Origin of the sequence: Rhodococcus sp. 21391 (assembly GCF_016772255.1) — a bacterium.
Classification (GTDB): Bacteria; Actinomycetota; Actinomycetes; order Mycobacteriales; family Mycobacteriaceae; genus Rhodococcus_F; species Rhodococcus_F opacus.
Map to the genome: position 1 here is coordinate 7,288,088 of NZ_CP063781.1, position 114,639 is coordinate 7,402,726.

General features: G+C 64.2%; 101 protein-coding genes and 7 pseudogenes (1 of these 108 running past the window's edge). 55 read left to right on the forward strand and 53 right to left on the reverse strand.

Annotation, left to right across the window (positions count from 1 at the left end):
* The 5 genes in view from GO592_RS33840 to GO592_RS33860 are tightly spaced (at most 45 nt apart) and all read right to left on the reverse strand, a layout consistent with a single transcriptional unit that may run on beyond the window.
* A protein-coding gene (locus tag GO592_RS33840) for a flavin-containing monooxygenase (protein ID WP_007295962.1) crosses the window boundary here: on the reverse strand, positions 1–1,384 show its 5' portion. It extends 248 nt beyond the left edge of the window; the window shows 1,384 of its 1,632 coding nt (coding positions 1–1,384); it begins with the start codon at positions 1,382–1,384; its stop codon lies beyond the left edge, outside the window.
* Between the two features lie 45 nt (positions 1,385–1,429).
* Positions 1,430–3,046, reverse strand: a complete 1,617-nt coding sequence (locus GO592_RS33845) for an AMP-binding protein (protein WP_007295961.1) — start codon at positions 3,044–3,046, stop codon at positions 1,430–1,432.
* Positions 3,043–4,116, reverse strand: coding sequence for an acyl-CoA dehydrogenase family protein (locus GO592_RS33850; protein ID WP_237720356.1), 1,074 nt, complete (start codon positions 4,114–4,116; stop codon positions 3,043–3,045). The genes GO592_RS33845 and GO592_RS33850 overlap by 4 nt, the downstream gene beginning before the upstream one ends.
* Positions 4,117–4,118: 2 nt before the next feature.
* Positions 4,119–5,285 carry an acyl-CoA dehydrogenase family protein gene (locus GO592_RS33855; protein ID WP_007295959.1) on the reverse strand — a complete coding sequence of 389 codons (1,167 nt, stop codon included), beginning with the start codon at positions 5,283–5,285 and terminating at the stop codon, positions 4,119–4,121.
* Between the two features lie 19 nt (positions 5,286–5,304).
* Entirely contained in the window at positions 5,305–6,078 is a 774-nt protein-coding gene (locus tag GO592_RS33860; RefSeq protein ID WP_007295958.1) for an enoyl-CoA hydratase-related protein, read from the reverse strand.
* Between the two features lie 667 nt (positions 6,079–6,745).
* Between GO592_RS33860 and GO592_RS33865 the strand changes: the two genes are divergently transcribed.
* The 4 genes and pseudogenes from GO592_RS33865 (at position 6,746) to GO592_RS33880 (ending at position 9,641) form a co-directional block, all read left to right on the forward strand.
* Positions 6,746–7,996, forward strand: a complete 1,251-nt coding sequence (locus GO592_RS33865) for a TetR/AcrR family transcriptional regulator (RefSeq protein WP_007295957.1) — start codon at positions 6,746–6,748, stop codon at positions 7,994–7,996.
* Positions 7,997–8,477: 481 nt separating this feature from the next.
* Positions 8,478–8,750: an MFS transporter gene (locus tag GO592_RS33870; RefSeq protein WP_007295956.1), complete on the forward strand. Its 273-nt coding sequence runs from the start codon at positions 8,478–8,480 to the stop codon at positions 8,748–8,750.
* Positions 8,751–9,140, forward strand: a pseudogene (locus tag GO592_RS33875) (peroxidase family protein); the annotation flags it as partial.
* Between the two features lie 195 nt (positions 9,141–9,335).
* A complete protein-coding gene (locus GO592_RS33880) occupies positions 9,336–9,641 on the forward strand; it encodes a hypothetical protein (protein WP_007295954.1) in 306 nt (101 codons plus the stop codon).
* Positions 9,642–9,929: 288 nt separating this feature from the next.
* Here GO592_RS33880 and GO592_RS33885 read toward each other — a convergent pair whose 3' ends face one another.
* Entirely contained in the window at positions 9,930–11,153 is a 1,224-nt protein-coding gene (locus tag GO592_RS33885; protein ID WP_007295953.1) for a L,D-transpeptidase, read from the reverse strand.
* Positions 11,154–11,547: 394 nt separating this feature from the next.
* Here GO592_RS33885 and GO592_RS33890 point away from each other — a divergent pair, with 394 nt between their 5' ends.
* The 4 genes from GO592_RS33890 (at position 11,548) to GO592_RS33905 (ending at position 14,187) form a co-directional block, all read left to right on the forward strand.
* The gene (locus tag GO592_RS33890; protein WP_007295952.1) at positions 11,548–11,964 is read left to right on the forward strand and encodes a pyridoxamine 5'-phosphate oxidase family protein; all 417 of its coding nucleotides are present in this window, start codon (positions 11,548–11,550) and stop codon (positions 11,962–11,964) included.
* A 251-nt stretch (positions 11,965–12,215) separates the two neighbouring features.
* Positions 12,216–12,998 carry a hypothetical protein gene (locus GO592_RS33895; protein ID WP_007295951.1) on the forward strand — a complete coding sequence of 261 codons (783 nt, stop codon included), beginning with the start codon at positions 12,216–12,218 and terminating at the stop codon, positions 12,996–12,998.
* Between the two features lie 179 nt (positions 12,999–13,177).
* A complete protein-coding gene (locus GO592_RS33900) occupies positions 13,178–13,627 on the forward strand; it encodes a hypothetical protein (RefSeq protein WP_007295950.1) in 450 nt (149 codons plus the stop codon).
* A 161-nt stretch (positions 13,628–13,788) separates the two neighbouring features.
* Complete coding sequence (locus GO592_RS33905; protein ID WP_007295949.1) at positions 13,789–14,187, forward strand: hypothetical protein; 399 nt, start codon at positions 13,789–13,791, stop codon at positions 14,185–14,187.
* A gap of 11 nt (positions 14,188–14,198) precedes the next feature.
* Here GO592_RS33905 and GO592_RS46335 read toward each other — a convergent pair.
* A pseudogene (locus GO592_RS46335) lies at positions 14,199–14,485 on the reverse strand (DUF4193 domain-containing protein).
* Between the two features lie 362 nt (positions 14,486–14,847).
* On the reverse strand, positions 14,848–15,150 hold the full coding sequence (locus GO592_RS33915) for a hypothetical protein (protein ID WP_193385471.1): 303 nt from the start codon (positions 15,148–15,150) through the stop codon (positions 14,848–14,850).
* Between the two features lie 466 nt (positions 15,151–15,616).
* Between GO592_RS33915 and GO592_RS46700 the strand changes: the two genes are divergently transcribed.
* Positions 15,617–17,458 (forward strand): Lsr2 family DNA-binding protein, encoded by a 1,842-nt coding sequence (locus tag GO592_RS46700; protein WP_202715068.1) that lies wholly within the window; start codon positions 15,617–15,619, stop codon positions 17,456–17,458.
* Positions 17,459–17,883: 425 nt separating this feature from the next.
* Here GO592_RS46700 and GO592_RS33925 read toward each other — a convergent pair whose 3' ends face one another.
* Together GO592_RS33925 and GO592_RS33930 are read right to left on the reverse strand one after the other, a co-directional pair.
* Entirely contained in the window at positions 17,884–19,335 is a 1,452-nt protein-coding gene (locus GO592_RS33925; RefSeq protein ID WP_237737149.1) for an NF041680 family putative transposase, read from the reverse strand.
* A 404-nt stretch (positions 19,336–19,739) separates the two neighbouring features.
* The gene (locus GO592_RS33930) at positions 19,740–20,348 is read right to left on the reverse strand and encodes an IS5 family transposase (RefSeq protein WP_237737175.1); all 609 of its coding nucleotides are present in this window, start codon (positions 20,346–20,348) and stop codon (positions 19,740–19,742) included.
* Between the two features lie 335 nt (positions 20,349–20,683).
* Between GO592_RS33930 and GO592_RS33935 the strand changes: the two genes are divergently transcribed.
* Positions 20,684–20,917, forward strand: a complete 234-nt coding sequence (locus tag GO592_RS33935) for a hypothetical protein (RefSeq protein WP_007299820.1) — start codon at positions 20,684–20,686, stop codon at positions 20,915–20,917.
* Positions 20,918–20,957: 40 nt separating this feature from the next.
* Here the strand turns inward: GO592_RS33935 and GO592_RS33940 are convergent, their stop codons facing one another.
* The 5 genes from GO592_RS33940 to GO592_RS46000 all read right to left on the reverse strand — a co-directional run bounded on the left by GO592_RS33940 (position 20,958) and on the right by GO592_RS46000 (position 25,350).
* Entirely contained in the window at positions 20,958–21,161 is a 204-nt protein-coding gene (locus tag GO592_RS33940) for a cold-shock protein (protein WP_007299821.1), read from the reverse strand.
* Positions 21,162–22,195: 1,034 nt separating this feature from the next.
* A complete protein-coding gene (locus tag GO592_RS33945) occupies positions 22,196–23,143 on the reverse strand; it encodes a carbohydrate kinase family protein (protein WP_007299822.1) in 948 nt (315 codons plus the stop codon).
* Positions 23,143–24,546, reverse strand: coding sequence for a sugar porter family MFS transporter (locus GO592_RS33950; RefSeq protein WP_007299823.1), 1,404 nt, complete (start codon positions 24,544–24,546; stop codon positions 23,143–23,145). Before GO592_RS33950 ends, GO592_RS33945 begins: the two co-directional genes overlap by 1 nt.
* Positions 24,547–24,553: 7 nt before the next feature.
* Complete coding sequence (locus GO592_RS45995; RefSeq protein WP_082325003.1) at positions 24,554–24,805, reverse strand: PTS fructose transporter subunit IIB; 252 nt, start codon at positions 24,803–24,805, stop codon at positions 24,554–24,556.
* Positions 24,806–25,221: 416 nt separating this feature from the next.
* A complete protein-coding gene (locus tag GO592_RS46000) occupies positions 25,222–25,350 on the reverse strand; it encodes a hypothetical protein (protein WP_272943289.1) in 129 nt (42 codons plus the stop codon).
* A gap of 112 nt (positions 25,351–25,462) precedes the next feature.
* On the opposite strand from GO592_RS46000, the gene GO592_RS33960 reads away from it, so the two are divergent.
* The gene (locus GO592_RS33960; protein WP_007299824.1) at positions 25,463–25,633 is read left to right on the forward strand and encodes a hypothetical protein; all 171 of its coding nucleotides are present in this window, start codon (positions 25,463–25,465) and stop codon (positions 25,631–25,633) included.
* 651 nt (positions 25,634–26,284) lie between these two features.
* Here the strand turns inward: GO592_RS33960 and GO592_RS33965 are convergent.
* Positions 26,285–27,085, reverse strand: a complete 801-nt coding sequence (locus GO592_RS33965) for a crotonase/enoyl-CoA hydratase family protein (protein ID WP_007299825.1) — start codon at positions 27,083–27,085, stop codon at positions 26,285–26,287.
* Between the two features lie 116 nt (positions 27,086–27,201).
* On the opposite strand from GO592_RS33965, the gene GO592_RS33970 reads away from it, so the two are divergent.
* Positions 27,202–27,363: a Dabb family protein gene (locus GO592_RS33970; protein ID WP_237720573.1), complete on the forward strand. Its 162-nt coding sequence runs from the start codon at positions 27,202–27,204 to the stop codon at positions 27,361–27,363.
* 182 nt (positions 27,364–27,545) lie between these two features.
* Here GO592_RS33970 and GO592_RS33975 read toward each other — a convergent pair whose 3' ends face one another.
* Together GO592_RS33975 and GO592_RS33980 are read right to left on the reverse strand one after the other, a co-directional pair.
* Positions 27,546–27,746, reverse strand: coding sequence for a tautomerase family protein (locus GO592_RS33975; protein WP_005264727.1), 201 nt, complete (start codon positions 27,744–27,746; stop codon positions 27,546–27,548).
* Positions 27,747–28,108: 362 nt separating this feature from the next.
* Entirely contained in the window at positions 28,109–28,315 is a 207-nt protein-coding gene (locus tag GO592_RS33980) for a hypothetical protein (protein WP_039952550.1), read from the reverse strand.
* Positions 28,316–28,509: 194 nt separating this feature from the next.
* On the opposite strand from GO592_RS33980, the gene GO592_RS46705 reads away from it, so the two are divergent.
* Positions 28,510–28,749 (forward strand): integrase core domain-containing protein, encoded by a 240-nt coding sequence (locus tag GO592_RS46705; RefSeq protein ID WP_082325006.1) that lies wholly within the window; start codon positions 28,510–28,512, stop codon positions 28,747–28,749.
* Between the two features lie 237 nt (positions 28,750–28,986).
* On the opposite strand, the gene GO592_RS33990 is transcribed toward GO592_RS46705, so the two are convergent.
* From GO592_RS33990 to GO592_RS34025, 7 genes and pseudogenes are all read right to left on the reverse strand, one after another.
* A complete protein-coding gene (locus GO592_RS33990) occupies positions 28,987–30,240 on the reverse strand; it encodes a CaiB/BaiF CoA transferase family protein (protein ID WP_007299828.1) in 1,254 nt (417 codons plus the stop codon).
* Positions 30,241–30,354: 114 nt separating this feature from the next.
* On the reverse strand, positions 30,355–31,803 hold the full coding sequence (locus tag GO592_RS33995) for an aldehyde dehydrogenase (RefSeq protein WP_039952554.1): 1,449 nt from the start codon (positions 31,801–31,803) through the stop codon (positions 30,355–30,357).
* 222 nt (positions 31,804–32,025) lie between these two features.
* The gene (locus GO592_RS34000) at positions 32,026–32,895 is read right to left on the reverse strand and encodes an SMP-30/gluconolactonase/LRE family protein (protein ID WP_039952557.1); all 870 of its coding nucleotides are present in this window, start codon (positions 32,893–32,895) and stop codon (positions 32,026–32,028) included.
* A 64-nt stretch (positions 32,896–32,959) separates the two neighbouring features.
* On the reverse strand, positions 32,960–33,256 hold the full coding sequence (locus GO592_RS34005) for a Dabb family protein (RefSeq protein ID WP_039952558.1): 297 nt from the start codon (positions 33,254–33,256) through the stop codon (positions 32,960–32,962).
* Positions 33,253–34,902, reverse strand: coding sequence for a flavin-containing monooxygenase (locus GO592_RS34010; protein WP_007299832.1), 1,650 nt, complete (start codon positions 34,900–34,902; stop codon positions 33,253–33,255). Before GO592_RS34010 ends, GO592_RS34005 begins: the two co-directional genes overlap by 4 nt.
* Before the next feature lie 257 nt (positions 34,903–35,159).
* Positions 35,160–36,066 (reverse strand): annotated as a pseudogene (locus GO592_RS46710) (IS1634 family transposase); the annotation flags it as partial.
* 266 nt (positions 36,067–36,332) lie between these two features.
* Entirely contained in the window at positions 36,333–37,100 is a 768-nt protein-coding gene (locus tag GO592_RS34025) for an IclR family transcriptional regulator (RefSeq protein ID WP_009475828.1), read from the reverse strand.
* A 238-nt stretch (positions 37,101–37,338) separates the two neighbouring features.
* Here GO592_RS34025 and GO592_RS34030 point away from each other — a divergent pair, with 238 nt between their 5' ends.
* Together GO592_RS34030 and GO592_RS34035 are read left to right on the forward strand one after the other, a co-directional pair.
* The gene (locus GO592_RS34030; RefSeq protein WP_007299837.1) at positions 37,339–38,517 is read left to right on the forward strand and encodes an acyl-CoA dehydrogenase family protein; all 1,179 of its coding nucleotides are present in this window, start codon (positions 37,339–37,341) and stop codon (positions 38,515–38,517) included.
* The gene (locus tag GO592_RS34035) at positions 38,517–39,605 is read left to right on the forward strand and encodes an acyl-CoA dehydrogenase family protein (RefSeq protein WP_007299838.1); all 1,089 of its coding nucleotides are present in this window, start codon (positions 38,517–38,519) and stop codon (positions 39,603–39,605) included. The genes GO592_RS34030 and GO592_RS34035 overlap by 1 nt, the downstream gene beginning before the upstream one ends.
* Positions 39,606–39,834: 229 nt before the next feature.
* On the opposite strand, the pseudogene GO592_RS34040 reads toward GO592_RS34035, so the two are convergent.
* Positions 39,835–39,987 (reverse strand): annotated as a pseudogene (locus GO592_RS34040) (transposase); the annotation flags it as partial.
* Between the two features lie 219 nt (positions 39,988–40,206).
* On the opposite strand from GO592_RS34040, the gene GO592_RS34045 reads away from it, so the two are divergent.
* A complete protein-coding gene (locus tag GO592_RS34045) occupies positions 40,207–40,713 on the forward strand; it encodes a mycothiol transferase (RefSeq protein ID WP_005564483.1) in 507 nt (168 codons plus the stop codon).
* Here the strand turns inward: GO592_RS34045 and GO592_RS34050 are convergent.
* Entirely contained in the window at positions 40,698–41,930 is a 1,233-nt protein-coding gene (locus tag GO592_RS34050; protein WP_007299839.1) for an oxygenase MpaB family protein, read from the reverse strand. The two genes, GO592_RS34045 and GO592_RS34050, sit on opposite strands and share 16 nt — an antisense overlap.
* A 141-nt stretch (positions 41,931–42,071) precedes the next feature.
* Here GO592_RS34050 and GO592_RS34055 point away from each other — a divergent pair, with 141 nt between their 5' ends.
* Entirely contained in the window at positions 42,072–42,698 is a 627-nt protein-coding gene (locus GO592_RS34055) for a TetR/AcrR family transcriptional regulator (RefSeq protein WP_007299840.1), read from the forward strand.
* Positions 42,699–42,724: 26 nt separating this feature from the next.
* Here the strand turns inward: GO592_RS34055 and GO592_RS34060 are convergent, their stop codons facing one another.
* The 7 genes from GO592_RS34060 to GO592_RS34095 form a co-directional block, all read right to left on the reverse strand.
* The gene (locus GO592_RS34060) at positions 42,725–45,097 is read right to left on the reverse strand and encodes a serine/threonine-protein kinase (protein ID WP_007299841.1); all 2,373 of its coding nucleotides are present in this window, start codon (positions 45,095–45,097) and stop codon (positions 42,725–42,727) included.
* 342 nt (positions 45,098–45,439) lie between these two features.
* On the reverse strand, positions 45,440–47,605 hold the full coding sequence (tkt, locus tag GO592_RS34065; protein ID WP_202715069.1) for a transketolase: 2,166 nt from the start codon (positions 47,603–47,605) through the stop codon (positions 45,440–45,442).
* Between the two features lie 633 nt (positions 47,606–48,238).
* Positions 48,239–49,252 (reverse strand): glucose-6-phosphate dehydrogenase (coenzyme-F420), encoded by a 1,014-nt coding sequence (fgd, locus tag GO592_RS34075; RefSeq protein WP_172651881.1) that lies wholly within the window; start codon positions 49,250–49,252, stop codon positions 48,239–48,241.
* Between the two features lie 40 nt (positions 49,253–49,292).
* Positions 49,293–50,294 carry a class II fructose-bisphosphatase gene (gene glpX, locus GO592_RS34080; protein ID WP_128642699.1) on the reverse strand — a complete coding sequence of 334 codons (1,002 nt, stop codon included), beginning with the start codon at positions 50,292–50,294 and terminating at the stop codon, positions 49,293–49,295.
* The gene (gnd, locus tag GO592_RS34085) at positions 50,291–51,241 is read right to left on the reverse strand and encodes a phosphogluconate dehydrogenase (NAD(+)-dependent, decarboxylating) (RefSeq protein ID WP_257226422.1); all 951 of its coding nucleotides are present in this window, start codon (positions 51,239–51,241) and stop codon (positions 50,291–50,293) included. Before gnd ends, glpX begins: the two co-directional genes overlap by 4 nt.
* 55 nt (positions 51,242–51,296) lie before the next feature.
* Positions 51,297–52,727, reverse strand: a complete 1,431-nt coding sequence (locus GO592_RS34090; protein ID WP_202715227.1) for an aldehyde dehydrogenase family protein — start codon at positions 52,725–52,727, stop codon at positions 51,297–51,299.
* An 82-nt stretch (positions 52,728–52,809) separates the two neighbouring features.
* Positions 52,810–54,276: an aldehyde dehydrogenase family protein gene (locus tag GO592_RS34095; protein ID WP_202715070.1), complete on the reverse strand. Its 1,467-nt coding sequence runs from the start codon at positions 54,274–54,276 to the stop codon at positions 52,810–52,812.
* Positions 54,277–54,559: 283 nt separating this feature from the next.
* On the opposite strand from GO592_RS34095, the gene tal reads away from it, so the two are divergent.
* The 15 genes and pseudogenes from tal to GO592_RS34170 all read left to right on the forward strand — a co-directional run bounded on the left by tal (position 54,560) and on the right by GO592_RS34170 (position 72,035).
* Positions 54,560–55,837 carry a transaldolase gene (tal, locus tag GO592_RS34100; RefSeq protein WP_172651878.1) on the forward strand — a complete coding sequence of 426 codons (1,278 nt, stop codon included), beginning with the start codon at positions 54,560–54,562 and terminating at the stop codon, positions 55,835–55,837.
* Positions 55,838–55,841: 4 nt separating this feature from the next.
* Positions 55,842–57,488 (forward strand): annotated as a pseudogene (pgi, locus tag GO592_RS34105) (glucose-6-phosphate isomerase).
* 360 nt (positions 57,489–57,848) lie between these two features.
* Positions 57,849–58,304, forward strand: a complete 456-nt coding sequence (locus GO592_RS34110) for a hypothetical protein (RefSeq protein ID WP_005561314.1) — start codon at positions 57,849–57,851, stop codon at positions 58,302–58,304.
* Positions 58,305–58,311: 7 nt separating this feature from the next.
* Positions 58,312–58,836 carry a pyridoxamine 5'-phosphate oxidase family protein gene (locus GO592_RS34115; RefSeq protein WP_172651876.1) on the forward strand — a complete coding sequence of 175 codons (525 nt, stop codon included), beginning with the start codon at positions 58,312–58,314 and terminating at the stop codon, positions 58,834–58,836.
* A gap of 145 nt (positions 58,837–58,981) precedes the next feature.
* On the forward strand, positions 58,982–59,794 hold the full coding sequence (locus GO592_RS34120; protein WP_172651875.1) for a glutamine amidotransferase: 813 nt from the start codon (positions 58,982–58,984) through the stop codon (positions 59,792–59,794).
* Positions 59,795–59,801: 7 nt separating this feature from the next.
* Positions 59,802–60,833 (forward strand): LacI family DNA-binding transcriptional regulator, encoded by a 1,032-nt coding sequence (locus GO592_RS34125; protein ID WP_231137733.1) that lies wholly within the window; start codon positions 59,802–59,804, stop codon positions 60,831–60,833.
* Positions 60,830–61,780, forward strand: a complete 951-nt coding sequence (locus GO592_RS34130) for a PfkB family carbohydrate kinase (protein ID WP_172651874.1) — start codon at positions 60,830–60,832, stop codon at positions 61,778–61,780. Before GO592_RS34125 ends, GO592_RS34130 begins: the two co-directional genes overlap by 4 nt.
* Positions 61,781–61,855: 75 nt before the next feature.
* Positions 61,856–62,245 carry a nuclear transport factor 2 family protein gene (locus GO592_RS34135; RefSeq protein WP_172651873.1) on the forward strand — a complete coding sequence of 130 codons (390 nt, stop codon included), beginning with the start codon at positions 61,856–61,858 and terminating at the stop codon, positions 62,243–62,245.
* Between the two features lie 827 nt (positions 62,246–63,072).
* Positions 63,073–64,530, forward strand: coding sequence for a nicotinate phosphoribosyltransferase (locus GO592_RS34140; protein ID WP_172651872.1), 1,458 nt, complete (start codon positions 63,073–63,075; stop codon positions 64,528–64,530).
* A gap of 97 nt (positions 64,531–64,627) precedes the next feature.
* A complete protein-coding gene (locus tag GO592_RS34145) occupies positions 64,628–65,248 on the forward strand; it encodes an HAD family hydrolase (protein WP_144288602.1) in 621 nt (206 codons plus the stop codon).
* A gap of 151 nt (positions 65,249–65,399) precedes the next feature.
* A complete protein-coding gene (locus GO592_RS34150) occupies positions 65,400–66,377 on the forward strand; it encodes a ribose-phosphate diphosphokinase (protein WP_005264261.1) in 978 nt (325 codons plus the stop codon).
* 76 nt (positions 66,378–66,453) lie between these two features.
* Positions 66,454–68,913, forward strand: coding sequence for a 5-amino-6-(D-ribitylamino)uracil--L-tyrosine 4-hydroxyphenyl transferase CofH (cofH, locus tag GO592_RS34155; protein WP_007297322.1), 2,460 nt, complete (start codon positions 66,454–66,456; stop codon positions 68,911–68,913).
* The gene (gene pgl, locus GO592_RS34160) at positions 68,910–69,716 is read left to right on the forward strand and encodes a 6-phosphogluconolactonase (RefSeq protein WP_202715071.1); all 807 of its coding nucleotides are present in this window, start codon (positions 68,910–68,912) and stop codon (positions 69,714–69,716) included. Before cofH ends, pgl begins: the two co-directional genes overlap by 4 nt.
* 42 nt (positions 69,717–69,758) lie before the next feature.
* Positions 69,759–70,532, forward strand: coding sequence for a 2-phospho-L-lactate guanylyltransferase (cofC, locus tag GO592_RS34165; RefSeq protein WP_202715072.1), 774 nt, complete (start codon positions 69,759–69,761; stop codon positions 70,530–70,532).
* A gap of 131 nt (positions 70,533–70,663) precedes the next feature.
* Positions 70,664–72,035: pseudogene (locus GO592_RS34170) on the forward strand (coenzyme F420-0:L-glutamate ligase).
* A gap of 67 nt (positions 72,036–72,102) precedes the next feature.
* Here the strand turns inward: GO592_RS34170 and GO592_RS34175 are convergent.
* On the reverse strand, positions 72,103–73,059 hold the full coding sequence (locus tag GO592_RS34175; RefSeq protein ID WP_237737176.1) for a nucleoside hydrolase: 957 nt from the start codon (positions 73,057–73,059) through the stop codon (positions 72,103–72,105).
* An 826-nt stretch (positions 73,060–73,885) separates the two neighbouring features.
* On the opposite strand from GO592_RS34175, the gene GO592_RS34180 reads away from it, so the two are divergent.
* Positions 73,886–74,170, forward strand: a complete 285-nt coding sequence (locus GO592_RS34180; RefSeq protein WP_005256185.1) for a YciI family protein — start codon at positions 73,886–73,888, stop codon at positions 74,168–74,170.
* A gap of 397 nt (positions 74,171–74,567) precedes the next feature.
* On the opposite strand, the gene GO592_RS34185 is transcribed toward GO592_RS34180, so the two are convergent.
* Positions 74,568–74,813, reverse strand: a complete 246-nt coding sequence (locus tag GO592_RS34185) for a hypothetical protein (RefSeq protein ID WP_007297071.1) — start codon at positions 74,811–74,813, stop codon at positions 74,568–74,570.
* A gap of 903 nt (positions 74,814–75,716) precedes the next feature.
* Between GO592_RS34185 and GO592_RS34190 the strand changes: the two genes are divergently transcribed.
* The 4 genes from GO592_RS34190 (at position 75,717) to GO592_RS34205 (ending at position 80,833) form a co-directional block, all read left to right on the forward strand.
* Positions 75,717–77,189 carry an aldehyde dehydrogenase family protein gene (locus tag GO592_RS34190; protein ID WP_039951096.1) on the forward strand — a complete coding sequence of 491 codons (1,473 nt, stop codon included), beginning with the start codon at positions 75,717–75,719 and terminating at the stop codon, positions 77,187–77,189.
* A 103-nt stretch (positions 77,190–77,292) separates the two neighbouring features.
* On the forward strand, positions 77,293–78,909 hold the full coding sequence (locus GO592_RS34195) for a flavin-containing monooxygenase (protein WP_007297069.1): 1,617 nt from the start codon (positions 77,293–77,295) through the stop codon (positions 78,907–78,909).
* A gap of 51 nt (positions 78,910–78,960) precedes the next feature.
* Positions 78,961–79,860, forward strand: a complete 900-nt coding sequence (locus GO592_RS34200; protein ID WP_237720394.1) for an alpha/beta hydrolase — start codon at positions 78,961–78,963, stop codon at positions 79,858–79,860.
* Positions 79,861–80,032: 172 nt separating this feature from the next.
* Positions 80,033–80,833: a crotonase/enoyl-CoA hydratase family protein gene (locus GO592_RS34205; RefSeq protein ID WP_011598505.1), complete on the forward strand. Its 801-nt coding sequence runs from the start codon at positions 80,033–80,035 to the stop codon at positions 80,831–80,833.
* Positions 80,834–80,944: 111 nt separating this feature from the next.
* Here GO592_RS34205 and GO592_RS34210 read toward each other — a convergent pair whose 3' ends face one another.
* Genes GO592_RS34210 through GO592_RS34220 form a run of 3 tightly spaced genes read right to left on the reverse strand, consistent with a single transcriptional unit; the run spans position 80,945 to position 83,525 of the window.
* Positions 80,945–81,973, reverse strand: a complete 1,029-nt coding sequence (locus GO592_RS34210; protein WP_007297066.1) for an acyl-CoA dehydrogenase family protein — start codon at positions 81,971–81,973, stop codon at positions 80,945–80,947.
* Complete coding sequence (locus tag GO592_RS34215) at positions 81,973–83,118, reverse strand: acyl-CoA dehydrogenase family protein (protein WP_007297065.1); 1,146 nt, start codon at positions 83,116–83,118, stop codon at positions 81,973–81,975. The genes GO592_RS34210 and GO592_RS34215 overlap by 1 nt, the downstream gene beginning before the upstream one ends.
* 14 nt (positions 83,119–83,132) lie before the next feature.
* Positions 83,133–83,525, reverse strand: coding sequence for a CoA transferase (locus tag GO592_RS34220; RefSeq protein WP_237720393.1), 393 nt, complete (start codon positions 83,523–83,525; stop codon positions 83,133–83,135).
* Positions 83,526–83,766: 241 nt separating this feature from the next.
* Between GO592_RS34220 and GO592_RS34225 the strand changes: the two genes are divergently transcribed.
* On the forward strand, positions 83,767–84,522 hold the full coding sequence (locus GO592_RS34225) for an IclR family transcriptional regulator (RefSeq protein WP_037203513.1): 756 nt from the start codon (positions 83,767–83,769) through the stop codon (positions 84,520–84,522).
* Positions 84,523–84,546: 24 nt separating this feature from the next.
* Here the strand turns inward: GO592_RS34225 and GO592_RS34230 are convergent, their stop codons facing one another.
* Positions 84,547–85,479: an alpha/beta hydrolase gene (locus tag GO592_RS34230; protein ID WP_007297063.1), complete on the reverse strand. Its 933-nt coding sequence runs from the start codon at positions 85,477–85,479 to the stop codon at positions 84,547–84,549.
* A 226-nt stretch (positions 85,480–85,705) separates the two neighbouring features.
* Between GO592_RS34230 and GO592_RS34235 the strand changes: the two genes are divergently transcribed.
* The 3 genes from GO592_RS34235 (at position 85,706) to nudC (ending at position 87,823) form a co-directional block, all read left to right on the forward strand.
* The gene (locus tag GO592_RS34235; RefSeq protein ID WP_007297062.1) at positions 85,706–86,449 is read left to right on the forward strand and encodes an alpha/beta fold hydrolase; all 744 of its coding nucleotides are present in this window, start codon (positions 85,706–85,708) and stop codon (positions 86,447–86,449) included.
* A gap of 71 nt (positions 86,450–86,520) precedes the next feature.
* Positions 86,521–86,823, forward strand: coding sequence for a Dabb family protein (locus GO592_RS34240; protein WP_005568216.1), 303 nt, complete (start codon positions 86,521–86,523; stop codon positions 86,821–86,823).
* A 73-nt stretch (positions 86,824–86,896) separates the two neighbouring features.
* Positions 86,897–87,823 carry an NAD(+) diphosphatase gene (gene nudC, locus GO592_RS34245; protein WP_007297061.1) on the forward strand — a complete coding sequence of 309 codons (927 nt, stop codon included), beginning with the start codon at positions 86,897–86,899 and terminating at the stop codon, positions 87,821–87,823.
* A gap of 40 nt (positions 87,824–87,863) precedes the next feature.
* Here nudC and GO592_RS34250 read toward each other — a convergent pair whose 3' ends face one another.
* Together GO592_RS34250 and GO592_RS34255 are read right to left on the reverse strand one after the other, a co-directional pair.
* A complete protein-coding gene (locus GO592_RS34250; RefSeq protein WP_231137728.1) occupies positions 87,864–89,510 on the reverse strand; it encodes a sigma-54-dependent Fis family transcriptional regulator in 1,647 nt (548 codons plus the stop codon).
* Between the two features lie 270 nt (positions 89,511–89,780).
* The gene (locus GO592_RS34255) at positions 89,781–91,427 is read right to left on the reverse strand and encodes a long-chain fatty acid--CoA ligase (protein ID WP_039951091.1); all 1,647 of its coding nucleotides are present in this window, start codon (positions 91,425–91,427) and stop codon (positions 89,781–89,783) included.
* 260 nt (positions 91,428–91,687) lie between these two features.
* Between GO592_RS34255 and GO592_RS34260 the strand changes: the two genes are divergently transcribed.
* From GO592_RS34260 to GO592_RS34300, 9 genes and pseudogenes are all read left to right on the forward strand, one after another.
* Positions 91,688–92,587, forward strand: coding sequence for an SMP-30/gluconolactonase/LRE family protein (locus GO592_RS34260; RefSeq protein ID WP_007297060.1), 900 nt, complete (start codon positions 91,688–91,690; stop codon positions 92,585–92,587).
* Between the two features lie 82 nt (positions 92,588–92,669).
* Positions 92,670–93,656 carry an NAD(P)H-dependent flavin oxidoreductase gene (locus tag GO592_RS34265; protein WP_007297059.1) on the forward strand — a complete coding sequence of 329 codons (987 nt, stop codon included), beginning with the start codon at positions 92,670–92,672 and terminating at the stop codon, positions 93,654–93,656.
* The gene (locus GO592_RS34270; protein ID WP_005568205.1) at positions 93,653–94,552 is read left to right on the forward strand and encodes a crotonase/enoyl-CoA hydratase family protein; all 900 of its coding nucleotides are present in this window, start codon (positions 93,653–93,655) and stop codon (positions 94,550–94,552) included. Before GO592_RS34265 ends, GO592_RS34270 begins: the two co-directional genes overlap by 4 nt.
* A 193-nt stretch (positions 94,553–94,745) precedes the next feature.
* A complete protein-coding gene (locus tag GO592_RS34275; RefSeq protein ID WP_231137727.1) occupies positions 94,746–94,874 on the forward strand; it encodes an integrase in 129 nt (42 codons plus the stop codon).
* 288 nt (positions 94,875–95,162) lie between these two features.
* The gene (locus tag GO592_RS34280) at positions 95,163–95,627 is read left to right on the forward strand and encodes a hypothetical protein (RefSeq protein ID WP_157234213.1); all 465 of its coding nucleotides are present in this window, start codon (positions 95,163–95,165) and stop codon (positions 95,625–95,627) included.
* Positions 95,628–95,693: 66 nt separating this feature from the next.
* Positions 95,694–96,320 (forward strand): IS110 family transposase, encoded by a 627-nt coding sequence (locus GO592_RS34285; RefSeq protein ID WP_050998604.1) that lies wholly within the window; start codon positions 95,694–95,696, stop codon positions 96,318–96,320.
* Positions 96,321–96,836: 516 nt separating this feature from the next.
* Positions 96,837–98,474: a flavin-containing monooxygenase gene (locus tag GO592_RS34290; protein ID WP_007297057.1), complete on the forward strand. Its 1,638-nt coding sequence runs from the start codon at positions 96,837–96,839 to the stop codon at positions 98,472–98,474.
* Between the two features lie 158 nt (positions 98,475–98,632).
* A complete protein-coding gene (locus GO592_RS34295; protein WP_007297056.1) occupies positions 98,633–98,992 on the forward strand; it encodes a nicotinate phosphoribosyltransferase in 360 nt (119 codons plus the stop codon).
* A pseudogene (locus tag GO592_RS34300) lies at positions 98,976–99,234 on the forward strand (transposase); the annotation flags it as partial. The gene GO592_RS34295 and the pseudogene GO592_RS34300, both read left to right, overlap by 17 nt.
* Positions 99,235–99,340: 106 nt before the next feature.
* On the opposite strand, the gene GO592_RS34305 reads toward GO592_RS34300, so the two are convergent.
* The 10 genes from GO592_RS34305 to GO592_RS34350 are packed head-to-tail and all read right to left on the reverse strand — an operon-like array spanning position 99,341 to position 109,003.
* Positions 99,341–99,781 carry a DUF1931 family protein gene (locus GO592_RS34305; RefSeq protein ID WP_005259205.1) on the reverse strand — a complete coding sequence of 147 codons (441 nt, stop codon included), beginning with the start codon at positions 99,779–99,781 and terminating at the stop codon, positions 99,341–99,343.
* 13 nt (positions 99,782–99,794) lie between these two features.
* Positions 99,795–101,522: an FAD-dependent oxidoreductase gene (locus GO592_RS34310; RefSeq protein WP_007297054.1), complete on the reverse strand. Its 1,728-nt coding sequence runs from the start codon at positions 101,520–101,522 to the stop codon at positions 99,795–99,797.
* A complete protein-coding gene (locus tag GO592_RS34315) occupies positions 101,500–101,766 on the reverse strand; it encodes a ubiquitin carboxyl-terminal hydrolase 14 (RefSeq protein WP_007297053.1) in 267 nt (88 codons plus the stop codon). Before GO592_RS34315 ends, GO592_RS34310 begins: the two co-directional genes overlap by 23 nt.
* Positions 101,763–102,215, reverse strand: coding sequence for a thioredoxin (trxA, locus tag GO592_RS34320; protein ID WP_007297052.1), 453 nt, complete (start codon positions 102,213–102,215; stop codon positions 101,763–101,765). Before trxA ends, GO592_RS34315 begins: the two co-directional genes overlap by 4 nt.
* Before the next feature lie 14 nt (positions 102,216–102,229).
* Positions 102,230–104,863, reverse strand: coding sequence for an ATP-dependent chaperone ClpB (gene clpB, locus GO592_RS34325; RefSeq protein WP_172651852.1), 2,634 nt, complete (start codon positions 104,861–104,863; stop codon positions 102,230–102,232).
* A complete protein-coding gene (locus tag GO592_RS34330; protein ID WP_172651851.1) occupies positions 104,845–105,174 on the reverse strand; it encodes a chaperone modulator CbpM in 330 nt (109 codons plus the stop codon). Before GO592_RS34330 ends, clpB begins: the two co-directional genes overlap by 19 nt.
* Positions 105,171–106,091, reverse strand: a complete 921-nt coding sequence (locus GO592_RS34335) for a DnaJ C-terminal domain-containing protein (protein WP_172651850.1) — start codon at positions 106,089–106,091, stop codon at positions 105,171–105,173. The genes GO592_RS34330 and GO592_RS34335 overlap by 4 nt, the downstream gene beginning before the upstream one ends.
* 6 nt (positions 106,092–106,097) lie before the next feature.
* Positions 106,098–106,613, reverse strand: coding sequence for a nucleotide exchange factor GrpE (locus tag GO592_RS34340; RefSeq protein ID WP_172651849.1), 516 nt, complete (start codon positions 106,611–106,613; stop codon positions 106,098–106,100).
* An 8-nt stretch (positions 106,614–106,621) separates the two neighbouring features.
* Positions 106,622–108,502, reverse strand: coding sequence for a molecular chaperone DnaK (dnaK, locus tag GO592_RS34345; RefSeq protein WP_172651848.1), 1,881 nt, complete (start codon positions 108,500–108,502; stop codon positions 106,622–106,624).
* 3 nt (positions 108,503–108,505) lie between these two features.
* Positions 108,506–109,003, reverse strand: coding sequence for a general stress protein (locus tag GO592_RS34350; protein WP_007299855.1), 498 nt, complete (start codon positions 109,001–109,003; stop codon positions 108,506–108,508).
* 788 nt (positions 109,004–109,791) lie between these two features.
* On the opposite strand from GO592_RS34350, the gene GO592_RS34355 reads away from it, so the two are divergent.
* From GO592_RS34355 to GO592_RS34370, 4 genes are all read left to right on the forward strand, one after another.
* Entirely contained in the window at positions 109,792–110,808 is a 1,017-nt protein-coding gene (locus GO592_RS34355; RefSeq protein ID WP_172651847.1) for a S1C family serine protease, read from the forward strand.
* A gap of 218 nt (positions 110,809–111,026) precedes the next feature.
* On the forward strand, positions 111,027–112,124 hold the full coding sequence (locus GO592_RS34360; RefSeq protein WP_007299856.1) for a hypothetical protein: 1,098 nt from the start codon (positions 111,027–111,029) through the stop codon (positions 112,122–112,124).
* A gap of 209 nt (positions 112,125–112,333) precedes the next feature.
* Complete coding sequence (locus tag GO592_RS34365) at positions 112,334–112,891, forward strand: carboxymuconolactone decarboxylase family protein (protein WP_007299857.1); 558 nt, start codon at positions 112,334–112,336, stop codon at positions 112,889–112,891.
* Positions 112,888–113,076 carry a carboxymuconolactone decarboxylase family protein gene (locus GO592_RS34370; protein ID WP_007299858.1) on the forward strand — a complete coding sequence of 63 codons (189 nt, stop codon included), beginning with the start codon at positions 112,888–112,890 and terminating at the stop codon, positions 113,074–113,076. Before GO592_RS34365 ends, GO592_RS34370 begins: the two co-directional genes overlap by 4 nt.
* A gap of 240 nt (positions 113,077–113,316) precedes the next feature.
* On the opposite strand, the gene GO592_RS34375 is transcribed toward GO592_RS34370, so the two are convergent.
* Entirely contained in the window at positions 113,317–113,679 is a 363-nt protein-coding gene (locus GO592_RS34375; RefSeq protein ID WP_237720577.1) for an SDR family NAD(P)-dependent oxidoreductase, read from the reverse strand.
* On the opposite strand from GO592_RS34375, the gene GO592_RS45005 reads away from it, so the two are divergent.
* Positions 113,579–114,211 (forward strand): SDR family NAD(P)-dependent oxidoreductase, encoded by a 633-nt coding sequence (locus tag GO592_RS45005; protein ID WP_237720578.1) that lies wholly within the window; start codon positions 113,579–113,581, stop codon positions 114,209–114,211. The genes GO592_RS34375 and GO592_RS45005 overlap by 101 nt on opposite strands.
* Positions 114,212–114,639 lie beyond the last annotated feature (428 nt).

Consider the following 114,639-nt stretch of genomic DNA (forward strand, 5'->3'; position numbering starts at 1 on the left):
CGACGATCTGGATCAGATGTTCGCCTTCAAGTTCGGCGCATGTCGGACCATTGCAGAATGCGTTCGGGCTCTGGGGTCCGTAGACATACAGGAGATTCGGGAAGCCTACTGTCGCCTTGCCGAGTGCTGTCCGGCTGCCGCCGCGGAACACCTCCTCGAAGGTCTCATTTCTGGTGCCGCGAATATCGATGGCAGTCAAGCCTCCGGTGACCGAGTCGAAGCCGGTGGCCAGCACGATGACATCGACTTCGTGTCGGGTACCGTCCGCGGTGACGATGGCGTCACCGGCGACCTCCCGGATCGGATTGGCAGAGGTATCGACGAGCTCGACATTGTCACGGCACAGGCTCTCGAAGTAGTTCTGCTCCAAGGAGACACGCTTGACGCCCCACGGGTGGATCGGCTCGGTCGGTGCAAGCAGTTCCACCAGCTCCGGCCTGGTGATACGTTGACGTGTCTTGTCCCGCCAGAACGCGTACAGGATGTCGTTGTCGTCCTTGTCGAACAGGACGTTCAGGAAGCCACCCAGCCAGGGCTGCAGTCCACCGTTGGTCCAGAGTTCCTCGAGTATTTCGTTGCGACGTTCCTCGGTCAGATCCTGGATGTTCTCTTTGAGGAAGTCATAATCGAAACCGGCCCAGGTGTTCTTGCGATTGGCGAATCGCTCGGGGTAGGTCTTCTTCATCTCGGCATTGTCCGCCTCACCAAGCGCCCGCTGATTCATCGGAAGCGCGGTGTTGGGGGTGCGCTGGAACACCGTCAGATGATCTGCGACCTTCGAGGCCTCCTGGATTACCTGGATGCCGCTGGCTCCGGTGCCGATGACGGCGACCCGCTTGCCCGCAAGGTCGTAGCCCTCCTGTGGCCAGCGTGCTGTGTGGAAGCAGTCGCCCGCGAACTTTTCGAGGCCAGGGATGTTGGGGAAGAGGGGCTTGGAGCCGGCACCGAGACACATGATCACGAACCGCGCCTGGGTGGTGAATTCCTCACCGGTGCGCTCGTTGCGGGAAACCAATGTCCACGTATGGGCTTCTTCGTCGAATCGGCCTGCCAGGACACGGGTCTCGTGGCGGACGTCTTTGCTCAGGTCGAGCTTCTCGTCGACGTATTCGAAGTAGCGAACCAGCTCGTCACGACCGGGGTACATCTCGCTCCAGTTCCAGTCGCGCCAGAGCTCTTCACGTGAGAATTGGTAGACCGGCGCCCAGGTATCGACGCGTGCACCTGGATAGGAATTCCAATGCCAGACGCCGCCGAGTCCGGTGCCGGCCTCGTAGATCTTGACGTTGTAGCCGAGGGTGCGCAGCCGGTCGAGCTGGTAGACGCCGGAGAAGCCGCCGCCGATGACGAGGACGTCGAGCTCCTCGAGGAGTGTGGTGTTCACGGGATTTCCTTTCGGAAGGGGTACGAGGGAGATGGGGGAGTGCGATCAGACAGCGTTGTCGGAGGTCAGAGCGACTCGGATTCGGTCACGCAGGACGAACTTTTGGATCTTGCCTGTCGCCGTCCGCGGTAGTTGTTCGACGACTTCGAGCCGCTCGGGCAGCTTCTGGGTAGCCATCCGATGTTCGCGCAGGAACGACGTAAGCTCGTCCAGCGCAGGTGGATGCGCCTGGTCGCTCGGTACCACATAGGCGCAGATGCGTTCGACCATGATCGGGTCGGGCATGCCGACCACCGCGATGTCGGCAATACCGGGATATTCGAAGAGCAGGTCTTCGATCTCCTTGGCGGAAATGTTCTCCCCGCCCCGGACGATGATGTCCTTACGCCGACCGGTGATCTGGATGTACCCGTCCTCGTCGATCACCGCCAGATCACCGGTCCGAAACCAGCCATCCGAGGCGAAGGCATCCGCATTGAGTCTCGAATCGAGGTATCCGGTGAACAGGTCAGGGCCGCGAACCTGCAGGTCGCCGACCGCGCCCGGGGGGACCGGAGTGTCGTGCTCATCGACAGTCCTCGCTTCTGCGGACCCGATAGGACGCCCGTCTGTGGTGGCGCGCTTGTCCAGCGGATCGCTCGCGTTTCCGCCGGACAGAGTCGGGAATTCGGTCGATCCGTAGATGCGGGTCGCGGTGCAGCCCAGCTGCTCCTCGGCCTGCCGGATCAGTTCGGGGGGTACGTCGGCGCCACCGCAACCAAAAACCCGCAGGGCGATGTCGTACTCGGCGCGATCCGGGTGGTGTACCAGTCCGTGCAAGAAGGGTGTGGCACCGATGACGAACGTGCAGCGTCGGCGTTGCAGCAACTCCAGGCCGGCGCCGGGGTCCCAGATATCTTGGAACACGACATGGCTGCCGAGCATGAACGGCAACTGCAGTCCGTACAGAATGCCGGTGATGTGACCGACCGGTGAGGGCATGTACACGATGTCCTCGCCGGTCAGATCGAAGAGTTCGATGATGCTCCGGTTCTCGTAATCCAGGCTTTCGTGGGTGTGTAGAGCACCCTTCGGATCGGAGGTGGTTCCGGATGTGTACAGAAGCAATGCGACATCGGTGCTGGCGTGCTCGACGGGATCGTCGAGTGGAGTTGCGCCCGAGAGGACGTGGTCGAACTCGTTGTCGGAACCGCGAACGGTGATCACATGCTCGAGGTCGGGAAGCGTGGGCGCCAGCTCGTCGAACATCCCGCGGTGGTCGAAGGTGCGGAACATGCCGGGCACAAACGCGATACGCGCTCGCGATTGCTTCAGAATGAACTGCACTTCGCGATGTCGATAGATCGGGATGATCGGGGTGGAGACGGCGCCGATCCGCAGCGCACCGTGATGTACGACGATCGCTTCAAGCCAGTTCGGCAACTGCCAGACCACCGAGTCGCCCGGCCGGATCCCACGCTCGAGTAGCACGCCGGCCAACCGGCGGATCATGGCGTCGAGTTCGGCATAACTGACCTGACGATTGCCATCGACCACAGCCAGCCGATCGGGGTGATGGTGTGCATACTCGGCCAAAGCAGAATCGATCGTGCTGTGGCTCCACTCGCCGCTGGTGAGGTAGCGGTCGCGGCGCGCGGAATCGGTGTGAGTCGCGGTGATCATCGGTCGACTCCGTCGGTCAGGCGCCGCGAACCGATGAGTGCGTGGAGTTCGTGCTCGTCCCCATACCAGGTCCGCAGGGCGAGGACGCGGCGGTAGTACCAGTGTAGGTCGTATTCGGTGGTGAAGCCGATCCCGCCATGCAACTGCAAGGCGTCCTCGACCACCTGTCGTCCGGCGCCGGCGGCATAGGCCTTGGCCGTCCACGTTGCCATCTCGATGTCGAAATCAACCTCAGCAGAGGCAATATCGGAAACCGTTGCCTCGCAGAGCGCCTCCATCGAGATGGCCGCCTGTGCCATCGACGCCGCAATGTGTTTCACGGCTTGGAAGGATCCGACGGGCTTGCCGAATTGCTGGCGCTGCGCGACGTACTCGACAGTTTTCTCGAGCATACGGCGGGCGATACCACTGATTTCGCACGCGGTGAGAAGCCGGAACCATGCCCGGATCTGTCGTAGGAGTGTGGCCGCTTCGATTCCGGTGGCGAGGATCTCGGCGTCGGCGACAGTTCGCGATGCGATCTCCAGGCGCACGTAATGCGATGTGGGATCAGAACTGGTGATCGGCGTGAGCGCCAGCGCCGGGTCACTGCCCGGTAGGAGCAGCAGCGCCGGTCCGTCCGGGCCGTCGACTGCCAGTACCAGCGAGTCGGCCTCGGCGCCGAAGCGTACGAGTTCGATCGTTCCCTGGATCTGCCCCGATTCCATGTGCACGGAACCGATCGAGGATGCCCAGTCGAGGGTGACGGCAGGGTCGGCGAAGGCGACGAGCGAACCTTCGGGAATGTCGAGGTACGCCGGCAGGATCAGTTGCTCGACCAGGGGGCCGGGTACGAGCCGATCACCGACCAAGGCGATCAGACCGGCGACCGCGGTCAGGTCGATTCCTAGACCACCGCGGTTTTCGGGGCGGGTCAGCTCGAACCAGCCGAGGTCGTCGAGTTCGGCCATCAGATCCGGGTCCCAGCCGCCGCCGCTGAGCAGGGCATGGCGGTAGTCGGATGTGATACGGCGGTCAAAGAATTCGCGGATCGGGGTGACGAGGTCCACGTCAGGTGCGGTGAGACTCATCATCAGCTCCTGGGTAGGCCGAGCAGCCGCTCGGCAACGATGTTGCGTTGGATCTGTGATGTACCGCCGTAGATCGATGCGGCACGCGAGAAGTAGTGATCGTGAATCAACTGCGCGGTGTTCAGCCCGAGAGGTTGTGATTCGGTGTCGAGGCGGAACGGTCCGAGGAGATCGGCGAGGGCGCGACCGACCACCTGCTCTGCGTCGTTGAGGACGAGCTTGTCGATCGAGTCGAGCGGATGTGGTCCCTCTTCGTCGATCAGGCGTTGCACAGTTCGGCGGATCTGAGCATCCAACACCCGCAGCGCCACGTGTGACTCTCCGATGGCGGCGCTGATCCGACGATTGGTCGTCGATTCCGGGGAGGTGCCTCGTAGTCCGTCGATCGCCTTCTCGACACCCCAGCCGATCTCCACCTGTCGGCGCATTGCATAGTTGCCACGTTCCTGAGACAGGGTGTCGAGGGCAATTCGCCAGCCGTCGTTTTCCTTGCCGACCAGGTTGCCGACCGGGACTTCGACGTTGTCGAAGAAGACCTCACAGAATTCGGCATCGCCTGTCATCTGGACGAGTGGACGGACGGTGATTCCGGGGGAACTCATGTCGACGATGAGGTAGGAGATGCCGGCGTGCTTGGGTTCGGCGTCGGGGTCGGTGCGGCACAGCAATGCGCACCAACTGGCCTGATTGCCCCAACTGGTCCAGACCTTCTGTCCGTTGACGACGTACTTGTCCCCGCGGCGAAGAGCGCGGGTCCGCAGTGATGCGAGGTCGGAGCCGGCAGAGGGTTCGGAGAACCCCTGACACCAGATGTCTTCGCCGGCGAGCAGCGGTGGCAGAAAACGGGAGCGCTGCTCGGGCGAACCGTACCGGTGGATCGAGGGGCCGACCACATCGAGGCCGATCAATCCGATCGGGGCGGGTGCATGAGCGCGCGCCAGCTCCTCGGAGAAGACTTGCTGGTGCCGAGCGGTGAGGCCACGTCCGCCGGCTTCACGTGACCATCCCAGCCCCATCCATCCGGCATCGAATAGTGTGCGCTGCCATCGACGAAGGACGTTGAACCGTTCCTCCAGCTCCAACGGCACGGTGGGGATCTCTGTTTCGGCAAGCCACCTCCGAGCCTCGCGCCGCAGATCGGCGATCTCGGTGATCTGCTCGACCGGCACAGGTGAAACAGCATTCATCTCATGCTCCCGTGTAGGCCGGTGCGCGATGCTCGAAGAATGCTGCTACGGCCTCTTTGGCGTCTGAATAAGCGGACAACTCGCCGGAAAGACCCTGCTCGAACTCGTAGCCGCCCTTGAGGTCCTGGTATTCGATCGCATTGAGGCTGCGCTTGGCGAACCGCAACGTGACCGGCGAGTGCCGGACCATCTTGGCCGCCACGTCGTAGGCTACGTCGAGTAGCTGATCGGGATCGACCACTTTCAAGACGCCGCCCTGCCGCGCGAGTTCCTCGGCAGACAGCGGTTCACCGGTGAGGTGCAGATAGCGGACCAACTGTTGCGGTACCAGGCGTGAGGCATGTTTGGCGCCGCCCATCACACCGACGTTGACCTCGGGAAGCGTGAAGGTGGCGCCCTTGGCTGCCACGACCAGATCACACGACGCTGCCAGGGCCAATCCGGTGCCCACGGCCACTCCGTGGACAGCTGCGATCACCGGCAACGGGCAATCGTAGATCGACCAGAACGCTTCACGGACCGCAAGCATGCGCTCACCGGCGTTTTCCGGCGTCATCGTCTGGAATTCGGTGAGATCGTTGCCGCCGCAGAAGTGCTTGCCGGCGCCGGTCAAGACGATCGCCCGAGCCTCGGGGAGGTACTCCTCCGTGTGGGTGAAGAACCACTTGATCTCTGCGTACATCTCGCGGGTGACCGCGTTGACCGGCGGGCGGGTAAGCCAGACCGTGCCTACCTTCTGATCGGTCTTCCATTGCAGAAATTGCAGATCCTTCATCGAAGTTCCTTTGTTCGAACGGGCGTAAGCAGAAGCTGTGACCGGCCGGGTGCGGATGGTCGCCTCCGTGAGGCGGCATGTCGTTGATCCCTAGTGGTTTGCTTCACGATCCGGGTGTGCTTCTACTCACATTAGTAGGCCCCGCTCCCTAGATATGTCAATAGCTCGTATCTGAAATTGTGAAACTGCTCAGAGCCGGAGCGTTCAGAGGATACATGGTTGATTTTTCGTTCATACGGAAGCATATGACCTGTTGAGGCAGCAAATACCCAGCAAGAAGAGCTGCCGATCCGCGAGTGAACCGCGGCAGCGTGAGGGGCGCATCGCTGAGTGTTGAGCCGAAAATGTCAGGCAAACGTATCTTTCATCGAACCAAGTACGTAGCATCATGTAACGGAAGTTGTCCATGACTCTTATCGAAAATTGTGCATGCTGTTCGGACTGCGGCCGTAGTGGAGACTTCACCTACGCTCGGGCGCAGTGCGCCTGCGCCGCCCTGCGTGGGAGGAGGCATTGTGTCCGATCGGCCCTCGAACGGCGGCAGTGCGGGGTACTGCGGGGGACCGTCCGCCGCCGGTATATCGTCAGAAGGCTGTACTAACGGCTGCGCCGCCAGTCCGGACATCGTGTGCATCCCATATGGGCCTCGAGGAGGAAAAGGGGCGTCGTGACCGCATCGCAAACTGTGAAGGCGTCCACTGCCACGCGCCGGCGACCCCGTGACCGGCGTGCGCAGATACTCCACAACGCCAGTGAATTGTTCACGAAATACGGGTTTCACGCCGTGCGGATGGAAGACATCGCCGAGGCAACCGACGTCACCGCACGGGCGATCTACCGGCACTTCGCCAACAAGCAGGATCTACTGTCGCAGGTGGTCCTCGAAGACCAGGACCGACTGCTCATGGCAGCCCAATCCGCCGAGCGCTCCGAAACCGGCGTCTGCAGCTTAGAGGAGTTATTGACGCGAATGGTCGAGGCATCACTGGAGAGCCTTCGACTCGGCCCCCTATGGCAGCGAGAAGCACGGCACCTCACCGCCGATGACTTCGAGCGAGTGCGCGAGGGTACTCGTCGCATCGGAGGCGCGGTGCGAAGGGCCATTGAAAAAGCCGATCCCTCCAAGAGCAGATTCGGTGCCGACGTACGCGCGTGGATGGCGGTGAGCATCATCACCAGCCCAGGGCACTACGACCGGTCACTGTCGCAGCGTCGCCTGTCCCCACTACTGGTGTCTGCTGCGTTGGCAGCCATCAATACCCCCGAATTGGCGTCAGCGTCACCCGAGTCCCGCGATGCGCCAGCGGCGGAGGCTCCAGTCGCAAATGAACGACCAGGTACATCACGTCGCGAACAGATCATCGCAGCAGCGGCGCGCGCGTTCCGGGAGCGCGGTTTCGGTGGAGTCAGCCTCGACGAGTTCGGCATCGCAGGCCCTGCCGTCTACAGGTACTTCGACAGCAAGGCCGACATCCTTTCCGCCATGATCATCCGAGTACAGGAATGGATGGCCCTGGAGAGCTCCAGGGCCATGCATCACAGCGCCTCCGATGAACAGGTCATCGAAGGCCTCGTGAGAGGTTATGTTCGTATCGCAACCGAAGCAACGGATCTGTTCGCGGTTTCAGTTACCGAAGCCCTCAACCTCCCCGCTAGTGCTGCCGAGCGTGATCGGCGAATCCGCCAGGACGACCTCGCCGAATGGGTCAAATGGCTACGAACCTCGCGTTCAGAAGTCACCGAGGCAGACGCACTCGCGCTGGTGAATGCGGTTCGCACAGCACTCAATGATCTTGTCCGTATTCCGCACCTTTCACGACACGCCGAGTTCCCCGACGAGCTTGTTGCGTGCTCGATGAATGCTCTTCTAAATACCCCGATGCCATCGGCACGATCGGGTCGGCGGCGTGACGAATAACCATGGTTGGCTAAAGACCGTCATTCGCAGGAGTCGCAACCGTCGCGTGGAAGCGTGCTTCGCGAACTTGCCATCGAGTGCACCGGTGCCCGACAGCCCGCTCCACCAAAGCCCCGAAAACGACTCAGGCCGTTGGCGAGCTGCAGGCGCTCGAGGCGGCAGGCATGCGCAGTCGGATCACTTGTGTGGCGTGAGGCGTCAACGGCGTTCTCGCAGCGGTTCGGGCCGGGCTCGGCATCGCGGTGTTCGCGCGGTCACTGCTGTCCTCGGACATTGTGGAGTTGCCCGCGTCGACCGGGCTTCCGGCGCTGCCTGCTCTCGAACTGGTATTACTGCCCAATCCTCGTGCGCCGGAGCAGCCGGCGGCCACGCTGACCTCAGCGATCCTCTCGAGCGGCGTGCCCCTGAAGCCAGAACCCTCGAGCTGAAGGTATGGGCGTGCTGAGGGCGGTGAAAACTTGTCGCCGTACTCAGGAGCGTCGTGACCGCCGACAGCCGTCCCCGCCACCGCATCACATTCGTGGTCCTGTCCGTGTCAGTTCTTGCGTTCGTGCTCTTGCAACACTTCGTATTGCCCGTACTGCGCGAGATCAAATCAGAGCTACACACCGACCAGGCCACAGTGACGTGGGTTCTCACTGCATATTTGCTGTCCGCCTCGGTGTGCACACCAATCGTCGGCCGCATCGGCGACAAGGTCGGCAAGAAGCGGATGCTGGTCGTTGCTCTGCTAGCACTTTCGGGGGGATCGTAGGCGAACCTGCTGACCTTGACCGCTCCCGAGTTGACGGTCCTCGTCGGCGGCCTGCGGGTGCTGGGCGCGAACTACAACACCAGGTCGGAGGAGGGTGTCCTCACCTCGAAGCCGGGGACGCTGACCAACGACTTCTTCGCGAACCTGATCGACCTGGGAACGACATGGGCGCCGAGGTCCACGGACTCGCAGATCTACGAGAGCCGCGACTGCGTCACCGGTGAGGTGAAGTGGACCGGAACCCGCGTCGACCTCGTGTTCGGGTCGAACTCCGAACTGCGCGCTCTCGCAGAGGTGTACGCCTCCGACGACGCACAGCAGAAGTTCGTGCGAGACTTCGTCTCCGCCTGGGACAAGGTGATGAACCTCGACCGATTCGAAATCGCCTGACGCAGACCCAGCTGGGTGACCGGCAATCTGGATCGCCCCGTATCCCGCGAGGATCGGCTCGCGGGATGCCCGCTCTCCCGATCTCCCACAGACAACTTCGAGGTCACAAGATAGGCTGTGGGAGCAAAAGATCAGAGTTGTGACCGACTCCGCGGTAGCCATCGCCCGGGTCCGTCGAGCAGAAGGTGCGAAAGAATGGCCACGAACAAAGGCAACCGCCTGGTGATCGGCCCCACTCTGGCTATCGGCACTCGGGTGCTTGTCCGCAGAAACGCCGAGGCCGACGTTACCGGCGAGGTCGTCGAGGACTATGCGGCACTGACCGAGCCTGGGGGCCGCGGGCACGAATGGGCGCCGGCACACCGATGGGCAATCGCCCTCGACGATGGTCGACTAATCTTCGCCGACACCACGGACCTGACCATCGATCCCAGCACGGACCGCTCCGCTCCAAAGCCGGGGACAGCAGAAGAAAGGCCCGGCAGGCACAGGGGAGATTGATCGGGCGGAAATCGGTCGCCCACTCATGAATGCTGATCCGTCCACGACACGACCACGGTGCCGACTAGATCTCGGCACCGACGAAGGAGTCGGGTCCTGTCGGCATACGTGGGAGAAGATCCGTCGGCAACCATTGCTGCGGAGAGGCCTTCGTCTCGCAGCGTAAACCGCAAGTACCCACCACGTTGCCTTCGGCTACCGACCAGATCACTTACGGTCCCGGATGCCATCTCCCTGCCGGCGACGAGAGCCGCCGGACGGGCCGCCATAATGCCCACCGGTCGACGGTCAGCGCAGGGCGCTGCCGGCGAGCCATTGGTCCCACGGGACGGACCAGTCGCCGTTTTGCCACAGCTCGAGGGGTGCGCCGCCGGTTCCCCGGACCTCGACGATGTCGCCGGGCACGGAGAAGTTGTAGAACCAGCGAGCGTTGTCGGGGCTGAGGTTCAGGCAGCCGTGCGAGACATTGGTGTTGCCCTGCGCCCAGATGGTCTCGGCGAGTTCGTGGAGGTAGATGCCATCGTTGCTGATGCGGGTGGCGTAGTTGATCGATTCCTTGTATCCGAGGCGGGAGTTCACCGGCAGGCCGTAGGTGGAGGAGTCCATGATGACCGGGTTGGCCTTGTCGATGACTGTGTAGATGCCCGGTTGGGTCCAGAACGACAGGGTTTGACCGCCCACGGCTTCGGTGCCGCCTCGGCCCATCGACGTCGGCATCGTGCGGACCACCTGCCCGTTGTCGGTGACGGTGACCTGTTTGGTGGTGTCATCTGCGACGGAGATGTGGGCGTCGCCGATGGTGAACGAGGTCTGCGCATCTTCCTGGCCGAAGAGGTCTTCCCCGAGCGCGATGCCGTAGACGTCGGCGCGGACGGTGACCTGGGTGCCGGGTGTCCAGTAGTTCTCCGGTCGCCAGTGCACGTTCTGGTCGTCGGCCCAGTACCAGGAGCCGGTCACCGGGGGTGCGGTGTCTACGAGCAGGGCCTTCTCGGCGGCGGCGCGGTCGGTGATCGGTTCGTCGAAGTGGGTGACGATCACGGCGCCGACGCCGAAGGTGCCGCCGTCGGCGAGCAAGTTGCCGCCGGTGGTGACGAAGGACGGCATGGTCTGGTTTCCTGGGGTGACCGTGGTGAAGGTGCTGGTCTTCTCGCTTCGGGCGCCCTGGTCGCCGACGGCGGTGACCGCGAGGGTGTAGCTCTTGCCGTAGCCGAGGGGTATTCCCGGTTTCCAGGCCAGACGGTCGGGGGTGTAGATGCCCTCGACCAGCCGGCCCTCGTCGTTGGTCATGGTGACCGTCTCGAGGGTGCCACCGGTGGTGTTCACCGACACGGGGTCGAGCGGGTTGACCGCGGCGGTGCCGTCGGCTGGGGACACGGTGATCTCCGGTCCCGGCGGCGGCGCGACCGGTCCCGCGGGTTGGTCGGTGGACGGTGCGCAGGCACCGGCCATCAGGGCGGGCAGCAGGACTGCGAGGACAGCGTAGAAGCGACCGGGGCGGCGGCGGGCGTGCATGGCACTGATTCTCCCGTACGGGTCGGCCGGCGCGTGCGCAGGCGGACGTGGGCGTCGGAGGTTACCAGCCCGCGTCGCGGACGGCCTTCATCCTCGCGGGCTCGACCTATGACGTGGCGTGCTTAGGTCGACTTCGGCTGTCGCTGGCCGCGTTGTTGGGGCACTGCTGGGTCCGCACGTTCTTCTGTCAGCCTCGGAGGAGCTCACCCGGGTGTTTCGGGCGGGGTGCTTTGCGTATGTGTATTCCTCAACTGCCTCGTGCGTGGGTTCGCCGACGTTGCGGTGCGGGCACTGTGCGAGTTCGTCGAGCGTGACAGGTGACATAGTCCTCTGTCTTCAGAACGGTGGTGAAGCTGATGGTAGGGGTACAGCATCGTGCGCGGAGGAGACCATCATGACCATGACAGCCCAGGATCCCGCGTTCTCTCTGGCCGACTGCATCCGTTTGCTGCGTTCGGTGTCGGTCGGGCGGGTGGTCTTCACCGAGAACGCATTGCCGGCGCTACGGCCGGTGACATTCGCGGCTGTGGCGGGCGAAGTCGTCATCCCTGCCGACGGTGTGTGGTCGGAACGCTTCGACGGTGAGTTCCTCGCTTTCGAGGCTGACGGCATCGATCTGTCGGCTCGCAACGGGTGGAGCGTGGTCGTCATGGGCCGCGCTACGCATCTTTCCTTCTCGGACAGCGTGGCCCGATTTCACGATCGGACAACGGTGCCCTGGTCGATCCCGTCGGGCACCTGCCACCTCGTCATCGACATGGAGCAGGTGACGGGACGACGCGTGACGCTGATGGCCGTCGATGTCGAATGAAGGCTCCGCCGATCGTCACCCCAGGGCGCCTGTTCGTGCTGGACCGCGCCACTTCGCGTCGTTTCCGATGCGGGGCACCGGGTCTGGGGTTGATCGACCGGATAGCACCGCGGTGATATCGCAGGAGGATCGGCGAGAGTCGGGTCGGGCACCTTGCTCCTCGGGCGGGGATCCGATCAGTCCTTGTCTGTTACGTGGGTCGGCTACCGTGGGGGTTTGTGACAGCAGGTATTCCGAGGCCGTCGGACAAGATGACGCCGAGCCCCGAGGTGGCGCTCGACTTCGCACGGGAATGGGTGGAGTTCCTCGATCCCGATAACGCCGAGCACCTCATCGCCGCGGACATGACGTGGCTGCTCTCGCACTGGACCTGCGTGTTCGGCACCCCGGCCTGCCAGGGCATCATCGCGGGCCGACCCGACGACGGCTGCTGCTCGCACGGCGCCTTCTTCACCGACGAGGAGGACGTCGCGAGGTTGCACGAGTCCGTGAAGCTGCTCCGGCCCGAGGACTGGCAGTTCATGAAGCAGGGTCTCGGGAAGAAGGGGTACATCGAGGAGGACGAGCTCGACGACGAGCCGGCGCTGCGTACCCGCCGCTACAAGGGTGCGTGCATCTTCCTCAACCGTCCCGGCTTCGAGGGTGGCATCGGGTGCGCGTTGCATTCGATGGCGCTCGAGCGTGGGATCGAGCCGCTCGAGGTGAAGCCGGACGTGTGCTGGCAGCTGCCGATCCGGCGCACCCAGGAATGGGTGGAGCGATCCGACGGCGAGCTGATCTTGAAGACGACGATCACCGAGTACGACCGCCGCGGCTGGGGTGAGGGCGGCGCGGATCTGGACTGGTACTGCTCCGGCTCGCCGGACGCGCACGTCGGCGCCAGGGCGGTGTGGCAGTCGTATGCGCCGGAGCTCACCGAGTTGCTCGGTGAGGCCGCGTATCGGGAGTTGGCGCGGCTGTGTAAGCGACGGCAAGGTCTCGGCCTGGTCGCGGTGCACCCGGCGACCGCGGACGCCGAGAAAAACTCCCGCTAACGGGGCCGCAGCCCCCAACGAGTTGACCCGGTTACCTCGCTATGGGCATCGAGTCCGGCGGTGTGCCGGTTGGTCGACGTGGGGGAGATGTCGGCGGAGAAAGGGCTACCGGTGCCGCTGGGGTGTGGCGGGTACCGCGGTGATACACACCTGTATAAGTGCAGTTGGAGGTGGTTTGCGTGGCGTTGACCGGTGATGTCGAGCGTGATCTCCGGGCGATCCCGGCGGAGAAGGAACTGCTGCAGATCAAGTTGCTGCGCGCGGTGGCGCACGCGACGGACAATCAGGTGCCGCAACGGGTGATCGCGAAGAATCTGGCGGTCACGCAACCGGAGGTCAGCCGGATCGTGAAGAAGCTGCGGTTGAACCCGTCGGCCCGGGATCGCGGCCCGCGGGAGGTGCTGCTCGAGCATGCTGCGAAGCGGATCGATCACGATCGGATGATGGCCGAACTGATCGCCTGGGACTACACCTTCGGCCATGTCGCCGAGGACGACCCGCTCGGGGAGAGCTACGTGCGGGGTACCTGGGATCAGATCGAACGCTCCCGCGACCTGCTCAGTGATGATGACTACCGGGTGCTGCTCGCGGCCACCGCGGATCGGCGTGCGCAGGCGAATGCACTCTGACCCCGCTGCTGTCGCCGCCGACCTCGAGGCCTGGTGCCGGCCCGGCGGGATCCTCGACAAGGACGGTCCCTCCGCATCGATTCATCTGTTCGACCCGGTCGCTCGCCGCCGAACCCGGGATGCGATCGTCGACGCCTACCCGGCGGAGCAGATCGACGTCGGTGTCGGTCGGCCCGGGCCTCGGCCCGCGGCTGGAGACCGACCTCGCGTACGCCGAGTACGAGAAGTTCACGACCCTCGATGTCGAAGCACCCCAGCACATCACCCGTGCCCGGGCGTTGACCAGGTGGTGGCGGGGCCGACAGGAAGCGTTGCGGGGCGGTGACGGGTTCGGTGGCCGGTTCACCCCGGGGTTCGTCATCGACGCCCTCTACACCGGCAGCTCCGAGGAGACGGTGTGCGCCCGCAACGCCCGGGCCGCGTTCGATCACCCACTGGCCGAGGAGATCCCGACCGTCGAGTTGCTCGTCGAGCATGCCGACGCCGGTGACGAGACGTGGGTGAAGGAGAACGGTGTCGTGGTCTACCCGCAGGTTCCGGCCGACCGACCCGAGCCCTGACCGTCCCGGTCTCAGGCACAGTCGCGGCAGATCGGCTGCTGCTTGTCGGCAAGTCGGCTGCGGTGATGGACCAGGAACAACTTATGCAGGTGACTTCGCCGGATTGTCGGAGATGACGCGGACGGTGAGTTGTTCGCCGGACAGGTCGGCGCCGGGGTAGTTCGAAGGAGTCTACGGTGTCGGTGTCTTCGACGTCCAACGGTGGGAGACTTTCCTGCTGGCGGTGAGCTCTTCGAGGGAGGTGTCCGCTGTGTCGTCGGATTCGGTGACTCGCCGGTGCGTCGTAGTCGGTGACCATGCCTGTGCGTTCGTGCCACCGGGGGTGTTGACGCGGAACCACTCGAGAGCGTAGTTCGCGGCCGGACCCGCTACGGTGCGCCGCCGGGTGGTGTGCGTGTCCTGCTTCTGCAGTTCGGTCGCGCCGGGTTGGTAGTCGATGCGGTGCCACAGGAACATTCGGGTGACCGGGGTGGGGAGGAATTCGGGTTCAGCGCGTGTCCGGCCACCGATCCCGGGCAGGGGCACGATCCGGCCGATCTGCCAGATCGCGGTGGCGGTGGCGTTGGATTGCGTGGTCGACTTCGGTGATCTCGTCGAGGGTGTCGATGAACCTCCGGGCGGGCTGTGATCGTGTCGGGGTCGTCGGTGATCATGACGGCCTCATCGGCGATGGTCGAGCCGCGGGAAGTGCCGGCGGATCCGACGACCGCCCGCCGGCCGGTGACGAGGACGCCTGCGTGCAGATTCGCCGGTGGACAGCCCCCCGCACCCCGGCCTGCACGCAGTGAGTGAGGGCGGCGGGGAGGTGGCGTGCGCGCGGTGGGCGGCGCGGACGGCGTTGACGGCCGGGACATCCCCGGCGCGCAGCGGCAGCAGATCGGGGGCGTCGGCGTCGAGGTAGGCGATCGCCGCGTACCGCGGCGCTGTGGGGACACCGATGACGCCGACTGCGAGAGGCCACACTCCACATGCGGTGGCACGGTCATGACAATGTTCTCCCGGCTGCTGGGGATGTGGCCGACGCGCGCCTGCATCGTAGGGTTCGGTACCGCTGCGACCCGAGTCCGGAAGACGCTGCACCGCCGAAATTCCCGGCACAGTCGTCGGTCAGTAGATGGTGGGCCGTAACGCGCACGCCCGCTGGCCGCCCTGAACACAGAAATAGTCTAAGCCGCTGCACTAAATCCCCAGCCGCCGAGACAATTTCGGAAATGCGTTGGAGACTAACTCCTGCCATGGCGAGCCACGCTCGCCCTGCAAGAAGCTCGGTGAATGTGAGTTTGAGCTCCACGAGGGTCGTGTTGGTCCGCCCACATGGACAATGTCTTGAGACAATTGAAATGTCAGCTCGGGTGAGCTTCCGCATCACCGAGACGGACCTGCCATTACTGTGTGCGGTCGACGATTGCCGATGTAGAAGGAGAGCACGATGGCGGTATCACCGAGGAATTCCGAAGGTTCGGCGAAGAGGACGACCAAGGAGATCCGTGAGTGGGCGATCGGAGAGGGCCGTGAAGTGTCGCCCCGCGGTCGGATTTCGGCCGAGATCGAGCAAGCTTTCCATCACGCTCAGGCAAAAACGGCGCCGGCAAGGAAGGTAGCCGCGAAATCGTCGGCCGCGAAGAAGACGGCTGCGAAGAAGACGGTCGCGGAGAAGGCAGTCGCCAAGAAGGCGCCGGCGGCGAAGAAGGCTCCGGCGAAGACAACAGCGCCGAAGACGACGGCCGCGGAGAAGATAGCCGCCGCGAAGGCGTCGGCGAAGAGCGCGGCGGCGGTCGACAAAGCTCCGGCGAAGACGACGACCAAAGAGATTCGCGAGTGGGCGATCGGGGAGGGCCGTGAAGTGTCGCCCCGCGGTCGGATTTCGGCCGAGATCGAGCAAGCTTTCCATCACGCTCAGGCAAGAACGGCGCCGGCAAGGAAGGTAGCCGCGAAATCGTCGGCCGCGAAGAAGACGGCTGCGAAGAAGACGGTCGCGGAGAAGGCAGTCGCCAAGAAGGCGCCGGCGGCGAAGAAGGCTCCGGCGAAGACAACAGCGCCGAAGACGACGGCCGCGGAGAAGATAGCCACGACGAAGGCGTCGGCGAAGAGCGCGGCGGCGGTCAACAAAGCTCCGGCGAAGACGACGACCAAAGAGATTCGCGAGTGGGCGATCGGGGAGGGCCGTGAAGTGTCACCCCGCGGTCGGATTTCGGCCGAGATCGAGCGAGCGTTCCATGACGCTCAGGCAAAGCAGGTTCAGGCAGAAGCGGTGCCGGCGAAGAAGACGCCTGCGAAGAAGGTAGTCGCGGGGAAGGCTCCGGCGGAGACGTCGGTCGCGAAGAAGACGGTCGCGGAGAAGGCAGTCGCCAAGAAGGCGCCGGTGGCGAAGAAGGCTCCGGCGAAGACAACAGCGCCGAAGACGACGGCCGCGGAGAAGATAGCCACGACGAAGGCGTCGGCGAAGAGCGCGGCGGCGGTCGACAAAGCTCCGGCGAAGACGACGACCAAAGAGATTCGCGAGTGGGCGATCGGGGAGGGCCGTGAAGTGTCACCCCGCGGTCGGATTTCGGCCGAGATCGAGCGAGCGTTCCATGACGCTCAGGCAAAGCAGGTTCAGGCAGAAGCGGTGCCGGCGAAGAAGACGCCTGCGAAGAAGGTAGTCGCGTGGAAGGCTCCGGCGGAGACGTCGGTCGCGAAGAAGACGGTCGCGAAGGGGGCGGCAACGAAGGCGGTTGCGGCTGTGGAGTCGGCTGCGGATGCGGCGGCCGCGGAGACGACGGCCGTGAAGAAGAAGGTCGCGAGGAAAGCTCCGGCGAAGACGACAGGCGCGAAGACGACAGGCGCGAAGACGACGGGCGCGAAGACGACGGGCGCGAAGACGACAGGGGCGAAGACGCCGGCTGTGGAGTCGGCTGCGGATGCGGCGGCCGCAGAGACGGCGGCCGTGAAGAAGATGGTCGCGGGGAAGGCTCCGGCGAAGACGTCGATGGCGAAGGCGACGGTGGCGAAGGCGGCGGCCGCGGCGAAGATGGTCGCGGGGAAGGCTCCGGCGAAGACGTCGGTCGCGAAGTCGGCGGCCGCAAAGTCTGCTGCGGAAGCGACGGCCGTGAAGAAGGCTCCGGTGGCGGGCGCGGCGGCGGGCACCGCGCCGGCGAAGGCGACGACCAAGGAGATTCGCGAGTGGGCAATCGGGGAGGGCCGTAAAGTGTCCTTCCGCGGTCGGATTTCGGCCGCGATTGTGCGAGCATTCCATGACGCTGCGGCAAAGTTGCCGCTCCCACTCGGTTGAAGCGGGTGATGGTCCGCTGATGAGCGTGACCGACCGACTCCTGTTGCCGCGGTATGCCGTCCTCGGGGGATCCAATGTTCGGCACCGTGGAGGTCACCATCGAGCAGCTTGCTGAGTTGCTCGAACGCCAAGTCCCTCCCCGTGACCAGGATGCTGCGCCGCACTGACGGTGCCTCTCGTTTGTGTCGAGCGGCGCGCTCTGATGACCGCCCGCTCAGGGCAGGATGAGGCCGTGGGCAATAGAACCGCAGCAGACCTCGAGTGTGGACTCGCCTGCTCGCCTATATAGCCCCGGCACGTCCGCTGAGGCTGGCCCGATCATCGTGTTGCGCGATGTGGTCGGCAGCCCGGGCTGGGTGCGGTGAATGCGGCCCCGCATCTTCGTGGGCGATCCTGGAAGAGGGTGGCGTCGCTAAGCTTGTTATTTAACCTGGTTGGGTTTCACTTTTTGGCTCCGTGATGTCGATTTTCGTGCGTTTCCCGACGTGATGGTGCTGGGCGGGGCGACGGTTCCTCGAGCCGGGTGGGCGTCCGGGACCGGGTCGACTGGGTTTCGGTGCACTGGCAGGATTGGGCATGGTCGCGCGGATGCGCGGAAACCCTCGACGGACGCGGGCCGGCGTCAACCGTCGCGGTGGGGCGGGTCGTTCCCACGGACGGCGTAGGTCTTCGGCGAGCGGCCGGGCGAGCCGGAGTTGGGTGTGCGCAACCAGGACGATCCAGGTCCATCGGTCGGCCGCCTCGGGGTTGCGGATCTTCGGGGCGGTCCAGCCCAACGTCTGCTTGAACAACCGGAACGTGTGCTCGATATCGAAGCGCCGCAGAAACATCTGCCACAATCGGTCGATATCGGCGGTGCCCGCACCCGGATGTGAGCACCAGAGCCACACCGGTTTGGGATGCCGGTCGCCGGGCAGGTGATCGACCGTCAGCCGGATCACCGTGCCTTCGACGATCGGCGGCGGTCCCGGGTGGTCGGCCCACGATCCACGGTGAGTGATCCTCGGGTGCAACCGATTCCAAGCCGCAGTGACGGCTGTTCCGTAGCGGTCGGTGTCGGTATCGGTGTTGCTGTCGGGTTCGGGCCAGGTCTGGGGGTCGGCGAATTTGAATTCGGCACCGTGCCGGGGTGGGCGCCCGGTTCGACCCGGCGGCGGCGCGGGGAAGTGCAGCACCCGATCCGAACGCATCCGACCCAACACCTGAACCGGTAGATCGGCGAGTAGGAACGCCATCCGTGCCAGTTCGTACCCGGCATCGAAGACGAGCACGATGTCCGGGTCGCCGTCTCTCCAGTGCCCGGCCGATTGCAATCGCCCGACTACTTCACGGACTTGTGCCGTGGTGACCGTAGTTTCGTCGTCGTCGGGCCGCAGGCGCACCGCATCGAGTACCGCCGTCCACGACGTGCGGCCCACCTCCAACGCGGCGACGAAGGAATACGGCCACCCGGGGATCAACTGTGCTTGATTCTTACCGCGACCGTAGACGTGACAGAACGCTCGCTGGGAGCTGGTTGGCGCATCCGGGCGCAGCCACGGGCTGATATCGATGGCCAGGACGATCCGGCCATCGCTGCTTCGCGGCAGGGGAAGTGCTCCGACTGCGCGTCGCAGTCGACCGATATCTACTCGGCCGCAGTTTAATCCGTCGTACAAGGCGCCGTGACCGCGCCTATGCTCAGGGGTCAGCGACAAGTCGACCAGTGTGGTGACCGGGTCCCCGGAACACAGCAGCGCATCGGTCAGCTCGAACACCGCATCGCTGCGCGCCGACAAACACCGGTAGAACTCTTCGCGGAACGACACCAGCTCGACCCCGTCATCCGCGCACGACCCTTCCCCGACCACCTGCGTGTAGGGCACACTGACACTCACGGCCACCGCTTGCCTTTGTCTCGAAAGTTCTGTGAGAGGAACCTCAAGATGATCAGGCGGTGGTCGCCCCATGCCGCGGCGACACGCCGAACAACATCATCACCAACTGCCCCACGCGATGGCCGAGGTTAAACGACAAGCTAAGAGTGTGTTTGAAAACCGTCAGGTTCGGGCGAGTCGCCTGGTCATGGTCGCGATCATCGCGATGTGAACCATGGCTTCATGGTGGTCGGGTCTGGTTTCGTAGTCGCGCACGCAGCGGCGGTGCTTGTTGATCCACGCGAAACTTCTCTCGACCACCCACACGCGAGGCCGGACGTGGAAACCGTGGCGCCGGGGATGCGTTTGATGATCTGCATAGGCAGGGCGAGAACATCTTTCGCCCAGACGGGCAGCCGTCCGGGTTAACCGCCGTCGGCCCAGACCAGCCGGATGGTGGAGTATCTGCCGCGCAGGGCGGTCAGGAGTCGGTGCGCGGCGTCGCGGTCCTGGATCGAGGCAGCGGTGACGACGACGGCGAGCAGCAGGCCGTTCACATCCACCGCAATGTGCCGTTTGACGCCGTTCGTTCTCTTACCGCCATCCCAGCCGCGTTTCGATCGGGGCACGGTGTCGGCGGCCGGCACCGTCTGCGAGTCGATGATCGCCGCGGTCGGGCACCGGTCCCGCCCGTCCCGCACCCGCAGGCGGTCGCGCAGCGCGTCGAGGATGTGCTGCCACGCGCCGCTGTGTGACCAGCGTGCGAAGGCCGCGTACACCGTCCCGGCTGGCGGGAACTCCACCGGCAGTTGCCGCCGCGCGATACCACCGCGCACGATGTACAAGATGGCGTCCACTATCACACGGCGGCAGTACTTCTCGGGTCGTCCCCCGCGGCCTGCCGTGCTGCCCGGCGCGGGCAACAGCGGTTCGAGGGTCGCCCACTCTGCGTCGGTGACCGACGACGGGTACACCGCGTAGCCATGTCCGTCCACCGCGTGGGGCGGGCATGGCGGAATCGGCGATGATGTCATTGTGGGCTCCTGGTGTGGGCTAGGACTTGGTACTCACCGACCCAACCAGGAGCCCACCTCTTCGGTTCTCAGTCAGGCACCTGCCGCCATCGCGAGTTCTCAAACACTCTCTGACCGAGCAACTGTGGGGCGGCGGAGACGCTCCCGACTTCGAGTGAGGCACCAGTCCTGCGCGGTGATGCTCAGCACTGAACCCTCGCGATAGTGACACCGGTGGCCCGAACCACTACAAAGGGATGAGGGCTCGTCACGCGTCGGGGCGCGACCGGCGAATCGCTGGCGCGTGATCTGTGTGGAGAGCAACTCCTCTGGGGGCGCAGTTCGGAGGAGACCGCATGAGCGTTCCGCGGGCACGATCAGATGCGGATTGGGAGCGGCAGGTGGCGACCGAGCAGCACGGCCGCGAGCCTGCTCCGGAAGACTCGTGGCCGGCAACAGCAGGGAAGCAGCCGTCGCTTGTCGACCACTACCAGGACGCCCGCTCAGCCCACGAGGGCGACGCTGCGTCTGAGGACACGTCGAGTGAATCCCCCATGTTCCTGGTTGCGACCGCGGACCGGATCGACTGAGGACGGCACCGAAACGGATGCGGTCCCTACGTGATGCCGGTCAGACAGAGCGTACGTTCGTGGCCTGCGGGCCCTTCTGCCCCTGGCCGACCACGAACTCCACCCGCTGGTTCTCATCGAGCGACCTGAAGCCGCTGCCCGCGATTTCCGAGAAATGCACGAAAACGTCCGGAGTTCCGTCGTCGGGTGCGATGAAACCGAAGCCCTTCTCACCGTTGAACCACTTCACAATGCCCTGCGCCATGCTGATGCTCCCTACAATCTCGATCCGGGCACTCACATCGATTACCCGATCTCGATACCACTGATCCTGCCACCCGACGATGGACCGGCCGCGCGGAAACGTCCGTACTGCTCGGCATCGCTGCGAATCCCGGCAACCCGGTCGTTCATCGATCCCCGGTAGCGGTCCCGTTGCCGGAATCGAGCTGAGCGGCGCGGGTTCCGATGTAGCAGTGTTCCTCTGTTGCGCCCCAACCACTCCCGACAGGAGGAGGCGGGGAGTCCTGATCGGGCGTCGCAGCAGAGCCTGGACACGGCTGCCCCTCCCCAAGACAGAAGAAAATGCCAGGGAGTTGAGACAGATTACGGTGGCCATGCCGCGAGAGAAGTGAGAAGTCCGCAGGTCGCAGCGTCGCAAAATGCCACTGCCCGCGGACCCTACACCGTCGCCAATCCGGAGACGCATATTCTCCGGTGATGTCGATCAGCGTGGGGAGTGGGGGAGTCGCAGCAAAATCGCTGGTAAGAGGTGTAAATGGGTTGTCGATGCGGCCGGGAGCGGAAACGAAAGCCGGCGTCGGAGCGAGTTGAAAGACACTCGATCAGGTCGGTGGTGTCGACGTCAGTGGTGCCGATCGGTCGTCGCGCACCGGAACCAACGCGCTGCGGACATGCCCGGACGCGTCGACCGGAAGACTTGCTTCCGCGCTTGTCCCGACCGCCTGCCAGAGGACCTGCTTATCGCCCAATCCCGGCACGGGGTAGTCCATGCGAACTTCGTCTGCACTCCGGCCGCGTGGTCGCGCTCGCGCGCGTTGCGGGTGTGGGCGATCACCTCAGGTTCGACCTGGAAGGTCAGCTCGGGTCGAAGCCGAGCTTCGCCTTGACTGCGGCCACAGGCAGGGAACGCGGGTGCCGAGTTCGCCGCGGACGGTGGCGGGGGTGTGGCCGTGCCGGATGAACAACCGTTGCACGTCGGGTGATTCCTCTCGTGAATGGGGTTGTGCATCAACGCCGGTAACCGCGCATGGCGTCCTCGGTGACCGCGAGGATCGTTCAGGTGAGGGCCGGGTCGAGCGCATGAAGGGCGTGCACTTCCGCGCGGGAGGGCGCGTACGCGCCGGATCGGCTGACCGTCAACGCACTCGTGTGTATCGCGCGGAGCAGTGCGGGTTGGACATCGGGCCAGTCCACAGCCGCGAGTCGATCCCGTGCTTGGGGTGAGCCGAGCAGGCCCGCGTCAAGTAGTCCGGAGAGTAGTCCGGCCATGAAGGAGTCCCCGGCACCGACGGTGTCGCCCACGGTGACCGGTGTCTGGTCGATGTGGAGCATGTCCCGGTTGTGAGCCAGTCGCGCGTAGGCGCCCCAGGATCCGCGGGTGACGACCACCATTGCTGGTCCTGTCTTCACCCACCGCCGCATGATGTTCTCGACCGGCACGCCCGGGTAGAGCCAGTCGAGGTCCTCGTCGCTGGTCTTTACCACGTCGGACAGTGAGACCAGGTGCTCGACGCGGTCGACGACGGTGTCGGGCGAATGCATCAGTGCGGGACGGATGTTCGGGTCGTATGACACGGTACCGAGGAGCCGCATCCGTTCGGCGGCGACGACCACCGTCGAGCCGCCCGGTTCGACGGTGGCGGCGATGCTGCCGGTGTGCAGATGCCCGAACGGTTCCAGGTCCGGCAGTTGCGGGACCGCCCAGTTCAGGTCGAACTCATAGTTTGCGTGTCCGTCCGCGTCGATCCGGGCGAACGCGACCGACGTCTTGTGTGCGGAGTCGGTTCCGGGCGTGATCTGCACGCCGGCGGACTCTGCCCACTGTCTGAGCAGATTTCCCCGGGGGTCTTTGCCCCAGTGGGAGCAGATGCTGGCCGGGTGGCCGAGTGCGCCGAGTCCGACCGCGACGTTGAGCAGGCTGCCGCCGACGTGTTCCTGAGTGAATCCGGGCCTGGTGACGACGTCGATCAGTGCTTCGCCGAGGCTGAGTACGCGGCTGGTCATCAGTGCGCCCGTACCGCGGTCGGCTGGTCCGGGCCGTGGTCGAGTGCGACGCCGAGCTTGGCCTCCATCTCCTCGAGCGGCACACCCTTGGTCTCGGGCATCGCCTTCAGCACCCAGATCAGCTGACCGACCATGGCGAGGAAGAAGATGCTGAACGCGGCGCCGGCACCGAGGGCACCGATGATCGGCGGGAAGGCGAACGAGGTGATCGCGGCGAACACCCAGTGGGTCAGGCTGCCCAGCGACTGCCCCTGACCACGGATCCGATTCGGGAAGATCTCCGAGAGGAATACCCAGATCACCGAGCCCTGGCCGACGGCGTGGGCGGCGATGAATCCCATCAGCCCGATCAGCACCAGTATCGACGACGTAGAGGTGAACTCGCCACCGCGCGCATTTTCGTAGTAGAACATCACGGCGGCAAGGAATCCCAGGGACATCAGGTAGCCGATCGAGCCGACGATCATCAGCTTGCGCCGGCCGAGCCGGTCGATCAGACTCAGCCCGACCATGGTGGCGACCAAGTTCATCGCGCCCACCCCGACGCTCATCAGGAACGCGGCGTTCGTGCTGGCGCCGGCCTCCTGCATGACCCGTGGCGCGTAGTACAGGACCGCGTTGATGCCCGACAACTGGTTGAAGACGGCGATCGCGACGGCGAGCAGGATCACCTTGCGGTGCCCGCGCGTGAAGAACGGCACCTTCGTCATGTTCGCGGTGGCCGCCAGCGACTCCCGGATCTCACTCATCTGGAAGTCGACGTCGGCTTGGGTGGCGCACAGGCGCTTGCTCGTTGCGGTCGCGTCGTCCCATCGATCGTTGGCGGCCAGCCAGCGTGGCGTTTCGGGAACGGTCGGCAGCATGAGGACGAACACCAGTGCCGGAACGATCATGACGCCGAGCATCCAGCGCCAAGCATTGTCGCCGGGGACCGCCGCGCGGATGACGGCGTTGGATGCATAGGCGATGAGGATGCCGAGCACGATGTTGAATTGCACCAACCCGACCAGGCGTCCTCGGTTGGCCGCGGGGGCGATCTCGGCGGTGTAGATCGGTGCACAGACGCTGGCACCACCCACGCCGATGCCACCGATGAACCGGAACAGCATCAGAATTTCGACGTTCGGGGCCAGGGCAGACCCGAGGGCGCCAAGAACGAAGAGGACACCGATCACGTAGAGCGCCTTCTTGCGGCCGTACCGGTCTGCCGGCCGGCCGGCGACCAGAGCGCCGAGGATCGTCCCGATGAGTGCGGTGGTGACGGTGAAGCCCAGCTTGGCATCGCTGAGCGCGAACACCTGCTGGATCTGTTCCTCCGCACCGGAGATGACGGCGGTGTCGAATCCGAAGAGCAGCCCGCCGGTCGCGGCGACTATGGCGCTGCGAACAACTATGGGTTTCACGAGATGTCTACTTCCTCTTGCGGTTGAAATATCTTGGAAAAGAAGGATTTCCGCGCACAGTGCGATGGGTTGGGCACCCACGCCATCGCCCGTCGGCCGCGGCGATCACCTCGGGGTCGAGTGGCTCGGAGCCAGAAGCGCCCTGCGTCTCGACGTGGATGTCGTGACCGCTGCGGGCGGCACCCTTCTCCAGCGATTCCGCCGCCAGGCATATGTGTGCGATGCCCGTAGGGCACGAGGTTGTGGCTACGAACTTCATGTCACGCGCCTTTCCTAGCGGTTCGCTGTCGCAGCCGAGGCGGCGACCGATCGAGGCGGCCCTGCCTGATCCTGCGTCGCTGTATCGATGAGCCTGCGGACAGTTATAGCTGTGACGTGGCTCTCATGTCAACATATACGGGCGTAAACACATACATTCGGGCACCAATGAGCAGATCAAAACAACACGCCGAAGTGGCTGGCGGCCTGCAGTGCGATCACCTCCACGCCGGGGCGAGCCGGAGTTCCGGGCGCGCGCTGCCTGGAGGGGCGGAGTCTGCGCTGGCGCGACTGTCTGCCCAAAATCGTCAGGCGTGCGCGTGAAACTGTTGGCCCGGAACAGGATGCGGTCGGCGGGGCGGCCGCCACCCCACAGCCTCAGCCCGCACAACTGGTTGGTGTTGGGCGAGGGCGCTCTCAGCGCATCCCGATGTAGATCTCGCCGGTCGTGACGCCCTCTTCGAGCGCATCGAGGGAACGGCCCCGCGTTTCGGGCGCCTTGCACGCGAACACAAGCGCCGCCACGCCGACGGCGAACACGAACAACGACCCGGCGATGCCGATTTCCTTGACGAGCGACGGAAGCCGGACTGACGGTGCCTCTCGCGTTTGTCGTGCGGCGCGCTCTGATTCCCGCCCACTCGGGCAGGATGAGACGGTGGGCGATCGAACCGCAGCAGACCTCGAACGTGAACTCGCCATGCTCGCCTACGTACGCGACTGTCTCCGCGTGTCGGAGGGCGAATACTTCCGCATCCCGACCGCTGCGCTCGACGAGGTTCTCGGGGAACTCAACAGTGTCGAGCGATCACTGTGGGACCCGAGATGATTGTCGGCGGTGCAGCACCCCGGGGTGCGGTGGTCGCGATGCAGTTCACTTGTGGGCCGGGGACGGTGGTGCCGGGGTGGTGCGGTCCGATCAGGCCGGATGGCGACCGAAAATGCGATGGCCGGGTTCGTGATTCACAGGTGCGCCAGCATGGAAACAGGGCGATCGCGGAGACGGTGATGCCCGCGGCGCCGGCAACGATGCCCAGTAGAGCCCCCAACGATGCCGCCTCGTCGTCCGCACCCACCAAATTCCACCCTACAACCGGAGCCACAGGTTCGGCTTTGACACAGGGAGCGGGACCACCTCATCGGGGAGTAGGACCGCCAGCGCCGATCCCCATGCCCTTGGCCCGATGTCCGATCAGTTGCCGGCGCGGTGTCCGGAACGTCTGGGCCGCTGCCGCTCCCGGTCGGCACCTGCCGATGACGGTGTGCCGCAACTGGGTTGGCGGGCCTTCGGCGACCCGGCCGCCGCCAACTTCTCGCCCATCAAGTCGGGACCGCTACTCAAACACGAGGTGCTCTGGGAGACGGGAGCCCGCCTGGCAACCTCGATAGATCCTGCTCGTTGTGGTTCTCATACTGAGCTCGCGGGCGGCTGGGCGGTCATTCTCCGGTGATACCGACCCAGCCTCGAGCGATGCAGGTGCTACTCACCTGTGAAGGAACCCGGACGCTTCTCCAAGAACGCGCTGACGGCCTCCCGGTGGTCGGCGGTGTGATGGGACAGCGCTTGCATGGCAGCGGACAACTCGAGCAAACTATCGAGACTCAGATGCTGGGATTCACGCAAAAGCTTCTTTGCCATCCGCACCGAGTTCGGCGGATTGACCGCTACGCGCTCCGCCAGCCCGCGCGCCTCGTCGAGCAGCTGCTCCGGGGCGACGACCCGGGAGACCAGCCCCCATTCCAGTGCAGTCGCCGCGTCGACGCGGTCCCCGGTCAACGTCATCTCGGCAGCGCGGGCCGCGCCGATCGCGCGTGGCAGCAACCACGCTCCACCGTCCCCGGGAATAATGCCCAGCTTGACGAAGCTTTCTGCGAAGAAGGCTGTGTCGGAGGCGATCCGCATGTCACACATGAGCGCGAGATCGCAGCCGGCGCCCACTGCGGGGCCGTTCACCGCCGCAATCAGGGGGACGTCGCAGTTGTACATCGCCCGAGGTATACGTTGAATTCCCTTCCGATAGCCCTCGCGCTGCTGGTGAGGCTTGCCTCCGAAGAGCCCGCGGCCTTCCGCCATGTCCTTCACGTTACCGCCGGCCGAGAACGCGGAACCGGCGCCCGTCACGATGACTGCTCTGGTCTCATGGCTGGCATTGACAGCGGCCACGCACGCTACGAGCGCGTCGATCACGTCCTCACCGGAGATCGGGTTGCGTTCTTCGGGCAGATTGATTGTCCAGGTCTCGATAACACCGTCGCGCTGGACGAGAACGGGATCATCCATGAAAGTTGCTCCTTGTGTGAGGGTCGATCAGTCACGATGACTGACTTATAGTTGTTGGTCCCGACTTCGGCTGCCGTCCGCAGATTGTTCAGTATCGGCACGGCCGAGATCTCGGAATCAAGGACGGCAACGCCGACTACGCCGTTCCCGCAACATTTGATGGCATCGACGAGTTTCGCGCGTACCTGACACATCCCGACCACGTGAGGTTTGCCGAGGAGTTCGTCTCGGCGATGGCTGAGACCTACTCATCGGTTCAGGTCGAATTCTCCTCCTAGATCCAGCCCGCATTGGCAGTCCGCCGAGTCGACGTGGTGCCCTCCGCTCAGCAGGTGAGCGGAGGGCACCACGTCCAGTTGATCGGGGGCGCCGACGTTCAGTGAGAACCGAGGGTGGGTTCCGGCCTCTCGCGCGACCGAGGTGGCCGAACGAGAAGTCGGAGTCGCTCGCCGAACGTCGGTCAGGCCGGCTTCGAGGCTCGTTCGGTCAGAGTCTCACCGCCGATGGCCCAATCGTCCTTCGACACTTCTTCGATCGTCACCCAGACACTTGCCGGTTTCGCTCCTGTCGCGTCCACGTATGCAGCGGTCAGCTTTTTCAATAGCTCACGCTTCGCTTCGGCGGATTGGCCGGGGGTCTGGGTCACATGCAACAGCGGCATAGCGTGCTCCTTGAGGGTTTTTGTTGGGAAAGGCACTCGACAAACCACTTCGCTAATCGAGATCAGTTGATCGGCGGGAACCGTGCCACGGCCAAGGGTAACAGCCTTGAGTATCGATTAAAAAGGTTGGGGTGCAACGAATATGATGATAGAGGGTTGGTGTGTCGTGTCACATTAGCTTGCAGTCAAGTAAGTGTCAGATAGCCATTCTTCATTGTGGATAAGACCATCTTCTCCGGGGCCTTCAGAGTTGATGGGCGAAAGCGCGCGGTACGAACACGAGTTGTCTGAGCAATTGTGAAACACCATTACGAGATTGAGCGTGAATCTATGATCGAACTCGATCGCGCCTGGCCGCGGCTTCACGTGGCGGCCTCGACCGCCCCGCCGCACTGCGCGACGACGCCGAGGCGCTGCGGGAGGGGTGGCCGACGGCGCGACTTCTGCGAGTCAACGTGCTCGGGCAGGTTCGTCTCAGGGAGAAGCATGTGCTGCTGGAACTGGCCTCCGACCGCTACTTCGAGCCTCCCGAGCATGCGGTGCTGCTCGGTGTCTTCGACGGGGACCACGAATGGGCAGTGCGGGGGCGACGAAGGTTTCAATGATCGCTTACTTCCAGGCCGGTGCGATGGCTCGCTTGGATTGAGTTGGACAAGGCGTTCGCGCTGTGGGGGACCGCCGCTGGTGTTGCGGATGGACAACGGTCCGGAGTTCGTATCCACTGTGCTGCAACAGTTCTGCCGATCGGATCGGTATAAGTTAGATCTCGCCAGGGACACCGTGGAACAACGGACACATCCAATCCGTATACAACCGACTGCGGAAGGAATGCCTCAACCGCAATCACTGGACGAGTCAGCTCGAAGCGAGGGTCGTGATCGGAGACTTCAAGGAAAACCACAACAGTCGGCACCGACACTCATCGCTGGGCTACCTCACCCCGGCCGAGTACGCTGCCCAATGCACCCACACCCACCAACCCGTGGGTTGCGAGATCGACTGAACTCACGCAACCGCGACTCGAGAACACGGTTGTGCGACTATCGGGGACCTGCCATCGGTATGCCGTCCTCGGAACGCTCCCGAATGACGGAATTCACGGGTGTTGCTGCACACCGGCGCTAGGACCGTTCGGGCGGCGACCATGTCAGTGAAGCCCACCGACCTTGCGAGCTCACCGGTGAGGGCCCGCATTGGGGAACGGTGCCAGCGGGCTCCCCTCGTCGAGTAATCGGCCCCGCTACTCCGGCAATACCCCGGAGCCGCGTAGACACGCAACCTCGTTCTCGGAAAATCCGAGCTCGGCGAGAACAGCGTCGGTGTCGGCGCCGCGGTGGCGAGGGCCGAATCGCACCGAACCGGGGGACTCGGACAGCTTTACTGGTACGCCGACGCCTCGGTACCCGTCGCATTCGATCACCATCTTTCGGTGCCGCACCTGCGGAAGGTTGAGTGCCTCCCCGACGTTGTTCACGGCCCCCGAGGGAACACCGGCCAGTCGAAGTGCGGCGGCCAGGGCCTCGCGCTGCCAACCGCCGATGAGTCCGCCGAGGACCTTGCGCAGCTGTACTGCGTTCGCCATACGATCGGTATTCGTCGTGAACCGTGGGTCCTCGGCGAGCCCGGGCGCGTCCAACGCGTTGGCGAGCGACCGGAACTGCCGGTCGTTGCCGGCACCAATGAAGAACGGTCCGTCACTGCAGATGAACGTCTCGTAAGGACAGATGGTGGGATGGGCGACGCCGGTGCGTTCCGGCGCGACGCCGGTAGCGAACCATTTGCCGGCGTGTGGGTGCAGGATCGACACCGCGCTGTCGAGCAGCGCGAGGTCGACAAGCTGCCCGCGCCCGGTCTCGCGCCGCACGTGCAGCGCCATGAGGATGCCGTTCATCGCATTGAGGCCGGTGACGATATCCACCAGCGGGATCCCGATCCGCATCGCCTCGCCGTCAGCTTCGCCGTTGATACTCATCAGCCCGGACAGTGCCTGAAGCACTGCGTCGTACCCGGGCGCGCCACCAAGCGGCCCGTCGGTACCGTACCCGGTGATCCGGCAGTGTACGAGGCGCGGGAACTCCGCGGCGAGTACTTCGTCGCCCAGGCCCCACCTCTCGAGCGTCCCGGCCTTGAAATTCTCGATCACGACGTCGGCCTCGGCGAGCATTCGGCGCAGGAGTTGCTGTCCTTCCTCGATACGTAGGTCGACGCTGATGTTGCGCTTGTTGCGGTTGAGCCCGTCGAAGTACGTGCTGTGGTCTTCTCTGACGAACGGCGGGCCCCAACCGCGGGTTTCGTCGCCGGCTGGTGGCTCTACTTTCGTTACGTCCGCACCGTGGTCAGCGAGCATCTGCCCGCACAGTGGTCCGGCGAGCACCCGCGACAGGTCGACGACGCGAATGTCTGTGAGCGCGCCAGTCCGCGGAGGCAGCGCGGCTGAATTGGAAGAGGCGTCCCAGGCGTCGGCCGAAAGGGCGTTGACTGTCGAGTTGGTCATGGCTGCTCATTCTGGTGGGTATTGAAGGGTCGGGCCGGCCGAGGGGGAAGGTAAATCATGAAGCCTCTAGGCATCCAATTGAACAGGGAGTGGGGTCGGAAGGCTCCGAGGCGACTAGACATAGATGGACCTGTATTCAAGATAGTAATCCAGCGCCTCAGGGCCGAATTCTCGCCCAATTCCGCTGTGCTTCACGCCACCGAAGGGGGAGCCCATGTCCATCGAAAAATAATTGATCCCCATTGTGCCAGACCTGATACGTGACGCGATATCTAGGCCATGCTCGTGATCCTCAGTAAAGACGACCCCGCCCAAACCGAAGACGGTGTCATTTGCGATACGAACGGCCTCATCCTCGGACTCGTACGGGATAACGGAGATGACAGGACCGAATATCTCCTCCTGCGCCAGTCGACTGTTATTGTCCACGCCTCCAAAAATGGTAGGCGAAACAAACCACCCTCGCGTTAGGCCATCAGGCGGCTCGGCGCCGCCACGGACAAGCTGGAATCCCTCAGACTCCCCGAGCCGGATATAGTTTCTAACTCGCTCTCGGTGTTGATCGCTCACCATCGGGCCCAAAGTGACCGCGTCGTCAAGCGGGTCCCCCATCGCCAGATCATCCACATAGGCAGCCAGGACATCTAGAACTTCCCGGGAACGACCATGGGGAACCAAGATACGGGAGTTTGTGGTGCACGTCTGCCCCCCGTTCTTGAACACAGCGTCGTCCAGGCTCCTAGCGAAGACATCCAGATCCGCATCAGGGAGCACAACGGCCGCCGACTTGCCACCGAGCTCGAGCGATACCCTCTTAAGGGACCGGCCTGCCGCCTCGCCTATCGCCTGCCCTGCAGCCGTTGACCCGGTAAATGCAATCTTGTCCACACCCGGATGGGCCACAAGGGCCTCGCCCGCGCGAACGCCACCAGCAACAATGTTGAGGACTCCAGGCGGCAGACCTGCATCTTCCGCTGCTTCCCCGAGCACGTAGGCGTCAAGCGCAGTTTCGGGGGCTGGTTTCAAAACGATAGTGCACCCAGCGGCGAGAGCAGGAGCGATCTTGGCCATAGCCAGCAACTGAGGATAGTTCCACGCAACGATTGCACCAACAACACCGACTGGCTCTTGCCGCACAATGGTGTGCCCCTTCTTGCTGGGGCGGCGAGTCTCAAAAGTCCGTGCCTCGGCGAGCTCAGCCATTGAACGCAGTATCGCTACCGGGGCCGCAGCGTTACTGATAATCGATAAAGGCCTAATCATGCCATTCTGCTGACTGACCAAGCGCGCGGTGGATTCTCCTCGGCGCTCGAGGCTATCGGCGAACCGCCGCATAGTCTCGGCCCGTTCGTGCGGGGTGGAACGCCCCCAGGGGCCGTTGTCGAGTGCCGCCCGCGCGGCCAAAACAGCTTCGTCAATCTCCGAAGGACCACCCATTGCGGCAACGCCCAGCGGCCGCTCGGTTGCTGCTTCTGCAATAGTAAATAATTCTGGGTCGACAGCCTCTCGCCACTGACCGTTAATATAAAACTGTCTGCGGTCGGCGCCACCGGCTGGGGGCATAATGTAACCTCTCTAAAGTGGTCATATACCTTGTCTTCCAAGGTTGCTTACGAAAGACGATTACGGTCAATACGCTGCCGCAGCCAAACGAAGGGCAAAGCGCTGGAGCGTCTACAGTTGAAGCGAATGACTAGATGACTGCTCGGCACCGTACCGATCGGTCCGTCTCGGGCCCGATCGAACTCCGTACGGACGGCCCACATCTAGGGAGATCAGGCCGGCCTACTGTGCGACGCCACGTCGATTCACCTGCGCGGTGCGGACGGTGCCTTGTGACTTACCTTCACCGAACTGCTCGAGAGTGGTCGCATTGCAAAACATGTACAGCACATCCAGGTCTGATCCGCCGAACGTGCACGCAACAGCCCAGGCGTCAGGCACGAGAACGGAATCGGTGATCTCGCCGCTCTCCTCAACGCGATAGAAGCCGCTCTCCGGACCGTTGGTCAGGCCATTGCCGAACCAGACGCCACCTTCGGTGTCCAGTGCAATCCCGTCAGGGTGCATGCTCTCGTCGAGTTGTGCCCACACTCGGAAATTAGTCAAGGAACCATCGGCGTTTACGTCAAAAGCATCAATCCGGTGACCGAAAGTCTCCGCGAGGAGCAAAGTTCGACCGTCCGCACTGAGAGCAGCTCCGTTCGGGAATATCGCATCGCCTTCAACTCTGCTTACGTTGCCCTCGGGTGTTACGTGGGCCAAAGTTGTTGCCTTCGGATCCTCAGCACCGAGGTCAAAGCCAAAGTTACCAATGTAGGCATGTCCGGACGGCGATACCAGCATGTCGTTTGCCATTCCGCGGGCGATATGCGCGATATCGGCGTACTCGCTGACGGATCCGTCGGACGCGATTCGCACAACCTTCTTCTTCGTCGGATCCAAGAGGACCACTAAGACCGATCCATCCTGTAGGAAACCGAGCCCAGACGGTGACTCTTCGAGCGTCGCGAATGCAGTGTGGCTGCCGTCCTCTTCGAAATGAAGGACGTGCTTGCCAAAAAAGTCGCTGGCCCATAGTCGACCATCGTGCCAGCGTGGTGCTTCGAGGTATCCATGCCCACTGGATATTGTCTGCAGTGAATGGTTCTTCATTGCCTGCCCTTTCGGTGGTAGATATGGCAATTGCAGCTTCGAGTTAACGCATCCTAGGCGCTAGTCACGCCTCAAATTGCACTACGGTGTATTTCGCCGCGAACTTGGAGAGCAGCTCCTTGGCGCGAATATGAGCAGGATGCACGTCGTACTCGGCATAGCCTGTTGGATCATGAAACGCAGCGGAAATCCCGTAGTCGCTGCTCACGTCGCGCGAACTGACGTCTCTTCCATGAGCGTAGCCATGCAGCAGTTCTGTACATTCGGCGGACAGCTGATCAAGCGCAGTTGCGAAAGCCGATATATTCGAGTCATCGATCGACCGGGTCCATGATATAGCGACCAAGTGATGAAAAGTCATGACACGGTCAGCCCATCGGTATATCCGGACTCCTTTTCCTTCTGCCAGAACTGCAAGTATGTCGGCACGCCGTTTAGATACTGCAGCATCTGCATTTTCTTGCCCGGAATGTTGCCCCCGTTATACCAAGACTTCGCCCGATTGAATAGCGCCGTGTCGTCGGTCTCGTTGATGTGCGCGGTCCAAGCTTTGTCCGCTTCAACTGTCGATTCGAAACGGGTTAGTCCGTTTGACCGAAGAAATTCGAAGAAGTCGACCATGACCTCGCCCTGAAGCTCGGCGTTCGTGGACCCGTTCGCAAATGCAGCAGGACTCTGGGGGCCGTAGACGAAAATGGCGTTCGGGAACCCGGCTGTGACTGCTCCGAGGTACGCGTCTACGCCCTGGCTCCATTTGTCACGTAAAGTGACGCCATTCGCGTTCTGAACGTCGATCGAGGTTAGTGCGCCGGTGTTGTTGTTGAAGCCTGTGGCGAGAACGATAATGTCAAACTCGCCGTGCTCGACTCCGTCGGCTGTGCGAATCCCGGTTTCGGTGAATCCGACGATCGGGGTCTCTTTGGTGGAGACAAGAGAGACGTTCGTCTGATTCATCACCTCATAATAGTTTTGATGGAGGGCCGGCCGCTTGGCTCCGAAGGGATGAGGGGCGATTTCTGGGACCAACAGCTCTGCTTTGACTGGGTCTTTGATCTGGGGCTTGATCTTGTTCTTCCAGAACTCGTATGTCAGCGCATTTGTTTTGTCATTGAATAGATAGTCCGAGAAATTTCCCAGCCAGAATGCGAATCCGCCCTGATTCCAGAGGCGCTCAAAAACAGCATTGCGCTCGTCCTCTGGGGTTTCGAAACCGCTCCGGGGGTCAAAGTCGTAGTCGATCGCTGCGTGGGTTTCGCGACATTTCGCGGCAACATCGGGCATTTTGTTCTTGAGGGCGGCTTGTTCCTCATCGTCCAAGTACTTCTGTTGCATAGGCAACGAAATATTCGGAGTGCGCTGGAAAACCGTGAGGTTTTCGACTACTGGGCCTGCTTCCTGCACTACCTGAACAGCGCTTGCGCCAGTTCCGATAATCGCGACGCGCTTTCCCGTCATGTCCAGATCGGAACGCCATCGGGCGGTATGAACCAGTTCTCCTCGGTACGCATCCATATCTGGGATGGATGGTGTGTAGGGTTCCGTGGTCGACCCTGTCGCGAACACCACGAACCTTGCCCGGAAAGTGGCTCCGTCCTGTGTTTCGAGGCTCCACATCCGCTGCTCTTCGTCGAACGTCGCGCCCACGACCTTAGTGTTGAATCGACTGTCCTTGCTCAGGTCCAGTTTGGAATCAACATAATTGAAATAGCTACGCATTTCCTCATGATCGGGGTACATCTGCGAGAAGTCCCAATCCTTCCAGAGGTATTCGTCAGTGAACTGATATACCGGTGCGTGGCTGTCCACCCTTGCTCCCGGATAGCGATTGAGGCTCCATGCCCCGCCGAAACCGCCACTGGCTTCAAGGAGGATCACAGAGAATCCCCGGTCCCGAAGATGGCGTAGCTGATAGATGCCACCGAAACCGCCACCGACAACGATGACGTCATAGGTAGGCGTTTCCGCAGACTGTGCCAGGTCGTTCTTTGGAGCGTGGATTGCGGTCATCGATTTGGACCTTTCGAACACTGAGATGGGGCAGGGTTGCCGCTCGCTGTAGCCCTTTGATCAGAGGTGATTAGAGGGCCGAACGAGCTGGAGGGGAGCGAGACCTGGAACCTGTGTGACTGCGACCAAGTCTCGCTTGGGATGTGGTGTACACCATAGGCTTCAGGCTTCAAGTCCGCAACTAAAGAGAATAATTCATAACTACGTAAAACACGGGCGCTTCAGTAGTGTTTTGCTGCGTTGGCCGCGCGGCGCGGGCGGGCTATGGCTGGAGCGACGAGCACGATGGTCGGGTACGCCTCGATCGACTCCCGAGTGCGGTGGAAGACCGGTCGGGCCTTCAGTTCGGACTTGGCGAGGCGGAAGAACTGCTTGACTTTCCGCAGGTTGTGATGGGCGGCCACGACCGCCTTTCCGACCATCGCGGTCGGCTCGATGTCGGTGACGTAGCCCTTGTGGCCGGCGGACTGGCGGGCCCGCTCGATTGATGCCTCATCCAGGATGACGCTCTGTCCGGTGACCTTGACGGATCGTTACCTTCGTAGTGGTTCTGCCCGGTCGCCTACGCGCTGGGTGCGGTGGATCTGCGCGTTAGTGGTGCGCCGGTCGCGTTAGGCGCGCTGCCACTTTTAGTGCCACACCACCCTGCGGTCGCGCCGGTCAGGGCCCTGGCCCATCGAGCGGGTCAGCTCCGCGGTGTCACCTTCGGCGATAGTGTTACCGCGGCGGCCGAAGTGATCCTCGAGTTCCCTGGGGGAGGTTCGGGAGGCGACGATGAACGACGGCCCCGCAGGTTGGCGTTGATCGTGTTTCGGGGGGTGCCTGGACGCCGATGTCTTCGAGCGCCCGGTCGTGTCGAGTTTGCTGTTCGGCTCGATCAGTCGGGCGCACACTAGCGACTTTGAATGTCTCATCGCCGATCTCATCGAACCCCAGCGCCTAGTACGTCCCGGCCAGGTCGGCCCACAGGACCTCGCTGGAGTGCGAGCGCACCACCGCATCCCCGCCCGCGCGGACCTGCGACTCCGGCTCCAGCTCGAGACGCGTCTGATCAGCGTCGATCCTGCCCCTGGTCACCGCCGTCAACGTCGTGAGATCGCCCTCGGTATGGGCGAACCCGATGTGCTCGACTAACCTGCGGGTCGCCTCGCCCCGCGCGTTCTTCGCCGCACCGGGAACGACCCCAGTGGCACGAAGCTCTCCTGTTGCGGGAGTCCCAGCACCAGCCGTTGGAGTCACTGCTCTCGAGCTGTCGGCCGCTCCGTGGGCGCTCGCGCATCACACCGAGGTCCACCATGAGGCGCTGACGGCGTTCGCGGGCAAACGCGCCGGCAAGTATCAGGGGCGTTGACAAGAGAGATCGCGTTCGTCCGACATCTTGTGAGAACGTTCGTGCACTCGGCATTCGCACGGAGTCGCGCGCCTGGCGGTCAGCGAAAGCCCCACTCCTCGGCGTGCCGGAGACAGATCTTAGCGAGCTCGTCGCGCCGCTCTATGATCGTCTCGCGAACGCCGACCACACCGAGTGTGGCGATGGTTCGGCCGCGTTCCCGGAGAGCCACCGACACGCCGTCACCGCGTTCGACAGCCACGCCCGGGGCGGCACACACGCCGGTCGCCCGTAGTGCCTCGAGGGCGTAGAGGAACTGCTCGATGTAGTCGGCGTCGGCCACCGGGCGGGAGTTGAGGTAGGCCCAGATGTCGCGCTGCTCGCGGTCGGCCAGTAGCAGCCACCCCGCGGACGTGCGCAGCAGGGAGCGCCGCAGGCGGTTCTCCGCCAGGTACGCGTACTCCGGTTCAGAGGAGACGTGGTCAACGTAGAACAGGTCGTCGCCCACCGAGGTGGACAGCGCGATGGTCAGTCCGGCCTCGGCGTGCACTTGCTGGAGCTGTTCGTGACTTATCGACGTGACCGGGGGGCGTCCCGCGATGACGTTGAGCAGGTAGGGCGCTGTACCGAGGGTGTAGACACGGTCGCGTTCGTCGAGGTAGCCGACGGCGACGAGACCGTTGAGCAGCCCATGCACCGAACTCACTGGGGCGTTGAGAGCCTTTGCCACGGCCGTGAGGGTGAGACCGGCACCGGAGCGGGCGACGAGTTCGAGGATTGCCGCGACCCGGTCGATCATGCGATGGCGGGGACGCTCGGGAACCTGCTCGAAAGGTACGGCTCCGGCGGCCGGAGAAGTTTCCGTCATTGCGAAAGCGTAGCAATGCATTCGCGCTCAACAGATAGCGTATATACGTAGTCTGCTTCGCTATTGTGTATCTCTGGCGTTTCTGGGACACTTTCCAAGTGATGCGGGGCATCCTCCGCGGCAGGGCGACCCGCGGTGTGGACTAACCCTTGATTTGACTGTGCGCACTCCCCGAACAGCGGCACAGTCGACCCCGATCGCCCGGGCGCCGCCCGGGCAGGACTCATCAGGAGGCCCCATGAGTTCGACTCTCGCGCCACCGACCACGGTGGCGACCGATGAGATGAACGCCCTGCGTGCCGAGGTACGCGCGTTTCTCGCCGAGGAGGTCGACGCCGGGCGGTTCATACCCTGGATCGACACCTGGCTCACCCGCTGGGACGAGGACTTCACCCGACGCCTCGCCGAACGCGGCTGGGTCGGGATGACGATCCCCACGGAGTTCGGTGGCCGCGGCCGAACCCACCTCGAGCGCTTCGTCGTCACCGAGGAACTGCTCTCCGTGGGCGCCCCCGTCGCCGCGCAGTGGGTCGCCGACCGACAGATCGCCCCGTCCCTGCTTCGCTACGGTACCGAGGAGCAGAAGCACGATTACCTGCCCCGCATCGCCGCCGGCGAGTGCTGCTTCGGCATCGGCATGTCCGAACCGGACTCCGGCTCCGACCTGGCCAGTGTCCGCACCAAGGGCGTTCAGGTCGACGGCGGCTGGCGGATCACCGGGACCAAGGTGTGGACCTCCGGGGCCCAGCACGCGGAGGCCTTCATCGCGCTGTGCCGCACCGAACCGCTCGACACCTCGCACCGTCACGCGGGTCTGAGTCAGTTCATCGTCGACCTGCGCAGCGAGGGCGTCACCATCCGGCCGATCGTCTCCCTCTCGGGGGACCACCACTTCAACGAGGTCGTCCTCGCGGACGTTTTCGTGGCGGACTCAATGGTCTTCGGCACCCTCGGTAACGGTTGGGAACAGGTCAACTCCGAGCTCGCCTTCGAGCGCAGCGGCCCTGAACGGTTCCTCTCCTCGTTCCGCCTGTTCGCCGCGGAGATCGGTGCGATCTCCACCGGAGCCCTGCCCGAGCGCAGCGACCTCGGCCGGACCGTGGCCCGGATGGCCGGACTGCACAACCTCAGCCAGAACATCGCCGGCGCGCTGCAGCGCGGTGAACCCGCCGACACCCCGGCAGCCCTCGTCAAGCTGCTCGGCACCGCCACCGAGGGTGACATCGTCGACACCGTCTCCACCCGGCTCGGCGACGAGCTGGCACCCGGTTTCGCCGGCACGAACGGCACCGCCGCGGTCGCCGAGATCCACGGCCTGCTGCGCGCGGGCCTCCACCAGCGCCCGGGCTTCACGCTCCGCGGCGGCACCAACGAGATTCTGCGCGGCGTCATCGCGCGGGGACTGGGGATGCGCTGATGACCACCGCCACGACCGTCGACCTCTCCGTCGACGAGGACCTGCAGGCGATGCTCTCCGACGTCGTCTCCGGTTTCTCCGGCCCCGACGTCCGGCCCGACGCCGACGCCGTGTGGTCGACACTGCGGGAGGTCGGCGTCGCCCGGCTCACCGCGCCCGAGGACGCCGGAGGCAGCGGAGCCGGCTGGGCCGAAGCCGCCGCGCTCCTGCGCACCGCGGCTGCCGCCGGTGTGGCCGTCCCGTACGCCGAGACCGACCTGCTGGCCGGGCCGCTCCGGCGCGCCGCCGGGATCGACGACTCGTCCGACTCCACCGCCACCGTCGCGCTGCTCGATTCCTCGGGGACCGCGCACGGTGTCCCGTGGGCCGGTGCCACCGCCACCGTCGTGTGCGTGCGCCCCGCCGGCGATACCCACGAGCTCGCGGACGTGCCAACCGACCGGTTGACGATCACGACCATTGAGGGCATCTCGGCAGTGCCGACCGGCTCTGTCACCGTCGGTGAGGGCATCTCCTGGTCACCCGTACCCACCGCGGCCGTCGAGGCGTACGTCCTGCGCGGCGCGCTCGCCCGTGCATTGCAGTGCGTCGGCGCGATGGACGGCATGCTCGCCTCGGCGATTGAGCACACCACCGCCCGCAGCCAGTTCGGTCGCGCCCTGGCGAAGTTCCAGTCCGTGCAGAACCTCGTCGTCGACATCGCCGCCGAGTCCGTGCTGGCCCGCGCTGCCGTGGACACCGCGCTCGCCGACGCCCTCACCGACGACCTCGACGGCGAGCTGTCCCAGTTCCGCGTTGCGGTCGCGCGCAGCGTCGTTTCGCAGGCCCTGGCCGTGGCGGTGCGCAACGTCCACCAGGTGCACGGCGCGATCGGGACCACCCACGAGCACACCCTGCACCGGGTCACCCTTCCCGCCCTGCAGTGGCGCGGCGAGTTCGGGTCACCGGCGTTCTGGGAGAGGTTCCTCTCCCGCGCGGCCATTGTCGGCGGCATGGACGGTGCGTGGCCGATGGTCGCCGAGGGCGCCCGCGTCGAGGACGCCGCGAGCCGGTACCTCGACGCCGTGATCGCAAGGTCCGTGTCATGAAAACGGAAGCGCCACGATCTCCTCCGCAGCCGAGCCTTCAGCTCCCTACTCGAGGCCGAACGCAGAAGCCAACCACAGCCGACACCCTCACACCTCCGCCCAACCCGCGTGCCGGGGCTGCTTTCGGGATCTGCACATCGACCCCCGCGGACACGGCGACAGCGGGCTTGCACGTCGAAGATCAACGACACGCCGATCAGTGGGAAAACCTCAGGCAGCAGCACGAAACTCCGGCCCACAACCCTGGGGGTACCTCCCGCTCGCGGGGGCGGATCTCGCGTTCTCCGGCGGTGGTGACGCCGATCGCGACATAGATAGGCCGGTTGGCGACCTGACCGTCGCGGATCTTGACGTGGATGGCATCGACGAACATGACGGGATACCCGCGGCCACGGTCACCGACCTGACCGAGACGATCAGTACCCGAGCCACGCATACCGCGATCTCCGGAAGCCGTGACGCTCGGCGGTTCGGATCGTCACCGGTGTAGCCCGGCCGTGGTGGTCAGCGGCCGCCCGGGGTACTGGGGACATGTCGTGCCGGTTCTGTGAGCCCGAGGGGGTCATAGTGGACGTGATGTGAACACGACGAAAGGAAGATCGTGGACCATAGCGCGCTGTTGACCGACGCCTTCGATCGCATTCAGGAGACCGTGCATTCCACGCTGGCCGATCTCCCCGCCGACGCCCTCACGTTTCGGGTGGACGCGAAGGCGAACACCATCGCCTGGCTGATCTGGCATCTGACGCGAGTGCAGGACGACCACGTCGCCGGTGTCGCGGGCACCGCGCAGGTGTGGACGTCCGGCGGGTGGGTGGAGCGCCTCGACCTCCCGTTCCCGGTTGCCGACATCGGCTACGGGCACTCCGCGGACGAGGTGGCGAAGGTGCGGACCGGCGCCGACCTCCTGCGGGGGTATCACGATGCCGTACACGACCGCACCGTCGATTACGTCCAGTCGATCGGGCCGGACGACCTCGACCGGATCGTCGACGAGAACTGGGATCCGCCAGTCACTCTCGGTGTCCGGTTGATCAGCGTCGTCTCCGACGATCTGCAGCATGCCGGGCAGGCGGCATACGTCCGCGGCATCTACGAGCGCCGCTGAACCCGCGACGACGTCTCGTTGGCGGCGAGCCACGCCTCCACTCGCCGCCGGGAGCGTCGGCCGACGCGTTCGCGGACGGCCGGACTCACTCGGGCCGCACCGTGCAGCGTCCCGTTCCCCACCAGTGCCAGCGGAGCGAACCAGGCGGGCACGACCGGCAATCCGAGTTCTCGCATGCCGCGCTTGCCGGAGAACATCCGCTGGATGCTGAGCAGGCGCTGGCGGTTGAGCCGGCGTCGCAGGGACTGTGCGTGCGGGTAGTGGAACGTGGCCCACGACTTCTGCAGTGAGTCGGCCAGCACCCTCGAGTTCTCGTCGGGGCCGGGAGCGAATATCCCGATCTGGCACATGTTGCGGCGTCCGGTGTTCTCGTCGTCGACAAGCCAGTGCTCGTCGATGCCCATCAGCCAGCCGATGTACCGCCACAGGTGCATGACGTCGCGGCCCTCGTCAGCGGAGACCCACACCCCCAGCGACCGGAGTCCGACGAGGAACGTCGTCGAGAAGAGGGCGAGCGTCCCGGCCTGATCCGACTGGTTGATCGGCATGCCCCAGTCGGACACGTCCCAGCTCTCGTCCTGCAGCAGGGTCAGATTGACGAACGCGTGCATCAACCGCACGTGGACGGACAACTGCCAGCCCCGGCGGTCGCGATCCATGCCGCCGGGCAGGACGCACTCGTACCACCACCGCACGGTCTCGGCCACGCGCTGACCGGCGCCGTCCCCGACGAGCCTGCCGGTGGCCACGAGTTGGCGGGAGGTGGCCGCGCTGCGGTAGCCGTTCATCAGCGAACCGGTCGCGAGCAGGTCGAGTCCGGTCATGCCACTGCGGAGGCAGACGGCGGCCCCGTGCTCGAGGCGGCGGTCGTCGACCCACGACGGCCGACTGTCCACTGCATCGAAGAACGCGACCAGCGGTGGCGCGGCGTCGGGCACGCTGCCGATGCCGTCGGAGAGTGCCCGGGAGAACTGGGCCATCGTCACGGTCTTGTCGACGAGGACGGCCCGCGCCAGTGCGGCACCGATCTCGTCCTGACTGACCACCGCCCGGGCGTGGAGTTCCCGCTCCGCCGCGGTGGGTGTCGGGTCGCCGTGCACGAACCGCGACAGCGTCCGCATCGAGCGCCGACCCCACTCCGAGTCCATGTCGAACCGCCGCGGCGGGGTGAAGTCGGAGAAGCCGGCCGCCGACTCCCGGGACTGGGTTTCTGTCATTGCGGTGCACTCGATTCGGTAGTCGAGAAGGGGGCGTCTTTGTGCCTCAGCCCCCGTTCGAGGGGCTGTGAGTTACAGTTCACCCCACCGAATCGGACGGGTACAAGTCGCATTGTGAGGCAGATCGGGAGGGTTCAGCGAATGGGCACTGGCCAGCGGAAAGACCCCTCTCAGCAGCGGTCGCAGGAGACTGTCGCGCGCATCCTGTCGGCAACTGGTCAGGTTTTGCGGGCCAAGGGCTACACCGGCTGCAGCACGAACGCCATCGCGGAGGCCGCCGGCATCTCGAAGGGATCGGTGTACCAGTATTTCGCGAACAAGGACGAGATCATCGAGGTCCTGATCGACAAGATCATGGAGGAAACCACGGCTATGTTCGGGACGCAGCTCGAGCACGCCGTCGCGAAGGGCACGTTCCTGAAGGATGCGGCCCTGCAGTCCCAGCTTCTCGCAGTCCTGGACAGGTATCGCGACATCCTCGGTTCGCTGCTCAACGACGCGCCGCACCTGGCCCTCACCGCTCACCGTTCGGTCCGCATCGAGGAACGGTGCCGCGACCTGTTGCGTACGTATGTGACGTTGAATCCGTCCGCGATCGGTCCGGGGGTCGACCTCGACGCGCTGCTGCTGGTGCTCACCGTCAGTTACCGGGAGGTGAGCCTCGAATACCTCCGCCGCGACCTCCGCGACCGGCGAAATGAGCTGGCCACCGTCCTCTACGACATGACGATGGGGGGCCTCGCCGGGCGCGCGACACGCGGGGTGTAACGCGGAGGGGGCTTCGGGAGAAATACCTAGTGAGCCCATGGCGCTGTCGGACCCCGACCCGGCAGCGTCAGGGGCCTTCTTTTTGCGCTCCTCCCGCCGCCGCCCGGTCGGCGACCCGGCACCTCCAGCCACACGACCCTTTCGAGCGCGCGCAGATCGCTCTCGATCCGCCGGAACAACTGGTACACGGCGATGAAGGCAAAGATGCCGCCCAGACACAGCGCGCGCACCGTCGCGTTCACGGCGTCGCCGGTGGTTCCACCGACGAAGCTGAGTCCGGCGACCCCGATCAACGGGACGGCCGCCGCGACGGCGAGGTACCGCGGCATGCCTCGGCCGAGGGCCCGGATGTTGCGGCCGTCGCTTCCGCGCAACTCGCCGTGCGACAGCAGGATCGGGTAGAGGCACCGCACCGCGTAGAACGTCAGGATGAAGAAGGGGTAGGCGAGCGCGACCGCCCCGCACACGGCGAGCGACGCGAGGAGTTGCGTGTATGCGCCCAACGAAATCCCGCCGGCGGTGATCTCCAGGGCGACCGGGTAGGCGACGCCGGCGACGACCCACAACCCGAAGCTGACAACGACCGCGCGATGGCCGAGTCCGAGCGTCGTGGCTCGCGCCTTCTCCAGCACCCCGGAACTGTAGGTTCTGCCGTTTCGGAGGCCTCGCGGCACCGTGAGCGCGAGTCGACACCAGTAGACGATGAGCACTGCGCCCAGCGGGAATGCGATCCCGCCGATCACCAGGTGCACGAACTCGAGATCCTGCTGCGCCTCGACGGGCAGCGTCGCGATGATCAGCACTTTGTTGTAGTAGTAGTTGTATCCGGCTGCCAGCAGGTTCGGGATGCCGACGGCGGCGATCACGATCGGAAGCGCCCACCGCCACATCGTGGACCGCACGCTTCCCGGTGCCGGGTCGACGAGATCGCGGGCGTGCGGGTCGAGGCACAGCGCGAACTGCCGTGTCAGCTTCCGGCCACTCGACCACCGGTCGTCCCGGTCGGGTGCGAGCGACTTCACCAGGATGCGCCGCAGCGCGGCGGGACAGTCCTCGGGGAGCGCGGATCGTTCCGGGTCCACGCCCCGGCGTCGGGACTCGAGAAGAGCCTGAGGCGTCGGCGGGGATGTGGTCCCGTCGTCGTCCGGGAAGGGCCGGGCCCCGGTCAGCAGTTCCCACAGCATGACGCCCAGCGCGAAGATGTCGCTGCGGGTGTCGAGGTCGGACGCGGTTCGGCGGGTGCTCGGGTCGATGACCTCGAGCTGTTCGGGCGACATGTACGCGACGGAGCCGCCGATGAATCCTCCGGCGCCGCGATTCTCGACGCTGTCGCTCGAACTGACGTTGAAGTCGGCCAGTTTGGGGATGCCTTCGAGTCCCAGCAGTACGTTCGCCGGTTTGATGTCGCGGTGCAGGACGCCGTGCGCCCGGGCGTAGTCGAGTGCGTCGGCGAGCCGCAACCCGATCCACGCGACCGTCTCCGGCCACGACAGTGCGGCGATCTCGTCTCGAACACTCGAATACTCGGGCCGGATCTCGCCTCTCTCCTCGAGGATCCGGTCGACCGAATCGAGCAGCAGCTGTCCGGATCGCTGCTCGGGCGGGGTCTTGCGGACCAGCCGCACCACGTCGAGGAGCGTGCCGCCGGGGACGTATTCCATGAACAGCACCCGCAGCCGGCGGTCCTCCAGCACCCGCTGGTCGTAGACGCGGACGATGTACGGGTGGTCGAGCTGCGCGAGTGTCTGCGGCTCGTTGCCGATGTTGCGGGAGATCTTCAACGCCACCCACCGCTGCATCGAACGCTGCCGGGCGAGGAACACCCGCGCGAACGCGCCATGACCGAGTTCCATCATCAGGTCGAAATCGTCGAGGCGCTCACCGACGTCGAGGTCGTCGCCCGGACCGAGTTCCGCGGTGATGGTCCGCCGGTCCATGCGGCGGTCGTGTTCGAGGAGGGTCTCGAACCGGGCCGCCTGCTGCGGATACTCGGCGACGTACTCGGCGGGATCGACGTCGGCGCCACTCTGACGGCGGACCCGGTACTCCAGGTAGACGAGTTCCGGTGGCAGTGGTTCGGCGAGCAGCTCCGGGAATTCGAGGCAGTAGTCGGCGATGCGCTTCGGGCTCCCCGACCGCAGCCACCGGTACTCGAGGTCGACTTTGATCAGCTCGATCAGCGCGGCCCGCCTGATCGCAGCCGTGTCGGGGAGATATTCGGTGAGCTCGGCCGGCGAACCGGAAGACTCCCAATCCGCGACCAGGCGCTCGACCCCGCTTTCCACGACGAACACCGATTCGGCGCCCGACGTCGTCGTCGACGGCAGCTGAGTGTCCTGACCCAGTTCGGTGGGCGGCCCAGACGCGACCGTCGAATCACTCGGCGGGCGATCGTTCATGGCGGTCCGATTCCGGGCGGTGCAGATTCCGGGAGGTGCAAAGGGGATGTACTTGCCAGGGTATTCCTGACGGTGCGTGCTGGGTACGGAACAGCGGGCCGGCCTTCACGGGTTCCCGGCGGGTCCGGAACCAGTGCGAGGGGTGTTCACCTATGGCGAGCAATGATGTGGTCCTTGGTACCTCCACGAACTGAACGGGCAGGTAATCACGCTCGAGGGCCCTTCATCACATCTGATTCCGCCCCGAGCATCTCGATGGAGCCCCGCTCCACCAAGTCACATTCACGACCAACGGACCAGAACTGAGAGGTTTGCGTGTGGGGTCAGGCACTGTGTGCGTAGTCAGTTCGCTCTGGTCGCTGCGGTAGGACTGCACGTCAGCGGAGGCGGAGCGTGCAGAGAGCGCTTCACGCGTGCGAGTGAGCGCTGTGCGGCGGCGGTGACGGCTTCGGCGGTGAAGCCGAACTCGCGGAACAGGGTCTTGTAGTCGGCGGAGGCGCCGAAGTGCTCGATGGAGACGATTTCGCCTGCGTCGCCGACGAAGCGGTGCCAGGGCATGGCGATGCCGGCTTCGACGGAGACCCGCGCCTTGACCGTCGGGGGGAGGACGCCGTCGCGGTAGGCCTGGTCCTGGGCGTCGAACCATTCGACGCAGGGCATGGACACGACCCGGGTGGGGATGCCGTCGGCCTCGAGGGTTTCGCGGGCGGCGACGGCGAGCTGCAGCTCGGACCCGGTGCCGATGAGCACGACCTCCGGTGCGCCGGTGGAGGCGTCGGCGAGGACGTAGCCGCCGCGGGAGACACCCTCGTAGCTGGTGCCCTCGAGGACGGGCAGGTCCTGGCGGGTCAGGGCGAGGCCGGCGGGAGCGCGGGTGGCCTCGTCGGCGCCCTTCTCGAGGACGGCGCGCCAGGCGTGGGCGGTCTCGTTGGCGTCGCCGGGTCGCACGACGTACAGGCCGGGGATCGCGCGCAGCGCGGCGAGGTGCTCGATCGGCTGGTGGGTGGGCCCGTCCTCGCCGAGTCCGATGGAGTCGTGCGTCCACACGTAGGTGACCGGGGTCTTCATGATCGCGGCGAGCCGCACGGCGGGACGCATGTAGTCGCTGAAGACGAGGAAGGTGCCGCCGTACGGGCGGGTCGGCCCGTGCAGCGCGATTCCGTTGAGGATTGAGCCCATGGCGTGTTCGCGGACCCCGAAGTGCAGGGTCCGGCCATACGGCTGGGCCGTCCACATCCGGGTGGAGATGGCTTCGGGACCGAAGGAATCGGCGCCCTTGATCGTGGTGTTGTTGCTCTCGGCGAGGTCGGCGGAGCCGCCCCACAGTTCGGGGAGCACCGGTCCGACGGCGTTGAGGACGGCGGCAGACGCCTTGCGGGTCGCGACTCCCTTGGGATCCGGCTCCCAGGTGGGGAGGACGTCGGCCCAGCCGGCGGGCAGGTCGCGGCCGATCAGACGGTCGAGCAGCTTCTTGCCCTCGGGGGCGCGCTGCGTCCACTCGTCGTACTGGGCCTGCCATTCCTTGTGTGCCTGCGCGCCGCGCTCGACGACCTTGCGGGTGTGGGCGATGACTTCGTCGGCGACCTCGAACGTCTTGTCCGGATCGAAGCCGAGAGCCTTCTTCACGGCCGCGACCTCGTCGGCACCGAGGGCGGCGCCGTGCGCCGCGCCCGTGTTCATCTTGGTCGGTGCGGGGAAGCCGATGATCGTGCGGAGCAGGATCATCGACGGCTTGTCGGTGACCTCGCGGGCCTTGTTCAGGGCCTCTTCGATGGCGACGACGTTCTCGCCACCCTCGACGATCTGCACGTGCCAGCCGTACGCCTCGTAGCGGGCGGCGGTGTCCTCGGACAGCGCGATCGCGGTGTCGTCCTCGATGGAGATCTTGTTGTCGTCGTAGATCAGCGTCAGGTTGCCGAGCTGCTGGACGCCGGCGATGGAGGAGGCCTCGGAGGTGACGCCCTCCTCGATGTCCCCGTCGGAGGCGATCACGTAGATGTGGTGATCGAACGGGCTGTCGCCGAGCGCGGGCTCGGGGTCGAAGAGGCCGCGCTCACGGCGGGCGGCCATGGCCATGCCCACGGCGGAGGCGAGTCCCTGACCCAGCGGACCGGTGGTGATCTCGACGCCGCGGGTGTGGCCGTGCTCGGGGTGTCCGGGGGTCTTCGAGCCCCAGGTGCGCAATGCTTCCAGGTCGTCGAGTTCGAGCCCGTAGCCGGCGAGGTACAGCTGAATGTAAAGGGTGAGACTGGAGTGCCCGCAGGACAGCACGAACCGGTCGCGGCCGATCCAGTCGACATCGGTGGGGTCGTGGCGCATGACGCGCTGGAAGAGGGTGTAGGCGAGGGGGGCCAGGCTCATGGCCGTGCCGGGGTGGCCGTTACCGACCTTCTGCACCGCGTCCGCGGCGAGCACCCGGATGGTGTCGACGGCCTTGGTGTCCAGTTCGGTCCAGTCGGCGGGGTGAACCGGTTGCGTGAGGACGTGGATGTCGTCTGTGATCGACACGGGCAGAAGTCTCCTATTGCGGGGTGGGAAATATGGGCACTCGATCGCCGCCGGTGCCGGGACTGATTCTGGCCGTCCATTTCTCGACGGGTGGTCTGGACTATGTGTCAGGAGTAGAAACCTGGCCGGTCTTCTTACTCAGACGACCGGCATCGACCATGCGCTGTAACAACGGTGGCGGGCTGTGCTGGCATTGCTGTCGAGTCGTCCCGACTTGACAGCACGGGCGAGGGACGACTGGGTACAGTCCGTTGCGGCATTGGCCGAGGTGGTGTCGCGCTCGAGAATGGTCGCTGAAACACCGGCTCGTGCAACTACTTCCGCCATCCCTTCCCCATTATTCCGCCGGCGATGACGCCCACTCTCTTCACGTGATCTCCTTGGTCTTCAGGTTGGTCGAGCGACTGGATCGGCTCTCGGGCAGAGTAGTTGGGTGCCCGGTGAAAAGTCGTACAGCGGCGCACCAGGCGATGGCGACGAACGGCCCGGGTGAGTGGTGGGAATTTCCCGCCACTCCGTAGGGCCGAACACCTGGTGCGCCGCAGACGGTCATCGCACTGTCTATGGCTGGACGTGTGCGGTGACGGTCACCGCGGTGTCTGGCTGGATGGTGCGGTGACGGGCTGGGGTGAGCTAGCCGAGCCGGCGAAGCCGGGGTGCCAGGTCACGCTCGAACAACTCGAGGAAGCGCTTCTGATCGTGACCGGGAGCGTGGAAGACCAGGTGGTTCAGCCCTGCGTCGATGTAGGGCTTGATCGCCTCGACCACTTCGTCCGGGTCGGCGCCCACGATCCACCGCTTCGCGACCTGCTCGATGGGGAGCGCATCCGCGGCGGCCTCCATCTCGATCGGGTCGGTGATGTCATGTTTCTGCTCGGGTGTCAGGGACAGCGGCGCCCAGAATCGGGTGTTCTCCAGTGCCTGTGCGGGATCGGTGTCGTAGGAAATCTTGATCTCGATCAGACGATCGATGTCCACGAGCTTCCGTTCGGCCTTCTGTGCGCCCTCGGCGACGGCTGGCATCAACTTGTCGTTGTAGAGCTCCATGCCCTTACCGGAGGTACAGATGAATCCGTCACCTGCACGACCGGCGTAGCGGGCGACGACCGGACCGCCTGCCGCGATGTACACCGGAATGCCCTCTACGGGAACGTCATAGATCGAGGCGCCGGTGGTGCGGTAGTACTGACCTTCGAAGTCGACCCGGCCACCCTTCCACAGTTCGCGCATGAGTTGCACGGATTCGCGCAGGCGGGCAAAGCGTTCCTTGAAATCGGGCCAATCGCCTTCGAACCCGGTCGCGATCTCGTTGAGCGCCTCACCGGTGCCGACCCCGAGCATCACCCGTCCGGGATAGAGCAGTCCCATCGTGGCGAATGCCTGAGCGATGACTGCGGGGTTGTACCGGAATGTCGGTGTCAGAACCGAAGTGCCGAGCTGGATCCTCGTGGTCCGCTCACCGACGGCCGTCATCCACGCCAGGGAGAACGGGGCGTGGCCACCCTTGTGCCGCCACGGCTGGAAGTGGTCGCTCACCATGGCGCTGTCCAGTCCATGACTTTCGGCGAGCACTGAGAGTTCGACCAGTTCACGTGGGCCGAACTGTTCCGCCGACGCCTTGTACCCGAGCTTGAGTTCTGCGGTCATGTGCGTTTCCTGCTTTTCTGTGTGTGTACGAAGTGGGTCGTCAGCCGTGGAAGTCCACCGCGGAGTACTCACGGAGTTTGTTCAGACTGTGTTGTCCGTCGATCATCCGGACCGTGCCGGACTTGGATCGCATGACGATCGACTGGGTGGACGCTCCGCCGGCGGCGTATCGGACCCCGCGGAGGAGGTCACCGTCGGTGACGCCCGTCGCGCAGAAGAACACGTTGTCTCCGGAAACGAGATCTTCGGTATGAAGCACCCGGTCGAGGTCGTGGCCTGCGTCGATCGCTCGCCGGCGTTCGGCCTCGTTGGTGGGGGCGAGCCGTCCCTGGATCGCGCCTCCCATGCATCGCAGGGCCGCTGCTGCGATCACGCCCTCGGGGGTGCCGCCGATCCCCAGCAGCATGTCCGGTGCCGAACGTGGATCCGCGGCCGCGATGGCGCCGGCGACATCTCCGTCCGCCAGCAGTTGGACCCTGGCTCCGGCGTCTCGCACGGTATTGATGAGGTCGCCGTGGCGGAGCCGGTCGAGTACGGCCACTGTTACGTCCGAGACCGACGACTTCTTCGCTCGTGCCACCCGTCGGATGTTCTCGTGGACCGGCGCGGTGATGTCGATGACGTCGGCGGCATCGGGACCGACCGCGATCTTCTCCATGTAGAACACCGCAGACGGATCGAACATCGTTCCGCGCTCGGACACCGCGAGCACGGCGATGGCATTGGACATTCCCTTGGACATCATCGTCGTGCCATCCACCGGGTCGACCGCGACATCGCACTCGGGACCGTCGCCGGTTCCGACGCACTCACCGTTGTAGAGCATGGGGGCGTTGTCTTTCTCTCCCTCGCCGATCACGACGACTCCGCGCATGGTCACGGAATTGATGAGCTGCCGGATTGCGTCGACTGCGGCGCCGTCGCCGCCGATCTTGTCGCCCCGTCCCACCCAGCGTCCAGCGGCCATCGCGGCTGCTTCCGTTACGCGGACCAGTTCGAGGGCGAGATTGCGGTCCGGCTTCTCCCGGCGGCTCACTGTCATCGGGCCGCTGCCTTCACCTGATCGAGTGCAGCGTCTGCCCTGCTCGTGGAGTGTCCACCGAACTGATTCCGAAGGGCGGAGACCGCCTTCATCGACGGTGAGGTCTCTCGTCTGCTGGCGAACCGGGCGAAAAGTGCAGCCGAGATGACCGGTACCGGAACGGCATTGCGGATGGCCTCTTCGACGGTCCACCGGCCTTCTCCGGAGTCTTGGGTCCAGCCGGAGATCCCGGACAGCTCGGGATCGTCTTTGAGGGCGCGCACGAGGAGGTCGAGGAGCCACGATCGCACCACGGTGCCACGGCTCCAGGCCTCGATCACTGCCGGGACGTTCTCGACGAGTTCCGTGGCCTCGAGCAGCTCGAAGCCCTCAGCGTACGCCTGCATGAGGCCGTACTCGATCCCGTTGTGCACCATTTTTGAATAATGGCCTGCTCCAATGGGTCCCGCGTGTACAAATCCTTCGCTACGCGGGCCTTCCGGGCGGAGGGCGTCGAAGAGCGGCATCGCCCTGTCGACGTGTTCCTCGGATCCGCCCACCATCAACGCGTAGCCGTTCTCGAGACCCCAGATTCCACCGGACACACCGCAGTCGATGTACCCGATCCCTCGCGCGTCGAGCGCCTTCGCGTGGTGGATGTCCTCGCTGAAGCGGGAGTTGCCTCCTTCGATGACCAGGTCGCCCGGAGAAAGCGCCTGTGACAGGTGCGTGATCGTCTCCTGCGTCGGCGCACCCGCCGGAACCATCACCCAGACGATGCGCGGTGGGGGAAGTGCCTCGACGAGCGCGTCGATGGACGAGACGTCGGAGCTGTTGACGTGCGGGTCGTAACCGAGAACTTCGGTGCCCGAACGGCGGAGCCGTTCGCGCATGTTGAAGCCCATCTTTCCCAGCCCGATAAGCCCGATCTGCATAGCGTGGAGCCTTTCCGAATCGACAGAGCACAACCGGTGGGGGAGGCCGAGCCCCGTGGGCACGCGTGCTCGACCCCCCGTGGGTGTGTCAGTTCTGGTTGTCCCCGAAGATGGCCTTCACCTCGAGGAAGTCCTCCAAACCGAACTTGCCGAATTCACGACCGTTGCCGGACTGCTTGTATCCACCGAACGGCGCATTGGCGGCCAGCGGGGCACCGTTGAGGTGCACCATTCCGGTCCGCATCCGCCGAGCGACCTTCCGAGCACGTTCGGGGTTTCCGGAAGACACCATGCCGGCGAGCCCGTATTGCGTGTCGTTGGCGATGCGCACCGCGTCGTCCTCGTCTTCGTAGCCGATGAACATCATCACAGGCCCGAAGATCTCCTCCTGCGCGATCGTCATGTCATTGGTGACGTCGGCGAAGACGGTGGGCTTGACGAAGTAACCCTCCTGCAGCCCGTCCGGGCGGCCGGTGCCACCGACGACGAGCGTGCCGCCCTCGTCGATGCCCTTCTGGATGAGTCCCTGGATCTTGTCGAACTGTGCCTGCGACACCACGGGACCGACGGTCGTGCCCTCCGCATCCGGAGCTCCGACGACGATGGTGGACGCGGCTTTCTTTGCGATCTCCACAGCCTCGTCCATGCGATCCGCGGGGATGAGGATGCGGGATCCGGCGTTGCAGGACTGGCCCGAGTTCACCACCATGCCGGTGACGTCGCGAGTGATGACGTCCTCGAAGTCGGCGTCGTCGAGCACGATGTTGGCCGACTTGCCGCCGAGTTCCTGGGCGACGCGCTTGACCGTCGGGGCCGCGTTCTTGGCGACCTCGACGCCGGCCCGCGTCGACCCGGTGAACGAGACCATGTCGACTTCGGGGTGCGCGGACAGTGCCGTTCCCACGGTCAGGCCATCACCGTTGACGAGGTTGAAGACGCCTGCGGGAACACCGGCTTCGTCCAGGATCTCGGCGAAGATGATTGCGTTCAGGGGCGCGATCTCCGACGGTTTGAGCACCATCGTGCATCCGGCTGCCAGGGCGGGTGCCACCTTGGCGACGATCTGGTTGAGCGGCCAGTTCCATGGGGTGATGAAGGCGCAGACGCCGACCGGCTCGCGCACCACGGTCGTGGTGTCGATCTTTTCCTCGAACGTGAAGTTCTCGAGGGCGTCGAGCGTCGCCATGAAGTGCCCGAGACCTGCCGGTGCCTGAGCGGCCCCCGCGAGGCCGGTGGGCGCTCCCATCTCGCTGGTGACGGCGGCCGCGAGGTCCTTCATACGCCGCTTGTACACCTCGATGATCTTCTCCAGCAGGGCGATGCGCTCGGCCGGGGTGGTCGACGCGAAGCTGTCGAACGCCGTGCGTGCGGCGGTGACTGCGAGGTCAACGTCCTGCTCGTTGCCCATCGCGATGGTGGCGATCGGCTTCTCCGTCGCCGGGTTGATCACCTCGAGCGTCTTCGAGCCGATCGGGTCTACCCAGGTGCCGCCGATGTAGAACTTCTGAGTGTGGTCCATCATTTTCCTCCGTCGAAGTGTTGGTGGTGCTGAAAAGTGCTGGGGCCAAGCGATTGATCTCGAAAATGTGCGATCGCCCCCGTCAGTTCGGCGATCTGAGATAGACCGTTTTGGTGGTGGTGAAGAACGTGCGGGCAGCCTTTCCCTGCTCACGATTCATGCTGCTCGAGGCCTTGACTCCGCCGAACGGGACGTGTGGCTCCACACTCGCCGTCTCCCGATTGACATGCACCAGGCCGGAATTGATCCGGCGCACGAACTGCATGGCTTTGGAGATGTTCGATGTGAACAGCGAGGCCGACAGGCCGAACACGGTGTCGTTCGCCGCGGCCAGCGCTTCGTCGAAATCCTCGACCTCGGTCAGGACGAGCACCGGGCCGAAGATTTCCTCCCGCACGAGTCGGCTGGACGGGGCCACACCGGTCAGCACTGTCGGTTCGAGGAAGCAACCCTCACCGTCTGCCGTGCCACCGAGCAGGATGTCCGCACCCTCCTCGTGCGCGAGCCGAAGGTACTCGACCACGGTGTCGCGTTGCTCCGGTGAGGACATCGGCCCGATGTCGGTGGCCTCGTCGTACGGGTTGCCCACCACCAGTCGGTTGACCTGGGCGAGCAGCAGTTCGCGGAATTCCGTGGCCACCGGGCGCTGAACATACACGCGACTGGTGGCCGTGCACCGCTGTCCGGCGGCCAGCATGGCTCCGCGAACGACCTGCACGGCCGCATCCTCGAGTTCGGCGTCCGCCAGCACGATGGCGGGGTTCTTGCCGCCGAGTTCGAGTTGCACCTTGACGTTGCGGTCTGCGACCGCCTCACGGAGGCGGACACCGACACCGTTGGATCCGGTGAAGGTCAACGCCGCCAATCGGTGGTCCCCGGTCAACGAACCGGACAGGGAACGGCCCTTGCCGGTGACCAGATTGAGCACACCGTTCGGCAAACCCGCCTCGGCGAAAATCTCGGTGAGCAACACCGCGCTGCCTGACGCCACTTCGGCGGGCTTCCACACCACGGAGTTTCCGAATGCGAGTGCGGGAGCGATTTTCCACGTCGGAATCGCGAACGGAAAGTTCCACGGCGTGATGGCGCAGACGATCCCGAGGGGTTGCTCGACGGTGAGCAGTACGGTCTCGGGGTCTGCGCTCGGGTAGGTCTCGCCCGAGGGCTGCAGCAGATCGCCGGCGTAGTAGCGCAGGATCGCAGCGCTGCGCAGCACCTCGCCGCGGGCGTCGCGGATGGCCTTGCCCATGTCGGCGGTGAGCCGGCGAGCGGCCGTCTCTACCCTGGCCTCGAGCAGGTCGGCTGCTCGGCGCAGGACATTGGCGCGTTGGACGGCAGGTGTGGCCGCCCATCCCGGCTGTGCCTTCTCGGCCGCGTCGTAGGCGCGGCGGACGTGAGCGGGAGTCGCCGACGCGAAGGTGCCCGACGGGCGATCTGTCCCGTATGGCTCGAATCGTTTAAATGTCTGTTCCGAGGTGCACCATTCGCCATCGATGAAGAGCGTCGCGGCGCCGTCGAGGAGCGTTGCAGACGCAGAGGTGTTGGACATGGTCACCTGACCTGGGGCATGGAAGGAGTCGAACGTGGGATTTCGGTTCTTTCACCTGCGGCGATGTAGCGCGACGACGTTCTAGTAGGTGTGTCGCGTCCGGGAATCCCGCCGGGGTGTCCGAGTCGGAGCGTCATCGCGGCGATCAGACCGGCCGAGGCGCTCAGGGAATCGTGGGCCATGAGGTTGTCAGGGGCATTCGGCATGTGATGAGATTACCTCCCAAGTAGAAACGTTTACATAACAATATGTGCCCATGCCGGAACGGTCAAGGAGACTTCGAATGAGAAACGATCGAGGGCGCACTGTTCGCCCCCACGAGTACCTCGACACCGACGAAGGGCCGGCGCGGGAGGAGCGCAACTCTGCGGAATCCCCGGCCGCGTCCGGCCCTCTCCAGCGGCTGTCCGCCGCCGGCGTTGCAGTGTGGCTCGACGATTTGTCTCGTCACCGCCTGGCGTCGGGGAGCCTGGACGCACTCGTGCGAAACTGGTCCGTGTGCGGCGTGACCACCAACCCGTCGATCTTCGAGAACGCCCTGCGGTCGGGTGAGGCCGCCTACGGTGAGCAGTTCCGTGAGCTGGCGATCGCGCGGGCGGATGCCGCCGAGGCCGTACGAGCGTTGACCACCACCGACGTTCGCTGGGCCTGCGAGATTCTGCAGGAGACCTACGAACGATCCGGCGGTGCCGACGGATATGTCTCGATCGAGGTGGACCCCTACCTGTCGCGCAACGTGCCGGGCACCGTCGCAGAGGCCCGCGACCTCTTTCGCTCGATCGGCCGCCGCAACGTCCTGATCAAGATTCCGGCGACGGCCGAGTGCCTTCCCGCCATCACACAGACGCTCGCGGCCGGCATCGGCGTCAACGTGACGCTGATCTTCTCTCTCGAACGTTACGAAGGCGTCCAGGACGCGTTCCTCACCGGTCTCGAGCAGGCCCGCGCGAACGGCCACGACCTGGCCGGAATCCAGTCGGTGGCCTCATTTTTCATCTCCCGAGTGGACACGGAAGTAGACCGGCGCCTCGGCGAGGACGCTCGCGACTACCTGCGCGGGGCGGCAGCGATAGCAAACGCCAGGCTCGCCTACGAGAAGTTCGAGACGATGCTGCTCAGTCCTCGATGGCGCGCGCTCGAGGCCGACGGCGCCCACCCGCAGCGCCTCCTGTGGGCATCCACGGGTGTGAAGGACCCCGCGTACTTCGACACCCGGTACGTCACCGAGTTGATCGCCGCCCGAACGGTGAACACGATGCCGGAGGAGACGCTACGCGCCGTGGCCGATCACGGCGTCGTGGACGGCGACAGTATTTCCGGTACATACGACACCTCGCGCACGGTGCTCGACAAGCTCACGCTCGCCGGAGTCGATTACGACGACGTCGTCCGTGGGCTCGAAGCGGAGGGACTGCGGAAGTTCGAGGTCGCCTGGAATGACCTCACCTCGACCGTCGCGCTGCTTCTCGACGACGCCCGCGCGCAGATCGACCGGTCCCGTATCCCAGCACAGATACCACCGTCGTTCCCTGTCACGGCGGTCCAGACTCGAGAAGTGTGAGGCGATGATGGAATTCCTTCACACCCCGGTCGATCAGCGGCCGCAGTGGGCCGCGCTCGCGAAACACCGAGCACGCCTCGACGGAGTATCGCTTCGCCGACTCTTCACCGAGAATTCCGGTCGCGCTGCCGAGTTCACTCTCGGTGTCGACGGACTGCTATTGGATTACTCGAAGAACCTCGTCGACGCCGAGGTGATCGGCGAGTTGGTCGACCTCGCCTACGCCGCCGGTGTGGACCGGCGGATCGAGGCGATGTTCGCGGGGGAACGAATCAATTCGACCGAAGATCGCGCCGTGGCACACGTGGCTTTGCGCGCCGCACGCGGTGCGCGAATGGTGATCGACGGACATGACGTCGTCCCGGGGGTGCATCAGGTACTCGACGACATGGCGGCCTTCGCGACCCGGATCCGGTCGGGAGCGTGGCTGGGATACACGGGGAAGGCCATCAAGAACGTGGTGAACATCGGGATCGGCGGGTCGGATCTCGGTCCCGTGATGGCCGCCGAGGCGCTGTCGGCCTACTCGGATCCGGAACTGAACGTCCGTTTCGTCTCCAATATCGACGGCTCGGACATCGTGTAGGCGGTCCGGGATCTCGACCAGAGCGAAACCCTGTATGTCGTCGTGTCCAAGACGTTCACGACTGTCGAGACACTGACCAATGCGCGCACCGCGCGCCGGTTCCTGGTGGACGCGCTCGGCAACGAGGATGCGGTCTGCAGACACTTCGTCGCCGTGTCCACCAACGCGGAACAGGTGCGTCGCTTCGGGATCGATACCGAGAACATGTTCGGCTTCTGGGATTGGGTCGGCGGTAGGTACTCCGTCGAGTCGGCGGTCGGACTGTCGTTGATGATCGCGATCGGGCCGGAGAACTTCGCCTCGATGACCGACGGCTTCCGTGCGATGGACACTCATTTCCGCGAGGCGCCGTTCGCCCGCAACATGCCGGTGCTCCTCGCACTGATCGGACTCTGGTACAACAATTTTCACGATGCTCAGACTCATGCCGTCCTGCCGTACAGCAAGTACCTCGCACGCTTTCCGGCGTACTTGCAGCAGCTGGACATGGAGAGCAACGGCAAATCGGTGGACACCGAGGGACGGCCCGTCCGGGTCCGTACCGGCCCGGTCGTGTGGGGCGAACCCGGTACGAACGGGCAGCATGCCTTTTATCAGCTGCTGCACCAGGGCACCCATCTCGTCCCCTGCGACTTCATCGGCTTTCTTCGTCCCGTCGACGGTCCTGACGAACACCATGATCTGTTGATGGCGAACTTCTTCGCTCAGACCGAGGCGCTCGCCTTCGGCCGCAGCGCGGAGGAAGTGGCGGCTGCCGGGGTGCGGGCCCACCTCGTCGCGCACCGAAGTTTCGCGGGGGACAGACCGACGAACACGCTGCTGGCGGGCAGGCTGGACCCGTTCGTGCTAGGTCAGCTGGTGGCTTTGTACGAGCACAAGGTGTTCACCCAGGGGGTTCTGTGGGGGATCAACTCGTTCGATCAATGGGGCGTGGAGCTGGGCAAAGTGCTCGCCCACCGCATCGTCGACGAGCTCTCTCAGGACGAGCCGCCCGCGCTCGGTCACGATGAATCGACCAACTCCCTGGTCTCGCTGTACCGGAAGGCCGCGGCCCGGCGGGTGTAGTCACGGACCGGTGGAGACCAACACGTTGCCGCCGTGTGCTGAGGGAACAGGGCTGTCCACGGTGCGGTATGTGCAGGTCCCGGGCCTGGGGACGGCGTCCGCGACAGGCACGCGAGAATCCTCCAGAACACTTGACGCTCCATAACCGCTCTTGTAGATTAGAAACGAATCCAGTCGGCATTACAACAGGTGGGATGCCAGATTAGATCTCAAAAGTGGAAACGTTTCACACCGGCTAGCAATCCCGGTGGTCGTCGCGGGACTCACCCGAAGATCCAGCACGAGCCAACTGCGCTCAGTCTGCCTGGCCACCATTGTGGATGCTCTCGGAAACCGACTCGAAATGAAGGGAAGACCCGGATGGCCGACTTCGATCCGTCAGCGCCGAACGCGCGACGTTACCCGCGGGTGATCACCGAAGGCGAGATCAGCAGCATGCCGCGCCTACAGTTCAACACCGGCATCGACACCGCGATCTTCCTGTCACGGGAGCGCGACGACGCACGCTACTTCCGCCAGGGCTACTGCTACCAGGAGCCCGACCACGCCCCCTACAACTGGGAGCAGCCCAACTTCGACGAGACGCACTACTGCCTCGAGGGGCACATCAAGCTGCGGGTCAAGGATGCGAACGACCGAGAGGTCGTGCTCGAAGCCGGTCCGGGAGAGCACATCTACCTGCCGGCCGGATACACCTACACCCTCGAGAACACCGGTGTGCGGACCGTCTTCTTCTGGACCAGCGGACCGTCTCCCCGCGTGGGACTCGTCGAGGTGCCGGATTACCACAAGACCCTCCAAGAACTGAGGAAGTGAGAGAGCAATGGCCGTGACCGCAAGCCAGACCGCCCCTCTGCGGGGCGACAAGAGGTGGGGTTACCTCGACAGGGCCAAGAGCATCCGTGTGGCGAGCGTGAATGCCGACGGGAGCATCTACCTGACTCCCCTGTGGTTCGTCGTCGACGAAAAGAGGATCTTCCTCCCGATCGACGCCGGTAGCCGCCACGGTGCGAACTCCCAGGACGGCCGGAAGATCGCCGCGCTGGTCGATTCGGGCGACGAGTACGCCACCGTCAGCGGTGTACGCATCCTGGGAACGCTGGTCGAAGCCACCGACGAGGTTCTCGTGAAGAAGCTCCAGGACAAGGTGTTCGAGAAGTACTTCGGCACGGGTCACCCCTACGCCGAGCAGTACTTCGAGTTCGGCGAATTCGCCGACCGCCGCTACCTGGAATTGGTGCCGGACAAGATGATCGGCTGGGATTCACGCGAGACGACGATGCCGCAGGTTCCGGAAGCTCGCGTGCTGCCGGACTTTGTAGGAGACCGGCCGCTCCCCAAGAGCTGACCGATCCATTCATCGCCGCAGATCACGGCGGACCGGCATCTCCTCGTTCACTGACGGGCACGCCGGTCCGCCCGCTCCCGACAACGACGACCGCGGGCGACGGCTCGAGTTGCACACACACATTCTTTTGAAATTTGGAGTAGGTATGACTTCGACTAAGGACGGCGCCACCCGGGTGCTCGTGGTCGGCGAATCGTGGATCAAGCACACGGTGCACATCAAGGGCTTCGACGAATTCCGCACAGTCGAGTACGAGGAAGGCGGCGGCGTCTTCCTGGACTCGCTGAAGGCTTCCGGGCTCGACGTGACGTACATGCGCGCCCACGAGATCTCGGGGCGGTTCCCGAAGACACTGGAAGAGTTGCAGCAGTTCGACGTCGTGGTCCTCAGCGACATCGGAGCGAACTCCTTCCTGCTGGCCGACGAGACGTTCCTGCGATCCGAACGCAGCGTCAACCGGTTGTCGCTGCTGGCGGACTTCACCGAAGCCGGCGGAGGCCTGATCATGGTGGGCGGCTACATGTCGTTCACCGGGATCGACGGCAAGGCCCGCTACGGGATGAGCCCGCTGGCACCGGTCCTTCCGGTCACCATGCTCGACTACGACGACCGCATCGAAGTTCCCGAAGGCCTCGACGCCACGTTCGACGAGCCGAACCACGAGATCCTCGGCGGGACCCCCGCGGAATGGCCGATGCTTCTCGGCTACAACCGGGTCATCGCCAAGTCCGACGCGACGGTTGTCGCGCGCTTCGGCGAGGACCCGCTGCTGGTCGTCGGTACCGCCGGCGTCGGCCGCACGGTGGCCTTCGCGTCCGATCTGGCGCCCCATTGGGCGCCGCCGGAATTCGTGCAGTGGCAGCATTATCAGGCGCTGTGGACGTCGATCGTGAACTGGGCTGCGGGCCTCGACACGAGCCTTCCGTCGCCGGTGCACGCAATCGCTGCGGTAGATTGAGAATTTTATGAGCAATGGTCAGCCCCCGACGATGAAAGATGTGGCCCGGCACGCGGGCGTATCCGTGAGCACGGTCAGCTATGTCTTGAACGACAGCGGACCGGTTGCGCCCGCACGTCGAGCCCGCGTGCTCGATGCTGTGCGGGTCCTCAACTACGCACCCAACGAGGCTGCGCGGGGGTTGAAGAGACGTTCGGCGCCCACGATCGGACTCGTGGTCCCCGAACTGTCGAACCAGTTCTTCGCGCTCCTCGCGGAGGGCGTCGAACAGGCGGCAGCTGCTCGTGGAGTGCTCGTCGTGTTGTGTGCCCCCGAAGCCATCGACGGAGGAGAGTCGCTCAATGGGCGGCTGCTGCGAAGTCAGAGGCTGAACGGGATCATCTACCTGTCGGGGGCGTCGACGTCACCGACGTCGCTTCTCGAACTCACGCGGCTCGGTCCGATCGTTTTGGTGGACGAGCAGGTCCCCGGATTCGACCTGCCGGCCATCGTGTCGGACAACCGCCGCGGTGCCCGGGAAGTTGCTCAACATGTGCTCGAAGCAGGCCATCGCAAGATCGCCGTCATCGGCGGTCCCGAGGGTCTGTGGACGGCCCAACAGCGACTCGCCGGTTATCGGGAAGCGTTGGCAGCCGCCGGAATCGAACCCGATACGGTTCCGGTCTTCGGTGGTAGCTACCGGCAGGAGTCGGGTACGGAACTTGCGGCGAAGGCATTGTCCGGGCCGTCGTCGGAGCGCCCGACAGCGTTGTTGTGCGCGAACGACCTGATGGCCATCGGCGTGCTCGAATACTGCCGATCCGAGGGCATCCAGGTGCCCGAAGAACTCAGCGTCGTCGGATTCGACGACTTACCGCTGGTCTCGCTCCTCACGCCGAGATTGACCACAGTCCGCCAACCGGCTCGGGACATGGGTGTGCGAGCCGCGAACCTGCTGTTCGAACTCATCGACGACAAGGTCGACGTTCCCGCTCCCGAGCCGTTCCCGACCCTGCTACAGATAAGAGATTCCGTGGCTACACCCTTAGGCAGTTCATGAGTACGCCGCTGGACGTGGGTACCACCCGGGGGCGAGTGTTCGTCGTCGGAGCGATCAACGTCGACCTGGTCGTCGCCGCTGAGAGACTGCCCGGTCCGGGCGAGACCGTCGTGGGAACCCGCGTCGAACGGTACGGCGGCGGCAAAGGCGCCAACGCCGCGGTGGCGGCCGCGCGGGCAGGTGCGGAAGTGCATCTCGTCGGAGCGGTAGGCGCGGACGCCAACGGCACCGAAGCGCTGGACGAACTCACCGCCGAGGGCATCTGGGTGGACGGTGTCACCGTCCTCGAGGACGAAGCCACCGGGGTCGCGTTGATCGTCGTCGACCCGGGCGCCGAGAACCAGATCGCCGTCGGCGCGGGTGCCAATGCCGCACTGAGTGCCGAACACGTGACGCGCGCCCTCGCTTCCCACCTGAGACCGTCGGATTCGGTGCTGGTCAGCACGGAGATACCCGATGCCGCGGTGGAGGCTGCGGTGGTCGCTGCCGCCTCGGCGGGTGCACGCTGTGTCCTGAATCCGGCCCCTCCCATTCCCGGTGTTGCCGATCTCCTCGGGTACGGGCCGATCCTGACGCCCAACGCGGGTGAGTGTCTCGAACTCGCCAAGATGCTGGGTGACGACCACACCCATGCCCGCGAGGCCGCCGCCGCGATCATGGCACGCACCGGAGCGCCGGTCGTCGTCACCCTGGGAGGTGACGGTGCCCTGGTACTCACGCCCGACGGGAACGTCGACCACGTTCGGCCACGGCCGGCCGTGGCCCGCGACACCACCGGCGCAGGCGATACCTTCAATGGCGTTCTGATCACCCGGCTGGCAGCGGGAGACGAACTCGACGACGCGGTCCGAGCCGCTAATGTTGCTGCCGCGCTGTCTGTTGCACACGTCGGGGCCCGCGCCGGGATGCCTCGCGCCACGGACATCGAGGTCGGCAGCCGGGCGTAACCACCCGTCGAGGCCCCTGTGCGGCGAGCATCAGCGCGGCCGGAGGCTTCCCGAACCGGAACATATGGAGCAACCATGACTATTGACGACCGTGCAGCGTTGATCGACCAGTTCGTCTACGCCTGGAACATCAAGGATGTCGACGCATTGATGAACCTGATGACCGACGATTGCATCTTCCACTCTTCGGTCGGCCCCGATCCGGGAGTCCGGTTCGAAGGTCATGCCGATGTTCGTCGCGGATTCGAGATGTACCTTCTACCAAGCGGTTTAGCGACTGAAACCGTGATGGAGAAGCCGCTTGTGAGTATGAATTTTGCTGTAACCCGGTGGACTACCTTCCAGAGGCACGAGGACGGTGCCGTTCTGGAAACACGTGCGTGCGACGTGTTCGAGTTCGAATGCGACCGCATCAGGCGTAAGGACACCTACCGCAAGATTTCCACTCCCGTTACTGCTTCCTAGAAGTTGCAACGCAGAGGAAATAACTGAATGTTGTGGGGTGGGGTTGCGGTCGGATCCGCAACGGAATCGCTCTGACGCCCCTGACAAGTGTCGGAGCGCGGACCTGCCCGGAGTTGGGGTAGATTGGGCGACCGTCCCGCAATGTGCGGGAGAACCGCATGGTCGCTTCGTCGAGTCGGCCCCGACCGGTCGCCTCGCCGTGCCGGCGCTCGGCCACGGCGCCCTCGACTCCGGCTGCGAGAATACGGCCATTCACTCGTGTGGATGGCCGTATTCGTCTGTGCAGGTGCATGTTGCATCGCCGCTGCAGGACGGTCACCCGGCCGATCGGTAGCGCCTTCGCGAGTAGCTCAGGCCTCCGCGACCCGAGTAGAACCCTTTCTAGTTTCTGGTAGTTCTACCGGACCCACGGGTTCTTCGGCGTCCGTACGCGGAGCGCGGACGTGAGATGCGGCCAACTGGTCGTTTACAAAGGATTGTCCAGGCCAGTAGCTACGCGACCCGGTTTCTCGAGCAGGGGCGCGAGCTGATAATTGATCTCCGCGAACCTCTTGACTGCGAGACTATAAACGTTAATAGTAAGTGTGATGCAGCGCACTGAGAGAGCGAATCCGCTGTATGTCGCCTGCAGGACGAGCGTCGGCTCGCTAGATGTAATGGGCCGAAACATCTTGATAACCAACGTCATACAGTATCGGGTACTGGGTCGAACGCAGCACCTCGAAGGCGAAGGTTCGGGCCGCATTCGCGGCAACTCTCCTGGGCTTGGAAAATTCAGACAGCAGAGAAGTAGCAACGATCACACCACGAGAAAAGGCGAGATTGCGATGGCATTGGGCCGGAGTTACGACAACATCATCATCAACACCGACAGTTACAAGCATTGTCACTACCCGTTGTATCCGGCGGGGACGGAGTATGTGTCCAGTTACGTCGAGTCGCGGGGTGGGGAGTTCCCGGTGACGATGTTCGTGGGGTTGCAGGCCTTCCTTCGGGAGTATCTGCTGCATCCGATCACGCTCGAGGACATCGATCAGGCGGAGAGCATTACCCGTGAGCAGGGGATGCACTTCAATCGGGAGAATTGGCTGGGGATCCTCAACGATCACGGTGGGTTCTTGCCGGTGGAGATCGAGGCGGTGCCCGAGGGCCTGGTGATGCCGACCCGCAACGTGCTGGTGCAGATCATCAACACCGACCCGAAGTACTTCTGGGTGACGAGCTTCTTCGAGACCGCCTTGCTGCGTGGGGTGTGGTACCCGACCACGGTGGGCACCATCAGCTGGCTGGCCAAGCAGGTCATCAAGGAGGCGTTGGCCCGGACCTCCGATCACCCGGAAATTCTGCGGCACTGTCTGCACGACTACGGCGCCCGCGGGGTGAGCTCGCAGCAGTCGGCCGCGCTCGGTGGGTTGGCGCACCTGGTCAACTTCAACCAGAGTGACACCGTGCCAGGGATTCTCGCGGCGAAGGAGTACTACAACGCGGTGTCGCCGGCGAATTCCGGCCCGAACTCCGAGCACGCCGGTTTCTGCGCGTGGGAGCGCGAGAACGAGGCCGCGGCGATGCGGAACATGCTCGAGGTGCACGCACCGAGCGGGGTGGTGTTGCTGCTGACCGACACCTACGACCACGAGAATGCGGTCAAGAACATCATCGGCCGCGAGCTCGCCGAGGTTGTTCGGAACTTTCCCGGACTGGTCGGGGTGCGCCCGGACTCGGGTGACGTGGTGCAGGTGACCGCGGAGACGACCGAGTGGTTGATGGACAGCTTCGGGTACACCACCAACAGCAAGGGTTTCAAGGTGCTGCCCGACTATGTGCGGGTGGTGCAGGGGGACGGGGTCAATCGTGACAGTCTCCCGCGGGTGTACGCCGAGCTCGAACGCCGCGGTTTCTCGGCGGAGAACGCGATCTTCGGTATGGGGGGCGGGCTGTTGCAGCACTGCAACCGGGACACGATGAACTTCGGGCAGAAGGCCAGTGCGGTGTGTGTCAACGGTGAGTGGCGGGGCATCGCGAAGGCGCCGACCGGTGATGCGATGAAGGCGTCCAAGCGTGGCCGCCTCGGGTTGCGACTGTCGCAGGGTGAGTATCAGACGGTGCCGCGGGAGTCGATCTCGCCGGAGGAGAACATCCTGCAGCCGGTGTTCCGTAACGGCAAGTTGCTGCGGAAGTGGGATTTCTCCGAGCTGATCGAGCGCAGTGAGCGGGAGGTGCCGGAGAGCTATTACGCCGACGCCATCGCACCCCTGCACAACGACGCTGAACTCGCACTCTCCTGAGAGCCGCCGGCGACCGGGCGCAACCTTCACACGCCCTGGCCGCCGGCCCCCGCGCAGGCTTGTAACTCGTTCCACACACAGTTAGGTTCACAGCACGATGACTAAGCTGCACGTCTTCGACATGGACGGCACCCTTCTGCAGTCCACTGCTTCGATCGAGATCTCTAGAGCGGTCGGAGAACTCGCTGCGGGCGAGCTGATCGAGCAATCCTGGTTCAAGGGCGAGATCAGCGATGTGCGTTTCTGGGAACTCTGCCTTCCGCTGTGGGAAGGGCTCAGCGAGGCGGACATCGATGACGCGTTCGCCGCCTCCCCGTGGATCGGCGGCGTGGTCGAAGTCTTCGCCGATATCCGCAACCGTGGCGAATACAGCACCGTCATCTCTCAGTCACCCCAGTTCTTCGTGGAACGTCTGACCGGGTGGGGTGCTGATTCGGCGTTCGGCGCGCAGGTGGCCTTGAGGAGCGAGGTTGGCCCGGAGAGTCTCCTCAGCGCCGAGGACAAGGTCTCGATCGTCAGCAAGCTACTCGCGGAGTATGGGCTCGCCGAAGGGGACTGCGTCGCTTACGGCGACTCCACGTCCGACATCCCGCTGTTCGGAAAGCTTCCGAACACGGTGGCCGTCAATGCGAGCCCCCGGGTCCGTGAGCTTGCGACGATCGAGTACGAGGGGTCCGATCTCCGCGGTGCATACGTCCTCGGCCGAGGACTGCTCTGACCGGCGTCGCCGCATGTCGAAACAGGCACATCAGTACTAGCTTCCACCAATACGACAGTGAGGTCCTTGAACGGTGGCCGCCTTGAGAAGCATCCCGACAAGTAGTGGTGCGGACAGCGCTACGTCCGTGGGTACTGCAACGAGCATGCCGATGAGTTACGGCAAGCGGTTGAAACTGTTTTCCGGTCGGGCCAACCCCGACATCGCGAAAGCGATCGGTGCCGAGCTGGGCGTGGGGCTGAGTCCGGTTGTGCTGAAGACTTTCTCGAACGGGGAGGTGTACTGCCGGTTCGAGGAGTCGATCCGCGACGCCGACGTCTTCATCGTTCAGCCGACATGTACCAATGCTGATACCGGGGTCACCACCAATGACGCACTGATGGAGCTGATGGTGATGATCGACGCCGCAGTGGCTGCCAGTGCACACCGCGTCATCGCCGTCACGCCGTGGTACGGGTACTCGCGGCAGGACAAGCAGAGCGCCCCGCGTGAGCCGATTTCCGCGCGTATGGTCGCCCGGATGCTCGAATCGGCGGGAGCAGACCGACTCCTGGCGATGGATCTGCATGCCGGACAGCTCCAGGGCATGTTCAAGATCCCGGTGGACCACATGACGGCAATGAGGTTACTCGCTCAGTATTTCATCGATCTCGAGATGGAGGACCTCGTGGTGGTGGCACCCGACGCCGGCCGGGTGAAGCTGAACAAAAGTTTCGCCAAGTGCGTCGGCGCCGATCTCGCGATTCTCGACAAGGAACGCCCGAGACATCAGGTCGCCGAGATAGGTCATGTGATCGGAGATGTTCGGGGCAAGACCGCGATCATCGTCGACGACATGATCGATACCGCCGGCACGCTCCGTGCTGCGGGGGAGATGGTGATGAGGGCAGGAGCGTCGAGGGTGTTCGCCGCAGCAACCCACCCGGTGTTCAGCGGCCAGGCCTACGACAACCTCGCCGCATCGCCGTTCGAAGAGATCGTCGTGACCGACACGATCGCACTGTCGCCCCAGGCACCGGCCAACGTGCGAGTGCTGTCCTGCGCCGGCGTCCTCGCGGACTCGATCAGCCAGGTCTTCCGAGGCGGATCCGTCAGCGAAGTGTTCGGCAGTGAGTACCAGTTGTTCTGATCGATAGAAGTGGGAGCCACCGAGCCGCGCTCGAGGGGTTCTCATCACACGGTAGAAGCGTAGAGAGCATCCCACCATGAGTCTCGATATCGGTACGAAGTCAACAATCCATCAGCTCGGCAGCGCGACCTTACCGTCGGTCGATGACGCGACCGTCCTCACCCTTCCTCTTCCGGAGTTGATGGAACGGGCAGCCGCACTACGCGATGCACTCTTCGGCACGAGGGTGACGTACTCGCCGAAGGTCTTCATCCCGTTGACCACACTGTGCCGCGACGGGTGTGGCTACTGCACCTTCTCCCGCTCACCCGCGCGCGCGGAGGCGCCGTACCTCACGCCCGATCAGGTTCTCGCGACTGCGATGCGGGGGGCACAGGCGGGCTGTCACGAGGCGCTGTTCACGCTGGGGGAACAGCCCGAAGACCGATACGACGTCGCGGCCCAATGGCTGGCCGATCACGGCTATAGCTCCACCGTCGAGTACTTGGCCGCAATGTGCCGGCTCGTGACCGCGGAGACGGGATTGCTGGCGCACTCCAACGCCGGAGCCCTCGCACCGGATGCTCTGTCGCTGCTGCGGACGGTCAGCCCCGGCCAGGGCATGATGATCGAGTCGTTGAACCCGACGCTGATGGCCCACCGCGGTGCGCCCGACAAGACACCGGAACGACGGCTGGCCACGCTGGAAGCCGCGGGCGAACTCGCGATTCCCTTCACGACCGGGATCCTCGTCGGCATCGGAGAGTCCCCGCAGGACCGTGTCACGGCGCTGCGCGCCATCGCCGACCTGCACAGACGTTACGGGCATGTCCAAGAAGTGATCGTGCAGAACTTCATGCCCAAACCGGACACCGTGATGCGCAACGAACCCGCCTGCCCGCAGGACGAGTTCCTCCGCACGATCGCGATGGCCCGGTTGATCCTGCCGCCGGATGTGCACCTGCAGGCACCCCCCAACCTGTCGGAAGACTTCGGTCCGCTGCTCGATGCGGGGATCGACGACTTCGGTGGTGTGTCCCCGGTGACGGTCGACCACGTCAACCCGGAACGGCCGTGGCCCGCGCTCGACCGGCTCCGCGAGGTGACCGAACGCCACGGCAAATTCCTCGCACCCCGCCTCACCGTGTACCCCGAGTTCGCGCGCCGCCCCGAACAATGGATCGACCCCGGTCTGCGCTTTGCGATCATGGACCGGTCGGACGCCGAGTCGCTCGGCCGCGACGACCCGGGCGCGATGTTCCCCGAGAGCCACGCCGACGCGAAGAACGTCGGCACCGGGGCGGAAGTCGTCCAGATCGGTCGGCGCTCGACAGTGTGGAGCTCCGGGTCGGAGTTCGCGCCCACCGATCTGGTGCCGAGCCGCAGGCGAGGGTTCGGCGGCCCCGTCCGTGGCGTCCTCGACGGTATCGCCTCGGGGCAGGAACCGGGAGTGGACGAGATCGTCACCCTGTTCGGAGCTCGTGGGGGAGAGGTCGCCGAGGTCGCCGAGTTCGCTGATCACCTCCGCTTCAGGGCGGTTGGTGACGACGTGACATTCGTGCGGAACCGAAACATCAACTACACCAATGTCTGCACCTTCAAGTGCACCTTTTGTGGGTTCTCCAAGGGACCGTTGTCGCTGAACCTGCGCGGCAAGCCGTACCTGCTGACCCTTGAGGAAGTCGCCGGCCGTGTCCGGGAGGCGTGGGATCTCGGGTGTACCGAGGTCTGCCTGCAGGGCGGCATCCATCCGTCCTTCGACGGTGACTACTACATCGACGTCTGCCGCGCGGCGAAGGAAGCAGCGCCCGACATCCACGTGCACGGCTTCACGGCCCTCGAGGTCACCGAAGGGGCCAAGCGGCTCGGGGAGCCGCTCGAGAAGTACTTACAGCGATTGGTCGAGGCAGGACTGAAGTCGCTACCGGGCACCGCCGCGGAAATCCTCGACGACGACGTCCGGGCGATCCTCTGCCCGGACAAGATCGACACCGAGGAGTGGCTCGAATGTCACCGCGTCGCCCACTCGATGGGCCTGACGTCGAACGTGACGATGATGTTCGGAACCGTCGAGGAGCCCGTGCACTGGGCGCGCCACTTCCTCCGCACCCGAGAACTCCAGCGTGAGACCGGAGGGTTCACCGAGTTCGTCGGTCTTCCGTTCGTACACATGGCGGCTCCGATCTACCTCAAGCGAGGTGCGCGCCGCGGTCCGACCTGGCGAGAAGTAGTGCTGGTCCACGCGATTGCGCGAATCGTCTACGACGGCCTGATCGACAACGTGCAGGCGTCGTGGGTCAAGCTCGGACTCGACGGCGTTCGTCAACTGCTCCAAGCCGGAGTGAACGACGTCGGCGGGACGTTGATGGACGAGAACATCAGCCGCGCCGCCGGCGCCGCCCACGGCCAGCAACTCGACGAGAGAGACCTGGACGCGGTGGTGCAGGGAATCGGCCGACGCCTGCGACGGCGCACGACCAACTACCTGACGCCTCCCACCCACCAGCTCGATCTGCACGGTGCGCCGACACACTCACCAGAGGTGATCCTCAGATGACAACAACAAGAACCACTTCCGCTCCCTCGAAGCCGATCCCCTATATCTACGACGACAGCGAACAGCTCGCCGGTGACGTCGCGTCGAGGTTGCTTTCGAACCTTGCCCAGGCGCAGAAAGAGCGCGCCTACGCGTCGCTGGTGCTCACCGGAGGACGAACCGGGACAGCGGTGCTCGAGAGACTACGCACCGCCCCGAATCGCGACATCGTCAACTGGCATCGAGTGAACTTCTTCTGGGGCGACGAGCGCTTCGTGGCCCGACACCACCCCGACCGTAACGAGAAGCAGGCGCGCGAGGCCCTACTGGACCACCTGCCCGTGGACCCGAGCCGTGTGCACGTCATGGCGCCCTGCGACGGCGGCTTCGGCAATGACGCCACCGCAGTGGCAAACGCCTACCAGGCGCTACTCTGCGCGTACGGTCGCCTGGACAGGACGCCTCTGTTCGACATCTGCCTCCTCGGGATGGGCGAGGAAGGTCACGTCGCCTCGATCTTCCCGGACTCACCGGCAGTGCTGGAGAAGCAGCGTGAAGTGGTGGCGGTGTACAACTGCCCGAAGCCGCCGAGCACCCGGATTTCGCTGACCCTGTCGGCGATCACGCGCTCCCGCGAAGTGTGGCTGATGACGACCGGCGACGCCAAGGCGTCTGCAGTCGCGACGCTGATGGAGGAGGGGGTGACGCCCCAACTGTTACCAGCAGCGGGGGCGCTGGGTTCGCACGCGACCCGGGTGTTCCTGGACGCGGCCGCAGCGAGCCTGCTGTCCAACTGCGCAGACCTCCGCGCCTCGGCGCGATAACTGACGATGTGAAAAGACCCACTCGAGAATCCGAGTCTTGTAATGACGAATCCGCATCGCATCGACCTGATAATTCCGGTCAAGTCACTCAACGAGGCGAAAACACGACTCCGCGGCGCGGCTGACGGCGGTACCGGAAAGATGAACGCGCACAAGAGGCTGGTCCTGGCGATCGTGCTCGACACGGTTTGCGCTGCGCTGCGGGCACAAGCGGTCGACTCTGTGCTCGTCGTCACGCCGGACCCGGTCGTGGCTCGCAGCGTCGAACGGCTCGGTGCACGCGTACTGGGAAACGAGCCAGCCGGCGGACTGAACGCGGCATTGAACCACGGCGCGGCCCGGTTGGAGCGGGAACGCCCGGGCCGAGTGGTAGGGGCGTTGCCCGCGGATCTTCCGGCGCTTCGGCATCGCGAATTGTCCGCATTCATCTCGGCTACCGATGGCAGGCGTGCGTTCTGCGCCGACCGGGATGGAAAGGGCACAACGTTGCTGCTCTCGGCGGCGGGCGAAGGACTGTTCCCAGCCTTCGGAATCGGTTCGGCGCTCGCCCACCAGGCGTCGGGAGCCATAGCTCTCGAGGGTGAATGGCCTTCGCTGAGGTCAGACGTGGACACCGCCTCCGACCTGCGCACGGTCCGGGGGTTGGGATTCGGCGCCCGCATGGCTGCTCTGGGGTCGGCGTCCGAGTTCGCGTTCTGGGACAAACACGAGGCTGCAATGATCGACTTTGCTCGCCGCTGGCAGCCCTTCGGTGGCGGAACCTCAGATGACATATTCAGTACCTTCGGCGTGCCTCCGCGACCGTACTTCACGTAATTGACCGCACTGTTGTCGTCGAGCGTGACTCCTGAGCTCGCGGAGAGCCAGCGGGTAAAACTATTGCGACAGGCGAAGTCGCGACTTGTAGAAGAGGATGAGAATATCCGAACTCCGCGATTGCAGAACCGATGAAGTCGGCCCCTCAGACTTCGGGCGCCTTGGACGCCCCCGACCACGGCTCCGTCAGTGGACTCCAGGTATTTCCAGTGACAGGTCTGCCGGAGTTCCGGCCGGGAGACGACGTTACCGAGCAGATCGCTCACCAGGCGCCTTGGTTGACGACGACATCGTCGTGATTACGAGCAAGATCGTGTCCAAGGCAGAGGGATGAATCGTCGATGCGCCGACAGGAGCTGAGGATCGTGAGGCGTTCCGGGCGCTTCTGGTCGAGCAGGAAGCCGTTCGTATCGTTGCCCCCAAGGGGTCCACCGTCATCACCGAGAACCGTCTGGGGATCGTGCAGGCCGCTTCGGGAATCGATGGCTCCAAAGTCTTCTCGCACGAATTGGCACTACTACCCGACAACCCCGATGAGAGCGCGCAGTCGATTCGGTCAGGGTTGCAGCATCTGCTCGGTGTCAGCGTGGCGGTGATCATCACGGACACGATGGGCCGCGCGTGGCGACGGGGACAAACCGACGCGGCGATCGGCAGCGCGGGCATCGCGGTTCTCCACGGCTACGCCGGCACCAGGGACGCGCAGGGCAACGTGCTGGAGGTAACCGAGGTGGCAGTGGCCGACGAACTCGCGGCCACCGCCGATCTGGTGAAAGGCAAGGTGGCGGGAATCCCCGTCGCTGTTATTCGGGGACTGAAATCATCCGACGACGGGTCAGGTGCAACCGATCTGCTGCGTTCCGGCCACGAGGACTTGTTCTGGCTCGGCACCGCTGAGGCGCTGGCACAGGGCCGCCGTGAGGCTCAGTTGCTGCGGCATTCGGTTCGCGCGTTCAGCGGCAGGCCGGTTCACCCAGAGCTGATCACGCAGGCGGTCGCCGAATCCCTGACGGCACCAGCCCCGCACCACACACATCCCGTGCGATTTGTATGGCTGCGGTCGCATGAGGTGCGCGCGAGACTCCTCGCCGCGATGCGCGAGCAGTGGCGGATCGATCTGACCGCCGACGGCTTGTCCCCGGAGCGGGTGGAGCGGCGAATCGCCCGTGGCAGCATTTTGTTCGACGCTCCGGAAGTCATCGTCCCGTTCTGTGTACCGGACGGTGCCCACGACTACCCGGACGCCCACCGCCGGTGCGCTGAGTCGACGATGTTCACCGTGGCCGTCGGCGCGGCGGTGCAAGGACTCCTGGTTTCTCTCGCCGCAAGGGGAGTGGGCAGTTGTTGGATCGGATCCACCATCTTTGCGCCGGAGATCGTTCGCACGGAATTGGGTCTGCCGTCGAACTGGAAGCCGCTCGGCGCGGTGGCGATCGGCTACCCCACCCGACCTGGCATGTCCGTCCGCCCGCAGATGTGGCGGGGGCGCTCGTAGAATTGTGAGCTCGCACGAACGTCTGCCCACCGGCGGCCCTTTGCAGTGTCCGTAACGCGCCGTCGCTCGGCCTCTTCAGGCCGGTGCCACAGCGAGACCGGCGACGCGGGCGAGCACGAGGGCACGGAATCGGTCGACATCCAGATCGACCGCCAGACGTGTACCCGGCGTGGCACTCCCTACGGCCGTGGTGAGAGAGCCCGACAGCGTGCACACCGTCTGTCCGCGACCGACACCGACACCGGTCTCGACTTCGACTGTCGCGGTCTGCAATCGAACGATCGCAGGGTCGACGATCGTTGCGATCACCAAGGCGTCGTGCATGGGCCAGCCGTCCGCCTGAATGTCGCCGTAGCCTCGGATCATCGTTGCGAGGAGTGACCCGGTATGTGACCGCGCCTCGAGTATTGCGAGGGCTGTCTCGTCCAGGGTCGAACGTCGCGTGACATCGAGTCCCAGCAGCCAGGTTTCGAGGTGCGAACACGCGAAGACACGTTGCGCTGCCTCGGGGTCGGACCAGATGTTGAATTCCGCAACCGGCGTGATATTGCCCCGGCCGGTGCTCCCTCCCATGATCACCAGCTTGTCGATCCGGTCGATCAACTCGGGGTGCATGGCGACGAGCAGGGCGATGTTGGTCAACGGACCGATCGCCGCGATCGTCACGGACCGCGATGCGGCCTCACGGAGCACCGACGCGAGGAGTCCGACGGCGTGTTCCTCGGACAACGATCGGGTCGGCGCAGGAAGTTCGACGCCGCCCAGCCCGTTCTCGCCGTGCGGTGACGGCTGGTTGTGCATCCCGATGCGGACGAGCGCGCGTGTTGCGCCTGCCGCGACCGGAACGTCTTCCCTCCCGAGTGCGCGCAGCAGCCGCAGCGCGTTGTCGGTCGCTTCCTCGACCGGAGCGTTTCCCGCGACCGTGGTGACGGCAAGCAGATCGACCTCTGGGCTCGTCACCGCCAGCGCCAGCGCCAGCGCATCGTCGATTCCTGGATCTGTATCGATGATCAATCGCACAGGCGCAGCCACTGTCGGTTCTCCTCAGGCTTCTCAGGGTCGGCAGAATGCGACCTGCATAGAAACGATACAAGATAGTCCGGCGCTCTGCCGAAAAATTTGAATCGTCACCTATGCACAAGATCCAAATGCCGTTTCTCTCGAAGTTACGCATCATACTGCGCGTAACATAAACGTTTCCATAAGGAGAGGCGCCGCAAAGTATCCGGGAAGCTCAGATTGCTGGAGCCGGAATGCGATCGGTCCGGTCGCCGCGCAGATGGGATTCGTGATCTTTCAAGACGTGCTGACAAAATCTTGTGGGGTCCGGCTGCGGGAGTTGTCTTGTGTCGAGATCCCAGGTCTGCCGGGGAACTGGCTTGCTCACAGCTGGGCCGTATTCCCCTACTACCGAGCGACACAGTCTGCTCACCGCCGGCCGGTGCCAAGGTGGTCGAGTCGCAGCCAACAGGGCTGACGGCACCTTGCCTCACTTCGTAGGGAACCACACCGTGACTACCCCACATGCCTTCCCCTTTGGAGCCCACTGCCATCCATCCGTCCGGCGAGGTCCTCGATGACCTGCGCGCCTGCCTCACGCTGACCCGTCCGCCGCTGGGCGGGGGGAATGGGGACTGGTCTTACGGCGTCCCGGCCAGCTATCTCCGTGGGCTGGGTGACTTCGGCAGGTCTCTCGAAGAGTCATGCGATGGCCGCCTTCATTGGTTTACGACACGCTGGTCGGATCCAGTGTTGCGAAATAGGACACGAGTCACCTCATCCGTACTTCTAACCTTCCCAGGTGCGCAAACCGTGTGCATGTTCGGAACCGTTTCTTTCCCCCGCTCGAGGAGTGACCATGGCTTTGTTCGCTGTGATCTGGTCGTATACCACCGATGCCTCTGTCAAAGAGGCTGCGCATGCCGAACACCTGATTTTCGTCAAGGATGCCGCTGCCCGAGGCATCCTGCAGGAGGCCGGCGCCTGGGCCGACGGCGCCGGAGCCCTACTGGTATTCCAAGCGGCCAGCGAAGACGCTTTGCGTTCCTTGCTTGCGGAGGATCCTTACGTCAAGCAGGGTGTCGTCGTAGAGCAGCGCATTTACCAATGGAATCCAGTCATAGGCCCTCTCGTCGGCATCTAACGACAATGCGGCCCGCTCAGTCCCTGGTGGCTCGTTGTCGAGGTATCTTCACGGTTTTCCTTCGGTAAGTACTTGGTTGGCGGTGTTGGTCTAGACGCGGCGCACAGCGGGTGTTCCATCCGTTGACGAAGGCCCGGATCTTGGTGTTCAGCTCCGCGACGGAGCCGCAAAGTCCGCGGTGGATGGCCTGCCGTTCTTATTCCGAACCAACACCTCCACAAGCCTCATCCATGAGGCCAGGGCGGGGGTGAGATGCCACGAATACGGGGATTTTCGGCCGGCCACGCCCGGAGTTCGGACTTCTCGTAGGTGGCGGGGGGTGAGATGCCACGAATACGGGGATTTTCGGCCGGCCACGCCCGGAGTTCGGACTTCTCGTGGGTGGCGTAGTTGTCCGTCACCAGATGCAGCTCTCGCTCCGGCCGGGCGCCGGCGATGTGTTTGAGGAAGACGAGGAAACCTGACGGTGATGTCGCGGGCTGCGCAGCTCGGTGACCGTGCCGGTGGTGATGTCCGGGGCGGAGAACAGGGTGAAGGTGCGGTGTCGGGCGTAGTCGTGAGTGTGCTTCCCGCCCGAGCCGATCCGCATCGACAGCGTCGGTGGGGTCCGATCCAGGGCCTGAATCTGCGATATGTGGTCCACACAAGCACGATTGCGTTCAACCGCGAACAGTGAGTTTCAAGCCGCGGCTGTAAAGTTACCTCTATATCTATGACGGTTAATCTCTCTGCCACAGCACAGTTCGCCGTGGGTCTGTGCGGCGAACAATGCTGTGGCTCAACCTACGCTCCCGACTTGTGCTGTAGCTCCAGCGAAGGTGACCGCTGCCAACCCGCACCCTTCCCGCTTGGCAAACGACGTCGGAACTGCGGTGACGGGCATGCCTGCTTGCGAAGTCCAGGTTTCGAAGTCTTTGCGGTCAAGGCAGAATGGCGCGCGCGTCCCCAAGAATATGTTACGCGAGGTTGTAAGGGGAGCGCGAGTATGCCGCCCACCACCTCGATCCCGCTAGGTTTTGTCATGCATTTTCCCGCTCGGCACAAGCCCGAAAGTTCTTATATAAGTAAACAATTCCCCTATTGTGTTTTCAGGGTTTGGGTGTCATGCTTGCCCTGCGAGGTGTTCCAGGTCACTTTGGGTAGTCGTTTCTGAAGCGGGTTGCAAGGTGGCCGGGGCGTCGGACGGCCCGCTGGCCATCGCCATCGCAGCGATTCGATTCCCTACGCCGCAGTAGATTTGCGAACAGGGAGCGGATGTCGTGAAGGTCGAGTGGCTGGGTGGGCGATGTCAGTCCGGGGTGCCGGCCGAAAGCGTCAGGCAGCAGCGAGTCCGATGCCTGCGAGTCTTCAAAACGCGCTGAGTGCAGGACTTTTGAGGACCAGAGAGCGAATTTTCCCAATTCCTCTCGACTACAGAACTGCCGAGAAAGTTTTTCGTACTGGCACGCCTGCCGCACAGCGCGGACGACTGATCAGGCAAATCAACTCCGCGCCGGGTGGTGAACTTCCAAACCAATTCTGCGCCTACACAGATCGGGGAACAAAGATGTCCATAAACGTGGACCACCCAGTATTGTCGTCGTCGATCGCCGACGGGAGAACGTTGTATATCGCAGGTCGATGGAGTGCTGCCACCGACACTTTCGAGCGGGTAGATCCCTCCGATCTCCGCCGCGTGACGGGAATCTACGCTTCGGCGACTCCCGGCAATGTCGAGAGTGCGTATGCGGCCGCCGCCGGTGCTCAACCAGCGTGGTCCGAGACGACAGCGATTCAGCGGTCGGACTTTCTTCGTTCTGCCGCTGACCTTTTGGAAAGCCGCGTTCACGAAGCTGCGCTGACGATCACCGCAGACATGGGGAAGGCGATCCGCGACGCACGCGCCGAGGTCCTGCGAAGTGTCGCCATTCTCCGCTACTACGCCGGTGAGATCCTGCAGCCCAGTGGAGAGACATACCCCAGTGCTGATTCACACACGATGCTGATGACGGTGGAGGAGCCGCTCGGCGTCGTTTGTGCAATCACACCGTGGAACTTCCCCTTCGCGCTTCCGGCATGGAAAATCGCGGCGGCAATAGGTTTCGGGAACGCAGTTGTATGGAAGCCCGCCGAACCGGCCTGCGGATCCGCAGTGTTCCTGACGCGGATCCTCGCAGAAGCCGGGTTGCCCGCGGGTGTCCTCAATCTGGTGACAGGCAGCGGTAGAACGCTTTCGGCGGCACTCACCGGGAACGCGCGACTCGCAGCCTTGACATTCACCGGTTCGGGTGCAGTCGGGTCGCGACTACGTCAGGCCGTCGCCGATCGCAACGTCAAGGTCCAGCTCGAGCTGGGCGGCAAGAACCCGTCCATTGTTCTCGCCGACGCCGATGTCGAGGATGCAGCGCTACAGATCGTGAAGAGCGCGATGCTCCACACCGGACAACGCTGCACAGCGACGAGCCGGGTCTACGTCGACCGCACCGTCGCTCCCAGACTACGAGAACTGCTGGTGAAGCACGCTGACGCGCTCGTCGTCGGTGATCCGTACAACGAAGCCACCGACATCGGGCCCCTTGCCTCGGTGGAGCAACGTGACACGGTGGCCGGATACCTGCGACTCGCTCGTGACGAGAACGCCGAATTCCTTACGGGAAGGGAGTTCGATTCCGACACTTGCTATATCGCACCAACAGTCCTGGCCGGAGTGTCGGAGGCGAGCAGGCTCGTCAGGGACGAGATCTTCGGGCCAGTCGTGACCGTGCAGGAGGTCGATGGATTCGACGGTGCGCTGAAGGCCGCAAACGACACGGACTACGGCCTGTCCTCTGGAGTGTTCACCAGAGACATCGCGACGGCGATGACCTTCATCCGGCGCTCACAATCGGGGTTGGTGCACGTCAATCGCGAGACGAGCAGTGTCGAGCCACATGTGCCGTTCGGTGGCCTCAAAGGCTCGAGCAGCATGAGCAGAGAACAGGGCAAGGCCGCACGTACTTTCTTCACAACCACCAAGACTGCGTATGTCCGCTGGACCTAGAAGCTGCACCGGACGAGTTTTCGCATTCAGCGGCTCACAGTCTGCGACACAGAGCGCAATCGACAAACCCCCAAGTAGCCCTCGGCATCAAGAGGAGACCAACATGAGCACTGCCGCTCCAGCCGTGACCGAAGTACTCGACGTTCTCGTTGTAGGAGCCGGATTCGCCGGGCTGTACCAGCTCGAAAATCTGCGGAGTCGAGGCTATTCGGTGAAAGTAGTCGAGGCGGGTGAGGGTCTGGGCGGAATCTGGCACTGGAACCGCTACCCGGGTGCCCGAGTGGACAGCGAAGGTCCCATCTACCAGTTCACGCGCCCCGACCTATGGGATGAATTCGCGTTCTCCGAGCTCTACCCCGGAGGTGACGAACTGCGCCGCTACTTCAAGTACGTCGACGCGAAGCTCGATCTGAGCAAGGACATCTACTACAACACTCGGGTCGCTTCCGCCGAGTTCGACGATACGGCGAACACCTGGACTGTGACCGCGGAGAACGGAAGCACTTTCGTCTGCAAGTACTTCGTTCTGTGCACCGGATTCGCGGCAAAGCCGATCTTCCCGAAGCTCCCGGGAATGGACAGCTTCGCAGGGATCAACCACCACACCGGTCTGTGGCCTGAAGGCGGAATCGATTTCGCAGGAAAGCGAATCGCCATCATCGGTACCGGCGCCAGCGGTGTGCAGGTCGCTCAGGAGGCGTCGAAGGAAGCCGCACAGCTGACCATCTTCCAGCGCACCCCCGTTCAGGCGCTCCCGATGCGACAGCGCCAGCTCACCGACGAGGACAACGCGAAGATCAAGTCCGATCTGGCGGACAGATTCAGTCGTCGTGCGGCGTCATTCTCCGGCTTCGACTTCGACTTCATACCCAAGTCAGCCCTCGAGGTGAGCGACGAGGAGCGATCCACCACTTATGAGCGACTGTGGGAGTACGGTTTCGAGTTCTGGCTCGGAACGTACCAAGACGTCTTCGTCGACGATGACGCAAACGACACGGCCTACGAGTTCTGGCGTGACCGGACGCGTGCCCGGATCAAGGACCCGGTCATCGCCGAGAAGCTGGCGCCGATGACGAAGGCCTACCCCTTCGGCGTGAAGCGCCCCTCGCTGGAGCAGACGTACTACGACATCTTCAACCAGGACAACGTGCGTCTCGTCGATCTGCACGAGGACCCGATCGAGACGATCACGCCCACCGGACTGAAGACCACATCGGAAGAGCACGAGTTCGACATCATCGTCTATGCAACGGGCTTCGATGCCGTCACCGGTGGCCTGACCGCCATGGACATTCGCGGCACCGACGGTACGTTGCTCCGGGAAAAGTGGTCGAACGGTGTGCGGGCAAACCTCGGGGTCGCAACGGCAGGATTCCCCAACCTGCTGTTCCTCTACGGACCACTGAGCCCGTCGGGCTTCTGCAACGGGCCAAGCTGCGCCGAGATCCAAGGTGACCTCATCGTCGACACCATCGACTACATGCGGGACAACGTTTTGAACCGTATCGAGTCCGAGGCGGACGCGGATGCTGCCTGGTCCGATCACGTCGCCGAGCTGACGACCGAGGCGCTCTACGACAAAGCCGACTCCTGGTACATGGGTGCCAACGTCCCGGGTAAGCCGCGGCAGTTGCTGAACTACCCCGGTGGTCTTCCCCTCTACCTGGCCAAGTGGGACGAGATCGTGTGTGCGGGATACAAGGGCTTCACGCTTTCCTGAGCAGTCAATTTGCCTCCCTCGAGTAGTGATGAAAGTGAGCAACACGTGTCCGTGAGTAAAGAATCCCTGTTCCTCAACGACCTGTACGCTTCGTGGCTTACCCGGTCCGAAGGAATGGACCTCGCCAGTCAGCGAGATATGTTCGAAGAGTGGCATCTTCCGACCATCGAACCCATCGACGTCACCTATGAGGAAGTGACAGCCAACGGTGTGCCGGCAACGTGGGCGAAGCCTTTGGGGGCCGCCGAGGACCGCGTGATCGTCTTCACCCACGGTGGCGGGTTCGTGACAGGTTCACGGTTCTCACACCGCAAGCTCGCGGCACACCTCGCCAAACTGGCGGGTGTTCACGCCCTGATCGTGGACTATCGGCTCGCGCCGGAGCACAAGCACCCGGCCCAACTCGAAGACTGCATGGCCGTCCACAAGTGGCTCCGCACGCAAGGTTACAAGGCGGAGTACACGGCGACTGTCGGCGACTCGGCGGGTGCCAACCTCGCGATCTCGACAGCGTTCGAACTCGCGAGCTCGGAACTTCCCACTCCTGCTGCCGTCGTCACGCTTTCGCCGTGGCTGGATATGGAGATCAAGGGGTTGACGGTCGAATCGAACGACGCGGTCGACGTATTGGCCAAGCGGGCGGTTCTGGAAATGATGCGGGAGATGTTTCTCTCAGAACCCGCAGATGCAACGGACCCGCGGGCGAACCCACTGCTCAACGACTACACCGATTTCCCTCCGGTGTACGTATCGGTCGGAGGCTATGAGACGCTGCTGGACGACTCACGTCGGTTGGCCGAATTGATCGAGAAGATGAGTGGCGAGGTCGTGCTCGACGTGGTCGATGAGCAACAGCATGTATTTCACTTCAACGCGGGGCGGGCGCCCGAGGCGGATCAAGCGTTGAGCCGGATTGCCCAGTGGCTGCGACCCAAGTTGGGCCTTGCCTGAACTCCGCCTGCGCTGTATGCGTATGAACGCGAAGGTTCTCGGCGGCAAGAGGTGAAGGTGTTCGTCGGCGGCGGTCTACACGGGTCTGTACCGCCGCCGACGAGTTCGTTCGCGTGCCGGTCGGGTACCAGTCGAACGATCGATCCGCAGTGAAGTTAGGGGAAATACACCCATGGATAGTCCAGTCCTCGTCCAACGCGACGGGTTCATCGAGACATGGACGATTAATCGGCCCGCGCAGAGCAATCCTATTTCCGGGATGGAAGTGGTCGACGCATTGGTCGCCTGCGTCGAGGCCGTCAATGCCGACTACGGTGTGCGAGCTGTCATCGTCACCGGTGCCGGTTCAACGTTTTCCGCCGGCGGCAACGTCAAGGACATGGCGAATCGTCGCGGATTGTTCGGGGGGAAGCCTCACGAACAGCGGGATGGCTACAGAGCTGGGATACAACGGATTCCGCGGATCATGTACAACTGCGACGTACCTCTCATCGCAGCAGTGAACGGTCCTGCAATCGGTGCCGGATGCGACCTCGCCCTCATGTGCGACCTTCGCATTGCCAGCAGTAAGGCCTTCTTTGCAGAGAGCTTCGTCAAGCTGGGAATCATTCCGGGTGACGGTGGCGCGTGGCTGCTGCCCAAGGCCGTCGGGATGGCGCGGGCGGCAGAGATGATCTTGACGGGCGACCGCGTCGACGCGGTCAAGGCACTCGAGTGGGGATTGGTCTCCAGTGTCGTTGCGCCGGACAAGCTGCTCGACGAAGCTCGCGCGCTCGCCGGCCGGGTGGCCGCCAATCCGCCACACTCGGTACGGATGGCCAAGAGGCTCCTCCGCGAGGGACAGCACCAAAGCCTCGACAGTCTCCTCGAATTATCCGCTGCCATGCAGGCGCTGGTTCAGCAGACGACCGATCACACGGAGGCAGTCAACGCCTTCATGGAGAAGAGAACTGCCGCCTTCACCGGCGAGTGACGTGCCCGAGAAACCGAAGAACTCCGTGGATGCGAATTGGATGCTTCCACGGAGTTCTTCTTTCAGGTCTGCTCGCGAAACTGGTGCCCCTTCTGGTGGCGCCTGGGCACTTCAGCGGGTGATGAGGCCCCAGATATTCTCGCAACCTGCTTCGAGAGCGGCGGTAGTCAAGGTGTCGTCCCAGTAGTGGACGGATCCGAATTCCGAGCGCCACGCCAGGGCGGGTTGGGTGAATTCGTGCAGCCTGTGCTCGCGGGTGGTGCCGATCGCACCGTGCACCTGGTGGGCGTTACGGACGACGACCGATGCCGCGTGTCCAGCACATGACCGGGCGACGGCAATGAGGAGTTCGAGGTTCTCACTCGACCACTGCGTGCGGACCGCTTCCGTCAGTGCTGCTTCGGTCGCTGTTCGGGCGAGGGAAGCTTCCGCTGCCATGTCAGCCACCAGGTTCTGAACGGCTTGAAATCTGGCCAGTGGGCGTCCGAATTGCACTCGCTCGGTGGTGTGGGCGACGGAGAGATCGAGGATGCGGTCGAGGGCGGCACACACCTGCAGCGCTCGGATGAGGGCGCCCCGCAGAAAGAGTTGTCGGATCGCCGCGTCCGACACTGGGGTGCCCGACAATGCGATCGTGTCGGCGGAAACGACGTCGCGGGGTTCGTCGGCGAGGTTGGACCCGGAGGTGATGTCGAAGAAGGTTGACTCGAGGTCGGCGACGACGTACGTGTCGTTCTTCCGCCAGACCGTGACGATCTTGTCTGCCTGGGATGCCCACGGCACGCCGCGGGCGACGCCTTTCTCGTCTAGTACGCATGCGGTGAGGCGCGCTTTGTCCATCGGTAGGCCGGCTTCTTCGAGGAGCCAACCGGCGAGCAGGTCGTGTTCGGCGAGAGGAATCCGGACCCCGTGCGATGCCGCGGCGCGCAAGAGTTCCGCGGCCTCGTACCAGCCTGCGCCGCTGCCGCCGGTCTCTTCGCGGCCGGTCAGCCGGACAAGACCCAGTTCGTCGAGTTGTGCCCACAGGGAGGGATCGCACGTGGCGATACCGTCCTCGGGCCCGTTCCGTTCCCGGTGATCGGAAAAGACCGCGGACATCATGTCGGTGAGGTCCGCGTCGACCGTGGTTGGTGCGTGCATCAGCGCATCCCCAATCCCCGCGCGATCACGCCGCGCAGAACTTCGTTGGTGCCGCCACGGAGTGTAAATCCCGGGCGTTGGACGATGGCGTCCTCGAGCATCGAGGTGTACCGAGGAGGCGAAGATTCATCGGTGAGGAGGTCGGCGAAGTCGGCTATGTCGCCTTCGGTGGACGTCCCGAGGACCTTGACCACGGCTGCGGCGGTGTCGGCGGGCTCGTGGCGCTCGAGTGCGCCCGCCACTGCGGTCGACATCTGGTGCAGACCGGCGATCCGTCCGAAATACCGGCCCAGATTCGAATGCCGCGGCAAGGTTCCCTGCTTCATCTGTTCGGCGGTCTTCGCGAGCAGGACGAACGTCGACAGGAATCGCTCCGGGCCGCTGCGTTCGAAGCTGAGTTCCGAGGTGACCTGCTGCCACCCGTTGTCGATGGTGCCGAAGACCATCTCGTCCTCGACGAGGACCTCGTCGAGGAGGACCTCGTTGAAGTGGTGCTGCCCGTTCATCGACACGATCGGCCGGATGTCGACTCCGGGGGCGTGCAGATCGACGATGAACTGGCTGAGGCCATCGTGTCGATGTGCCGGATCGAGTTGGGCGGTGCGGGCAAGGCAGATGAACGCGTCAGCGCGATGAGCACCGGAGGTCCAGACCTTCACTCCGGTGATGGACCACCCTCCGTCCACTCGGGTGGCCTTTGTGCGCACACTTGCCAAGTCGGACCCGGAATCCGGCTCGCTCATACCGATACCGAAATAGCATTCTCCGCGCGTGATCGCCGGCAAGAACTTGTGCTTCTGGACCTCGGTGCCGTACTTCAGCAGCGACGGGACGATCTGCCGGTCGGCGATCCAATGGGCGGCGACGGGGGCGCCAGCGGCGAGCAACTCTTCGGTGACGACGAACCGTTCGAGGTGGCGGCGGCCGTGGCCGCCGTACTCGGCCGGCACGGTCATGCCGAGCCATCCGCGGGCGGCCAATGCACGTGTGAAGTCTTCGTCCCAGCCGGTCAACCAGGAGTCGACCTGTCGGCCGATCTTGCCTTCACTGAGTTGCTCGGCAAGAAACTCACGGACTTCGGTCCGCAAGTCGTCCATGGCGTGTGGGTCACTGGAGACCGGGGGCACCAGTCTGAGGTTGGTCATGATGTTTCTTTCATTCAGGAGGAGGTGGCCTGAGGCGAGGTCGCCGTCACGACGGATGCATCGGCCAGCGCATGGACGCGGTCGGCGGAGTAACCGAGATCTTCGAGGATCGTGAAGGTGTCCTCACCGAGCAAGGGAGCGTGTCGGCTGAACGAAATCGGTGTGCGCGACATCGCGAACGGAGTGCGGGTGGCGTAATACTCGCCTTCGGTGGGGTGTTCACGCTTGGTGATCAATCCCTGGTCCAGGACGTAGGCGTTCTCGTGTGCGTGGGCGAGATCGAGTAGGTCGGACGCGGGAATTCCCTGTGTCTGACACAACTCCAACCATTCCCGCGTGGTCCGGCTCGGGACGGCCTCACGGATCGCCGAGAGAAGTTCGCCCATGTGGGTGTGGCGGTCGTTCACCGAGGCGTAGCGGGGTTGTTCACCAGATCGGCGCGGCCGGCGATGACGATGTAGAGCCCGACGACCTTGTCGGCGATGACGTATGGGGCATAACGACTCTTTCGCTGTGACAGGAAGCACTTCAAGGACAATGTCAGCCGAAGCAGTTTTCCGCAATAAAAGAGTCGATTACAGATATAAGTAAGATAGAGTGGTGGTGACCGCTCGGATGGAGCAGTGCCCGTAGGGAGAATGTGCCGTGATGCAACCAGAGGACGCCCTCAATGTTCGAGGCCGCAGTCGCCATCGAACCGTGGACCGCATTGCTGCGATTCTCGAGCTCGTAGCCCGATCCCGCACCGGACTCACCTTGAGTGGGATGGCCAAAGAGCTCGACGCGCCGATTAGTTCGACGCAAGGTCTCGTCAACGGCCTCGTTGCGACGGGTTATCTCGAGGAGCACGAGCGACGGTACTCGCTCGGCAGTGCCCCGTATCTACTCAACCGCCTCGCTGGGCGGCAGCCCGTCTCGACGGTCACGCACGCCGACCTCGAAGACGTCCACGCGAGTTCCGGCTTGACGACCGTGCTGTCGATCGCCGTCGGTCCGAACATCTTCTACGTCGACTACTGCTCTTCCGACCCACGGTTCGCGTACCTCGCCGAGAACTACGTGAGGCGATCGCTCATCCGTACCTCCGGCGGCTGGATACTGCTTGCCGGGATGGAGAAGCGTGACCTCTGGGCGTACATCCAGACTCTGCCCGACGAGGATCGCGACACTGTCGAGCGATTCTTCGCTGCCCTACCGGAGATCGAACAGACCGGAATCTGCGCCTCCCCCAACGAGTCGACCGACGGCGACGGTGTCTCGGTCGCGGTTCGTGAGAACGGCAAGACCGTCGCCGCCGTCGGTGTCATCGCACCACACACCGTGATCACGAAGGAGCGCGACAGGCTGGTCGCGCTCTTGGAGCAAGGTGCCCGGAGTTGGTCCGATCGCAGCGTACGGCCGTAATGCAGCCGACCCGGGGCACCGTGGTCAGCCGGCGAACTGCTTGCCGAGGAATTCGACGACGGCACCGTGCAGTTCAGCGCTGCGCGGAATGGCACCGGTCATCCAGTACACGGCATGGACAAGGCCTTCATACAGTTCGACCTGCACGGGGACGCCCTGGTCGGCCAACCTCCGGCCGTAGTCCACGCCCTCGTCCCGAGTGACCTCGTATTCGTTGAGCAACAGCAGAGTGGAGGGAAGCCCCGACAGATCCGCGGCCTTGGCCGGGGAGGCGTACGGATTCTCGGCGTCTTCCGGGGTGGCCAGGTACTGCTCCCAGAACCAGTCGATGGCTGCCGTGGTGACCAAGTACCCCTCGGCGTTCTCCTCGCGCGACGGGAATCGTGCCGTGCCGTCGATGACCGGATAGATCAATACCTGAGCGCGCAGTGCCGGGGCGCCGGTGTCGCGTGCCCGGAGGGCTGTGACCGCGGCCAGGTTGCCTCCGGCGCTGTCACCCATGACGGCTACGCGCGTGCCGTCGCCACCGAAGTCGGCTGCGTGCTCGACGACCCAGTTCAGTCCGGCGAACGCATCTTCGGGTGCGGCAGGAAACTTGTGCTCGGGAGCCAGCCGGTAACTCAGTGCAGCCACGACGACTTTCGCATCGGCGGCGAGCGCGCGACATGGCTGCTCGGTGACGTCGAGGCTGCCGGCGACCCAGCCACCGCCGTGGATGTACACCACGATCGGCAGAGGTGTTTCGGACTCCGGGATGTAGAGACGCACTGCCTGGTCGCCACCGGGGCCGGGGTAGACCGTGTCGACGACACGAGCGACGTCCGCCTTCGGTGCCTGGAGGCCGCTGAAGGACTCGACGACCTCACGGACTTCAGCAATGCTCATCTGCTCGAACGACTTCAGTCCCTGCTCGTTCAAAGTGTCTATCAAATTCTTGACCGCAGGATCGAGTGCCATGGTGTTCTCCTTCATGTCATGAGCAAGTCTGTTCAGCCGGCAGGTGGAGCCACACTATGGGTGCGTTCGGCGCGGGGAGTGTCCGAAAATCACACACGCATCCGCCCCCCGGTGTTACAGGCGTGTGTTTCACAATCGGACACGCCGACGCCCTGCGGTTCTAGTTTGATTCGGAGTGATCAACAGACGGCTGGAATTTCAGCGTCGCCGACAGAGAGGAACGGCAGTGAACGCGATTGCAGCGATCGAAGGAAGCGGTGACCATCGGGTCCTGGTGTTGCACGGCTGGGCGCTGGACAGCAGCGTATGGCTCACCGCCCGAGCCCGGACGGATCAGTCCCGCTTCACCTACGCGTACCTCGACTTTCCGGGGTACGGGGTCAACCGGCCCGAAGCACCGGCCGACGGAATCGACGGGATGGCCGCGGTCGCCCTCGACGCCGCCGATCAGCTCGGATGGTCGACCTTTTCCGTTCTCGGACATTCGATGGGGGGCACCACAGCGCTTCGGGTGGCGACCCTCGCACCTGAACGCGTGACCTCGGTCGTCGCACTGACGCCCGTCTCCCCGGCAGGTACCCCTCTCGACGAAGCGACCTACGGTTCCTTCGCCGGGGCCTGGGCAGACCCGGGTGCAGCCATCCGTGGCGCACTGGCACCACACATCGACGAGACAGATCTGAAGAACCTCGTCGACCGCAACCGCTCGACGATGGACCAGGCAACCTGGGAGTCCTACCTGAAGAACTGGACCAGTCCCGACTTCCTCGACCGGATGGGCACCTACGAAGGGCCTACCACCCTGATCGTGGGTGAGAGCGACCCGTTCGTCACCGCCGAGTACCTCGGGGACACGTTGGCGGCCTTGAAGAACGGGAACCTGAAGACCGTTCGGGGCAAAGCCGGGCACTACCCCATGGTGGAGAACGCTCCGGAGACGGTGGCGTTGTCGGAGCAATCTCTGTACTGATCTGACCGGGAACGCAATCCGGGTTCCGACCATGCCACGTTCGAATCGCGAATCCAGGGAGGATTCTCACCATGTTGAATCACGTTGTGACATTCAAATGGAAGCAGGACATCAGTGACGAGCACATTGAGTCCTTTCACGAAGCTCTGAGCGCAGTCTCGGAGAAGATTCCGGAGGTCGTGGAATACCGTTACGGAAGGGATCTGGCCCTCAAGCCCGGCAGCGGCGACTACGCAATCTCCGCGACCTTCGAAGACGTTCCCGACTTTCGCACATACCTGGCACATCCCGATCATGTGCGCCTCGTCCAGGAATTCATCTCGGTGATGGCCGAATCGTATTCGTCCGTTCAGATCGAATTCGCCTCGCGATAGGCGCGACCGGACCGTCGTTCGTCGAACGACGGTCCGGTCGACAGTGTCGCTCCTTTCCGAAAGTTGTGATCCAGTGGTGAGTGTCGAACACACCGGGCAGGCCCCGTCACGTGGTCCCCTGAGCCGTCCCGTCTCGGTACGTGACGACGCGGCTGCGTGGGTGGAGGCGTGGCCGGATGCCCGAATACTTCGCGTGAACGGTCGCGGTCAGGTCCGGCTTGTCGACAGACAACTGATGCTGGAACCGGCCGCCGACCTCTACTCCGAGCCTCCCGCGCGCGCCGTGCTGCTCGGCGTCTGTGGCACGGTTCACGAGTGGGCGGTGCGGGACGAGTTCCTCGCTGACAATTCCTCTGCGGGAACCGAGGTCGAGCTCGGTGACCTGCGCTCGCACGGAGCACTCCTCGATGCTGCTGACGCCGACCGGTATGTCACAGCGTTGGCATTGCTGACGTGGCAGGACGACGCCCATTTCTGCGCGCGGGATGGGGCGCCGACAACGATCACCTCGGGTGGTTGGATGCGCGTGTGCACGGCGTGCGGCCGGGAGGAATATCCGCGTACCGATCCCGCTATCATCTGTCTGGTGCACGACGGGGCAGACCGAGTACTGCTGGCGCGTCAGGCGAACTGGCCGGCACGAAACTTCTCGACGCTGGCGGGCTTCGTCGAGGCGGGCGAGTCTCTGGAAAGCTGTGTGGCACGGGAAGTTGCGGAGGAGGTCGGTCTCGTCGTCTCCGACGTGGTCTACGTCGGAAGTCAGCCCTGGCCCTTCCCGCGCTCCCTCATGCTCGGATTCCATGCCACGGCCGATCCCCGAGACGAGCTCGTCTTCATGGATGGCGAGATCGGCGAAGCTCTCTGGTGCACCCGCGCGGAGGTACGGGAGGCTCTGGCTGCAGGGGATTGGACGAGCTCGGCGGATGCGCACGTGTTGTTGCCCGGCGCAGTCTCGATTGCGAGGCGCATGCTCGAGACCTGGGCGCGAGCCGGTGATTGACACTCTGTCTCGATCGGCACGGTCCCCTCATCGACTGGCACTACTGCGGAAGGAACCGGCTTCCGTCGATTCCCAGGGCACGCATTTTGCGGTAGAGGGTGGAGCGAGCTACCCCCAGGCGTTGCGCAGCCAGAAGTTTGTTGCCGTCGGTCTCGACGAGTGCCCTGAGCAACGCGTCACGCTCCGCCAACTCGAGTGAGGTCGAGGCATTTCGGCGACGTAGATCACCGTCGCGGTATCCGTCGGGCAGATGCTGCACTCCGATGTCGGAGCCCATCGACCGCAGGAGCGAGGACGCCAGAACCGATTCGAGCTCTCTGACATTTCCAGGCCAGTCCCGCGCGACCAGCAGTTGCAAAGCAGTGGGTTGCAGTCGCAGGCCGTTGCGGTCCGGGGAGTGCTTACGTAGTAAGGCGACACTGATGTCGGCGATATCTTCGGACCGAAGTCGCAGTGGATCGATCTCTATGCGGCGCATGAAGTGATCGCACAGTCGTCCGGCGGGGCCTTGACGGACCCCCTCGCCGGCGGTGGCAATGATGTGAGCGCGATTGTCGACGGCCTCGCTGAGGATCGCGCAGACGTTGGAGACCAGTTGTTCCGGCAGGAGATCGAGATGCCGGATGATGAGGGCTCCGTCGACCTTGTTCCAATTGACCAGTCCGGCAATCCACGCGACGGGGTCGACGGAGGCGGTACCAGCGTCGAACACGGTGAAATGGCCGTCCGCATCCTGCATCCGATGGAGGGCGCTCGCGGCAAAGAACTTGCCGGCGCCGGGTTCTCCGGTGACGAGCACAGGTGCGTCGATCGCGGCGAGTCGCTCGAGTTCGGTCTGCAGTCGCTTCGTCGACAAACTGCGGCCGGGAATCTTGACAATCTCCGTGCGTCTTTCGACGGAGGAGGCCGACGCCAATTGACGGGCGGGCGACTTCTTCGTATCGCGGGGATGTGGCCGCATCTCGATGACGATGCCCGCCGGCGTTCGGGAGTCTCCGACTCTACGTGCAGTTGCGGAAACCGTGACGTTGTCGGCGAGTCTGACTTCCCCGATGAACTCGTCGCGGCCGGACAGCATTCGGCATGCCCAATCCCACAAGAGCGCCTGGTCGGACGTGTCGATGATCTGCGCGGCCATCGGAGTGGTCATGATGACATCTTGATTCAAGGACACCACTGCAGAGGAGCCGCGTCGAGAGGCCTGCAGGAAGGACTGGAGAAGCAGTTGCTCGCGATCGGAGGACTCGGCGTAGAGGCGCGACTGAATTTCGCGAACGGCTGATTGCGCCAGGGCACCCATCAGCGCGTTGGAGTCCGACAGGTTGGAGGTGATGTCGAGGATCCCCTCCACTGTGCGGGTGATCGGATGGATGATAGGAACACCGACGCACGCCAGGCTCTGCAGCGCCTCACGGAAGTGCTCACCACCGCTGACTTGGAACGGTCGTCGCTCCTCCAACGCGGTGCCGATCCCGTTGGTGCCGGTGTCCTCCTCGGCATAGCGGAAACCGGGTGCCACGTAGGCGCGGTCCAAACGCGCTCGCAACCCCGCGTCGCCCGCCCTGCGGTCGACGATCTGAGCGGCGGAATCGGCCAGCAGGATGGTCGCGGGCGCGTCCTGCAGGTGTAGGACGAGGTTGTCGATCACGGGATCGGCGGCTCTCCTCAACCGGCTGTCACGATCCACGTCCGGCGTATAGGGAAGGTCGCCATCGCCGGACGAGACGCCGATAACTTCACACCGCCGCCATGACGCCTCGATCTCGGGTCGGAGGGCGCTCAACTCCTGGCTCTCTCGTGATGGCGCTGATATCCAGAATCGTTCACGTTTATTCAATGGCTCGCGGCCCGCCTTGTCGATACTCATAGCCACCTTACATCACTGGTCAGGGGATTTTCCGAGCTGACCCTCCTTTCAATGTAACCTGGCTCACATCTTCGGGTGTGTCCCGTTTTGCTACAGTCCGCTCGTTGTACCGGACCTGGTGGGGATGACTGCAACGTTGTGGTCGCGCCCATCGGAGGCTGTGCTCGCCTGGTCTGTCGATGCGGGCTGACCTGTGATTTCCCGATGCTGTCGTCTGATGTCGGCTTTGTCGATCTTGCCCATTGCAGTCTTGGGGATCTCATCGACTCTCACGAAACGATCGGGCAGCCAGAATCGGGGGAGTGTTGTCGCCAGGAACGTCCGGAGCTCCTCGTCGGTCACGTCGGCGTCCAGCCGGAGCCACGCGAGGGGGCGTTCCTGCCATGTGTCGTCCGGTATGGCGATGACGGCGGCCTCCGAGACAGCAGGATGAAGCATGAGCGCATTCTCGAGGTCTACCGAGGAGATCCACTCCCCACCGCTCTTGACGAGGTCCTTTTCGCGGTCTTTGATCTGCAGGCCGGCATCTGGGTGAACGGTCGCCACATCGCCGGTGCGGAGCCAGCCGTCTCGAAAGCTGTCCGGCGTTCGTGGATCGTCCAGGTATTCCCGGGCGACCCACGGCGAACGTACTTCCAGTTCGCCGACGGTCTGACCATCCCAGTGTTGTGGTGAGCCGGATTCGTCCACGACGCGGAGCTCGAACAATGGCAGTGGCCTGCCCTGCATCGAGCCGCCGGGGGAGAACGTGCCCATCGGAGATGTCTCGGTCATTCCCCATCCATTTACGACGCGGGCGCCTTGCTCAGCCCACCACCGCGCCAGCGCGACCGGCGGCACCTGCCCTCCGAGCCACATCGTCTTCAGCTCCGAGAGGTCGTAGCCGCAGTTACGGCGTAGGTGCTCGTCGCGCATGAGGGCGGCGACCGTCGGCGAGCCGACGAAGGTGTCGGGCCGTTCGCCATGGATCAAGTCCAGGAACCGCTCGGGTGTGGGGTGCGGTCCGGGCAGCACCAGACGTGCGCCCTGGAGCGCCGCCGCGTAGGGGACACCCCAGCCGTTGACGTGCGACATCTGGGTGGCGAGCAGGTAGGCCCGCTCTGCGTCGATCTCGACTCCGCCCTTGGTGCTGATCGCCATGGCGTGGAGCACGATGCTCCGGTGGCTGTAGACGACGCCCTTGGGCAACCCGGTCGTGCCCGAGGTGAAGCAGATCGACGCCGCAGTGTTTTCGTCGACCTCCTGGAAGGACCCGTGGGTGGATGCACCTGAAACGAACTGATCATAGGGAATGACCTGGTCGAAGCCATCGATCGCACCGGGTTCGCCCACAACGACGAGGTGACGAACCGTGGGAATCCGACCACGCATCGCCTCTACCGACGGAAGGAGATCCTCGTCGACGATCAGAACCTCATCTGAAACATGGTTGATCGTATAGGCCATGTGTTCGACCGGCATGCGGTGATTTACGGTGTGCAGGACGGCCCCGAGCGCTGGGACCGCGAAGTATGCCGCCAGGTGCTGACGGGTATTCCACGCCATGGTTGCGATTCGGGACCCGCGTTTCACGCCGATCGATGCGAGCGCACCGGCCAGATCCCTCACGTCGGAGACCAGGTCCCGGTACGTGAAACTGCGAACCCCGTCCGAAGTCCAGGCCGTGTTGATCCGAGCGCCATTCACGTTCTCGGCGCGCCACAGCAGCCTCGCCACCGACAATTGACTACTCATCATCAGCCCATCCACCGGTCCTACCGCCTTTCATCAGATCGCTCCAAGTCGGGTCCTCGATGGATGCCAACTCTGCGACCACGTAATAGGCCGATCCTGTACCCCCCGTCAGGCACAAGGTGTCCTATAACGAGTCATCCCTTGCCTCAACGTGGTGTTGCATTTTCGGACATTCGTTTGATCACTCAGCCGACAACAGTGGTGGAAACCGCGGGTTTGAAATGCCGAGCCCGAAACGACTCCAAATCTAAAGGGGCACAACCATGACCGAATACACGCTGCGAACCATTGTCGACGGCTACTCGTACCTCGAGGGCCCCCGCTGGCATGACGGACGTCTCTGGTTTGCGGACTTCTACACCCACACCGTGAATGCCGTGAACGCCGACGGCAGCATCGAACTGGTCGCGACGGTCCCGCACCAACCCTCTGGGCTCGGTTGGCTGCCGGACGGGCGGTTGCTGATCGTGTCGATGAAGGACCGCAAGGTGCTGCGTCAAGAGTCGGACGGCACACTCGTCGAGCATGCCGACATCCGCGACCTATGCGGTGGCCACGCCAACGACATGGTCGTGGACGCCCAGGGAAGGGCCTACGTGGGCAACTTCGGATTCGACCTCATGGGTGGGGCGCCACACGAGCACACAACTGTCGTCCTCGTCGACACCGACGGAAGCGCCTCGATCGTCGCCGACGGACTGTCATTCCCCAACGGCATGGTCATCACTCCCGATGGTTCAACCCTGCTGGTCAACGAATTGTTCGGCAATCGGATCTCGGCATTCGACATCCACCCGGACGGCACGCTCGGCGAGCGAATCGAATGGGCCGGCTACGGAGATCTCGGTGCCGAGCCCGACGTCGGCACACGACTCGAGGCCGCCACGATCGTGCCCGACGGTCTGACCCTGGACGCCGAAGGCGCCGTGTGGATTGCCGATGCCGGGAACAACCGAGCGGTGCGGATCGCCAAGGGCGGCGAAATCCTCGACGAGGTCAGCACCGCACCCGACGGGGTGTTTGCCGTCGCGCTCGGCGGCGACGACGGGCGCACCCTGTTCTTGTGCGTCGCACCGAATTTCGACGAGACCGAACGCACCGCAACCCGGCTGGGGTGCATGCTCGCCACCGAAGTGGACGTACCACACGCCGGACGCCCCTGACCCTCCGGATCCCGCGGCGGAACCGTCTCCCACAGCGGGTCCGGCGTTGATCTCACATCTCAACTGACCAAGGAGCCCCGGGGTGTTCACTACCTCCTTCACACGGATCTTCGACGTGAAGCATCCCGTCGTCTGTGGCGGCATGACTGCGGTCGGCACTGCCGACCTCATCGCCGCCGTCGCAAACGCGGGTGCTCTCGGATTCCTCTCTGCTCTCTCCCAGCCGACACCCGAAGCCTTGGCAGAGGAGATCGCAAGATGTCGGTCCATGACCGACCGACCCTTCGGTGTCAACCTGACGATCCTGCCAACCCTCAAACCTGTTCCCTACGAGGACTACCGCGCTGCCATCATCGACTCCGGCGTGGGCATCGTCGAAACGGCGGGTAGCAACCCCGCTCCCCATCTGCACGCCTTCGCCGCCGCCGGCATCAAGGTAATCCACAAGGCCGTCTCCGTGCGCCACGCGCTGAAGGCGGAGAAGCTTGGAGTCGACGCGGTCAGCATCGACGGGTTCGAATGTGCAGGCCATCCCGGAAACGACGACGTCCCCGGTCTCGTCCTGATCCCTGCCGCCACCCGCAAACTGTCGATCCCCGTCATCGCCAGCGGCGGATTCGCCGACGGTGCCGGCCTGGCGGCGGCTCTGGCATTGGGGGCCAGCGCAATCAACATGGGAACCAGATTCGTCGCCAGCACAGAGGCGACAGTCCACGAGAACGTCAAACGCCAGATCACCTTCAACGACGAACGATCCACGCAACTGGTGTTCCGAGAGTTCAACAACACCGCCCGCGTCGCCCGCAACTCCATCTCGGAGAGAATTTCCGAGATCTCCGCGCTTCCGAACGCAACATTCGACGACGTCGCCGATCTGGCCTCCGGGGTGCGCGGTCGCCAGAAGGTTCTGGCCGGCGGTGACGTGGATGCCGGCTTATGGTGGGCCGGGCAATCACAGGGACTGATCGACGAGATCCTCACCTGCGAGGAGATCGTGACCAGCACGGTCAACCAAGCCCATGATCTGATCGTGAACAGACTTCCCCAACTTACGGGTGCCATCCGATGATCCGCACCGTGGATGCCCAGTACGAGACGATCGCCCTCGAGCTGCGCGACGGCGTGCTCATCGTGACGCTGAATCGACCGGAGTCGCTCAACGCCTTCACCATCACCATGGCTGATGAGCTCGAGCACCTCTTCCGGGCCGTCAATGACGACGACGACGTCAACGCCGTGGTGGTGACCGGCTCGGGCCGTGCCTTTTGCGCCGGTATGGATCTCACGACCGACGGCAACGTGTTCGGCCTCGACGAGACATTGGAGCCGACCCTCCACGATATGGGGGACTTGCAGGACCCGATCATTGCCCGCGGCGTCCGCGACACCGGCGGTCGGGTCACCCTTGCGGTGTTCGACTGCCTCAAACCCGTGATCGCCGCCGTCAACGGCCCCGCCGTGGGCATCGGAGCCACCCTGACCTTGTCCACGGACGCCCGACTCGCCTCCACAGCAGCACGATTCGGGTTTGTCTTCGGCCGCCTCGGGATCACGCCCGAAGCAGCCTCCACCTGGTTCCTGACGAGGATCGTCGGACTCGACACCGCGCTCGACCTCGTGTACTCCGCCGACATCCTCGACGCGGCCGACGCGGCCGACATCGGCCTGGTTCGCTCGGTCCACTCGCCGGACGAACTTCTCGATGCCGCGCTTGCACTGGCACATCGCTTCACTCGCGGTCGGTCGCGTGTCGCGACCGCCCTGACCCGGCAGATGATGTACCGCAACGCGCTTCTCGATCACCCCGCCGAGGCTCACCGCATCGACTCACTCGCCATGTTCTACACCAGTATCGGAGATGGAAGAGAAGGTGTCCAAGCATTCCGAGAGAAGAGGAAGCCCCAGTTCAAGGGACGCGTATCCACCGACCTTCCTGACTTCTACACCGACTGGATAGAGCGGTAGCGCCGCTGAGACATAGGCTGTGATGTCGCTCGCGGAATACGGGTAGAACCATTCATCGTCACTGCCTACCGGCCAACGAAATCCCAGCAATGTCGGCGAGCCCACGGGTGGCCGATCAGCTGCGATCGGGGTAGTTCCACAGTGCCGATGGCCTTGCGAACCCGGTGTGTCTCTCTCTCCTTTCGTCCGCCTGGTGCGTGTGCCCGATCGCCGCAGGGGTGAGGACTTCGCCGCGGCCTTGGCCACCGCGGTCGGCGACCTGCCGCCGATCGCGCGGCGCACCTTGACCTGGGACCAGGGCAGCGAGACGGCTCGCCACTGATCTCCTTGCCCACCTCATTGACGAAGGCATCTATGTCGCCCAGCCGGAAGTCCGTGGCAACGCGGTACCAACGAGTGCGTCTGTGAGTGTCGGAGGTGGCCTGGTAGGGCTGATCGGTCAGGCTGGTGTCGGTGATTCGGGGTGACTCTCGAGAATACTGGCCGCCCTCGGATGTGTCTTACGTTTGACGTGTCCCTTCGGGTTGCCGGCACCGGCCTGGCCCACTTGTTCTGGCCTGATCAGGAGCTTGTCGGCTTCCAAGGAAGTGTGACCCTTCACAGTGCTGCCGTGACAGGTGACCTCTCCCAGACCGGTGCCGTCCGCGTTCGCCCTCGATGGAAGGACAACCGCAGTGACCATGCTTGGGCAGATGAGTACGAATTCGTCATCGGTGGAGACCCCGACCGCGACACCGTCGACCTGGCCATAGTCGATACCGCCACAGGCGGTGTCCGCGCGCACGTCGTGTCTTCGGCCGACGGAATGGGATACGCGCACATGCTCGGGTGGGTTCGCCAACACGCGCCGGGGCGACGGATCTGGGCGCTCGAAGGGACCGGAAGCTTCGTTTCCGGGCTGGCCGATGCACTGGCCCGGGCGGGGGAGGATGTCGTCGAAGTCGGTGGCCTCAAACGTATTCGGGGCCCGCAAATGATCGTCTCGATGCGGTCCGATCCGCACGCACAGCGCTCGGCCGGGAGCACCAGGCCAGCCCGCGAGCCCGCGGACTTCGAGAGGCAAACCGTGCCCTGACCGCCACCAGGGAAGCAGTTCTCGTCAGTCGCAACCAAGGCAATCAACGAACTCGAGAGCCTGATCGTGGTCGCACCCGAACATCTGCGCGCCACGATGCGGGGACTTCCGTTGACCAAGCAACTCGCCCGCATCGAGGCAGTGGGCACAGTGGAGTCGGCCACCGTCGAGCACCGAATCACCGTGCTGACTCTGCAGTCGATCACCACCCGTATCCGTTTTCTCACCAGGCAACTCGCCGAACTCGATTCCGAACTGTTTCGACTACTCCGACAGCATCCTGCCGGACCGGCACTCCTCGCCCAACCCGGCGTGGGTGCGGTCGTTGCCGCCCAACTGTTGCTCAGCTGGTCCCACCCCGGACGGGTTCGCAACGAAGCCGCATTCGCCTCCCTCGCCGGTGTCGCCCCACTGGAAGCGAGCAGCGGACAACGCACCAGACACCGCCTCAACCGCGGCGGCGACCGTGCCCTGAACCGGGCGCTGCACACCGTAGCGATCACTAAGATGCGGTGTCACCCCGAGACCCGCGCCTACGAGATCAAGCGCACGGCCGAAGGCAAGACGCACCGCGATATTCGCCGCTGTCTCAAACGCACCGTCGCCAGGAAGCTCTACCGGGTAATGGAAGCTGCCACCCGCACCAACACCCTCCCCCCGGCAACGGCTTTCGCCGCTCGACTGTCACAATGATTGCGCAAGCGTTGCGACGGCCACTCGAATCCGCCCGGTCGTCTTCAGTGACCAGATTTGATCCACCCGATGTCTCGGTCAGTCCCCGTCATGTCGATCGCAGCGAGCATCTCGCCACTGCATAACCTCGGGAGCCGGGGCTGTTCTGCCCCTCACTGGTGAGGTGGGCCAGTACGGTGCCACGAGGTCGGCGTGGATGCCGACACAGGAGCTGAGTTCCATGCTCTACGTGCAGAGTTGGGCAGAAGTGTCCGGAGTCGCTACAGGCACTGTTCCGGTCAAAGATGTTGCTGTAGTTGCATGGTGGATGCCGTCTGATGAATTGGCCGTTCGCCACGCGAGGCGTGCGTGCACGTGTGCCTGGCGCCCTTCGGGTGTCTGGTGGATCGATATCGGACAGTCCCAGGTTCTCGAACGGCCCTAGCGTATGTGATGTCGGTCATACGAACGGCCGGACTGGCACATATCGATCTGCTCCTCGGCGCGGGTCCCGGGCATTTCACTCAAGGAGGCAACATGGCCACGATATCGATCGATCCAAGGGAACTCGACGAGACGAGCGGCGTCTTGGACGTCCTCGTCGTCGGAGGCGGTTTCGCGGGTCTGTATCAACTCGATCAACTTCGTTCGCGCGGATTTTCGGTGAAAGTTGTCGAAGCCGGTGACTCGTTGGGGGGCATCTGGTACTGGAATTGCTACCCGGGTGCTCGAACCGACAGCACCGGACAGATCTATCAGTACTCACGCGAGGACCTGTGGAAGGACTGGAGTTACGATGAGCTCTACCCGTCGTGGTCCGGTGTGCGCGACTATTTTGCATACGTCGACCGCAAGCTCGATCTGTCTCGAGACATCATCTTCAGTACGCGGGTGACGTCTGCGGACTTCGACGGCGAGCGGAACCAATGGACAGTGCGTACCTCCACGGGCCGGATGCTGCGTGCCAGGTCTGTGGTGATCTGCACTGGATTCGGTGCCAAGCCGTACATTCCCAGCATGAACGGGCTCAACAGCTTTGCAGGTGATTCTCACCATACCGCGTTGTGGCCCCAAGAAGGTCTGGACATGGCCGGCAAACGTGTGGGGATCATCGGCACCGGGTCGAGTGGCGTTCAGGTCACCCAGGAGGCCGCCGCGGACGCCGAACAGATCACAATCTTCCAGCGGACGCCGAACCTTGCGCTGCCGATGCGGCAGCAACAGTTGACAGGCCAGCTCAAGGAGAAGCTGAAGGAAAACCTTCCCGAGCGATTCGCCCAGCGCCGGAGGTCGTTTGCCGGATTCGACATGGACTTCATCCCGAAGAGCGTGTTCGAAGTCTCGGACGAGGAGCGGGCTGACACTTACGAACGGATGTGGGCTACAGGTGGTTTCGAGCTGTGGCTCGCCAATTATCAAGACATCTTGCTCGATGAACGCGCGAACCGCACCATGTACGACTTCTGGCGCAGCAAGGTCCATCAGCGCGTCACCGATCCGGTCAAGGCTGAGAAGCTTGCCCCGATGGATCCGCCCCATCCGTTCGGGACGAAGCGACCCTCGCTGGAGCAGAACTTCTATGATGTGGTGAACCAGGAGAACGTCGACATCGTCGACGTCAACGAGGATCCGATCGAGCGGATCACCCCGGCGGGTGTCCAGACCAAGTCCGGTCTGCGCGAGTTCGACATCCTGGTCTTTGCCACAGGCTTCGACGCGAACCGCGGTGGCATCACGTCGATCGATATCCGAGGCACCAATGATCAACTGTTGAGCCACAAGTGGTCCGAGCGGCTCGATACCTTCATGGGACTCACCACTGCGGGATTCCCCAACCTGATGTTCGTGTACGGCCCGCAGAGCCCAGCCGGATTCTGCAACGGGCCCACATGCGCGGAGGTACAGGGAGAGATCGTCGTCGACTTCCTGACCCACGTTCGCGACGGCGGATACCAGCGGTTCGAGACCAGCGAGGACGCAGAGAAATCATGGACGGCGCACGTGGAGGAAGTCTTCCACATGTCGCTCTTTCCGCGGGCCAAGTCTTGGTATCACGGGGCAAACATTCCCGGTAAACCGAGCCAGATGCTCAACTACTCTGGCGGCCTATCTTCCTACTTCGAGCACTGGGAGGAAAACGTCGCGGCCGGGTACAAGGCATTCACACTGTCCTGATGACGTGCGCGAACGGCGGACAGGTCGACCAACAGCGGATCGCGCGGAAATCGTCAGGCGCAGGGTCCGGCGACCCTCACATCCTGCCAATGAGTTCCGATGATGGCGGTTGTCGCGGCATCCGACCTGCTCGCCCTCGACGCGCGCGAGCCGCGGGCATGACGACCGTCCGGCGTCCGCTCGTCGACAGTGGCCCCAAAGCGGCGCAACTGCCGTTAGAACTTGTGTATGCCGAGCTCGAGCGCCGCGGTTTCTCAGCGGAGAACGCGATCCCCGGTATGGGCGGCGGCCTGTTGCAGCACTGCAACCGCGACACGATGAACTTCGGGCAGAAGGCATCCGCGGTGTGTGTCAATGGTGAGTGGCGGACCATCGCGAAGGCGCCGACCGGGGATGCGATGAAGGGGTCCGAGCGTGGCCGCCTCGGGTTGCGACTATCGCGGGAGTCGATCTCGCCGGGGGAGAACATCCTGCTGAGCCGGGTGGGCGTCCCGTGGAGTGGTGGGGTTTGGGGCTGAGCGGCGCGGCTCCGACGTAGAGTCTGACCTGTCCGAGCTACTCGACGCATTCCGCACCGGAGACGGAGTGAATCTGAGTGAATCGGTCCGGATGGTGATGCAGGAACTGATCGAAACCGAAGCCACCGAACAGATCGGCGCCGGCCGCTGTGAACGCACCGAGGACCGCACGAGCGAACGCAACGGGTCCCGGCCCCACCGAGGCCGGCGACGTCCCAATCCGGATCCCGAGATTTCGCAAACAGTGAGGACGAGATGTTCTGGCGAGGCTTCCTCGCTTCGCTGAAGAAACGAGTTCCTTTCGCGTCCCGGCGATCTACTGCTCTGACCCCGGACCGCCGTCCGGGGTCAGAGCAGTAGATGGAAGATGTCGAAGGCAACGTTCCATTCGGCGGTGCCGGGGTTCTTGCGGTCCGGCTCGACCGTGACAAAGGTATGGGCCAGCGCCACGCTCAAGCCTCCGGCGATCAGCGGCAGTCGCTGCTCGGTCTCCTCGGAGAGGGCCACGTCCAACGGCGGGCGGGCCGTCAGTTGGTCGAGCAGAGGTTGAAGTTCGATCTCCTCGTCCAGTTTTTCGAACCGGTGGATGCTCTCCTGCAGCCCCTTGGTGATCGGCAGGTCCCACGGTTCGATCACGTCCCGCAGGTTGGCCTTGGCTGAGGCCTTGCCGATGAGAATCATGTCGTAGATCTTGTCGTCGATGAAATCCGTATAGCGCTTGAGGTCGTTCCGGTCGACCTGCAGTCCAGCCGCTGCCCGGAAGAACCGCTGAAATTTCACGGTGCCCATCACTGGCATGTCGTCAGCTCCTCTCGAAGTATTCATGGATTTGGCGAACCGCCATCGCTCCTTCACCGACAGCGGATGCGACCCGTTTCACCGAGCCGCGGCGGACGTCGCCCGCCGCGAACAGGCCGGGCCGGCTGGTTTCGAGCGTCCTCGACAACCCGGCGCCGATCCACCGGTCGCCGTCTCCTCGAGCACGCGCCGCGTCCACGCCTGTGAGGACGAAGCCGTGGTCGTCGAGTGCGATCGCGTCGGCCAGCCACCCGGTGTGCGGCGTCGCCCCGATGAAGACGAACAGGGCGTGCACCCGGATCGTGTCCTGGTCGCCGGTGCGGTTGTCCTCGACCACGATTTCCTCGAGGTATTTCTCACCGTGGACCATACGAATCTCGGTGTTCCGGTGCACGGTGACGCGCGGATGGTGCTCGATCTGGTCGACCAGGTATCGGGACATGCTCTTTCCGAGGTCGTCGCCGCGGATGAACAGGTGGACATGGGAGACATGGTCGGCGAGGAAGACGGTGGCCTGGCCGGCGGAGTTTCCGCCGCCGACGATGGCCACCGGGTCGGTGCCGCACATCCGCGCTTCCTGATGGGTTGCGGCGTAGTACACGCTTGTTCCCTCCAGTGCCTCGATCCCCGGAACTGCCAACTTGCGGTATCGCGCCCCGGTGGCGAGCACGACGGCCCGGCCGCGGACCGCGCCGCCGTCCGCCAGCCGGAGAACATGGTTCCCGGCCTCGGATCCCAAACCGGTCACGTCGGCCGACACCAGGATGCGGGCGCCGAACTTGCCGGCCTGGAGCACCGCGCGCTCTGCCAATTCAGCGCCGGAGATCCCTGCGGGGAAGCCCAGGTAGTTCTCGATCCGGGAGGAGGTACTGGCTTGGCCGCCGGCGGCGATCGACTCCAGCGTCACCGTGTTCAACCCGTCCGAGGCGCCGTACACGGACGCGGCCAGACCGGCCGGTCCGGCACCCACGACGACGAGGTTGCACACGTCCTGGGCTGCGTCCGGGACCGAGTCCGGGACCGGAAGCCCGACGACGCGGGCGAGTTCGGCGTTCGTCGGATTGCGCAGCACTTTCTGGCCGTGCCAGATCACGACGGGAGTGTCCTCGGGGGCGATGTCCAGGCTGCGCAGCAGCTGCTCCGCCCGCTGGTCCTGCTCCAGATCGATCCACCTGTGGGGTAGTCGGTTTCGCATGGCGAATTCCCGAAGCCGCAACGTGTCCGGGGAATAGCAGGAGCCGATGATCCGGAACCCGGATCCGAGTCCGATCAGCAGGTGCCGGCGGACCAGGTAGGCGCGCAGGATCAGATCGCTGAGCACGAGATCGTGGGCCACCAGTTCGCGCACCCGCGCGGCGGGGACGACGAGGACCTCGCCGTCCTCGATGGTCTCGGCGGTGAAGAACGCCACCTGGCCTTCGAGCAGTCCGAGCTCGCCCAGGAATCGGCCGGGACCGTGCACGCGCAATATCCGGCGTTCGCCGTCCCCGTCGCCCTCGTCGATGACCGCGACCTTGCCGGAGAGGATGACGAAGAAGTCGTGGCTGGGCGCGCCCTCACGGATCAGAACCTCGCCGGCGTGAACCGATCGACGCGTGCCACCGGTCTCGAGCGTTGCGACCTGGTCGTCCGTCAGCCGCGGGAATGCTCCGACCGCATCCGGAGTCTCGTCGTCGACCGGCGGAACGTCGCCGACGGGTGTGGCGTCCTCAGACGAAGTTCTGGTCGACATAACACCAGCGCCAATCTTCACCGGGCTCCATCGACTGGACGATCGGATGGCCGATGGCGTGAGCGTGCGCGCTCGCGTGCTTGCCCGGCGAAGAGTCGCAGCAACCGACGTGTCCGCACGTCAGGCACAGCCTCAGATGCACCCACGGGGTGCCGAGGCGAAGACATTCCTCGCAACCCTGCGGGGTCCGGGGCACCACGGCCCGGATCGCGGTCACGTGTGGGTCCGCATGGACAAAGGTCATGACTTCGCCTCCTTGCCTGCATTTTCCGAGAGTGCCTGATCGAGCCACGTGCGCAGCTGGGGTACGGGAGCTGCGCCCGCCTGCCGAGCGAGGACCTCACCCCGGTCCATCACCAGCAGAGTCGGCACGGCGCGGACGGTGAACCGTTCGGCCGTCTGGGGAGCAACATCTACGTCGACCTTGACCAGCTTGATCTGACCTGCGCGTTCTGTGGCGAGCTGCTCGAGCGCCGGGCTGACCATGCGGCACGGGCCGCACCACGTCGCCCAGAGGTCGACGAGCACAGGCACCGAGGACTTCTCGGCGACCTCCGCGAAGTCGCCGTCCCCTGCCGAGGCGATCCAGGGCAGCGGCTCGTGACAGTTCCCGCAGCGCGGTTTTCCTTCCCCGGCCGCCGGCACCTTGTTGATCTTGCCGCAGTTCGGACACTTCACCTTGTCGGATCCCATGACGACACCTCTTCTCAGGCCGCCGCGACGGCGGGTTCCTCATACGCGACGGCGAGCTCGCCGCCGTCCACCGTGACACTGATAGTGCCACCCGGTTCGATTTCGCCCCGCAACAGCGCACGACCGATCTTGGTCTCTACCTCGTGGGCGATGTACCGCCGCAGCGGCCGCGCACCGTAGACCGGGTCGAAACCGCGTTCGGCGATGAGCCGGCGTGCTTCCGGCGTGATATCCAGGTGTATCTGGCGCTCCGACAACCTGTTCCGAAGATCGGTGAGCTGCAGCTCGACGATGTGCTCGATCTGGGGCAGCGTGAGCGGGGTGAACAACACGATGTCGTCGACCCGGTTGAGGAACTCGGGACGGAAGTGCCCGCGCAGTTCCGCCAGCACCCAGTCCCGGGCGTCCGGCTTGATCTCGCCGTCGGCTGTGACTCCCTCGAGGAGATGCTGGGATCCGATGTTGGAGGTCATGATGATCACGGTGTTCCGGAAATCGACTTGCCTGCCTTGAGAATCGGTGATCCGGCCGTCATCGAGCACCTGCAGCAGGGTATTGAAGACGTCGGCGTGGGCCTTCTCGATCTCGTCGAAGAGCACCACGGAGTACGGCTTGCGGCGCACCGCCTCGGTGAGCTGGCCACCCTCGTCGTACCCGACGTACCCGGGGGGCGCACCGATGAGCCTGCTCACCGTGTGCCGCTCCTGGTACTCGCTCATGTCCAGGCGCACCATGTTGTCTTCGCTGTCGAAGAGGGCACTGGCCAGCGTCTTTGCGAGCTCGGTCTTTCCCACGCCCGTCGGGCCCAGGAAGATGAACGAACCGATCGGCCGGCGCGGATCACGGATACCGGACCTCGCCCGGATCACCGCGTCTGCGACCAGTTGCACCGCCTCGTCCTGACCGACGACCCTCTCGTGCAGAATCTCGTCGAGCTTCAACAGCTTCTCCCGCTCGCCTTCCTGCAGCCGGGCGACCGGGATACCCGTCCATGCGGCCACGATCTCTGCGATCTCGTCTTCGGTGACCACTTCACGCAGCAACGGATTCCGGCCCTGCCTGGTGGCCAGTTGCTCCTCCGCCGCCTCGAGCCTGCGTTCCAGCGCGGTGATCTCGCCGTATCGCAATTCGGCGGCCCGATTGAGGTCGTAGTTGCGCTCCGCCTCCTCGGCCTCGTGGCGCAATCGTTCCAGCTCTCCCCGCAGCTCCTGCACCCGCCTGATCGCCTGCCGCTCCGCCTCCCACTGAGCGTGCCGGGCGTCGGCCTCTGCCCGCAGGTCGGCCAGCTCCTTACGCAGCTCTTCGAGGCGCGCCTTGCTGGCCGCGTCCGTTTCCTTGGACAGCGCGGCCTCTTCGATCTCCAGCCGGGTCACCTTCCGGGTGAGCTCGTCGAGTTCGGCCGGCATCGAATCGATTTCGGTGCGTAGCCGGGCGCACGCCTCGTCTACCAGATCGATCGCCTTGTCCGGAAGGAAGCGGTCGGTGATGTACCGGTGCGAGAGGGTCACGGCGGCCACCAGTGCGCCGTCTTGAATCTTCACGCCGTGAAACACCTCGAGGCGTTCTCGAAGTCCGCGCAGGATCGAGATCGCATCCTCGGCGCTGGGCTCGTCGACGAGAACGGTCTGGAAGCGTCGCTCCAGTGCCGCGTCGGATTCGATGTGCTTGCGATACTCGTCGAGAGTGGTGGCACCGATCATGTGCAGTTCGCCGCGAGCGAGCATCGGCTTGAGCATGTTGCCGGCGTCGAGAGACCCCTCGCCGCCCACTGATCCCGCACCGACCACTGTATGTAACTCGTCGACGAACAACAGGATGCGCCCCTCGGCCGCCTTCACCTCGGACAGCACCGCCTGCAGTCGCTCCTCGAACTCGCCGCGGTACTTCGCACCGGCCACCAGGGAACCCATGTCGAGCGAAAAGATCGTCTTGTCGCGCAGGCCCTCGGGCACGTCGCCGCGGACGATCCGCTGGGCGAGGCCCTCGACGATCGCGGTCTTACCGACGCCGGGGTCGCCGATCAGCACCGGATTGTTCTTCGTCTTCCGGCTCAGGATCTGCGTTACCCTGCGGATCTCGGCATCTCGGCCGATGACCGGATCGAGTTTGCCTGCCCGCCCCTCGGAGACGAGGTCGCGTCCGTACTTCTCCAGAGCCTCGTACGCCCCCTCCGGGGTCGCCGAGGTGACGCGTTGATTGCCGCGCACTTTCGTCAGCGCCGTGAGGAAGGCCTCTCGTGTGACCCCATGACTGGCGAGGACCCGCCCCGCCGCACTGGCCGACCCCTCCTCGGAGAGGGCCATCACGAGATGCTCCACCGACACGTAGGAATCCTTGAGTCGCTTCGCCTCCCGTTCCGCGGCGTCGAGCAGCTTGGCCAGGCGCTGGGTGATCATCACCTGACCGGGCGTCGCGCCGGGGCCGCTGACCTTCGGCCTGCGCGACAGTTCACGTTCCAGGTCGGATCGCAGGGCATCGACGTTCGCGCCGGCCTGCTCAAGCAGTCGGGGGACCAACCCTTCCTGCTGGTCGACCAACGCGAGCAGCAGGTGCTCTCCGTCGACCTCGGTGTGACCCATTCTGGTCGCTACGTTCTGGGCTTCCTGCAGGGCTTCTCGTGACTTTTCAGTCAGGCTGCCGGTGTCCATGGGGGTGTCCTCCTTCTGCGGGAAGCTGCTTCGAGTTTCTCGATTCGATCCAGCAGATCGAGCACGAGCCCGATTGCCGAGTAGTTCAGGCCCAGACCGGTCCGCAGCCGTTGGATGCGGGCGGCGTGGGCCACTTCGGACGGTTCGAACGACATCTCGCCGCCGGCGTCGCGGTGGGCGTCGAGCAGGCCGAGAGCCACAAGCTTTCGTGCCAGGTCGGGGTGCAGCCCGGTACGTTCGGCGAAGGCATCTGGCGACAATCCGGCACGGCGAACCAAGACGTAGTGGGTGACCGGGGTCGGGGTGCTCATGTCTCTTTCCTCGGATCGAAGTTCGATTCGGTGGCCAACTGCTCGAACAGCTCGCGTTCGCGTGCTGTCGGTTTCGGCGGCACCATCACCTTGATTTCGGCGTAGAGGTTGCCGTTGGCGCCCCGCGGATTGGGCATTCCCTCTCCGCGCAGGCGCAGCTTCCTTCCCGTCGACGAGCCCGGCACCACTTTGACTTTCGCCTCGCCACCCGGGGTGGGAACGACGACGGTCGACCCGAGGACCGCCTCCCATGGCGATACGGGCAGGTCGACGTAGATGTCCCGGCCCTGGACGCGGAACCGGGAATGCGGCTTGATCCGCACCACAAGGTACAGATCCCCGGGCGGCGCGTCACCGTTGCTCCGGCCGCCTTGCCCGGCCAGCCGGATTCGCTGGCCGTCCAGGACACCGGCCGGAATGTCGACGTCGTACTGCCGTCCGTCCAGTCTGAGAGTGCGTTTGCCGCCCCGATACGCCTCTTCCAGGGTCAGTTCCAGTTCCGCTTCCTGATCGGCGCCGGGAATCGGCCCGTACCCTCCACCGCCGCCGAACATCTGCCCGAAGAGGTCCTCGAAGTCGACGGCGCCCTCGCCACCGACACCGCGACCGAAGTGCACCCTTCTGCCCCCACCGCCGAACCCGCCGCCGCCGTACCCACCGGCGCTTGCCCGGACCCGTTCGTCGTAGTCCTCGGGCACACGCCGGAAGTCGTCACCGAATCGGTCGTAGCGTTTCCGGGTGTCCGGGTCGGACAACACCTGGTAGGCCTCGTTGGCCTCCTTGAACTTGTCCTCCGCAGTGGGGTCCTTGTTCACGTCGGGGTGGTACTTGCGGGCCAGCTTGCGGTAGGCCTGCTGGATTTCGTCGGTGCCGGCGCCCCGCGGGACCCCGAGCACTTCGTAGTAGTCACGCGCCATCGGTGCTCACCCCTCGGGGCGGCTGACGACCACCGCGGCGGGACGCAGCTGCCGCCCGTTCTCTCCATAGCCCGGGCGCAAGACCTCGGTCACGGTCCCGGAGGGAAGGTCGGGTTGGGCCACCACACTGACCACTTCGTGGAGCTCCGGGGAGAACGGCACACCGACCTCGTCGTGGCGCTCGAAGCCGAACCGTGAGAGCACCTGCACCGCCTGATCCCGGATCGCCTTCACACCCTCGACGACGGTCTGAGGATCGCTGCCCGCGTGGGCCAGCGCAAGCTCCAAATTGTCCAGTACCGGCAGCCACGCCGCGGAAACCTTCGCCACCTCCGCGGCGCGTTCACGGTCCAGATCCTTGGCATACCGCTTGCGCAGGTTGTCCAGATCTGCGAGGGCCCTGCGCCAGCGGTCCTCGAGTTGAGCCAACTCGGCCCCCGTGTCGGTGCGATCGGGCGCCGTCTCGGTCTGATCCCTGTCGGTAGCCGGCTCGGTCGTCGAATGATCTGCAGACCTTTCCATCGTGTGCCTCAGCTTCGATCGAATTCGGCGTCGATCACGTCGTCGTCATCCGACGACGCAGCCTCTGCGCCGCCGGCCTGGTGTCCGTCGCCGCCGTCCTGGACCGGCGCGAGCCCGTAGAGCAACTGCTGGAGCTCCGAGGTGAGTGGCTCTACCTCCGCGGGTGAAGCACCGTCTTTCACGGCCTTTCTGGCGTCGGCGATCAGCATCTCGGCCCGCGCCTTGTCGTGCGGTGGCGCACTGTCACCGAGTTCGGCGAGTCGCCGTTCCACTTGATATGCAACCGAATCGAGCGCGTTGCGTGCGTCGACCGCCTTGCGCAGCGCCTCGTCCTCACCCCGGTTCCGTTCGGCCTCGGCGAGCATGCGCTCGACCTCACTATGGTCCAGGTTGCCCTGCTCACTGATCGTGATGCTCTGCTCCTTGCCGGTGTCCTTGTCGCGGGCGGTGACGTTGAGGATGCCGTTGGCGTCGATATCGAACGTGACTTCGACTTGGGCCTCACCGCGTGGCGCGGGACGGATGTCTTCCAGCCGGAACCGGCCGAGCACCCGGTTGTCGGCGGCCCGTTCGCGTTCGCCCTGCAGCACCACGACGTCCACGGCGGACTGATTGTCTTCCGCCGTGGAGAACACTTCGCTGCGCCGGGCCGGGATCGTCGTGTTGCGCTCGATGATCTTGGTCATCACCCCGCCCTGCGTCTCGACGCCGAGGGACAGCGGGGTGACATCGAGTAACAGCACATCGGAGACCTCGCCCTTGAGCACGCCCGCCTGGACTGCGGCACCGAGCGCCACGACCTCGTCCGGGTTGACGCCCATGTGGGGGTCCTTACCGCCGGTGAGCCGGCGAACCAGCGCCTGCACCGCCGGAATACGTGTCGAACCACCGACCAGGATCACCTCGTCGATGTCGTTGGCGGTGACCTTGGCGTCACTCATCGCCTGCTTCACGGGGTCGAGGCAGCGTTCCACCAGATCCGCCGTCAGATCCTCGAACTTCGATCGCATGATCGTGGTGGTGAGGTGCTTGGGACCGTTCGCGTCTGCGGTGACGAAGGGCAAGTTGACCTGAGCCTGGGTGACCGAGGACAACTCGACCTTGGCTTTCTCCGCGGCCTCGAAGAGGCGCTGCAACGCCTGCGCATCCTTGCGCAGATCGATATTCTCCGCACGCTGGAATTCGTCGGCGAGGTAATCCACCAGGCGTCGGTCGAAGTCGTCGCCGCCGAGGTGGGAGTCGCCGGCCGTGGAACGAACCTCGACCACTCCCTCGCCGACGTCGAGCAGGCTCACATCGAAGGTGCCGCCGCCGAGGTCGAAGACCAGTACGGTTTCGTGGGTCTGCTTGTCCATGCCGTACGCCAGTGCCGCAGCGGTCGGCTCGTTGATGATCCGCAAAACCTCGAGGCCTGCGATCCGGCCGGCGTCCTTGGTGGCGTTGCGCTGCGCGTCGTTGAAGTAGGCCGGAACGGTGATGACCGCTTCCTTGACCTTCTCACCGAGGAACTTGCTCGCGTCGTCGACGAGCTTGCGCAGCACGAGGGCGCTGATCTCCTCCGGCGCGTACTTCTTTCCCCGCACGTCGAATCGGGCCTCACCGTTGTCACCCGGCACGACGTCGAAGCTGACCGCTTTTGCCTCCTCGGAGATCTCGTCGTAATGACGTCCGATGAAGCGTTTCGCCGAGTAGATCGTGCCCTTCGGATTCAAGATCGCCTGCCGTCGGGCAAGCTGACCCACCAGGCGCTCGCCGCTCTCGGTGAACGCCACCACCGACGGGGTCGTCCGCGCTCCCTCGACATTGGAGATCACCACCGGCTCGCCGCCTTGCCAGCTTGCGATGACCGAGTTGGTGGTGCCCAGGTCTATACCCACAGCGGTCGCCATGACTCATTCCTTTCGATCGGTCCGGCCGGTGAGCAGGCGGACGGCTTCGTCCGCGACCTCGACATCGGCGAGGACTTCGTAGTGACGTGGTTGTAATGACTGGATTGAGGTGAAGTCGCGCCGGCCGCCCTGCAGCGCATACATGAGCAGGCCGAGCAGAGCGCCGACAACGGCACCGAACACCAACCCGTAGAAGGCGAGCGCGAGGCCCGTGAGCAGCGGCTGGACCCAATCGAGTAACCCGAAGATCCAGCCGAACAGCGCACCCGTCAGCGCGCCCGCGGCGGCGCCGCGCAGAGCGGCCCAGCCGTAATTCAATCGGCCGACGACCTGCTCGACCAACTCGATATCGCGACCGACGATGGCCAATTTGTCTACCGTGAAATGTTGGTCGGAGAGATAGTCGACGGCGTTTTCAGCGTCGGCGTAGTTGTCGAACGTTGCTACAACCTGGCGGGCAGGTCGACGTACCGCGGAGGTCCCGCCACTGGACTCTGACATCACGCCCCCTAGGCGTCGATGACTTGGGATTCGCCGAGCCCGCGCGTACCAGTTCGGCGTTCGGTCGATCAGTCAACCGTTTGAGCTCACGGAAGCTCAACCGCCTGAGAGTTAGTTCCTCATCCGCCACTGGGTGTCATCAAGATTCGCCCAACGGGCGTCCACACAACGGGAAACAGTGGCGTCCACACCTCACCCAGGGCATAGATGTCCGCTGGAACCCGCTCGAGGCGGCCGGTGCGCGCACTCCGGGCATCAGCCACTACTCGGGGAATTCCATGAGTTGAACTCCCGATAGGAAATTTTCGCAGCCGAAGGAGGTGGGTGCCTAGGGCCCCGCAGGTCGAAAGCGGGAAGTCGATTCCACCCTGTCAGTACAGTCGCGGGAGTGCTGGGAATAACAGCTTCTTCATCCTCACGTAGAGGATCAGGCCCTCGGTGGTGGACCCTAATCCCCTGGTGCAGAATCGAACCAGTGACGAAATCCACTTTCCAGCTGTTGGATCAGCCCATCCAGTAGAGTCACTACAGTCTGATTTCGCTGTACGGCAACCGAATCGGGCGGAAGCCGGGAAGCTGGTCTGAAAGCAAAAGTAGTACAACAGTATACGACTCGCCGCCGCAGCAGGTGAGCACGCGCACTGTAATCGTCGATGTAGGTTTTCCATGGGTATGTGACGTGGGTCGGGAGTCGCCGACCACGGGAGCAGGGAGGGGTATGTTGATCGGGTGGGCCCGCTCGCGGTAGGTGCAAGTAGGAGACCGAATCCTCACGGAGGCGGTCGCTGATGCGCGTGCCGTCGACCGTACGTTCCTCGATCTGGGTGCCGCTGGTCGCGATCGTGGTCCTCCTCCTCGCAGGATGCGGCGCCTCGGCTCCCACCACCTCGACGCCCTCAGCGGGGCCTGCCGTAGACCTGCCGGCACTGGTCCGGCAGGTGGAGGCCTCGGTCGTCACCGTGCTCACCGAGTCCGGCGTGGGCAGCGGCATCGTCTACAAGACCGACGGCACCATCGTCACCAACGCCCACGTGGTCGAGGGTGCCCGGCAGGTGAGTGTGGCCTTCGCGGACGGGCAACAGGTGTCTGCGAACGTGCGGGCCGTCGATCGGGTGGCCGACGTCGCGGTCCTTCAAGCGGACCGCACGGATCTGACTGCGGCGACGTTCGAGACAGCGCTGCCGGAGGTCGGCGCGCTCGCCGTAGTCGTGGGTAGTCCGCTGGGGTTCGAGGACACGGTCACCTCTGGCATCATCTCAGGATTGCACCGTCAGATCCCCGGGTCGGCCTCCACCGGGGCGCCGCTGGTCGACCTGATTCAGACCGACGCTGCGATCTCGCCGGGTAATTCCGGGGGTGCGCTGATCGACGGACAAGGGCGGGTCGTGGGGATGAGCCAGGCCTACATTCCCCCGTCGGCGGGTGCGGTGGCTCTGGGCTTCGCCATACCCGCGGCGGATGTCGTCGACGTCGCGGACCAGCTGCTGGCCTCCGGGACCGCCCAGCATGCGTACGTCGGCATTCAGCCCGGCACACTGACCCCGCAGATCGCCGAACAACTGGCGGTCGACCGCACCAGCGGTGTCGTCGTCCTCGAGGTCGTCCCGCTCGGTCCGGCAGCGACCGCGGGTATCCGGCCGGGCGATGTCATCACCGCGGTCAACGGCCACGACACCGAGTCGGCGGAGGACTTCATCGCGGCGATCCGTGCCGTCGACCCCGGCGATCGAGTCGAACTGACCGTGCTCCGCGGCGGCGAGACCCAGCAGATCTCGGTCACCGTGACAGACCGCCCCGCCGGCTGAACGACGATTCCAAGAGCGACCGAAACGCGCGTGGACGGAATCGGTGCTGCGGCCCGGCACGTTGCGTTGGCTAGCCGATTGTAGTCGTGTCGACGGTGCATCTTCGGCCGCTCATGGTGTCTACGGGACAGAGGCGGCGGAGATCCGCGGCGGCGCCGTGATCGACTCGCAGCCACTGCCTGGAGTTTGGGGGCAGACCGGGCGGGTATGCGAAGGCGGTGGATGCGAATGAGCACCTGCAGGGTGGGCAATCCGGTGCGGCCGGTGAGCAGGTCTCGGTGCTGTTCATCGCGGATCCGGGCACGCCTGCGGCTCTCGCGGAACGTATCGCGGAGTACCTGCCGCAACGCCTGCAGAGCCGTGATCGCCCCGAGCGTCGGTGGACGACGTGCGTGCGCCGAAAACCGTACCTCCCCGACGAGCAAGCAGACTTCGCAGATGTCATCGACACAGTCGATCCGTCCTCCGAAGCGGAGGACATCGTCGTGTACCTCACCGATCTACCACGCCGCGAGAACACCCTGCCCGTGGTGGGCGAAGTCAGCGCCGACTACCTCTTCGCGCTCATCTCGGTCGCCGGGGTGGGCGGCGTCAACATCGAGCGCCGCGTCCGCACCGTCACCGAACTCGCGATCGCCCGCATCCTCGGGGAACCGGAACTCATGCCACCCGGTGCGGCGCGACGGTTCCCGTGTGTGCAGATCGAGGACGGTATCCGGTACTTCGCGCCCTCGGGGCTGCGGCGGCTGCGACTGCTGTCGGGGATGGTGCGGGCCAACCGGCCGTGGCGACTGGTCACCGGACTGTCGAAGGTGCTCGTCGGCGCGTTCGCCACGGGTGCGATCGCCCTGGCCACCGACACGATCTGGTTGTTCGCCGACACGATGGGCCCATGGCGTATGAGTGCGGCGACGATCCTGTCGATCGTGGCGATGATTCTCTGGCTGATCCTCGACCACGAACTCTGGGAGCGGCCGAAGTCGCCGGCGGAACGTGATCGATCGGTGCTGTACAACACCGCGACCGTGGCCACCCTGGTCATCGGCGTCGTCATCCTCCACGTGGCCCTGTTCTGCCTGCTCCTGTTCACCACGTGCCTCGCTCTTCCCCCGGAACTGCTGTCCCCCATTCTCGGGCGCGCGGTGAACTTCTCCGACTACCTCACGCTCACCTGGCTGCTGGCGTCCATCGCCACCATCGGTGGGGCCCTCGGGTCGGGTCTCGAGGACGACGCCGCCGTCAAGGAGGCGGCGTACGGGGTCCGGCAGCGGCAGCGCATCGAGGAGACGCGACAACCGTCGAACGAGGCGCGATGATCGCGGGCCCGCGAAGCGTACAACCCGGCGTCCGGTGAGCCTTGTGGTCAGCATCCGTCATGGGTGTGCAAGGCGGGAAGGCGTAACGGGCTGCAGTAGGCTGGCAGCCCCGCCGAAGGCCAGCCCCCAAACGGCACTGAGGTACACCGCGGCACGGGATCGCGCGAGAAGGCCGAGGACGATCGTGGCTGCTCTGAGAAGGCTTGCCGATGACAATTTCCAAGGAGAATTTGGCCCCCGTGCAGGCTCTATCCGGTCACCTCGGTGATTGGAACGACACGCTCGACGCCGAGTACCACGATTCCCCAGAGTACTTCGACAGATTTGGCGCTATGGTCGACGTCCCCCGATCACGTGGGGCGCTCACCCCTGTCGAACAAGCGCTGATTGGGGTTGCTGTCGTAGGCAACGCTGCCAACACGAATTGGCCGCGACTGCGTGCATATGTGCGGGCCGCTCTCGACCTCGGCGCGAGTCGAGCCGAAGTCCGTGACGTATTGCAGCTGGTCAGCATCATGAGTATCCATGCGCTGTCGATCGGGGCGCCGGCCGTTGCAGAAGTTCTGTCCGAACGGGGGATTCGTCCTCCATCCGGGCAAAGCGACCGACAGCGGAACCTGCGTGCGGATTTCGAACAGAAGCGCGGGTACTGGCACAAGAGCTGGGACGATGTTTTGGCGCTCGACCCGGACATGTTCGAGGCCTACATGAACTTCTCCACCGTCGGGGCCCAATTCGGTTCGCTGCCAGTGAAGTTGCGTGAATGATCTACATTGCCATTTCTTGCCTGGTCACACACCTATACGTCCCAGGCGTGCAGATCCATACGCGGGCAGCGCTGGATGCAGGTGCCAGCGTGGAGGAGATCCTGTCGGCGATCGAGATAGCCACGTTCACCGGTGCGGATCCGTATTTCGAGACAATGACGCGCATACCCGAATTGTTCGAGTGACGGGGCGACTCGCTCGGATTCCCTGATCCAGTCGGGTCGCGCACTTCGGTTGGTGTGTGACCCGACTGGATCAGTCGTGCGGCGGCGGCGGGATCGGATTTGTGCGCCGGAGGCACTCGAAGGTCCATCAATCCTGATCGGCACAGGAATTGCTGCCAGGCAGAACGTTCAATCCTCCCACGGTGACTGTTTCGGATCAGGAGATCGGCATGGTAGAGCTCGAAGGCAAGGTTGCAGTCGTCACGCCAGACGATCGACCGCCGAACGCCGAACGGGATCTGCCAACGTCGACACGACACCGCTGGGCCGATTGCGTTCGGACTCAGTCATGCGTGTCCTGACCGGACCTGGGCACAGCACCGATACCCCGATCGACTCTCCTGCCGTTCGCAATTCGATCTCAAGATTCTCACTCATCCCCAGGATCGCAAACTTGGATGCAACGTAGGGGCTCATTGTTGGTGCACCGGTCGCGAATGCAGCCACCGAGCAGGTGTTGACAATGTGCGCCTCGGGTTGTTGCCGGAGGAGAGGAAGAAACTCCCGGCAGCCGTCTGGCGGTGCCAGCGGGATCGGATTCGCTGTGGCAGAACGTTCTGCCAGCGGAGGTGTGAAGGTCGTACTTGCCGATATCGAAGAAGACAGCTTGAATAGCGCAGCTTCGGCTCTGAGAGCGTCAGGAGCCAACGCTATCGGTGTCCAGACAGACGTATCGGATCCGGAGAGCGTGCACAACCTGGCATTGCGCACGATCGACGAGTTCGCCGGTGTCCATATCCTGTGCAACAACGCAGGGGTAGGCGTTGAAGGGAGTGGAGCGACGTATCGCGTGGATGAGAAACGGTACAGCGCCCGGCGCGCGCGAAGCGGGCACGTGAAGACTCCTCACATTGTCCGAGATGCTTGGCCGACGCACTTCGCCCGCCGAGCAGCGCTCTACGGCCCGGGTCGAGGTAAAAGCATTCGCCGCGACCCCCGCCGCTGGTTCGGTAACGATCTGCTTCGGCGTGCCACTGGGATCGGCCAGCCTCAATTGGTGCTTCTGACGAGGCAATACACGCGACAGATCTGCTCCACAGGATGCCTCCGCAACACCGACAGTTGGACTGGACCCCAATACAGCTCGACCGTGTGACCCCGTGCTTTGCCGTGGAACCCCACCACCCACGCGAGCCCGAGGACCGAGCGAACTCCGGCCGCACACGCCCCGAAGGGACATTGCATGAAAGCATCGCGAGCACGATCGAATGGGTACTGGGACAGCACGTCTTCAACGAAGTGCGCGGCCGAACGTACCGAAACGACAGAACCCTCACACACCGGGAAACGCCCAACCATGGCCGACCACAACCAAGCCCACCACAACCAAGCCCACCACAACGTCGTCACCCCACCCCCGGACCGAAGTGAACAATCCTCGGGCCTGGCGGCGTACGAGTCCGTCTTCGAGTCCACCGCATCGTGGGAACGCGATCCCATAAGGTTCCGCGGATCGGTGTCGCTTCTTGTTTCCGACCGCCAGGTTCTCAACGTCTTGTCAGAGCGTGATTCTCCGAACTTGAC

What these genes read in the sequence shown, in the direction of transcription:
- GO592_RS33885 (WP_007295953.1), bottom strand. Translation starts at nt 11,153, where the DNA reads ATGCACGCCCGCCGCCGCCCCGGTCGCTTCTACGCTGTCCTCGCAGTC.
- GO592_RS33890 (WP_007295952.1), top strand. Translation starts at nt 11,548, where the DNA reads ATGACCATGACAGCCCAGGATCCCGCGTTCTCTCTGGCCGACTGCATC.
- GO592_RS34260 (WP_007297060.1), top strand. Translation starts at nt 91,688, where the DNA reads ATGACCGAATACACGCTGCGAACCATTGTCGACGGCTACTCGTACCTC.
- tal (WP_172651878.1), top strand. Translation starts at nt 54,560, where the DNA reads ATGAGAAACGATCGAGGGCGCACTGTTCGCCCCCACGAGTACCTCGAC.
- GO592_RS34210 (WP_007297066.1), bottom strand. Translation starts at nt 81,973, where the DNA reads ATGCACGCACCAACCACGGTCGACGCGGACCTCACCGACATGATGTCC.
- GO592_RS34350 (WP_007299855.1), bottom strand. Translation starts at nt 109,003, where the DNA reads ATGTCAGAGTCCAGTGGCGGGACCTCCGCGGTACGTCGACCTGCCCGC.
- GO592_RS45005 (WP_237720578.1), top strand. Translation starts at nt 113,579, where the DNA reads ATGTGCGCCTCGGGTTGTTGCCGGAGGAGAGGAAGAAACTCCCGGCAG.
- GO592_RS34145 (WP_144288602.1), top strand. Translation starts at nt 64,628, where the DNA reads ATGACTAAGCTGCACGTCTTCGACATGGACGGCACCCTTCTGCAGTCC.
- GO592_RS34010 (WP_007299832.1), bottom strand. Translation starts at nt 34,902, where the DNA reads ATGACCGCAATCCACGCTCCAAAGAACGACCTGGCACAGTCTGCGGAA.
- GO592_RS34110 (WP_005561314.1), top strand. Translation starts at nt 57,849, where the DNA reads ATGGCCGACTTCGATCCGTCAGCGCCGAACGCGCGACGTTACCCGCGG.
- GO592_RS33930 (WP_237737175.1), bottom strand. Translation starts at nt 20,348, where the DNA reads ATGACATCATCGCCGATTCCGCCATGCCCGCCCCACGCGGTGGACGGA.
- GO592_RS45995 (WP_082325003.1), bottom strand. Translation starts at nt 24,805, where the DNA reads ATGAAGTTCGTAGCCACAACCTCGTGCCCTACGGGCATCGCACACATA.
- GO592_RS34180 (WP_005256185.1), top strand. Translation starts at nt 73,886, where the DNA reads ATGGCTTTGTTCGCTGTGATCTGGTCGTATACCACCGATGCCTCTGTC.
- GO592_RS34030 (WP_007299837.1), top strand. Translation starts at nt 37,339, where the DNA reads ATGAGTTCGACTCTCGCGCCACCGACCACGGTGGCGACCGATGAGATG.
- GO592_RS34130 (WP_172651874.1), top strand. Translation starts at nt 60,830, where the DNA reads ATGAGTACGCCGCTGGACGTGGGTACCACCCGGGGGCGAGTGTTCGTC.
- GO592_RS33965 (WP_007299825.1), bottom strand. Translation starts at nt 27,085, where the DNA reads ATGGATGATCCCGTTCTCGTCCAGCGCGACGGTGTTATCGAGACCTGG.
- GO592_RS34050 (WP_007299839.1), bottom strand. Translation starts at nt 41,930, where the DNA reads ATGACAGAAACCCAGTCCCGGGAGTCGGCGGCCGGCTTCTCCGACTTC.
- GO592_RS34125 (WP_231137733.1), top strand. Translation starts at nt 59,802, where the DNA reads ATGAGCAATGGTCAGCCCCCGACGATGAAAGATGTGGCCCGGCACGCG.
- GO592_RS34025 (WP_009475828.1), bottom strand. Translation starts at nt 37,100, where the DNA reads ATGACGGAAACTTCTCCGGCCGCCGGAGCCGTACCTTTCGAGCAGGTT.
- GO592_RS33850 (WP_237720356.1), bottom strand. Translation starts at nt 4,116, where the DNA reads ATGAGTCTCACCGCACCTGACGTGGACCTCGTCACCCCGATCCGCGAA.
- GO592_RS33880 (WP_007295954.1), top strand. Translation starts at nt 9,336, where the DNA reads ATGGCCACGAACAAAGGCAACCGCCTGGTGATCGGCCCCACTCTGGCT.
- trxA (WP_007297052.1), bottom strand. Translation starts at nt 102,215, where the DNA reads ATGGGATCCGACAAGGTGAAGTGTCCGAACTGCGGCAAGATCAACAAG.
- GO592_RS34290 (WP_007297057.1), top strand. Translation starts at nt 96,837, where the DNA reads ATGGCCACGATATCGATCGATCCAAGGGAACTCGACGAGACGAGCGGC.
- GO592_RS34295 (WP_007297056.1), top strand. Translation starts at nt 98,633, where the DNA reads ATGACGACCGTCCGGCGTCCGCTCGTCGACAGTGGCCCCAAAGCGGCG.
- fgd (WP_172651881.1), bottom strand. Translation starts at nt 49,252, where the DNA reads ATGACCGCAGAACTCAAGCTCGGGTACAAGGCGTCGGCGGAACAGTTC.
- glpX (WP_128642699.1), bottom strand. Translation starts at nt 50,294, where the DNA reads ATGACAGTGAGCCGCCGGGAGAAGCCGGACCGCAATCTCGCCCTCGAA.
- GO592_RS34055 (WP_007299840.1), top strand. Translation starts at nt 42,072, where the DNA reads ATGGGCACTGGCCAGCGGAAAGACCCCTCTCAGCAGCGGTCGCAGGAG.
- GO592_RS33845 (WP_007295961.1), bottom strand. Translation starts at nt 3,046, where the DNA reads ATGATCACCGCGACTCACACCGATTCCGCGCGCCGCGACCGCTACCTC.
- GO592_RS34230 (WP_007297063.1), bottom strand. Translation starts at nt 85,479, where the DNA reads ATGGCACTCGATCCTGCGGTCAAGAATTTGATAGACACTTTGAACGAG.
- GO592_RS34270 (WP_005568205.1), top strand. Translation starts at nt 93,653, where the DNA reads ATGATCCGCACCGTGGATGCCCAGTACGAGACGATCGCCCTCGAGCTG.
- GO592_RS34335 (WP_172651850.1), bottom strand. Translation starts at nt 106,091, where the DNA reads ATGGCGCGTGACTACTACGAAGTGCTCGGGGTCCCGCGGGGCGCCGGC.
- GO592_RS34090 (WP_202715227.1), bottom strand. Translation starts at nt 52,727, where the DNA reads ATGGACCACACTCAGAAGTTCTACATCGGCGGCACCTGGGTAGACCCG.
- GO592_RS33935 (WP_007299820.1), top strand. Translation starts at nt 20,684, where the DNA reads ATGAGCGTTCCGCGGGCACGATCAGATGCGGATTGGGAGCGGCAGGTG.
- GO592_RS34365 (WP_007299857.1), top strand. Translation starts at nt 112,334, where the DNA reads ATGACAATTTCCAAGGAGAATTTGGCCCCCGTGCAGGCTCTATCCGGT.
- GO592_RS33860 (WP_007295958.1), bottom strand. Translation starts at nt 6,078, where the DNA reads ATGAAGGATCTGCAATTTCTGCAATGGAAGACCGATCAGAAGGTAGGC.
- GO592_RS34140 (WP_172651872.1), top strand. Translation starts at nt 63,073, where the DNA reads ATGGCATTGGGCCGGAGTTACGACAACATCATCATCAACACCGACAGT.
- GO592_RS34095 (WP_202715070.1), bottom strand. Translation starts at nt 54,276, where the DNA reads ATGTCCAACACCTCTGCGTCTGCAACGCTCCTCGACGGCGCCGCGACG.
- GO592_RS34005 (WP_039952558.1), bottom strand. Translation starts at nt 33,256, where the DNA reads ATGACTTTTCATCACTTGGTCGCTATATCATGGACCCGGTCGATCGAT.
- GO592_RS34255 (WP_039951091.1), bottom strand. Translation starts at nt 91,427, where the DNA reads ATGATGAGTAGTCAATTGTCGGTGGCGAGGCTGCTGTGGCGCGCCGAG.
- GO592_RS34310 (WP_007297054.1), bottom strand. Translation starts at nt 101,522, where the DNA reads ATGTCGACCAGAACTTCGTCTGAGGACGCCACACCCGTCGGCGACGTT.
- GO592_RS34205 (WP_011598505.1), top strand. Translation starts at nt 80,033, where the DNA reads ATGGATAGTCCAGTCCTCGTCCAACGCGACGGGTTCATCGAGACATGG.
- GO592_RS33895 (WP_007295951.1), top strand. Translation starts at nt 12,216, where the DNA reads ATGACGCCGAGCCCCGAGGTGGCGCTCGACTTCGCACGGGAATGGGTG.
- pgl (WP_202715071.1), top strand. Translation starts at nt 68,910, where the DNA reads ATGACAACAACAAGAACCACTTCCGCTCCCTCGAAGCCGATCCCCTAT.
- GO592_RS33945 (WP_007299822.1), bottom strand. Translation starts at nt 23,143, where the DNA reads ATGACCAGCCGCGTACTCAGCCTCGGCGAAGCACTGATCGACGTCGTC.
- cofC (WP_202715072.1), top strand. Translation starts at nt 69,759, where the DNA reads ATGACGAATCCGCATCGCATCGACCTGATAATTCCGGTCAAGTCACTC.
- GO592_RS33990 (WP_007299828.1), bottom strand. Translation starts at nt 30,240, where the DNA reads ATGACCAACTCGACAGTCAACGCCCTTTCGGCCGACGCCTGGGACGCC.
- GO592_RS34370 (WP_007299858.1), top strand. Translation starts at nt 112,888, where the DNA reads ATGATCTACATTGCCATTTCTTGCCTGGTCACACACCTATACGTCCCA.
- GO592_RS34305 (WP_005259205.1), bottom strand. Translation starts at nt 99,781, where the DNA reads ATGGGCACCGTGAAATTTCAGCGGTTCTTCCGGGCAGCGGCTGGACTG.
- GO592_RS34225 (WP_037203513.1), top strand. Translation starts at nt 83,767, where the DNA reads ATGCAACCAGAGGACGCCCTCAATGTTCGAGGCCGCAGTCGCCATCGA.
- cofH (WP_007297322.1), top strand. Translation starts at nt 66,454, where the DNA reads ATGAGTCTCGATATCGGTACGAAGTCAACAATCCATCAGCTCGGCAGC.
- GO592_RS34215 (WP_007297065.1), bottom strand. Translation starts at nt 83,118, where the DNA reads ATGACCAACCTCAGACTGGTGCCCCCGGTCTCCAGTGACCCACACGCC.
- GO592_RS34060 (WP_007299841.1), bottom strand. Translation starts at nt 45,097, where the DNA reads ATGAACGATCGCCCGCCGAGTGATTCGACGGTCGCGTCTGGGCCGCCC.
- dnaK (WP_172651848.1), bottom strand. Translation starts at nt 108,502, where the DNA reads ATGGCGACCGCTGTGGGTATAGACCTGGGCACCACCAACTCGGTCATC.
- GO592_RS33975 (WP_005264727.1), bottom strand. Translation starts at nt 27,746, where the DNA reads ATGCCGCTGTTGCATGTGACCCAGACCCCCGGCCAATCCGCCGAAGCG.
- GO592_RS34150 (WP_005264261.1), top strand. Translation starts at nt 65,400, where the DNA reads ATGAGTTACGGCAAGCGGTTGAAACTGTTTTCCGGTCGGGCCAACCCC.
- GO592_RS34190 (WP_039951096.1), top strand. Translation starts at nt 75,717, where the DNA reads ATGTCCATAAACGTGGACCACCCAGTATTGTCGTCGTCGATCGCCGAC.
- GO592_RS33940 (WP_007299821.1), bottom strand. Translation starts at nt 21,161, where the DNA reads ATGGCGCAGGGCATTGTGAAGTGGTTCAACGGTGAGAAGGGCTTCGGT.
- GO592_RS34120 (WP_172651875.1), top strand. Translation starts at nt 58,982, where the DNA reads ATGACTTCGACTAAGGACGGCGCCACCCGGGTGCTCGTGGTCGGCGAA.
- GO592_RS34315 (WP_007297053.1), bottom strand. Translation starts at nt 101,766, where the DNA reads ATGACCTTTGTCCATGCGGACCCACACGTGACCGCGATCCGGGCCGTG.
- GO592_RS34330 (WP_172651851.1), bottom strand. Translation starts at nt 105,174, where the DNA reads ATGAGCACCCCGACCCCGGTCACCCACTACGTCTTGGTTCGCCGTGCC.
- GO592_RS33995 (WP_039952554.1), bottom strand. Translation starts at nt 31,803, where the DNA reads ATGCCCCCAGCCGGTGGCGCCGACCGCAGACAGTTTTATATTAACGGT.
- GO592_RS34135 (WP_172651873.1), top strand. Translation starts at nt 61,856, where the DNA reads ATGACTATTGACGACCGTGCAGCGTTGATCGACCAGTTCGTCTACGCC.
- GO592_RS34115 (WP_172651876.1), top strand. Translation starts at nt 58,312, where the DNA reads ATGGCCGTGACCGCAAGCCAGACCGCCCCTCTGCGGGGCGACAAGAGG.
- clpB (WP_172651852.1), bottom strand. Translation starts at nt 104,863, where the DNA reads ATGGACACCGGCAGCCTGACTGAAAAGTCACGAGAAGCCCTGCAGGAA.
- GO592_RS34240 (WP_005568216.1), top strand. Translation starts at nt 86,521, where the DNA reads ATGTTGAATCACGTTGTGACATTCAAATGGAAGCAGGACATCAGTGAC.
- GO592_RS46700 (WP_202715068.1), top strand. Translation starts at nt 15,617, where the DNA reads ATGGCGGTATCACCGAGGAATTCCGAAGGTTCGGCGAAGAGGACGACC.
- GO592_RS34340 (WP_172651849.1), bottom strand. Translation starts at nt 106,613, where the DNA reads ATGGAAAGGTCTGCAGATCATTCGACGACCGAGCCGGCTACCGACAGG.
- GO592_RS34355 (WP_172651847.1), top strand. Translation starts at nt 109,792, where the DNA reads ATGCGCGTGCCGTCGACCGTACGTTCCTCGATCTGGGTGCCGCTGGTC.
- GO592_RS34195 (WP_007297069.1), top strand. Translation starts at nt 77,293, where the DNA reads ATGAGCACTGCCGCTCCAGCCGTGACCGAAGTACTCGACGTTCTCGTT.
- GO592_RS34035 (WP_007299838.1), top strand. Translation starts at nt 38,517, where the DNA reads ATGACCACCGCCACGACCGTCGACCTCTCCGTCGACGAGGACCTGCAG.
- GO592_RS34000 (WP_039952557.1), bottom strand. Translation starts at nt 32,895, where the DNA reads ATGAAGAACCATTCACTGCAGACAATATCCAGTGGGCATGGATACCTC.